121 protein-coding genes (2 of these 121 only partly in view) are annotated in these 113,656 nt (G+C 49.2%); 60 read left to right on the forward strand and 61 right to left on the reverse strand.

Annotated elements, in window-relative coordinates; all coding sequences use genetic code 11:
- From ACYVIC_RS01065 to murJ, 13 genes are all read right to left on the reverse strand, one after another.
- Window positions 1–1,913, reverse strand: the 5' portion of a protein-coding gene (locus ACYVIC_RS01065) for a pilus assembly protein (protein ID WP_460856479.1). 1,489 nt of this gene lie to the left of the window's left edge; 1,913 of the gene's 3,402 nt are visible here — the first part of the coding sequence; its start codon is at window positions 1,911–1,913; the stop codon falls past the left edge of the window.
- Between the two features lie 13 nt (window positions 1,914–1,926).
- A complete protein-coding gene (locus ACYVIC_RS01070; RefSeq protein WP_460856480.1) occupies window positions 1,927–2,436 on the reverse strand; it encodes a pilus assembly PilX family protein in 510 nt (169 codons plus the stop codon).
- Between the two features lies 1 nt (window position 2,437).
- Window positions 2,438–3,412 (reverse strand): prepilin-type N-terminal cleavage/methylation domain-containing protein, encoded by a 975-nt coding sequence (locus ACYVIC_RS01075; protein WP_460856482.1) that lies wholly within the window; start codon window positions 3,410–3,412, stop codon window positions 2,438–2,440.
- Window positions 3,409–3,831: a type IV pilus modification protein PilV gene (gene pilV, locus ACYVIC_RS01080; protein WP_460856484.1), complete on the reverse strand. Its 423-nt coding sequence runs from the start codon at window positions 3,829–3,831 to the stop codon at window positions 3,409–3,411. Before pilV ends, ACYVIC_RS01075 begins: the two co-directional genes overlap by 4 nt.
- A gap of 3 nt (window positions 3,832–3,834) precedes the next feature.
- Window positions 3,835–4,422, reverse strand: a complete 588-nt coding sequence (locus ACYVIC_RS01085; protein WP_460856486.1) for a GspH/FimT family pseudopilin — start codon at window positions 4,420–4,422, stop codon at window positions 3,835–3,837.
- 122 nt (window positions 4,423–4,544) lie between these two features.
- The gene (locus ACYVIC_RS01090; RefSeq protein WP_460856487.1) at window positions 4,545–5,249 is read right to left on the reverse strand and encodes a LytR/AlgR family response regulator transcription factor; all 705 of its coding nucleotides are present in this window, start codon (window positions 5,247–5,249) and stop codon (window positions 4,545–4,547) included.
- Complete coding sequence (locus tag ACYVIC_RS01095) at window positions 5,249–6,295, reverse strand: sensor histidine kinase (RefSeq protein ID WP_460856489.1); 1,047 nt, start codon at window positions 6,293–6,295, stop codon at window positions 5,249–5,251. Before ACYVIC_RS01095 ends, ACYVIC_RS01090 begins: the two co-directional genes overlap by 1 nt.
- A gap of 94 nt (window positions 6,296–6,389) precedes the next feature.
- Window positions 6,390–7,319, reverse strand: coding sequence for a 4-hydroxy-3-methylbut-2-enyl diphosphate reductase (gene ispH, locus ACYVIC_RS01100; RefSeq protein ID WP_460856490.1), 930 nt, complete (start codon window positions 7,317–7,319; stop codon window positions 6,390–6,392).
- A gap of 3 nt (window positions 7,320–7,322) precedes the next feature.
- Entirely contained in the window at window positions 7,323–7,760 is a 438-nt protein-coding gene (gene fkpB / locus ACYVIC_RS01105) for an FKBP-type peptidyl-prolyl cis-trans isomerase (RefSeq protein ID WP_460856492.1), read from the reverse strand.
- On the reverse strand, window positions 7,757–8,248 hold the full coding sequence (gene lspA / locus ACYVIC_RS01110; RefSeq protein WP_460856494.1) for a signal peptidase II: 492 nt from the start codon (window positions 8,246–8,248) through the stop codon (window positions 7,757–7,759). Before lspA ends, fkpB begins: the two co-directional genes overlap by 4 nt.
- A complete protein-coding gene (gene ileS, locus ACYVIC_RS01115) occupies window positions 8,248–11,076 on the reverse strand; it encodes an isoleucine--tRNA ligase (protein WP_460856495.1) in 2,829 nt (942 codons plus the stop codon). The genes lspA and ileS overlap by 1 nt, the downstream gene beginning before the upstream one ends.
- A complete protein-coding gene (ribF, locus tag ACYVIC_RS01120) occupies window positions 11,073–12,041 on the reverse strand; it encodes a bifunctional riboflavin kinase/FAD synthetase (protein ID WP_460856497.1) in 969 nt (322 codons plus the stop codon). The genes ileS and ribF overlap by 4 nt, the downstream gene beginning before the upstream one ends.
- A gap of 50 nt (window positions 12,042–12,091) precedes the next feature.
- The gene (gene murJ, locus ACYVIC_RS01125; RefSeq protein ID WP_460856498.1) at window positions 12,092–13,666 is read right to left on the reverse strand and encodes a murein biosynthesis integral membrane protein MurJ; all 1,575 of its coding nucleotides are present in this window, start codon (window positions 13,664–13,666) and stop codon (window positions 12,092–12,094) included.
- Window positions 13,667–13,841: 175 nt separating this feature from the next.
- Here murJ and rpsT point away from each other — a divergent pair, with 175 nt between their 5' ends.
- Window positions 13,842–14,111 carry a 30S ribosomal protein S20 gene (rpsT, locus tag ACYVIC_RS01130; RefSeq protein ID WP_460856500.1) on the forward strand — a complete coding sequence of 90 codons (270 nt, stop codon included), beginning with the start codon at window positions 13,842–13,844 and terminating at the stop codon, window positions 14,109–14,111.
- A gap of 63 nt (window positions 14,112–14,174) precedes the next feature.
- Here the strand turns inward: rpsT and ACYVIC_RS01135 are convergent, their stop codons facing one another.
- Window positions 14,175–14,477: an ArsR/SmtB family transcription factor gene (locus ACYVIC_RS01135; RefSeq protein WP_460856502.1), complete on the reverse strand. Its 303-nt coding sequence runs from the start codon at window positions 14,475–14,477 to the stop codon at window positions 14,175–14,177.
- A 122-nt stretch (window positions 14,478–14,599) separates the two neighbouring features.
- Window positions 14,600–14,968: a response regulator transcription factor gene (locus ACYVIC_RS01140; RefSeq protein WP_460856504.1), complete on the reverse strand. Its 369-nt coding sequence runs from the start codon at window positions 14,966–14,968 to the stop codon at window positions 14,600–14,602.
- Between the two features lie 125 nt (window positions 14,969–15,093).
- Between ACYVIC_RS01140 and ACYVIC_RS01145 the strand changes: the two genes are divergently transcribed.
- The gene (locus tag ACYVIC_RS01145) at window positions 15,094–16,425 is read left to right on the forward strand and encodes a M20/M25/M40 family metallo-hydrolase (protein WP_460856505.1); all 1,332 of its coding nucleotides are present in this window, start codon (window positions 15,094–15,096) and stop codon (window positions 16,423–16,425) included.
- A gap of 1 nt (window position 16,426) precedes the next feature.
- On the opposite strand, the gene ACYVIC_RS01150 is transcribed toward ACYVIC_RS01145, so the two are convergent.
- The gene (locus ACYVIC_RS01150) at window positions 16,427–16,831 is read right to left on the reverse strand and encodes a hypothetical protein (RefSeq protein ID WP_460856506.1); all 405 of its coding nucleotides are present in this window, start codon (window positions 16,829–16,831) and stop codon (window positions 16,427–16,429) included.
- A gap of 534 nt (window positions 16,832–17,365) precedes the next feature.
- Here ACYVIC_RS01150 and smrA point away from each other — a divergent pair.
- Window positions 17,366–17,944 carry a DNA endonuclease SmrA gene (gene smrA, locus ACYVIC_RS01155; protein WP_460856508.1) on the forward strand — a complete coding sequence of 193 codons (579 nt, stop codon included), beginning with the start codon at window positions 17,366–17,368 and terminating at the stop codon, window positions 17,942–17,944.
- Between the two features lie 51 nt (window positions 17,945–17,995).
- Here smrA and argH read toward each other — a convergent pair whose 3' ends face one another.
- The 9 genes from argH to metB all read right to left on the reverse strand — a co-directional run bounded on the left by argH (window position 17,996) and on the right by metB (window position 31,214).
- Window positions 17,996–19,375: an argininosuccinate lyase gene (gene argH / locus ACYVIC_RS01160; protein ID WP_460856509.1), complete on the reverse strand. Its 1,380-nt coding sequence runs from the start codon at window positions 19,373–19,375 to the stop codon at window positions 17,996–17,998.
- Window positions 19,376–19,380: 5 nt separating this feature from the next.
- Window positions 19,381–20,589 carry an argininosuccinate synthase gene (locus ACYVIC_RS01165; protein WP_460856511.1) on the reverse strand — a complete coding sequence of 403 codons (1,209 nt, stop codon included), beginning with the start codon at window positions 20,587–20,589 and terminating at the stop codon, window positions 19,381–19,383.
- A gap of 7 nt (window positions 20,590–20,596) precedes the next feature.
- Window positions 20,597–21,511: an ornithine carbamoyltransferase gene (locus ACYVIC_RS01170; RefSeq protein WP_460856513.1), complete on the reverse strand. Its 915-nt coding sequence runs from the start codon at window positions 21,509–21,511 to the stop codon at window positions 20,597–20,599.
- A 43-nt stretch (window positions 21,512–21,554) separates the two neighbouring features.
- The gene (argB, locus tag ACYVIC_RS01175) at window positions 21,555–22,325 is read right to left on the reverse strand and encodes an acetylglutamate kinase (protein WP_460856514.1); all 771 of its coding nucleotides are present in this window, start codon (window positions 22,323–22,325) and stop codon (window positions 21,555–21,557) included.
- Window positions 22,318–23,358 carry an N-acetyl-gamma-glutamyl-phosphate reductase gene (argC, locus tag ACYVIC_RS01180; RefSeq protein WP_460856516.1) on the reverse strand — a complete coding sequence of 347 codons (1,041 nt, stop codon included), beginning with the start codon at window positions 23,356–23,358 and terminating at the stop codon, window positions 22,318–22,320. The genes argB and argC overlap by 8 nt, the downstream gene beginning before the upstream one ends.
- 124 nt (window positions 23,359–23,482) lie before the next feature.
- The gene (locus ACYVIC_RS01185; RefSeq protein ID WP_460856518.1) at window positions 23,483–26,473 is read right to left on the reverse strand and encodes a diguanylate cyclase; all 2,991 of its coding nucleotides are present in this window, start codon (window positions 26,471–26,473) and stop codon (window positions 23,483–23,485) included.
- Between the two features lie 136 nt (window positions 26,474–26,609).
- Window positions 26,610–27,509 (reverse strand): methylenetetrahydrofolate reductase, encoded by a 900-nt coding sequence (gene metF, locus ACYVIC_RS01190; protein WP_460856520.1) that lies wholly within the window; start codon window positions 27,507–27,509, stop codon window positions 26,610–26,612.
- A gap of 15 nt (window positions 27,510–27,524) precedes the next feature.
- Window positions 27,525–29,939, reverse strand: a complete 2,415-nt coding sequence (metL, locus tag ACYVIC_RS01195) for a bifunctional aspartate kinase/homoserine dehydrogenase II (RefSeq protein ID WP_460856522.1) — start codon at window positions 29,937–29,939, stop codon at window positions 27,525–27,527.
- Window positions 29,940–29,945: 6 nt separating this feature from the next.
- Window positions 29,946–31,214, reverse strand: coding sequence for a cystathionine gamma-synthase (metB, locus tag ACYVIC_RS01200; RefSeq protein WP_460856524.1), 1,269 nt, complete (start codon window positions 31,212–31,214; stop codon window positions 29,946–29,948).
- Between the two features lie 180 nt (window positions 31,215–31,394).
- Here metB and metJ point away from each other — a divergent pair, with 180 nt between their 5' ends.
- Entirely contained in the window at window positions 31,395–31,730 is a 336-nt protein-coding gene (gene metJ / locus ACYVIC_RS01205; RefSeq protein ID WP_460856526.1) for a met regulon transcriptional regulator MetJ, read from the forward strand.
- Window positions 31,731–31,797: 67 nt separating this feature from the next.
- Here metJ and rpoH read toward each other — a convergent pair whose 3' ends face one another.
- The 4 genes from rpoH to ftsY form a co-directional block, all read right to left on the reverse strand.
- The gene (gene rpoH / locus ACYVIC_RS01210; RefSeq protein ID WP_460856528.1) at window positions 31,798–32,652 is read right to left on the reverse strand and encodes an RNA polymerase sigma factor RpoH; all 855 of its coding nucleotides are present in this window, start codon (window positions 32,650–32,652) and stop codon (window positions 31,798–31,800) included.
- A gap of 125 nt (window positions 32,653–32,777) precedes the next feature.
- Window positions 32,778–33,761, reverse strand: coding sequence for a permease-like cell division protein FtsX (gene ftsX / locus ACYVIC_RS01215; protein ID WP_460856530.1), 984 nt, complete (start codon window positions 33,759–33,761; stop codon window positions 32,778–32,780).
- Window positions 33,758–34,444 carry a cell division ATP-binding protein FtsE gene (gene ftsE / locus ACYVIC_RS01220; protein WP_460856532.1) on the reverse strand — a complete coding sequence of 229 codons (687 nt, stop codon included), beginning with the start codon at window positions 34,442–34,444 and terminating at the stop codon, window positions 33,758–33,760. The genes ftsX and ftsE overlap by 4 nt, the downstream gene beginning before the upstream one ends.
- A gap of 2 nt (window positions 34,445–34,446) precedes the next feature.
- Entirely contained in the window at window positions 34,447–35,637 is a 1,191-nt protein-coding gene (gene ftsY / locus ACYVIC_RS01225) for a signal recognition particle-docking protein FtsY (RefSeq protein WP_460856533.1), read from the reverse strand.
- 82 nt (window positions 35,638–35,719) lie between these two features.
- Between ftsY and rsmD the strand changes: the two genes are divergently transcribed.
- Window positions 35,720–36,340 (forward strand): 16S rRNA (guanine(966)-N(2))-methyltransferase RsmD, encoded by a 621-nt coding sequence (gene rsmD, locus ACYVIC_RS01230; protein WP_460856535.1) that lies wholly within the window; start codon window positions 35,720–35,722, stop codon window positions 36,338–36,340.
- Window positions 36,341–36,356: 16 nt separating this feature from the next.
- Here rsmD and ACYVIC_RS01235 read toward each other — a convergent pair whose 3' ends face one another.
- Both ACYVIC_RS01235 and ACYVIC_RS01240 read right to left on the reverse strand, forming a co-directional pair.
- Window positions 36,357–36,968 (reverse strand): YjaG family protein, encoded by a 612-nt coding sequence (locus tag ACYVIC_RS01235; RefSeq protein ID WP_460856536.1) that lies wholly within the window; start codon window positions 36,966–36,968, stop codon window positions 36,357–36,359.
- Between the two features lie 11 nt (window positions 36,969–36,979).
- On the reverse strand, window positions 36,980–38,287 hold the full coding sequence (locus ACYVIC_RS01240; RefSeq protein WP_460856538.1) for a hypothetical protein: 1,308 nt from the start codon (window positions 38,285–38,287) through the stop codon (window positions 36,980–36,982).
- A 210-nt stretch (window positions 38,288–38,497) separates the two neighbouring features.
- Here ACYVIC_RS01240 and ACYVIC_RS01245 point away from each other — a divergent pair, with 210 nt between their 5' ends.
- Genes ACYVIC_RS01245 through ACYVIC_RS01255 form a run of 3 tightly spaced genes read left to right on the forward strand, consistent with a single transcriptional unit; the run spans window position 38,498 to window position 41,039 of the window.
- Window positions 38,498–38,890, forward strand: coding sequence for a DUF2721 domain-containing protein (locus tag ACYVIC_RS01245; RefSeq protein ID WP_460856540.1), 393 nt, complete (start codon window positions 38,498–38,500; stop codon window positions 38,888–38,890).
- 21 nt (window positions 38,891–38,911) lie between these two features.
- Entirely contained in the window at window positions 38,912–40,429 is a 1,518-nt protein-coding gene (locus ACYVIC_RS01250; RefSeq protein WP_460856542.1) for a DUF3369 domain-containing protein, read from the forward strand.
- A gap of 16 nt (window positions 40,430–40,445) precedes the next feature.
- Complete coding sequence (locus ACYVIC_RS01255; protein WP_460856544.1) at window positions 40,446–41,039, forward strand: DUF4136 domain-containing protein; 594 nt, start codon at window positions 40,446–40,448, stop codon at window positions 41,037–41,039.
- On the opposite strand, the gene ACYVIC_RS01260 is transcribed toward ACYVIC_RS01255, so the two are convergent.
- Both ACYVIC_RS01260 and ACYVIC_RS01265 read right to left on the reverse strand, forming a co-directional pair.
- The gene (locus ACYVIC_RS01260; RefSeq protein WP_460856546.1) at window positions 41,036–41,632 is read right to left on the reverse strand and encodes a DUF3833 domain-containing protein; all 597 of its coding nucleotides are present in this window, start codon (window positions 41,630–41,632) and stop codon (window positions 41,036–41,038) included. The genes ACYVIC_RS01255 and ACYVIC_RS01260 overlap by 4 nt on opposite strands.
- Window positions 41,633–41,701: 69 nt before the next feature.
- A complete protein-coding gene (locus ACYVIC_RS01265; protein ID WP_460856547.1) occupies window positions 41,702–42,325 on the reverse strand; it encodes a flavin reductase family protein in 624 nt (207 codons plus the stop codon).
- Window positions 42,326–42,430: 105 nt separating this feature from the next.
- Here ACYVIC_RS01265 and ACYVIC_RS01270 point away from each other — a divergent pair, with 105 nt between their 5' ends.
- The 4 genes from ACYVIC_RS01270 (at window position 42,431) to ACYVIC_RS01285 (ending at window position 47,883) form a co-directional block, all read left to right on the forward strand.
- A complete protein-coding gene (locus ACYVIC_RS01270; protein ID WP_460856549.1) occupies window positions 42,431–43,063 on the forward strand; it encodes a 2OG-Fe(II) oxygenase in 633 nt (210 codons plus the stop codon).
- A 19-nt stretch (window positions 43,064–43,082) separates the two neighbouring features.
- The gene (locus ACYVIC_RS01275) at window positions 43,083–43,466 is read left to right on the forward strand and encodes a hypothetical protein (RefSeq protein ID WP_460856551.1); all 384 of its coding nucleotides are present in this window, start codon (window positions 43,083–43,085) and stop codon (window positions 43,464–43,466) included.
- Between the two features lie 62 nt (window positions 43,467–43,528).
- Window positions 43,529–44,758, forward strand: a complete 1,230-nt coding sequence (locus ACYVIC_RS01280) for an efflux RND transporter periplasmic adaptor subunit (protein WP_460856552.1) — start codon at window positions 43,529–43,531, stop codon at window positions 44,756–44,758.
- 11 nt (window positions 44,759–44,769) lie between these two features.
- Window positions 44,770–47,883 carry an efflux RND transporter permease subunit gene (locus ACYVIC_RS01285; RefSeq protein ID WP_460856554.1) on the forward strand — a complete coding sequence of 1,038 codons (3,114 nt, stop codon included), beginning with the start codon at window positions 44,770–44,772 and terminating at the stop codon, window positions 47,881–47,883.
- Between the two features lie 190 nt (window positions 47,884–48,073).
- Here ACYVIC_RS01285 and ACYVIC_RS01290 read toward each other — a convergent pair whose 3' ends face one another.
- The 3 genes from ACYVIC_RS01290 to ACYVIC_RS01300 are packed head-to-tail and all read right to left on the reverse strand — an operon-like array spanning window position 48,074 to window position 49,970.
- Window positions 48,074–48,511 (reverse strand): DUF192 domain-containing protein, encoded by a 438-nt coding sequence (locus ACYVIC_RS01290; RefSeq protein ID WP_460856556.1) that lies wholly within the window; start codon window positions 48,509–48,511, stop codon window positions 48,074–48,076.
- 17 nt (window positions 48,512–48,528) lie between these two features.
- Window positions 48,529–49,404, reverse strand: coding sequence for a 4-hydroxybenzoate octaprenyltransferase (gene ubiA, locus ACYVIC_RS01295; protein WP_460856558.1), 876 nt, complete (start codon window positions 49,402–49,404; stop codon window positions 48,529–48,531).
- Entirely contained in the window at window positions 49,401–49,970 is a 570-nt protein-coding gene (locus ACYVIC_RS01300; RefSeq protein ID WP_460856559.1) for a chorismate--pyruvate lyase family protein, read from the reverse strand. Before ACYVIC_RS01300 ends, ubiA begins: the two co-directional genes overlap by 4 nt.
- Before the next feature lie 140 nt (window positions 49,971–50,110).
- On the opposite strand from ACYVIC_RS01300, the gene ACYVIC_RS01305 reads away from it, so the two are divergent.
- Window positions 50,111–50,506 carry a flagellar basal body-associated protein FliL gene (locus ACYVIC_RS01305; protein WP_460856561.1) on the forward strand — a complete coding sequence of 132 codons (396 nt, stop codon included), beginning with the start codon at window positions 50,111–50,113 and terminating at the stop codon, window positions 50,504–50,506.
- 3 nt (window positions 50,507–50,509) lie between these two features.
- Here ACYVIC_RS01305 and glpG read toward each other — a convergent pair whose 3' ends face one another.
- A complete protein-coding gene (gene glpG, locus ACYVIC_RS01310) occupies window positions 50,510–51,334 on the reverse strand; it encodes a rhomboid family intramembrane serine protease GlpG (RefSeq protein ID WP_460856563.1) in 825 nt (274 codons plus the stop codon).
- The gene (glpE, locus tag ACYVIC_RS01315) at window positions 51,318–51,644 is read right to left on the reverse strand and encodes a thiosulfate sulfurtransferase GlpE (RefSeq protein ID WP_460856565.1); all 327 of its coding nucleotides are present in this window, start codon (window positions 51,642–51,644) and stop codon (window positions 51,318–51,320) included. Before glpE ends, glpG begins: the two co-directional genes overlap by 17 nt.
- A 173-nt stretch (window positions 51,645–51,817) precedes the next feature.
- Here glpE and ACYVIC_RS01320 point away from each other — a divergent pair, with 173 nt between their 5' ends.
- The 9 genes from ACYVIC_RS01320 (at window position 51,818) to ACYVIC_RS01360 (ending at window position 59,941) form a co-directional block, all read left to right on the forward strand.
- Window positions 51,818–52,408 carry a LemA family protein gene (locus tag ACYVIC_RS01320; protein WP_460856567.1) on the forward strand — a complete coding sequence of 197 codons (591 nt, stop codon included), beginning with the start codon at window positions 51,818–51,820 and terminating at the stop codon, window positions 52,406–52,408.
- A gap of 18 nt (window positions 52,409–52,426) precedes the next feature.
- Entirely contained in the window at window positions 52,427–54,268 is a 1,842-nt protein-coding gene (locus ACYVIC_RS01325; protein WP_460856569.1) for a M48 family metallopeptidase, read from the forward strand.
- Between the two features lie 123 nt (window positions 54,269–54,391).
- A complete protein-coding gene (locus ACYVIC_RS01330) occupies window positions 54,392–54,856 on the forward strand; it encodes a hypothetical protein (protein WP_460856571.1) in 465 nt (154 codons plus the stop codon).
- A 94-nt stretch (window positions 54,857–54,950) separates the two neighbouring features.
- On the forward strand, window positions 54,951–55,823 hold the full coding sequence (locus ACYVIC_RS01335; protein WP_460856573.1) for an HDOD domain-containing protein: 873 nt from the start codon (window positions 54,951–54,953) through the stop codon (window positions 55,821–55,823).
- A 2-nt stretch (window positions 55,824–55,825) separates the two neighbouring features.
- Window positions 55,826–55,984 (forward strand): DUF2256 domain-containing protein, encoded by a 159-nt coding sequence (locus tag ACYVIC_RS01340; protein ID WP_460856576.1) that lies wholly within the window; start codon window positions 55,826–55,828, stop codon window positions 55,982–55,984.
- The gene (locus ACYVIC_RS01345; RefSeq protein ID WP_460856578.1) at window positions 55,981–56,940 is read left to right on the forward strand and encodes a tRNA-dihydrouridine synthase; all 960 of its coding nucleotides are present in this window, start codon (window positions 55,981–55,983) and stop codon (window positions 56,938–56,940) included. The genes ACYVIC_RS01340 and ACYVIC_RS01345 overlap by 4 nt, the downstream gene beginning before the upstream one ends.
- A gap of 103 nt (window positions 56,941–57,043) precedes the next feature.
- A complete protein-coding gene (locus tag ACYVIC_RS01350) occupies window positions 57,044–58,171 on the forward strand; it encodes an NAD(P) transhydrogenase subunit alpha (protein ID WP_460856580.1) in 1,128 nt (375 codons plus the stop codon).
- A gap of 33 nt (window positions 58,172–58,204) precedes the next feature.
- Window positions 58,205–58,519: an NAD(P) transhydrogenase subunit alpha part 2 gene (locus ACYVIC_RS01355; protein ID WP_205309455.1), complete on the forward strand. Its 315-nt coding sequence runs from the start codon at window positions 58,205–58,207 to the stop codon at window positions 58,517–58,519.
- Between the two features lie 3 nt (window positions 58,520–58,522).
- Window positions 58,523–59,941 carry an NAD(P)(+) transhydrogenase (Re/Si-specific) subunit beta gene (locus ACYVIC_RS01360; RefSeq protein WP_460856583.1) on the forward strand — a complete coding sequence of 473 codons (1,419 nt, stop codon included), beginning with the start codon at window positions 58,523–58,525 and terminating at the stop codon, window positions 59,939–59,941.
- A gap of 156 nt (window positions 59,942–60,097) precedes the next feature.
- Here ACYVIC_RS01360 and ACYVIC_RS01365 read toward each other — a convergent pair whose 3' ends face one another.
- On the reverse strand, window positions 60,098–60,661 hold the full coding sequence (locus tag ACYVIC_RS01365) for a hypothetical protein (protein ID WP_460856585.1): 564 nt from the start codon (window positions 60,659–60,661) through the stop codon (window positions 60,098–60,100).
- A gap of 159 nt (window positions 60,662–60,820) precedes the next feature.
- Here ACYVIC_RS01365 and ACYVIC_RS01370 point away from each other — a divergent pair, with 159 nt between their 5' ends.
- Window positions 60,821–61,072 (forward strand): EF-hand domain-containing protein, encoded by a 252-nt coding sequence (locus ACYVIC_RS01370; RefSeq protein ID WP_460856587.1) that lies wholly within the window; start codon window positions 60,821–60,823, stop codon window positions 61,070–61,072.
- Window positions 61,073–61,268: 196 nt separating this feature from the next.
- The gene (locus ACYVIC_RS01375) at window positions 61,269–64,460 is read left to right on the forward strand and encodes an ATP-binding protein (RefSeq protein ID WP_460857220.1); all 3,192 of its coding nucleotides are present in this window, start codon (window positions 61,269–61,271) and stop codon (window positions 64,458–64,460) included.
- Here ACYVIC_RS01375 and ACYVIC_RS01380 read toward each other — a convergent pair.
- Entirely contained in the window at window positions 64,457–65,659 is a 1,203-nt protein-coding gene (locus ACYVIC_RS01380) for an anhydro-N-acetylmuramic acid kinase (protein ID WP_460856589.1), read from the reverse strand. The genes ACYVIC_RS01375 and ACYVIC_RS01380 overlap by 4 nt on opposite strands.
- Window positions 65,660–65,858: 199 nt before the next feature.
- On the opposite strand from ACYVIC_RS01380, the gene ACYVIC_RS01385 reads away from it, so the two are divergent.
- The 8 genes from ACYVIC_RS01385 to xdp1 all read left to right on the forward strand — a co-directional run bounded on the left by ACYVIC_RS01385 (window position 65,859) and on the right by xdp1 (window position 76,858).
- A complete protein-coding gene (locus ACYVIC_RS01385) occupies window positions 65,859–68,615 on the forward strand; it encodes a TonB-dependent receptor domain-containing protein (protein ID WP_460856591.1) in 2,757 nt (918 codons plus the stop codon).
- Between the two features lie 127 nt (window positions 68,616–68,742).
- A complete protein-coding gene (locus ACYVIC_RS01390; RefSeq protein WP_460856593.1) occupies window positions 68,743–69,603 on the forward strand; it encodes a MurR/RpiR family transcriptional regulator in 861 nt (286 codons plus the stop codon).
- 138 nt (window positions 69,604–69,741) lie between these two features.
- Window positions 69,742–71,301, forward strand: coding sequence for a cytochrome ubiquinol oxidase subunit I (locus tag ACYVIC_RS01395; protein WP_460856595.1), 1,560 nt, complete (start codon window positions 69,742–69,744; stop codon window positions 71,299–71,301).
- 1 nt (window position 71,302) lies between these two features.
- On the forward strand, window positions 71,303–72,439 hold the full coding sequence (gene cydB / locus ACYVIC_RS01400) for a cytochrome d ubiquinol oxidase subunit II (RefSeq protein WP_460856597.1): 1,137 nt from the start codon (window positions 71,303–71,305) through the stop codon (window positions 72,437–72,439).
- 25 nt (window positions 72,440–72,464) lie between these two features.
- Complete coding sequence (cydX, locus tag ACYVIC_RS01405; RefSeq protein WP_460856599.1) at window positions 72,465–72,578, forward strand: cytochrome bd-I oxidase subunit CydX; 114 nt, start codon at window positions 72,465–72,467, stop codon at window positions 72,576–72,578.
- Between the two features lie 55 nt (window positions 72,579–72,633).
- The gene (gene cydD / locus ACYVIC_RS01410) at window positions 72,634–74,295 is read left to right on the forward strand and encodes a thiol reductant ABC exporter subunit CydD (protein ID WP_460857222.1); all 1,662 of its coding nucleotides are present in this window, start codon (window positions 72,634–72,636) and stop codon (window positions 74,293–74,295) included.
- Window positions 74,282–75,925: an amino acid ABC transporter ATP-binding/permease protein gene (locus ACYVIC_RS01415; RefSeq protein ID WP_460856601.1), complete on the forward strand. Its 1,644-nt coding sequence runs from the start codon at window positions 74,282–74,284 to the stop codon at window positions 75,923–75,925. Before cydD ends, ACYVIC_RS01415 begins: the two co-directional genes overlap by 14 nt.
- A 168-nt stretch (window positions 75,926–76,093) precedes the next feature.
- Window positions 76,094–76,858 carry an exosortase-dependent surface protein XDP1 gene (gene xdp1, locus ACYVIC_RS01420; RefSeq protein WP_460856603.1) on the forward strand — a complete coding sequence of 255 codons (765 nt, stop codon included), beginning with the start codon at window positions 76,094–76,096 and terminating at the stop codon, window positions 76,856–76,858.
- A gap of 232 nt (window positions 76,859–77,090) precedes the next feature.
- Here xdp1 and ACYVIC_RS01425 read toward each other — a convergent pair whose 3' ends face one another.
- From ACYVIC_RS01425 to ACYVIC_RS01445, 5 genes are all read right to left on the reverse strand, one after another.
- Window positions 77,091–78,362 (reverse strand): ammonium transporter, encoded by a 1,272-nt coding sequence (locus ACYVIC_RS01425; protein ID WP_460856605.1) that lies wholly within the window; start codon window positions 78,360–78,362, stop codon window positions 77,091–77,093.
- A 12-nt stretch (window positions 78,363–78,374) separates the two neighbouring features.
- The gene (gene glnK, locus ACYVIC_RS01430; RefSeq protein ID WP_335737179.1) at window positions 78,375–78,713 is read right to left on the reverse strand and encodes a P-II family nitrogen regulator; all 339 of its coding nucleotides are present in this window, start codon (window positions 78,711–78,713) and stop codon (window positions 78,375–78,377) included.
- Window positions 78,714–78,889: 176 nt separating this feature from the next.
- Window positions 78,890–79,279 carry a YacL family protein gene (locus ACYVIC_RS01435; protein WP_460856607.1) on the reverse strand — a complete coding sequence of 130 codons (390 nt, stop codon included), beginning with the start codon at window positions 79,277–79,279 and terminating at the stop codon, window positions 78,890–78,892.
- Between the two features lie 272 nt (window positions 79,280–79,551).
- A complete protein-coding gene (gene acnB / locus ACYVIC_RS01440) occupies window positions 79,552–82,149 on the reverse strand; it encodes a bifunctional aconitate hydratase 2/2-methylisocitrate dehydratase (protein ID WP_460856609.1) in 2,598 nt (865 codons plus the stop codon).
- 387 nt (window positions 82,150–82,536) lie between these two features.
- A complete protein-coding gene (locus ACYVIC_RS01445; protein ID WP_460856611.1) occupies window positions 82,537–84,606 on the reverse strand; it encodes a M13 family metallopeptidase in 2,070 nt (689 codons plus the stop codon).
- A 110-nt stretch (window positions 84,607–84,716) separates the two neighbouring features.
- Between ACYVIC_RS01445 and ACYVIC_RS01450 the strand changes: the two genes are divergently transcribed.
- Genes ACYVIC_RS01450 through ACYVIC_RS01460 form a run of 3 tightly spaced genes read left to right on the forward strand, consistent with a single transcriptional unit; the run spans window position 84,717 to window position 87,245 of the window.
- Window positions 84,717–85,724: a DUF2157 domain-containing protein gene (locus tag ACYVIC_RS01450; protein WP_460856613.1), complete on the forward strand. Its 1,008-nt coding sequence runs from the start codon at window positions 84,717–84,719 to the stop codon at window positions 85,722–85,724.
- Window positions 85,714–86,754 (forward strand): DUF4401 domain-containing protein, encoded by a 1,041-nt coding sequence (locus ACYVIC_RS01455; protein WP_460856615.1) that lies wholly within the window; start codon window positions 85,714–85,716, stop codon window positions 86,752–86,754. The genes ACYVIC_RS01450 and ACYVIC_RS01455 overlap by 11 nt, the downstream gene beginning before the upstream one ends.
- Entirely contained in the window at window positions 86,751–87,245 is a 495-nt protein-coding gene (locus ACYVIC_RS01460) for a GDYXXLXY domain-containing protein (RefSeq protein WP_460856617.1), read from the forward strand. The genes ACYVIC_RS01455 and ACYVIC_RS01460 overlap by 4 nt, the downstream gene beginning before the upstream one ends.
- On the opposite strand, the gene ACYVIC_RS01465 is transcribed toward ACYVIC_RS01460, so the two are convergent.
- A complete protein-coding gene (locus ACYVIC_RS01465) occupies window positions 87,242–88,744 on the reverse strand; it encodes a DUF3612 domain-containing protein (protein WP_460856618.1) in 1,503 nt (500 codons plus the stop codon). The two genes, ACYVIC_RS01460 and ACYVIC_RS01465, sit on opposite strands and share 4 nt — an antisense overlap.
- Window positions 88,745–88,912: 168 nt before the next feature.
- Here ACYVIC_RS01465 and ACYVIC_RS01470 point away from each other — a divergent pair, with 168 nt between their 5' ends.
- From ACYVIC_RS01470 to ACYVIC_RS01520, 11 genes are all read left to right on the forward strand, one after another.
- On the forward strand, window positions 88,913–89,428 hold the full coding sequence (locus ACYVIC_RS01470; protein ID WP_460856620.1) for an aldolase/citrate lyase/malate synthase family protein: 516 nt from the start codon (window positions 88,913–88,915) through the stop codon (window positions 89,426–89,428).
- 113 nt (window positions 89,429–89,541) lie between these two features.
- Window positions 89,542–90,699: a GGDEF domain-containing protein gene (locus tag ACYVIC_RS01475; RefSeq protein ID WP_460856622.1), complete on the forward strand. Its 1,158-nt coding sequence runs from the start codon at window positions 89,542–89,544 to the stop codon at window positions 90,697–90,699.
- Window positions 90,700–90,754: 55 nt separating this feature from the next.
- Window positions 90,755–90,940: a hypothetical protein gene (locus tag ACYVIC_RS01480; RefSeq protein WP_460856624.1), complete on the forward strand. Its 186-nt coding sequence runs from the start codon at window positions 90,755–90,757 to the stop codon at window positions 90,938–90,940.
- A 167-nt stretch (window positions 90,941–91,107) separates the two neighbouring features.
- A complete protein-coding gene (locus ACYVIC_RS01485) occupies window positions 91,108–91,281 on the forward strand; it encodes a hypothetical protein (protein ID WP_460856625.1) in 174 nt (57 codons plus the stop codon).
- Between the two features lie 14 nt (window positions 91,282–91,295).
- Window positions 91,296–91,679 carry a CPBP family glutamic-type intramembrane protease gene (locus ACYVIC_RS01490; RefSeq protein WP_460856627.1) on the forward strand — a complete coding sequence of 128 codons (384 nt, stop codon included), beginning with the start codon at window positions 91,296–91,298 and terminating at the stop codon, window positions 91,677–91,679.
- On the forward strand, window positions 91,676–92,386 hold the full coding sequence (locus ACYVIC_RS01495; RefSeq protein WP_460856629.1) for a TMEM175 family protein: 711 nt from the start codon (window positions 91,676–91,678) through the stop codon (window positions 92,384–92,386). The genes ACYVIC_RS01490 and ACYVIC_RS01495 overlap by 4 nt, the downstream gene beginning before the upstream one ends.
- Before the next feature lie 117 nt (window positions 92,387–92,503).
- The gene (locus ACYVIC_RS01500; RefSeq protein WP_460856631.1) at window positions 92,504–92,875 is read left to right on the forward strand and encodes a VOC family protein; all 372 of its coding nucleotides are present in this window, start codon (window positions 92,504–92,506) and stop codon (window positions 92,873–92,875) included.
- A gap of 13 nt (window positions 92,876–92,888) precedes the next feature.
- On the forward strand, window positions 92,889–93,590 hold the full coding sequence (locus tag ACYVIC_RS01505; protein WP_460856632.1) for a cupin domain-containing protein: 702 nt from the start codon (window positions 92,889–92,891) through the stop codon (window positions 93,588–93,590).
- Window positions 93,587–93,841 carry a TIGR03643 family protein gene (locus ACYVIC_RS01510; protein WP_460856634.1) on the forward strand — a complete coding sequence of 85 codons (255 nt, stop codon included), beginning with the start codon at window positions 93,587–93,589 and terminating at the stop codon, window positions 93,839–93,841. Before ACYVIC_RS01505 ends, ACYVIC_RS01510 begins: the two co-directional genes overlap by 4 nt.
- A gap of 158 nt (window positions 93,842–93,999) precedes the next feature.
- Window positions 94,000–94,590 carry a carboxymuconolactone decarboxylase family protein gene (locus ACYVIC_RS01515; protein ID WP_460856636.1) on the forward strand — a complete coding sequence of 197 codons (591 nt, stop codon included), beginning with the start codon at window positions 94,000–94,002 and terminating at the stop codon, window positions 94,588–94,590.
- A gap of 305 nt (window positions 94,591–94,895) precedes the next feature.
- The gene (locus ACYVIC_RS01520; protein WP_460856637.1) at window positions 94,896–95,582 is read left to right on the forward strand and encodes a hypothetical protein; all 687 of its coding nucleotides are present in this window, start codon (window positions 94,896–94,898) and stop codon (window positions 95,580–95,582) included.
- Between the two features lie 37 nt (window positions 95,583–95,619).
- Here the strand turns inward: ACYVIC_RS01520 and glsB are convergent, their stop codons facing one another.
- Window positions 95,620–96,615: a glutaminase B gene (gene glsB, locus ACYVIC_RS01525; RefSeq protein ID WP_460856639.1), complete on the reverse strand. Its 996-nt coding sequence runs from the start codon at window positions 96,613–96,615 to the stop codon at window positions 95,620–95,622.
- Between the two features lie 70 nt (window positions 96,616–96,685).
- Between glsB and ACYVIC_RS01530 the strand changes: the two genes are divergently transcribed.
- The gene (locus ACYVIC_RS01530; RefSeq protein WP_460856640.1) at window positions 96,686–97,024 is read left to right on the forward strand and encodes a substrate-binding periplasmic protein; all 339 of its coding nucleotides are present in this window, start codon (window positions 96,686–96,688) and stop codon (window positions 97,022–97,024) included.
- A gap of 168 nt (window positions 97,025–97,192) precedes the next feature.
- The gene (locus ACYVIC_RS01535; protein WP_460856642.1) at window positions 97,193–97,435 is read left to right on the forward strand and encodes a hypothetical protein; all 243 of its coding nucleotides are present in this window, start codon (window positions 97,193–97,195) and stop codon (window positions 97,433–97,435) included.
- Window positions 97,436–97,516: 81 nt separating this feature from the next.
- Here the strand turns inward: ACYVIC_RS01535 and ACYVIC_RS01540 are convergent, their stop codons facing one another.
- Window positions 97,517–98,923 carry an ADP-ribosylglycohydrolase family protein gene (locus tag ACYVIC_RS01540; RefSeq protein ID WP_460856644.1) on the reverse strand — a complete coding sequence of 469 codons (1,407 nt, stop codon included), beginning with the start codon at window positions 98,921–98,923 and terminating at the stop codon, window positions 97,517–97,519.
- Window positions 98,924–99,057: 134 nt separating this feature from the next.
- Between ACYVIC_RS01540 and ACYVIC_RS01545 the strand changes: the two genes are divergently transcribed.
- The 9 genes from ACYVIC_RS01545 to ACYVIC_RS01585 all read left to right on the forward strand — a co-directional run bounded on the left by ACYVIC_RS01545 (window position 99,058) and on the right by ACYVIC_RS01585 (window position 103,354).
- Window positions 99,058–99,852: an acyl-CoA thioesterase gene (locus ACYVIC_RS01545; RefSeq protein WP_460856646.1), complete on the forward strand. Its 795-nt coding sequence runs from the start codon at window positions 99,058–99,060 to the stop codon at window positions 99,850–99,852.
- A gap of 9 nt (window positions 99,853–99,861) precedes the next feature.
- Window positions 99,862–100,107, forward strand: coding sequence for a Rho-binding antiterminator (locus ACYVIC_RS01550; RefSeq protein WP_460856647.1), 246 nt, complete (start codon window positions 99,862–99,864; stop codon window positions 100,105–100,107).
- Between the two features lie 62 nt (window positions 100,108–100,169).
- Window positions 100,170–100,412 carry a type II toxin-antitoxin system ParD family antitoxin gene (locus ACYVIC_RS01555; protein WP_460856649.1) on the forward strand — a complete coding sequence of 81 codons (243 nt, stop codon included), beginning with the start codon at window positions 100,170–100,172 and terminating at the stop codon, window positions 100,410–100,412.
- Window positions 100,405–100,704 carry a type II toxin-antitoxin system RelE/ParE family toxin gene (locus ACYVIC_RS01560; RefSeq protein WP_460856651.1) on the forward strand — a complete coding sequence of 100 codons (300 nt, stop codon included), beginning with the start codon at window positions 100,405–100,407 and terminating at the stop codon, window positions 100,702–100,704. The genes ACYVIC_RS01555 and ACYVIC_RS01560 overlap by 8 nt, the downstream gene beginning before the upstream one ends.
- A 378-nt stretch (window positions 100,705–101,082) precedes the next feature.
- Window positions 101,083–101,469: a hypothetical protein gene (locus ACYVIC_RS01565; RefSeq protein WP_460856652.1), complete on the forward strand. Its 387-nt coding sequence runs from the start codon at window positions 101,083–101,085 to the stop codon at window positions 101,467–101,469.
- The gene (locus ACYVIC_RS01570; RefSeq protein WP_460856654.1) at window positions 101,469–101,999 is read left to right on the forward strand and encodes a hypothetical protein; all 531 of its coding nucleotides are present in this window, start codon (window positions 101,469–101,471) and stop codon (window positions 101,997–101,999) included. The genes ACYVIC_RS01565 and ACYVIC_RS01570 overlap by 1 nt, the downstream gene beginning before the upstream one ends.
- Before the next feature lie 25 nt (window positions 102,000–102,024).
- Entirely contained in the window at window positions 102,025–102,579 is a 555-nt protein-coding gene (locus ACYVIC_RS01575; protein WP_460856656.1) for a hypothetical protein, read from the forward strand.
- 111 nt (window positions 102,580–102,690) lie between these two features.
- Entirely contained in the window at window positions 102,691–102,849 is a 159-nt protein-coding gene (locus ACYVIC_RS01580; protein WP_460856658.1) for a YhfG family protein, read from the forward strand.
- Window positions 102,839–103,354: a Fic/DOC family protein gene (locus ACYVIC_RS01585; protein WP_460856660.1), complete on the forward strand. Its 516-nt coding sequence runs from the start codon at window positions 102,839–102,841 to the stop codon at window positions 103,352–103,354. Before ACYVIC_RS01580 ends, ACYVIC_RS01585 begins: the two co-directional genes overlap by 11 nt.
- Before the next feature lie 29 nt (window positions 103,355–103,383).
- Here ACYVIC_RS01585 and ACYVIC_RS01590 read toward each other — a convergent pair whose 3' ends face one another.
- From ACYVIC_RS01590 to ACYVIC_RS01600, 3 genes are all read right to left on the reverse strand, one after another.
- Window positions 103,384–103,677, reverse strand: a complete 294-nt coding sequence (locus ACYVIC_RS01590; protein WP_460856662.1) for a CcdB family protein — start codon at window positions 103,675–103,677, stop codon at window positions 103,384–103,386.
- Window positions 103,677–103,907 carry a type II toxin-antitoxin system CcdA family antitoxin gene (locus ACYVIC_RS01595; RefSeq protein ID WP_460856664.1) on the reverse strand — a complete coding sequence of 77 codons (231 nt, stop codon included), beginning with the start codon at window positions 103,905–103,907 and terminating at the stop codon, window positions 103,677–103,679. Before ACYVIC_RS01595 ends, ACYVIC_RS01590 begins: the two co-directional genes overlap by 1 nt.
- A 75-nt stretch (window positions 103,908–103,982) precedes the next feature.
- Window positions 103,983–105,005: a nuclease-related domain-containing protein gene (locus ACYVIC_RS01600; protein ID WP_460856666.1), complete on the reverse strand. Its 1,023-nt coding sequence runs from the start codon at window positions 105,003–105,005 to the stop codon at window positions 103,983–103,985.
- A 205-nt stretch (window positions 105,006–105,210) separates the two neighbouring features.
- On the opposite strand from ACYVIC_RS01600, the gene ACYVIC_RS01605 reads away from it, so the two are divergent.
- The 3 genes from ACYVIC_RS01605 to ACYVIC_RS01615 are packed head-to-tail and all read left to right on the forward strand — an operon-like array spanning window position 105,211 to window position 106,578.
- On the forward strand, window positions 105,211–105,846 hold the full coding sequence (locus tag ACYVIC_RS01605; RefSeq protein ID WP_460856668.1) for a hypothetical protein: 636 nt from the start codon (window positions 105,211–105,213) through the stop codon (window positions 105,844–105,846).
- Window positions 105,816–106,298: a hypothetical protein gene (locus ACYVIC_RS01610; protein ID WP_460856669.1), complete on the forward strand. Its 483-nt coding sequence runs from the start codon at window positions 105,816–105,818 to the stop codon at window positions 106,296–106,298. The genes ACYVIC_RS01605 and ACYVIC_RS01610 overlap by 31 nt, the downstream gene beginning before the upstream one ends.
- A gap of 10 nt (window positions 106,299–106,308) precedes the next feature.
- Window positions 106,309–106,578: a hypothetical protein gene (locus ACYVIC_RS01615; protein WP_460856671.1), complete on the forward strand. Its 270-nt coding sequence runs from the start codon at window positions 106,309–106,311 to the stop codon at window positions 106,576–106,578.
- Window positions 106,579–106,654: 76 nt separating this feature from the next.
- Here the strand turns inward: ACYVIC_RS01615 and ACYVIC_RS01620 are convergent, their stop codons facing one another.
- The 10 genes from ACYVIC_RS01620 to lpdA all read right to left on the reverse strand — a co-directional run.
- Window positions 106,655–107,050: a type II toxin-antitoxin system YafO family toxin gene (locus tag ACYVIC_RS01620; protein WP_460856672.1), complete on the reverse strand. Its 396-nt coding sequence runs from the start codon at window positions 107,048–107,050 to the stop codon at window positions 106,655–106,657.
- On the reverse strand, window positions 107,047–107,340 hold the full coding sequence (gene yafN / locus ACYVIC_RS01625; RefSeq protein WP_240224549.1) for a type I toxin-antitoxin system antitoxin YafN: 294 nt from the start codon (window positions 107,338–107,340) through the stop codon (window positions 107,047–107,049). Before yafN ends, ACYVIC_RS01620 begins: the two co-directional genes overlap by 4 nt.
- A 135-nt stretch (window positions 107,341–107,475) precedes the next feature.
- Window positions 107,476–107,868 (reverse strand): T6SS amidase immunity protein Tai4 family protein, encoded by a 393-nt coding sequence (locus ACYVIC_RS01630; RefSeq protein ID WP_460856674.1) that lies wholly within the window; start codon window positions 107,866–107,868, stop codon window positions 107,476–107,478.
- Window positions 107,869–107,870: 2 nt separating this feature from the next.
- Entirely contained in the window at window positions 107,871–108,164 is a 294-nt protein-coding gene (locus ACYVIC_RS01635; protein WP_460856676.1) for a hypothetical protein, read from the reverse strand.
- A gap of 216 nt (window positions 108,165–108,380) precedes the next feature.
- Window positions 108,381–108,956: a hypothetical protein gene (locus tag ACYVIC_RS01640; RefSeq protein ID WP_460856677.1), complete on the reverse strand. Its 576-nt coding sequence runs from the start codon at window positions 108,954–108,956 to the stop codon at window positions 108,381–108,383.
- A 12-nt stretch (window positions 108,957–108,968) separates the two neighbouring features.
- Entirely contained in the window at window positions 108,969–109,301 is a 333-nt protein-coding gene (locus tag ACYVIC_RS01645; protein WP_460856679.1) for a hypothetical protein, read from the reverse strand.
- Window positions 109,302–109,361: 60 nt separating this feature from the next.
- Window positions 109,362–109,697 carry a hypothetical protein gene (locus tag ACYVIC_RS01650; protein WP_460856681.1) on the reverse strand — a complete coding sequence of 112 codons (336 nt, stop codon included), beginning with the start codon at window positions 109,695–109,697 and terminating at the stop codon, window positions 109,362–109,364.
- 145 nt (window positions 109,698–109,842) lie between these two features.
- A complete protein-coding gene (locus ACYVIC_RS01655; RefSeq protein ID WP_460856683.1) occupies window positions 109,843–110,307 on the reverse strand; it encodes a hypothetical protein in 465 nt (154 codons plus the stop codon).
- 182 nt (window positions 110,308–110,489) lie between these two features.
- A complete protein-coding gene (locus tag ACYVIC_RS01660; RefSeq protein ID WP_460856685.1) occupies window positions 110,490–112,766 on the reverse strand; it encodes a COR domain-containing protein in 2,277 nt (758 codons plus the stop codon).
- Window positions 112,767–112,988: 222 nt separating this feature from the next.
- Window positions 112,989–113,656 carry the 3' portion of a dihydrolipoyl dehydrogenase gene (lpdA, locus tag ACYVIC_RS01665; RefSeq protein ID WP_460856686.1) on the reverse strand. It continues 745 nt past the right edge of the window, so 668 of the gene's 1,413 nt are visible here — the last part of the coding sequence; the start codon falls outside the window, past its right edge — the gene reads right to left on this strand; it ends in the stop codon at window positions 112,989–112,991.

Raw genomic sequence — 113,656 nt, forward strand, 5'->3', positions numbered from 1 at the left:
CCCTCTTTTTGCTCTTCGTCTCTGTTTCCCCGAATGTAATTAACTTGATCATCTGACAATACTGAATCTGAAACATTTGCTTCAATAAACTTCAACGCGCTTGTTGCTGTGCTGCCAAAATAAATAGCTCTACTACTATAATCGCGGCTATCCAGCTGCTTTGCCGCCGACCAAGTTTCTTTGAAATTGTTGTTTGCATCAAATGCGCTTAAATCACCAGACCAATCACCACTGCTAAAACGTCCGCGAAACAAACCGGTTGAGGTCTCAAGTGACGTAGTAGAGCCAGCCAGATTAGACGAAGTAGAAGTAACATCCCGTATTGCTTTTAGAATGTCATTAATTGCCTTTTTATATTCAGTCGGACTAGTTGCAGCTATAAATTCACCACGACCATTAATTGTTGCATGCCATAAATCATCAATTTTTTCGCTATTACCAGCTTGAGGGTCTTTCCAGTTACCCGGTGTATCTTTTTTCGGATCTTTGGTGCCTTTAACACCAAGTGACACAGCATGGGTGACCATATGCTGCCAAAAAGCCGGATTTTTACTACCATTTGCTACAGGTACATTGTTATCCAGCTCGCGCAAATCATTCATCCAGTATTTCATTGCAACATCGGCCAGTGTATCGGAAAAGTCATCGCTATAAGGGTCCTCTTGCTTGTACTGAAAATCTTTCTTTTCGTCAGTTGGATGTTTGTGTAAAGGGCCGTTTGATTTATCAATATTATCTACACCAGGCGATGGGCCATTGTAATAGCCATCTGTCGTTAAAATAGCGAATGACTGACGACAGCTAATTTGGTTCGCAGCTGCACCAGGCCCCCAGGGGCCTGTAGCTGAGTCTGAACTGTACTCATCGCCGACCCACTTCAATGCATTCCGCAGTGGCGTAGAGTTATTCATTGGCACTTCAAATAACTTTTTAAACCAGTTTTCTTTGTTGCTGCCAAAGAAGGTGCCTTTTTCAATATCTGCCAGTTGCGGCAACGGAATTTTTAGCGTTTTACTTGCATCATTCGACAAGGTTTTAAAACCAATGCGAAAACCCTCAGGAACAGCAGCAAAGGCATCACTGGTGCCAGCCCGGGCGGCAAGAATACGTGAGCGGTAATAGCTAAACCAATTAGCAAAATGCTGCTTTTCTTCAGCAATAGTGCGACTAATAATTTTAGGTACAACTTTACCATCTATCGTTTCAGTGGTATTCCAGGTAAATTTAGTTGTTTTTTCCTGCCAGCCGGTCGAAGTGCTCATATCCCGGGTATAGGCTTTATCGCCACGGATCTGATAGCCGGTATAATTTTTTATTTCTTCTGCGCTACCCGAGCCTTTATAGACATAATAAGTAATAGGCCAATAGTCTTTACTACTATTTGATGTCTCACGTTGATTCAGGCTGGATGTGCTGTAATACCAGCGGTCAAAGCTCTTTTTTGTAGTTAAATTAATAGTACCGGGATCATCATCTTTAGGATCCCAGGGGGCCGCCTCAGGATTGACATTTCCCATACTTTTGTTAGTCCAATCCTTCCACGGCGCATAATCAGCAACTGGGTTATAAAATACCTTATTGATTTCTGATGAGCGCTTAATCACATTGTGAATATTATCACTATCGAACGTTGGGATACGTCTATCAAAATGGTTAAGACCGCCGTACATTTCTGGCTGGAGCGGGAACAAATAGCCCTGGATCTGGCCATTCACGAAGACATAATCATCCGGCATCACTTCCCATTGCATAGAGCCGGAATCATCTAATACAAAATAAATATTCGCAGCCACTGCACTGCCGGTTTGTAGCGGTGCTTCAGCTATATCTACCGCGGCTTTGGCTGTACTGATGCCAAACATCAGACTTAGAGTAAATGCCAGCCAGCTTAAAGGTTTGTTCGACTTCATCATTCACCTCTTACCGTTATAAACGAAACACGCTTTGTAGCATTACATTAGCGCCCTGTGCCGCCGTTGTGCGCACTGTAATGCGCCAACTATCCTTCAGACAGCCAGGGACAACAGCTCCTTGACCTGGATTAGCGCATTCTGGATCGGCTGGATTAGCCCACTGTCCCATATATTCAGCGATATACTCGGCACTCCCCACCTGTGGATGCACCGGGCCATTAATCCCCCACACTGTGGCTGCCACAGTCCAACGGTCGGCAAGTGCCGGATCTGGCGTACAGTAAAATCCTCGTGTACCGCCCCCGCACAACAGAAAAGGGTTAGCAACATTAACCTGATTCTGTACAAACACCATGGTGGCTTCAACCAACTGATAAGACAACTCACGCTCGGTCAGGTTTGATGTCATCCGCTCCTGTACCGCACTATCACGCATTGACGATACCGCCAGCAAGGTAATAGCCACCAGTAACAACAAACCTACAACCAGGGCCACACCCTGCTGCGATTTAACAGACTTCATCTTATTGCATCCTGTTTCTGTTAGCGGCCATATAGTTAAAAGTATTCAGGTTGGCAGACATGGTATTGCCATTATCCATAACCAAAGTAACACGTACCCCGATTACCCGATCCCAATTACCGGCTGGTACATTAGTTGCTGTCATCCAGACACCTGGCGGGCTAGTGTTTACCAATACTTCGTACTCAAATTGCAGATCGGTTACGCCACTGGTTATTTCATCTGCTACTTCAACACCATTTAATACAAAAGCCCGGTACAACGAATTACCTCCAACATTGTTTGGCGCAACAAACCAAGCCACTGACTCAAGCGGCATTATCATGCCGCCCAAAGCAATGGTTAGCGGTGAATTTAGCGGTTCACCGAGAAAACCGGTGACATTAGTGCCAGCGCCTTGCTGATGTCGCAATGTAGCAGCAGTGACAGCCGTAACTTCAAACATTGCCGCCCTTGCACTCCCATCACATACCAGTGCCAGGGTGCCGACAGTAAGACCATTGAGTTGAGGGTTGGCATTAACGTCGAATGTACTGGTTGCTATGTTATGTCCGGCGACGGTTACGCCATTGCCTGCACCATACATTAAACGGATTACATCAGTAGTCGGTGTCGGTGTCATACCTGCGACGGCAGGCAAGGCTCCCTCAAACCCCATAACACCACCAACCCAGTTCGCCCAGGCCGCATTAGCGACATTAAAATCACTGGTCACGTTGGTAACGTTAGTATTGTTACCACAACCGGTAAAAGCCGCGCTTCTAAGATCACGCGCCAATAACTGAAATGACAAACGTCCGCTGGACTGCATCTGGCTTAATACCGTGCTAACCCGATTGGTTTCCTGATTGGCGAGAAACACACCTATAACCCCACCAAGTAAAACCAACCCTAATGTCAGCGCAATCATCAGCTCTACCAGAGTAAAGCCATACTGCCGACTGGTGTGCATTTTATAACTAACTGTTACTGTCATGGGGCCACCTGCAGGGATAACGATGAGTCACCACCAATGGCAATACGCCCATCTGTCCAGCTCAATGTCAGGGTATAAACGCTTTGCGCCGTATCCCAGTCAATATCAACACAAGCTTCGGTATTATTCAGTGCATTTCTTACCATAGCTGTCCAGGCTTCCAACGCTTCGTGATCACAGGTAACACTGTAATTGCCCAACCTTGCGTTCCTAGCGTCAGCACGCAGGGTTTCAGCAAGCATATCCATCAGTATTACTGCCTGCGAACGCTCATATGAGCTTTGCACATTGCGCAAACTAGCGGTTTGTACACCAGCAACACCTAACAAACCTATCCCCAATACCAACACCGCAATCATTACTTCAAGCAATGATACACCACGTTGCCTGGACAAATTTACGATAGGAAACTTCGCCATAATTTAAACCTCCGGTCTGCTGCAACTACCGCTGCTGTCAAATCGATTAATTACAGTCCGCCCGCCACTGCTTACTAACAAATCACGCACATTTGGGTTGACTGAACTCTCCTCTAAACACACCCGGATAATGCTGGTTAACGGCAAGCGGGTATTAACAGCGTTTCTAGCCAGGCCCATAGGGGTAAAAACGATAGTATCGTTGTCCATTCCGGCATCAGACAGTACTTTGACTCTGTTGCTAAGTGTCAGTGAGGTTTGCAGCACGCCGTTTACCGGGTCTAATACCAGCCATTGTGTCCATAAACCGGTATCAGCGTTACAGGTAACGCCATCAGTAGTATTGCAAAAAGTAATATTGCGATTAAGACGTATCGCCTCAGAGCGGGCGTACGTTATGGCCGATAAAAACTCATTGGCCTGAGCATTTAAACGGTTAGATGAAATCAGATTACCAAATGCCGGTATAGCCACTACCGACACTATGGCCAGCACAGCCACCGCAACCATCAGTTCGATAAGCGTAAAACCGGTTACTGCTGGCACAAATGGCTTATTACAGCGTGCTTTTTCAGTTACAGCTTTGGGCATAATAAAATCAACTCAGAGTTTTAGCGGAATTTTATAGTTGAACCATACTGCTGAATGCTTTCTGTGCAAACTGCTTTAGGGATAAACGGCAGTATTGCCGGATAAACGGCAGGCGGGAAAAGTTAGCTCAGGCTGTCACGCAGCGCCGTCACTTCACGGCGGCTAACTTCCAGCTTATCTTCACAACCCTTTAGCAGCACCCAGTGGCGGCCGTCCTGGCTGAGCAAACGGGCAAAGTAGGTTTTATTGATTAACGTGCGGCGGTGAATACGTACCAAAAGTTGCGGAAATTGCTGCTGCAACTGCACCAGGCTTTGCTCTATTAGTGCTTCGCCCTGCTTAAACACCATTCGTACGTACTTGTCATCGGCGGCAAAATAATAAATATCACTCAGCGCCAATTGGCGTTTCACCCCGCCAAGCACATAGCTGAGTTTCGGCTCTGTGTGTTTTTTCTCCAAATGTGCCCGTGTCAGGGTACCGGCCTTTTGCAGGGCACTTTGCAGCGCGTCGGCAGCTACCGGCTTTAACAAATAACCCACCGGGCTGGCCTGATAGGCATCCAAGGCGTGCTGTGGGTGGGCGGTAACAAAAATAACCGCAGGTGGTACTGCCAATTGTAATATATCTGTACCCAGGCTAATGCCGTCTTGCCCGGGCATGGCAATATCCAGCAACACCAAATCCGGTTGCAGTTGTTTAATGTGCTGCATTGCCTGGCTGGCGTTTTCAGCCTCGGCCACACATTGCTGATCAGGCAATTGTAATAACAAGCGTTTTAGCCTGGCTCTGGCCAGCGGTTCGTCGTCAACAATCAGTATACGCATTAGCTCGCCCCTGCCTGTAACGGAATAACCAGCTTCACCCGGAATAAGCCATCGACAACACCCTGACTCAATTGGGCTGCCCCTCCATAGTGAAGCTGCAAACGCTGGCGAATATTATCCAGCGCTATGCCGTTACTGGCGCGGTGTTGGCTTTGCGATTTAATCTGCAGCTTAAAGGGATTAACTATAACGATAGTGACTGACTGGCTGCTCTGCAGAATATTCACCTGCAAGGTCGCCGTTTGCGGGCAGCTTTCAATACCATGACGCACAGCGTTTTCCAGCAGTGGCTGCACGGTTAATGCCGGCACACTCAACACAGCCAGATTATCGGGTTGTTGCCACTGCACTTGCATGCGATTTCCCAAGCGCCATTGCTCCAACGACAAATATTGTTTTGCCAGTGTTAATTCATCCTGCAACGTTACCATTTCACCAGCATGCAGCGCGGCGCGAAATAACGCAGATAAATCCAGTAGCGCCTGCTCAGCCGCTGTGGGATCAACATGAATTAACTCTGCGGCGGTATTTAAGCTATTAAACAAAAAATGTGGCTGAATACGGGCTTGCAAGGCGCTAAGCTCGGCCTTGCTTTGCGCTTGTAACTGAACACTACGCTCGCTGTGCATAATAAAAAACTGCATGGCAACAACGGCAACAATTAACGCCACCATTAAATTACCCAAGGTAAAGCTGGCTAAGCTTTGGCTAAACATAGCGTTGCCAGAGGCAAAACCGCTAAACGCAAGATAACTTACCAGCACAGTTAGCAGCAAAAAAATGCCACTACAACACAGCAGAATATTCAGCGGCGTCAAACGGTTTAACTGGCGGCGCAGGACACAAAACAGCAGCGTCGTAAGCAATGCCACCCAATGCACAAACAAGCTTATTAAACCCAAACGTAACCACAAATCGTTATGTGGGCCTGGCGCAAACGCCAATACAACCGCGACAGCCTGCGCCAATACAGCACAGCGCAATAAGAAACGGCCGTGGCATAAATAGGGGAGCTTTAGTGCAGGCAGAGCCCATTGCAAGTGCATTTACTATGCCTGGGGAATTCAACATACATGCATACTACACTGATTACACACAACATGTTAAGTGTGGCCTGCCTGGCAGCAGGCCAAAGTAGATTTAACGCAACTCTGCTGGTATGGCAAACACTACGTTTTCTTCGCGGCCTGGGTTTTCACTTACCGTTTTACCGCCCCATTGCTGCAGCTGTTTTACTACCTGTTGCACCAGCACTTCCGGTGCTGACGCGCCAGCAGTAACCCCAACAGCAGTAATACCGTCAAGCCAGCTTTGCTGAATATCATTTGCGGTATCAATTAAGTACGCCGTGCAACCCATCTTTTCTGCCAGTTCACGCAGACGATTTGAGTTACTGCTGTTCTTTGCACCTACCACCAATAACAATTCGGCTTTGCTGGCCAAATCACGCACTGCGTCCTGGCGGTTTTGCGTGGCATAGCAAATATCATCTTTACGCGGGCCTTCAATGTCAGGGAAGCGGGCGCGCAGCGCATCAATCACATCTGCAGTATCATCAACTGACAGAGTGGTCTGGCTGCTAAAACAGAGCTGCTGAGGGTTTTTCACTTGCAACGTGGCCACATCTTCGGCCGACTCGACCAGATAAATACCACCTTCGGGGTTATCATACTGGCCCATAGTGCCTTCCACTTCGGGGTGGCCGGCATGGCCAATCAGGATACATTCAATACCCTTACGGCTGGCGCGGGTAACTTCCATATGCACCTTAGTCACCAACGGGCAGGTGGCATCAAATACTTTAAGGCCACGCTGCCTGGCGTTTTCACGCACCGCTTGCGACACACCGTGGGCACTGAAAATAACGATATTGCCATCCGGCACTTCGTTCAGTTCATCAACAAATACCGCTCCGCGCCGACGCAGGCCATCAACCACAAAGCGGTTGTGTACCACTTCGTGCCGCACATAAATTGGCGGCTCGTACAGTTCCAGTGCGCGCTCTACAATGCTGATAGCGCGGTCGACACCAGCGCAAAAGCCGCGAGGATTGGCTAACAAAATATCCATACTTTAGCTTACCTGTACTATTTCAACGCTGAAGGTCAAGGTTTGGCCTGCCAGCGGATGGTTAAAGTCGATGGTAACCGACTCGCCAACTACATCTCGCACCAGCCCTGGCATTTCAGAGCCATCCGGCATAGTAAAGCCAATGATCATACCGGCTTTCGCCGGCGCGTCGGCAGAGAACTTACTACGATCAACATAGTAAATATTGTCCGGGTTCGGCATACCATAGGCGTCTTCCGGTGCCAGCGTAAAGCTTTTCTTATCACCGGCTTTCAAACCGCTAAGCTCGGCTTCAAACGCTGGCGAAATGCTACCATCGCCCATCTGTAATTTGGCCGGCTTATTGTGTACACGGGTGCTCTCGGCCGCGCTGCCATCAGATAACTTAATATCAAAGTGAAAAATTACCGTGCTGTTGCCAGCAATTACTGCGTCTGTCACTTTTTCACCTCTTCATTGCTAAAACTATCCCAGATTAACAGTGCGGCACCAATACAAATGGCAGAATCGGCAATATTAAACGCCGGATAGTGCCAGTTTTGATAATACAGGTGCAGGAAGTCTATTACGTAGCCGTAGACACTACGATCAATCAGGTTACCAATGGCACCGGCCAATACCAGGCTTAACGCCAGATTTAGCTTCAACTGGGTTTTGCTATTGCGGGCCAGCCAGACCGCCAGCACGCAACTTATCACCACGGCAATGATGGTAAAAAACCAACGTTGCCAGCCACCGGCGTCACTTAAAAACGAGAACGCAGCGCCATAGTTACGCACATAGGTAAAGTTAAAAAACGGCAGCAGCTCTATAGAATCAAACAGCTGCATATTGGCAATAACCACCTGCTTAGTGACCTGGTCGGCGACCAATACTAAAAGTATCAGCCACCATAACCGCCAACCGGACTCTTTAAACAGCGCCGCCATTATGCAAACGCCCGCTGTTCGCCAACGCCTTCCACGTTGCTAACACAACGCAGGCACAACTCGGCATGCGCCGCATTGGCGCCCACATCATGCCGGTGATGCCAGCAGCGGCCACATTTCGCGGCGGTTGATGCAGCGACATGCACGCTTAAACCGGCTAATTCGGTTTGCACTGCATCAGCTGGCGCGACATCGGTACTTACCTGCGCGGTAGACGTAATCAGCACAAAGCGCAGCTCATCGCCCAGTTTGGCTAAATCAGCTGCCAGTGTCGCTGAGGCATATAACGTCACCTCTGCTTGCAAGGATGCGCCAATTTTTTCTTCGCGCCGTGCCGCTTCTAATACTTTGTTCACTTCGTCGCGTACCTGCAGCAGTTGCTGCCAGAAAGCATCGTCAAACTTGCCGGCCGACAAACCACTAAAGCCGGTATACCAGACATCAGTAAAGACAAATTCTTGCTGCTGGTCAGGTAACTCCTGCCAAATCTCCTGAGCGGTAAAGCTCATAATTGGCGCCATCCAGCGCACCATCGCCTGCGCAATATGGTACAGCGCAGTTTGGCACGAGCGGCGCGCAACACCATTGGTATGGGCGGTGTACTGCCGGTCTTTTATCACATCCAGATAGAAGCTACCCAGCTCTACGGTGCAGAAGTTCATTAGCTTTTGGCTGACCTGGTGGAACTGATAGTTATCGTAGGCATCAACAATTTCTTGCTGCAACTTAGCGGCACGGTTCACTACCCACAGGTCCAGCTCAACCATTTGCTCAAAGGGCACTAAATCAGTTGCTGGGTTAAAGCCGTTTAAGTTGGCCAGCAAAAAGCGCGCAGTGTTACGAATGCGGCGGTATTTATCAGCTGCACGGTTTAATATTTCATCTGATACCGTCATTTCAGAGGTGTAATCGGTGGTTGCCACCCATAAACGCAAAATGTCAGCGCCGAGTTTATTCATTACATCTTGCGGTGATACCACATTACCCAAAGATTTCGACATCTTGCGACCATCGGCATCAACGGTAAAACCATGCGTTAGCACCTGTTTATACGGCGCTTTGTGTTTGATGCTTACACCGGTCATTAATGACGACATAAACCAGCCGCGATGCTGGTCCGAGCCCTCCAGGTATAAATCGGCCTGATCGGCACCGCCAAACTCCGGCCGCACATCCACTACACAGGCGTGAGTTACGCCTGAGTCAAACCAGACATCCAGCGTATCAGCCACTTTAACGTATTGTGCAGCGTCATCACCCAGCAAAGTTTGCGCGTCTAAATCAAACCAGGCTTGAATGCCGTCTTGCTCAACCAGCTTGGCTACTTGTTCAATCAGCTGTTGAGTGTTTGGATGTAAAGCACCGGTATCTTTATCAACAAACAACGCTATTGGCACACCCCAGGTACGCTGGCGTGAAATACACCAGTCTGGCCGGCCTTCAACCATTTTTTCAATCCGTTGCTGGCCCCAATCCGGGATCCAACGGGTTTGTTCAATTTGTTGTAACGAGGTTGCCCGCAGCCCTTGCTGCTCCATGCTGATAAACCACTGCGGTGTGGCACGGAAAATAATCGGCGTTTTATGGCGCCAGCAATGTGGGTAGCTGTGTTTGTATGCCTTGTGCACTAACAGCGCGCCGGCGTCTTTCAGTGCATCTACCACACTGTCATTGGCTTTAAATACATGCTGGCCAGCAAACAACGGCGTGTCTGGCAGATAAACACCATTAGCACCCACCGGATTGGCCACTTCCAGGTTATATTGCTTGCCGACAACAAAGTCTTCCTGACCATGGCCCGGTGCAGTATGCACACAACCGGTACCGGAATCTGTTGTTACGTGCTCGCCTAAGATAACCGGCACGGTAAAGTCGTAAAGCGGGTGTTGTAGTTGCGTCAGCTCAAGCGCAGCACCTTTGGCAAAGCCCAGCGCATGGTAGTGCTCAATACCGGCACGCGCCATCACGTCTTTTACCAGATCAGTGGCAATAATTAAGCGCTCGGCGCCCAAAGGGCCCTGCTCTACCTGTACCAGGCTGTAATCTAATTTGGCATTTACTGCCACGGCGCGGTTGGCCGGGATAGTCCAGGGTGTGGTGGTCCAGATCACTACTGATACCTTCCCGCTACCGCGCTTGCCTTCAGGGTGGTCAAAGCGGTCCACCGTAGCTTCGTCGACCACAGCAAAACGCACATCAATCGCCGGTGATACTTTATCCTGATATTCCACCTCTGCTTCAGCCAACGCAGAGCCGCAATCTGTGCACCAGTGCACTGGTTTAAAGCCCTGCTGCAAATGGCCATTGCCGATAATTTTACCCAGCGACCGGATAATATTGGCTTCAAAACCGTAATCCATGGTGCGGTACGGGTTTTGCCAGTCACCCAGCACACCTAAGCGGATAAAGTCGGTGCGCTGCGCATCAATCTGCGTGGCAGCATAGTCACGACATTTCTGCCGGAACTCGGCAGGTGTTAATTTTACCCCCGGCTTGCCATATTTTTTCTCTACGACCAGCTCAATCGGCAGGCCATGGCAGTCCCAACCCGGTACATAAGGGGCGTCAAAATCGTCCAGCGTTTTCGCTTTAACAATAATGTCTTTTAAAATTTTATTTACCGCATGCCCAATATGGATATTGCCGTTAGCGTAAGGAGGGCCGTCGTGCAGGATAAAGGTTTTTTTGCCTTTTTTGGCTGCACGAATTTTGCCGTACAAATCGGCTTCGGTCCATTTTGCCAGCATTTGCGGCTCGCGCTGCGCCAGATTGGCGCGCATCGCAAAAGCCGTTTCCGGCAAATTCAGGGTATGCTTGTAGTCGCTCATCCGTTGGGTTCCGTCTTATCAATAGTGGCATGGGCTAAAGCACCATGCTGAAAAAATGCTGTTGCCGCCCGTACATCGGCGGCGATTTGTTGTTGTAACTGAGCCAGAGATTCAAACCGTTGTTCACTGCGCAATTTATGCTGCAATAATACTTCTATCTGGCTACCGTATAAATCACCTTTAAAATTAAACAAGTGCGCTTCAAGCTGTTGCCGCTGGCCCTGTACCGTGGGCCGGTTGCCAATATTGGCGACGCCCTGATAACGGCCAAATACCGTGTTCGCCGTTATGGCGTAAACCCCAGCTACTGGCAGCTTACGCCGGTACAAAAACACATTGGCGGTCGGAAAGCCCAGGTCACGGCCTAACTTACGACCATGCCTTACCCGCCCGGTTAATGCAAACGGCCTGCCCAGCATCTCTGCTGCCAGCGTTAACTTATCCTCGGCCAGCGCCTGGCGGATCAGCGTACTGCTAATGCGCTGCTGGCCCAGTAGCAAACTAGAAGTGCTATACAAGCCAAACTGATGCTGCTCAGCAGCCAGTGCCAGTAAGTCAAAACTGCCACTGCGGTTTTTACCAAAACGAAAATCATCGCCAACAATTAACTGCTCTACACCGAGTTGTTTTAACAGCAACTGCTGAATAAACTGCTCCGGTGCCTGCGCGGCAAAGGCCGGGGTAAAATGTACACATAGCAGGCGGTCAACCCCAAGCTGGGCCAGCGCTTCATATTTCTCACGAAACCGCGTTAGCCGCGCTGGCGCTGCGTCACCGGCAAACACCTCAAGCGGTTGCGGTTCAAACAGCATCACGCAAGATGGCAAGCGCATTTGTCTGGCAATGGCAACGACTTTGGCCAACACCGCTTGATGCCCCAGGTGCACGCCGTCAAAATTACCAATGGTCAATACACAGCCACGATGATGAGGCTGAATATTGTGTAAGCCGCGAATTAACTCCATGCCTGCCGTATCTGACCTTTGACTACAAACCGCGCATTATAACCACTTAATCAATTGCTTTCAGCAACAGAATTGGCCCGAAAATGCGCCAGCCGGACCCCAAATAACAACAACAAGCTAAAGTAGCCGACAACAGCCAAGCCACACAGCAGGCATAGACGCCAAACCTGAGTAGTAAAACTCAGCGCCACCCAGTCGTTCAACGTTGGCGTTTGCCAATACAATAAGGCAGCCATCATCAGGCTGGCCAGTATCAGTTTCAGTAAAAATAACATGCTGGTTTTACTTAGTTGGTACACGCCGGCTAATTTTAAACCGCGATACAGTAAAAACGCATTTAAACTGGCCGACATTGCAGTGGCCAGTGCCAGGCCGACATAACTTAAAAAGGGTGCCAGCATCAGGTTAAACAGCATATTGGCAACCATAGCAATAATGCCGATACGCACAGGAGTTTTGATATCCTGCCGGGCATAAAAACCTGGCGCCAGTACTTTTATCAGCATATAACTCAGTAAACCCGTGCTGTAAGCCACCAAGCTGTACGACACCATTAATACATCGTTTTGGCTAAACTCGCCGCGCATAAACAGCAGTGCAATAATAGGCTGCGCCAATACCATTAACCCGGCCATTGCGGGTATGCCAAACAACGCGACGAAGCGCAACGACCAGTCCAGTGTCTGGCTAAAGCGCTCGGTATTTTCAGTCGCATGATGACGCGACAAATTCGGTAAGATAACCGTCGCAATAGCAATACCAAATAGCCCCAACGGAAATTCAATCAGCCGATCTGAGTAGTACAACCAGCTAACCGCACCGGTAAGTAAAAAGGATGCAATCACCGTATCAAGCAATAAATTAATCTGGCTTACCGATACGCCAAACAGCGCCGGCAGCATAAGTTTGCGAATTTTCGTGACGTTTTCGTCGCGCCAGCCCCACCTGGGCCGCACTAACAAGCCAGCTTTGGCTAAAAACGGCAGCTGAAACAACAACTGCACCACACCGCCGATAAATACACCCCAGGCAAGGGCCAGTGCCGGCTCGTCCAACGTTGGCGCCATAAATAGCGCGCAGGCAATAATGGCAATATTTAAAAACACCGGCGTAAAGGCCGCTACGGCAAAACGGTTATAGGTATTGAGTACCGCACCGGACAACGCTACTAAACTAATAAACCAGAGATACGGAAAAGTAATTTTCAGCATCAGGCTGGCCAGCTCGAACTTATGCGCTTCAGGGCCATCATTTAGCCATTCAATAAACCAGCCCATACCGAATAACATCGCCACCAGCGGTGAGGCGATCACGCCAAATAAGGTGACCAGCGTAACGACCACCCCTAAACTACCAGTAACTTTAGCCAGCAATTCGCGCACGGCATCATCACCATGTTTGGCTTTAACTTCGGCCAGCACGGGTACAAAGGCTTGCGAAAACGCGCCCTCGGCAAACAAACGCCGCAAAAAATTAGGGATCCGGTTAGCGAAAAAGAACACGTCGGCCGCTGCACCGGCACCGATAAAATTAGCGACAACCACGTCGCGTATCAGCCCCAACACGCGGGAAATGAGTGTCATAAAACTGACAATCAGGCCTGATTTTAGTAACTTTGCCGACACTTACACTTCCTTCTATTCGCCAGTGGCTATTTTGCCCCGTTAGTGCTGCAGATTACCAGTAGGCAGTCAGATTAAAATCTGTGACTTTACCGTTAAAGCATTTGACAACGGGCCATTAAATAGGCATATTATGCGGCCTTTGATGGGTCCGGTTTAGTTTTTTAGGAGTGTTACCTTGGCTAACATTAAGTCTGCTAAGAAGCGCGCAATTCAATCAGAAAAACGTCGTCAGCAAAATGCTTCACAACGTTCTATGATGCGTACTTTCATAAAGAAAACCTACGCGGCAGTTTTAACTGCTGACGTAACTGCTTCAGCTGAAGCATTCAAGAAAATGGTGCCTGTTCTTGATCGTATGGCCGCTAAAGGTCTGATCCACAAGAACAAAGCAGCACGTCACAAAGCTCGTTTAAATGCCCATGTTAAGGCATTAAGCGCTGCTTAAGACACAGTTACAACAAAAAAGCCGGCTTTAGCCGGCTTTTTTGTTATTGGTATTCTGCACTTCTCAAGCGTCGTCAGAGCAATACAATTTGTGCATCAACGCTATTAACGCCTCAACCTCTTTACTGTTCAAGCTGTAATATACCGTCTGCGCTTCTTTTCGGGTTTTTACCAATTTATGCCGGCGTAGCAAAGCTAAATGCTGCGATAAAGCAGACTGGCTCAGCTCCAATTTCTGGTTTAACTCACCAACCGACAATTCTCCGTCAAGTAAGTGACATAAAATCAGTAAACGCCGCTCATTAGATACTGCCTTCAACAATTTTACTGCTTTTGCCGAGTTGGCTAACATATCCTGCATATTCATTGGTTACTACTCTGCCATTAGTAAAACAGTGATATTACCGATTTGTTCACCAATCGACAATATAATCATTCTTATTTGACAAACAATAACCAGTTTTAGCAAGTTGTAGCAATGGCTCGCACTTAGTGTAATAGCGGTTGTACTAACTTATGAATGCGAACCGCGGTAAAGGGTTTTACCACAAACGCCCTGGCGCCATTTTCAACAGCCATTTTCAAATTATCAACACTAGAGAAAGCGGAAACCATAAATACTATTGCATTTTCATCCTGTTGCCGAAAATGCTTTAGCAACTGCTGCCCGTTAACATCAGGTAATTGAATATCGAGAAATACCAGATTGGGGCGATGCTGGCTAAACAACTTAGTTGCGCTGTCACCATCTGCAGCTTCAAGTACAGAGGTGACGCCAATACTTTGCAGGATCTGACAAATATAACTGCGCACCGCTGCGACATCATCGACAACCAGAGCACATAATGCTGACGGCATGGGCTTTCCTTATCGCCTTAATCTTTCCATATAACCAGCAGCTTTAACTCGCGAAAACGATGAGATAGCGAAGAAAAGGTGGTAAAGTCGATGTCAATTTACCAACAACGGGACAGAATGAAAAGATGAAATTGTGGCTAACAACAATAACAGCAGCATTATGCCTGCAGCTAAACGCCAGTGAACTTAAGCTGGATAATAACCTGGCATACCACCTAACTGAGTCATTGACAGTCGAAGTTGGTCAGCGCCTGGCAGGCAGCGAGGCAGATGCCAGGGCTGTAGCCTGGGCTGAACAGAAATTTAAACAGCTGGGTTATGATAAAGTGTGGACCGAGCCGTTTAGCATGCAATATTGGCAGCGCGGTCAGGCCAGTTTGAGTGTCAGTGCGCCTTTTCATCAAAACCTGGTAGTTACTGCTTTGGGCGGTTCTATCGGCACACCTTTTGATGGCATTAATGCCCAGGTGGCAATGTTCGACAGTCTGGAGCAACTAAAGCAAGCGAACCCTGCGCAGGTAAAAGATAAAATTGTTTTTATTAACAAAAGCATGGGTAAAGACAAACTGGGTACTTTTTACGGCTCAGTGGTTGGCGCCCGGGCCCAGGGCGCAGTAGAAGCCGCTAAATTAGGCGCCAAAGCTATTGTTATCCGCTCTGTTGGCACCAGCATTAACCGCTTTGCTCACACCGGCATTATGCGTTACAGCGATGAAGTAGCTCGCATTCCGGCAGCAGCTATTTCTGTCCCTGATGCCATACAGCTGGAGAAAATGCTCAGCCGTCAGCCCGAGCTGACATTACAGTTACAAATGCAAAATAAGCTGCCAGGCGAAGTGATTAGCCATAATGTGATTGCCGAAATTACCGGTAGTAAAAGACCGGACGAAATCGTGCTGATCAGTGCGCATATCGATTCCTGGGATGAAGGCACCGGTGCATTGGATGACGGCGCCGGAGTAGGTATTGTCATGGCCGCTGGTGCTTTATTAAAGCAACAGGGCCGGCCTGAACGTACAGTGCGGGTAGTGCTATTTGGCAATGAAGAAGGTGGCTTAATTGGCGCCCGCGCTTACGCGGCAAAGCATGCCGCCACCCTGAAAAACCATGTTTTTGCTTCTGAATCAGATTTTGGTGCTGGCCGCATCTGGCGGCTGGATACCGGTTTTGGTGCTCAGTCATTAGCATTTGGTAAAACCCTGCAACAACAAGTGGCACATTTGGGAATTGAATTAGGCGACAATTCAGCCTCTGGCGGGCCGGACGTATCAGTGCTAAAAGCCCTCGGGGTGCCGGTGGCAAGCTTGCAGCAAGACGGCACAGACTATTTTGACTACCATCACACACCAAACGATACCATGGACAAAATTGACCCTGCAGCTATGCAGCAAAACTTAGCCGCCTGGCTGCTTACCACCCGTGCAGTGGCAAACAGCAGTATAGATTTACGCCAGTAATTCAGCGTTGATGATATTTCAGTGGCTGCAGCTTTTGCTGCGGTCGCTGATGTTTACGGTAACTACCGCGCAGCAGCCACAAATGGGTCCCCACACCCAGCAACATCATGGCAAACGGATAAAAATACATATTGTTTGACACCGAAAACACAAACAGCCCGGACATGACACAAACGAAAGGCAGCATTTCATAGCACCAAAATGGTAATTTGCCGCCGTACTTATAACGTGCACCTTTTATATCAGAACGCCGGTTATCCGAACGCAATATCCAGACCACGGCGCCAGCCACCGTTAACAAAAAGGCGCAAACCAGTGCAAGCCAGCTGTTATAGCTTAGCAATACTGTGACGCCCGCAGCGATATAAACGTAGGGTAACGCCTCGTACAGTTTAGTGGGCAACATAAGCGGCTCCTTGCTTGTTTGGCCAATGTTAAGTGTAGCCTAACTTTAATTTGCTGCATGGCTAGCCCAAAAAGCATTAATTAAATTAATCCGATGGATGCAAAATTCTTCAATTGTGCAAAACAGATCCGAGCAGCATAATGCGCGCAAATTTTAGTCGCTTGGAATAACTGGACACATGCCATGGACACGATTTTGTTCGACGTTATAAGCTGGGTTGGTTTAACAATCTGCATTGGCGCGTTTTTTATCAAGGACGTGTTCTGGTTACGCTTGGCAACACTTATTGGCTGCAGCTTACTGTTTGTGTACTACAGCCATATTGCGATACCACAGGGAGTGATCTCTAATTTATTAGTATTACTAATAAACGCTTACTATTTGATACGCTTTGCGCAGGCACGCAGAGCAGCAAAAACCAGCGAAAGCACGGCCGCGCCCCTTGCCAGTCAGGCTGACTAAGCAATAACAGACTTCTGTCAGTGCCCGGGCTTAGCTATAATAACCAGCCCGGTTTGTCACAGGAGTAGCGTGATGCAAAACGATGAGCTAGATCTGTTTCTGCAGGAAATGGCGGGTGTTAGGCCATTGTCGCAGGACGAAATATTACCGGAAAGCGGCGAGTTCAGCCCGACACTGGCGCAACAGGCCAGGCGCAAAGCTGCCGAGCAGGACATGGAATATGATGCCAACTATCTCAGCATGGAATATGTTGATCTGGTAAAGCCAGACGAGCCGTTTAGTTATAAAAAAGATGGTGTGCAGGACGGTGTTTACCGCAATCTGAGGCTGGGTAAATACCAGACAGATGCGACGTTAAACCTGCTGGGTAAAAGTCTGTCAGATGCGCGGCGCGAATTATTCTTTTTTATTGAAGACTGCCATAAACGCGGTATTCGCACCTTACTTATTCAACATGGCATGGGCCGTAACAGCAAACCACATCCGGCTATTCTACGCAGTTATGTGTTTAAGTGGCTACCGCAAATGCCCATTGTATTAGCCTGTAATACCGCACAAAAACAACATGGCGGTTATGCGGCTACCTATGTATTACTGCAAAAAAACGCCGAACAAAAACGCGAAAACCGTGAGCGGCATACCAAAGGATAAGTTGAAAAATAAAGCCCGCGCCGCGGGCTTTTTGTCTGCGAGGTTGCGCAGCTACACTTGCTCAAACCACTGTTTAGCGCTAGCTAACGCTGCCAGCACTTGCTGCGGTGCTGTACCACCTAGTGCGGCGCGCTTTTGCAAACCGGCTTCCAGTTGCAGCGCCGGATAAACGTCTTCGCTGATTAATTCACTGAATTGCTGTAAATCAGCCAATGGTAAAGCTTCCAGCGCCAGCTGCTGCTTAGCCGCATGCACTACCAGCTCGCCTACGACCTCGTGCGCATCACGAAACGGCATACCTTTACTAACCAGATAATCCGCTAAATCAGTAGCGTTGCTGTAGCCCAGCTCTGCCGCCTGACGGCACTGCGCCTCGTTGACACTTAAGTGCGGGAGTACTGTGGCCAATACCAGCAAAGATTGCTGCCACGTCGCCATCAGGTCAAAAAAGCCCTGCTTGTCTTCCTGCATATCTTTGTTGTAAGCCAGCGGCAAGCCTTTCAGTACATGCAAAATGGCGACCAGATGGCCCAGCACACGGCCGGTTTTGCCGCGCAGCAACTCAAACACGTCGGGGTTTTTCTTTTGTGGCATTAACGATGAGCCGGAGCTTATCGCATCGCCCAGTTTGAAAAAGCCCGCTTCACCGGAACAAAAGAAAATAACATCTTCGGATAAACGCGATAAATGCGTCATACAAATGCTGGCAGCGGCAGATAGCTCCACCACATAATCGCGATCTGACACGGCATCCAGGCTATTCAGCGCGGCGCTGCTAAAACCCAGCCGCTGCGCCAGCTGCTCACGATCAACTGCGACACCGGTGCCGGCTAAGGCACCACAACCAAGCGGACACACATCCATCCGAGTTAAAGCATCATCTAAGCGGCTGACATCGCGTTTAAACATCTCGACATAAGCCAGTGCCCAATGCGCCACCAATACCGGCTGCGCCCGTTGCAAGTGGGTAAAACCGGGCATTACTGCCGTACCGGCCCGCTCGGCAAAGGTGAGTAAGGCCGCTATGGCGCCGAGCAATGACTGACGCACATGTTGCGCATTCAGTTTGCTCCACAAACGCAAGTCAGTTGCCACTAAATCATTGCGGCTGCGCCCGGTGTGCAGCTTTTTCGCCACCGCACCCAATTTAGCTGTTAGCTGCGCTTCAACCCAGCTGTGAATATCTTCTTCGCTGGTTTGCAGCGGCAGCTTAGCATCAGCATCTATCGCCACCGCTAAATCGGCCAGCCCGGCATCGAGCTGCGCCGCTTCATCGTTGCTGATAATACCGGCCTTTGCCAATTGCTGCGCCCAGGCGCGCGAGGCCTGAATATCCTGGTGCGCCAGCAGATAATCAAAGCTTAGCGAGTCGTTAAAATCGCGAAACTCCGCCAGCGTTGCTTCCTGAAACCGTCCGCCCCACATCGCCATAATAATTAACCTTTTTGTTGTTGATGCAACGCACGGATCCGGCTGGCCAGGCTGTACAAGCGGATAAAGCCTGCTGCGTCTTTCTGGTTGTACACTTCATCACCCTCAAAGGTGGCGAAGGCTTCAGAGTACAGCGAGTTAGGCGAGCGACGTTTGGCCACAGTCACATTACCTTTGTACAGCTTGATTACCACATCACCGGTTAACTGTTCGGCCAGCGAGGTGGCTGCTGCCAACAGTGCGTCTTTTAACGGCGTAAACCAACGGCCATCGTATACCAGCTGAGCAAACTCCTGGCCCACTTCTTCACGGTATTTCAGTGAGGTTCTGTCATACACCAGCGCTTCCAGACCTTTTAGTGCCGCCATTAAAATGGTGCCGCCCGGCGTTTCATAACAGCCACGGGACTTCATACCGACTAAACGGTTCTCGACGATATCAATACGGCCAATACCGTGCTCAGAGCCGATTTCGTTTAGCAATTCAATCGCCGCTACCGGGGCAACGGCATGGCCGTTAATTTTGCTCAGTTCGCCTTTATCAAAGCTCAGCTCAACATAGGCAGCATGATCCGGCGCCTGCTCCGGTGATTTGGTCCACATCCAAACCTGGTCTGACGGCTCACACCATGGGTTTTCCAGCTCGCCGCCTTCATGCGAGATATGCCATAAGTTAGCATCACGACTGTAAATTTTGGTAGCTGATGCTGTGGTAGGCACTCTCTTCTCAGCTAAATAATCCAGCAATGACTGGCGGGAGTTAAATTGCCACTCGCGCCATGGCGCGATAACGGTTAATTGTGGTGCCAGCGCAGCAAAAGCGCCTTCAAAGCGTACCTGGTCATTACCTTTACCGGTACAGCCATGGCACAGTGCATCGGCACCCAGCTCCAGCGCTAGTTTTACCTGAGCACGGGCAATGACCGGCCGTGCCATAGAGGTACCCAGCAGATACTGGCCTTCGTATACGGCGCCGGTTTTCAGCGTCGGGTAAATCACTTCCTTAACCAGCTCTTCGCGTAAATCGACAACATGACAGCTGCTGGCACCGGAGTTAATGGCTTTTTGCTCAACACCGGCCAGCTCCTCATCGCCCTGACCTACGTTGGCGACAAAGGCGATAACTTCGCAGTTATAGTTATCTTTTAACCACGGCACTATGGCCGAAGTGTCCAGACCGCCGGAATAGGCTAAAACGACTTTTTTGATACTCATAGTGTCCTCACGCAAATAAACTGATTAATACGGCATTCTGGGCATGCATGCGGTTTTCCGCCTGCAATAATACAAGTGACGCCTCGCTGTCGAGTACCTCGCTGGTAACCTCGTGCTCACGATGCGCCGGCAAACAGTGCATAAAATATTTTACCGCCAGCCGCTGCATTACAGCGGTGTTGATCTGATAGGGTTTAAACACCCGCTCAATCAGCTCCGGATCGGCTTTATCGCCCATCGACAGCCAGGTATCAGTATAGATAGCATCGGCGCCGGCGGCGGCAGATAGATGCGGGCTTAGCTCTAATACCGCGCCAGTAGTGGCGGCAATTTTCTGCACATTCAGCAGCACCTGGGCATCCGGTGAAAAGCCCTGTGGCGTAACCACGGTCATCTTCATACCGCTAAGCGCAGCGCCAATCATTAATGAATGACAAACATTATTGCCATCACCAACATAGGCCAGGTGCACTTGGTTTAAATCGCCAAAGCGCTCTTTTAGCGCCAATAAATCAGCCAGTGCCTGGCACGGGTGATATAAATCGCTCAGCGCATTAATAACCGGTTTATGGCTGGCCTGCGCCAGTTGCTCCAACGTTTGCTGCGAGAACACCCGCGCCACTATGGCGTCGGTCCAACAGGCAAGGTTGCGGCCAAAATCGGCAACGGTTTCGCGTTTACCCATAGCGCCATTTTGCTGGTCCAGATAAACACTGTGGCCACCGAGCTTATAAATACCCACATCAAAACTGACGCGGGTACGCAGCGATGGCTTTTCAAAAATCAGCGCGATGCTTTTACCCGCCAGCGCCTGAGTGTATTTCTGCGGTTGCTGTTTTACATCCAACGCTAAATTCAGCAAATCGTTAAGCGTAGCCGGGCTTAATTCAGCCAGACTCAATAATTGGTTTAGTTTACTCATTTTCAGCTGACTTGCCGCCAATGCGGCATCCTTGTTTAAGGGACTAACAGACGATGCGCGTGCCTACTGCTTGCTGTCGCATCAGATTTAACAAATCTTGCGGGTGTTGCCAGCCCGCGACGGTAATACTTCGTCGCAGTGCCTGAGCAGTGTCTAAAGCGGCATCCAGTTTTACTTTCATGCCGCCTTTAATCACGCCCTGAGTTACCAACTCTGCCGCCTGTTGGCTGTTTAGCTCACTGATAAGCTGCCCCTGGCCGTCTAAAATGCCAGGCACATCGGTGAGTAACACCAGTTGTCCCTGTACCAGTTGGCAAATCGCCGCGGCAGCTAAGTCAGCATTTACATTTAATAATTGCCCTTGCTCACCGTGGCCAATTGAGCTGAATACCGGCGTAAAGCCGCCAGCCAATATATTTTGCAGTAAAGTGCCGTCTTGCGGCTTAGCCACGCCAACAGCGCCTAGTTTAGTATTTAATTCAAAGCAGCAGCTGTTACCGGCAGACAGCGTTAACCCAACCGGTTTTAAGCCTTGCAGTGCAGCGCGCGCCACCATATGGGCATTTACCGCGCCGGCTAAGGCACCGGTAATCACCGGCATTTGCTCAGCCGGTGAAATACGCTGGCCATCCAGCTTTTCAGTATGAAACCCAAATTTGGCCAGCCACTGATCCACCTGATCACCACCACCGTGCACCAGCACCAGCGGATACTGCTGCTTTAATTCGGCACACACTGCCAGCAAGGCATCCAGCGCGCTGTCGTCCTGCAACAGGCGGCCACCCATTTTCAGTACCAGAGGGGTATTATTCATGGCTCACTCCGGTAAATAGTCCTGCCGTTTCCGGCTTGCCAAAGCGCACGTTAGCTGCCTGCATGGCCTGGGCGGCGGCACCTTTTAATAAGTTATCAATCGCCGACACCACCACCAGTTGCTCACCATCCTGCTGCCAGTGAATATCGCAATACGGCGTACCGGCCACGTCAGCTACATTGGGCGAATGCGACACTAAGCGTACTAACGGCTTACCGTTATAAGCGTTATTGAAGGCAGTAGTCACTTGCTCTGCTGATACGCCAGCTTTCAGCGTTACTAGGCTGGTAGCCAGGATGCCGCGTTTAAAATTGCCCAAATGCGGCGTAAATACCACTTTGCGGCCTAAGTTTTGCTCTATTTCCGGCCGGTGGCGATGTTTGAAAAAGCCGTAGGCATTTAAGCCGACTTCACAAAATGAGGTGCTAAGCGCCGCTTTGCGGCCGGCACCGGATACGCCGCTGGTAGCGTTAATCACCGGAATGCAGTTATCGGCCACTAAACCGGCCTTAATCAACGGCAACAACGCCAAAGTACAGGCGGTTGGATAACAGCCAGGCACCGAAATTAACCGCGGTAATGGCGTGCTCTGCCATTCCATTAGGGAATACACCGCTTCTTCTAACAGTTCAGGATGCTGATGTTCATAACCATAATACTGCGGATATAGCTGCGGCTGCTTTAAGCGAAAGGCGCCGGATAAATCCACTACATCGATACCCTGCGCTAATAACAACGGGGTTACCGCCTCACTGGCTTCATGCGGCAGGGCTAAAAAGGCGACATCAATTTTACCGTTTAAACCTGCAGCCAGCTCATCTGTCCACGGCTGCACCAGTATATCCAGCTGCTGTTTATAACGTGGGTAAAGTGAAGAAAACGGCTCGGCCGCCCGGCCAGCCGACGCATAAGCGCCCAGCAGCTCAAAATAAGGGTTACGCGCTAAAATTACCGCCAGCTCAGCACCGCTGTAACCGGCTGCACCTAATACAATGCTGCGCACTAAAGAAGAAGATTTGTCTGTTGATAACATCGGTTACGGCTCTCGAACAATAAATAACGTATAGGTATAGCACGAAACAGCCGCTAGTGTAGAACGGCCGCCATGCAGTTTCAAGAATTATTATTCTGTTTTTGTGAATTTTTATACAGCAAAGTTACGCCGGTAAAGCAATATCAATTCGATTGCGTCCGTGCTTTTTGGCTTGATACAAAGCACTGTCAGAGCGTGACAGTAATTTTTCGTGCTGTGCTTCATCAGCAAATTCGGCAAGGCCCATGCTGATGGTAAGGTGTAGCCCCGGCGCAACGGCGCTACAATCAGCCAGCATAATTGCTTCGCGTATACGCTCACAAATATCCCGCGCCAGCAGCGCGGTGGTATTGGGCAATAACACCGCAAACTCTTCGCCGCCCCAGCGGGCAACAGTGTCATCCTCCCGGCAATGCGCACTAATCAGATTGGCTACCAACTTGAGTATCTCATCGCCAACGCTGTGGTTATAGTGGTCATTAACGTGCTTAAAGTGATCAATATCCAACAGCACCAGGGTTAAAGGCAGCTTAGAACGACGCGAGCGTGCACATTCCCGCGCCAATGCCTCATCAAAAGCTCGCCGGTTTGCCAGACCGGTTAAGGCATCTAGCCTTGCTTGTTGTGCAAATTCCTGCGCCTGAATTTTTAGCTGCTCCAATAATGTTGAACGCTCCAAATCGGCGGCGGTTAAATAATCGGCCTGGCGTTGCAACTCAAGCGTTTTTTCTGCCACTTGTTGTTGTAACTGCTGCTGACGATACTTAAGTTGCAGCAAACGCCAGCGTACTGCCAGCACTAGCAACAAAACGACACTGGAACTTAGCAAAACCCAAAACATCGGTTGCTGCCAGTAATACGGCAAAATAGTAAATTGCACACTGGCATGTTGTGCGCTCCAACCACCTTGTGGATAAGCAGCAGCGACTCTAAGCTGATACTTGCCGGGCGCTAAATTGGTGTATTCAGCCGTATTATGACTGCCGCGATCTATCCACTGCTCATCAAAACCAATAAGCTGACTGCGGTACTGAATGCGTTGTGGCATAACAAAACCCAGGCCAGCAAAAGCAAACTCCAACCGGTTGGCACCTGGCGGTAATACAACGTTTTGGCGTAATGACGTAACGGCACCGTTTACCCTTAAACCCTCTATAACTATTGGCGGTATATGGCTGGCAAAACGTTGCAATATACCCGGTTGCACCCAGCTGACACCTTTAGATGTTGCAAACCAAACTGAGCCATCTTGCGCCAAAGCCGCTGCTGACATTGAACCGCCATTGGCCTGGGCACTTTGCATGCCATCGCTTTCGCCAAACAGCTCATAGTGCAATTCATGCTGCAGGCCATTTAATACTGCGGTCAGACCTTGTCGCTCCAGCCGCAATACGCCGCGGTTGCTGCTAACCCACAGGTGATGCTTACTATCTGCCACCACCTGAAATAACTTATCAAATGGCAAACCCACATTACGGCCCAGCATAGTCATGTGACCATTGGCCAGGTCATAGCCTACCAGACCACGGTCAGTAGCCATCCAAAGCAGGTTCAATAATGGATCAGGGGTAAAACCAAAAGCATACTCAGCACCGTCAAGCGGTTTGAAATCCAACGCAGTAATGCTGCCATCAGTTTGCCGTATGGCAACACCGCCACCGGTGCCGATAAACAAACGGCCATCGGTGTGCAAATACAATGACATAATAAAAGGAGCGGGTAGCCCATGCTCTGTGCCATAGACGGCAACACCAGCTGCAGTAACATGATTCAGACCTTGTGCTGTGCCGACCCAAACGCCATCGGCAACAGGTAAGATTGCCCGCACTTCGTTAGTCAGCAGGCCATTGTCGCGGTTGAGATGACGCTCAATTTTACCATTACGCCACAGTAATGCGCCGTCAGTATAGGTGCCAATCCAAACGCTGCCATCAGCCGCTTCACTTAAACTCAGCACCGATTGCCCACCACTGTATGCCAACAAATCCAGTTGCTCTATATTTTGGCCGCTTATGCGGTTAAGCCCCTGACTGCTGCCAACCCAAATACTACCATCGCTATGTCCTAATACGGTTCTGACATAATCACCCGCCAGGCCACGATCGGCGGTATAGGTGACAAAAGGCGCTTCACGCAACCGGAACAAGCCACCATTGGTGCCCACCCAAACGCTGTTTTCACGATCTTGATACAACGATAATATCCGATTGTTCGGAAGGCCGGCTTCGATAGTCAGTTGCTCCAGCACTGCACCAGTTGAACGCAGTAAGCCCCGGTCTGTGGTACCGATCCATAACTCATCATTACGCAACAACAAAGCTGACACGGGTAACGCAGACAATTCAGCCTGCGCTAGATGGCTTTGCCCATCCAACCATTGATATAAGCCGCGCTCAGTTCCTACCAACACCGCTTCATCACGTTGCAGCAAGGCAAAAACCGGCAACGACGGAATATCGGCAACAGTGTGAATTATGTTCGGTGAGTCAGGGTAAATAACGGCTAAGCCCCGGCCAGAGCCAATCCATACCCGGCCAGCAGTATCTACCAATAATGAGTGCACCACATCACTGGGTAAACCCTCAGCACTGGTGTAATGCAGCCTGTTACCATCAGGCTGTTGATAAAACAGTCCCTGTCCTTCAGTGGCCAACCAATAACCACCGTGCTGGTCTTGTTCTACATCATTTAACAGCACATTTAATTGTGGCCAATGCTGCCAGCCTGCAGTTGAACGACGCACAAAACCGCCGCGTGAGCCAACCACCAATAAGGCTCCGCTATTATCCTGGCGGATAGCACGAATACCCGAATCTGGTAATCCGGTCTCGGCTCCGCGTCCTTTAATAGAGAAATTACGGCCGTTAAAACGTGCCAATCCTTCCCAGGTAGCAACCCAAAGATAGCCATCATCACTTTGATTTATACTGTTTATGGTGTTGTGCGGCAAGCCGTCCCGGGTGGTCCAGCTCTCCTGAAAGTAGTTACTCAGCTTTATTGCCGGTTCTGCAGAGGCAGCAGTGCTAACTGCCAGCATTAATACAAGCAACGCCCGGTATAGCATAAGGTAACCACTGCAACTGACAATACTGCGCCAGTTTTTCATCCAATGCATATCACTCTGTCCTTGCTCAATAAGCAAATGCTAAAGCACTAACGGGGTCAGAGTAGCTTAATTTTCAATTGCCGCCAAGCGCAACTAAAGTCGACAACAATAAATGCCTGCAGGTTGCAGGCATCAACATATAAGGTTACAGCGCTTGTTGCGGCCTCACCCCAAGCAGATGACAAATAGCATAACTAAGCTCGCTGCGGTTAAGGGTATAAAAATGGAAGTGATCTACGCCTTCGCGGCTGAGCACTTTTACCATTTCCATAGCGATATTGGCGGCCACCAAATTGCGTGTCGTGGCGTCGTTGTCCAGGCCTTCATAGGCTTTGTGCATCCACTGCGGTACAGCCACATTGGTCAGACCGGCAAACTTTTTAAGTTGCTGAAAATTGGTTACCGGCAAAATGCCCGGAATAATATCCACATCAATACCGATGGCTGCACAGCGGTCGCGGTAGCGCAGAAATTTTTCAGTATCAAAGAAAAACTGCGTAATAGCCCGCGACGCACCGGCATCGGCCTTACGTTTTAAATTCAGCAAATCAAATTGTGCATTTGGCGCTTCCGGGTGCACTTCCGGATAGGCTGCTACTGAAATATCAAAATCGGCCACTGAGCGCAGTATCTCTACCAAATCTGCCGCATACAAATCTGGTTTGGCGCTACTGCCGGGCGGCAAATCACCACGTAGCGCGACGATATGACGAATACCGTTTTGCCAATAGTCTTTAGCTATAGCAATTAAATCGTCTTTCGTCGCATCAACGCAGGTTAAATGCGGTGCCGCAATTAAGCCGGTACGCTGCTTAATCGACTTAATAATGTCATGCGTACGGTCACGCTCGCCGGAGTTTGCACCGTAAGTTACCGACACAAAAGACGGCGCCAGCGGCGCCAGCCGTTCTATCGATTGCCATAGTGTTTGTTCCATCTGTGCTGTTTTTGGCGGAAAAAACTCAAAACTGACGTTGACCTTGCCTTCCACGTCCTGCAGGTTACGGTTTATTGCTTCTAAATATTGTGCATTTGCAAATGCCATAACGACTCTCTTTTGTTACGTCAGTGAGGCCGGCAATGTTGCCGTACCAATAAGTTGTTGAATCAATTGCGCCAGGTCGGCATGCAAGCCACCTGCCGTTACTACCCGACCAGCGCCTGGCCCTTTTAGCACCAGTGGATTATCGCAGTACCAGCCGGATCGGATCACAAAAACGTTGTCGCAAGGTGCTATCGCCGCCAACGCGTGTTCATGGCTTACTTGCTGTAACGCCACAGTGGCGCGCACCTTGCCCTGATCCAATTTCAGGCTGGCAACATAACGTAGTACCTTGCCGGCCGCTTTTGCCGTGGAAAATACCTGCGCCATAGCGTCATCTAATGTTGCCCGCTGTGGCCAAAATTGCTGCCAACTGCCCTGCTCCAGCCCAGCTGGTAACAACGGCTGCAAGGCAATATCATCCAACTCCAGTGTCACTCCCAACTCCCGTGCCAACACCAGCAATTTGCGCTGTACATCTTTACCAGATAAATCATCACGTGGATCCGGCTCGGTTAGGCCGGCTTGCTGCGCTTGCAGCACAAACTCAGAAAATGGCAGACTGCCATCGTATTTGCACAATAACCATGACAGCGTGCCAGAGAAAATACCGCTGACTTCATCAATGCTATCACCAGCGCTCAATAATTCCTGCAAAGTACGCTGCACCGGAATACCGGCACCGCAGGTGGTGTTACTCAGCCATTGCCGCTGATGCTCTGCCAGGGCGTGTTTAATCTGCTGATACTCCGAGTGCGGCAGTGTTACGCCTTGTTTATTGGCACTGATAATATCGCAACCGGCAGCGATAACAGCCGGATATAATGTTGCAAACTCGCGGCTGGGCGTAATATCCACCAGCACTTTCGGTGCTGGCAATGCCTGCAGATATTCCGTCAGTTGTTCTGCGTTCCAGGCATCAGCAACAGCCAACACTGGTTGCCAGTTGCTTACGGCGATGCTATCACTAAGTAATGCACGGCGTGAGTTAAGCACTGCCGCCAGATTAAGTTTAAGTTTAGCGTCAAAACGTTGCTGCTGCGCCCCCAACATAGTGAGAAACTCTGCACCAACATTGCCAGTGCCGGCCACGACCACTTGCAGCACTGGCTGCGGTTGAATTAAACAGCGGTGTAATTGCTCAAGTGCGATCTCAGACAGTGGATTGGCCAATAACCAGATCAGCTGCTGCGTGCTTTCATAGCGATGCAGCACGCCCTGTTGCTGCAATAATTGCTCTGCCGTTTCAGTAAGCGCTGCACTGCCAGCTTTTAACCACGCCAGCGCATAATAACGCTGCGTATCCCACACAGCATGAATATTTAACCCGGCCAGATAATCCAGCGCCTGCTCAGCGCATACCGCCGGCAATAACCAGCACAAATTATCACCTTGCTGCGGCAGTGCAATCACCGGCTGCTGTAACTCCAGCGCCAGTTGCGCGGCGCTGATACTGGCATCCTGATGCAGTGTTAATAAAGTGACATTATCAAGTTCAGTGATAAAGCCCTGCGGTTGCGCTTTTTCCTGTAAAGCACGCTCTTGTGCAGCATTGTCTTGCTGCACCACACGGCAACCGGCATGTTGTGGCTGGTAACTGCTACGCACCAGCAGCGCCGTTGCAGTGCCGGTTAACGGTGACAAGGTGCGGGCATGCAACACCGGATTACCCAGCTGCGCCAGCTGACAAGCTTGCTGCCAACTTACCTGACTGTAAGGCAATGCCGTCTTTACCTTACGCGGGTCAGCGCTGTAAATGGCTTTTACATCGGTCCAGATAGTCACTTCAGCCGCATTTACCAAAGCGCCAAGTAAGGTCGCGGAGTAATCACTGCCATTGCGGCCCAACGTAATACTGCGGCCTTTGTCATCGCGGGCAATATAGCCGGTAACCACATGCACCGTATCGGGCTGTGTTAGTTCGGCCAGCAATTCTGTCGATTGCAGCCAGTCTGGCTGATGCTGCTTTAAACGCAAAAAATCACGCGCGTCCAGCGCGGCAGCATTAAACCCACGCAGCTTCAACAATTCACTCAATAACAACGCCGACAAACGCTCACCAATTGCCAGCACATCATTTTGCTGTTGTTTTACCAGGGCATCAGGTATTGCCGCCAGCCATTGCCGTAATTGCTCCGTCACATGCGCGGCGGCATTAGCTGTCAGCGTCTGTTGCACTAACGCAGTTAGTTCTGTTTGCAGTGTAGTCAAGGCAACATCACGGACTTGTGTGTCTGCTGCAGCAATAATATGCAGTAGTGCATCGGTGGTATCACCCGGTGCCGACACTACTACCCACAGTGCTTGCTGTCGGTTTTGTTGTTGTAGAATATCCGCCACTGCAGCAAAACGCTGCACATTGGCCAGGCTGCTGCCGCCAAATTTGTGTACCTGTGCTGCAGTATACTGTTGTTTTTTTTGCTGAACTTGCATAATCAATTACCAAAAGGCGCTAAGTGCCGGGTTTAACCGAAACTGCTGTTGTTGTTCATGGTCTGGTCTGACGGCTGCTTTGCCGACTTCACTTTTTTTATCAGCCTGTTGGCTAGCCTGCGCTACAGCGTTAAACGCCTGCTGCAAATCAGCCAGCAAATCATCACTGTTCTCAATGCCCACCGATAAACGGATTAATGTCGGGCCTATCCCCGCTGTATGTTGTGCTTTGGCATCCATCGAGGCGTGCGTCATAGTGCCCGGATGGCAAATCAGGCTTTCAATACCACCGAGCGACTGTGCCAGCGTAAATAAACGCAGCGCAGAGAAAAATACCGGCAACAAAGCTGCATCAGCGGCTAAGTCAAAACTACACATAGCGCCAAAACCGCTTTGTTGCGCCTTGGCAATGTCATGGCCCGGATGTTGAGGCAAGCCCGGGTAATATACTTTGGCCACCAGTGGTTGTTTAGCCAGAAAATCGACCACCCGCGCGGCATTATCCTGCTGCAGACGAATACGCGGCTCCAGTGTGCGTAAACCACGCAGCGTCATATAACTGTCAAACGGCGCGCCGGTAATACCTAAACAATTGGCCCACCACTTTAACTCTTCACCCAGTTGCAGGCTGTTACACACCAATACACCGCCGACAATATCACTGTGGCCGTTTATGTATTTGGTGGTGGAGTGCACTACGATGTCGGCGCCCAGCGCCAGCGGTTGTTGCAACACAGGCGATAAAAAGGTGTTATCTACCACTACCAGCGCCTGCAATTTTTTAGCTAATTGGCACACTGCGCGCACATCGGTAATTTGCAATAACGGGTTCGACGGTGTTTCCAGCCAGATCATTTTCGGCTCAGCTTTACTTATTTGTTCTGCCCAACCGGCTTGCTGAAAGTTCACTACTAACAACTTAAAGGCGTTTTTACGCTGCGCTAAGTTGGTAAATAAACGGTAGCTGCCACCATAGCAATCATGCGGGACCACTAAGGTATCGTCCGGCGTTAGCAGCTGCAGTGCCAACAGGCAGGCTGACATACCAGTACTGGTAACAATAGCCTTTACGCCGCCTTCCAGCTCAGCCAACGTTTCCGCCAATAAATCCCGGGTTGGGTTGTTCGAACGCGAATAATCATACTGGCCCGGTTGCTTAAAAGCGGCTAATTCATAGGTTGAGGTTAAATATAGCGGTGGTGTCACTGCGCTAAAAGCAGTGTCCTGAGCTATGCCGGCACGGGCAGCGATGGTCGCGGCATGACGCTTTGACATGGTGAACCTCATTTGGATGTTTAGACGTCTAAAAGTATAATGATAGAAAAACAGATGTCAAACCATTTAGCCGTCTATAATGATTATTTGTTGCACACTATTTGACTGAGCGGCATAACACGATAGAATTTCGCCACTTGCGCAAGCAATACAACATAATGACTAATACAAGGTAACCATATGGCTAAGTGGAATGGGGAATATATTCACCCGTACGCGGAACACGGTAAAAAATCAGAACTGGTAAAAAAAATCACCGTATCTATTCCGCTGAACGTATTAAAAGTGCTGACCGACGAGCGCACCCGACGCCAGGTAAATAACCTGCGCCATGCAACCAACAGTGAATTATTATGCGAAGCCTTTTTGCATGCCTTTACCGGACAACCATTGCCGGCTGATGAAGATTTGCGCAAAGACAATCCACACCAAATTCCTATAGAAGTCCGCCAGATCCTCACCAGTATGGGCAAACCCATTCCGGTGATCATTGAAGCCGATAGTGACGAAGAATAAATCATTGTCAGAGATATAAAAAAACCGCCGTTTGGCGGTTTTTTTATATCTCTGACGAGCCTGCGTCTTAGCCCATCGCGGCCTGCAGCTTTTTCATCGCATTCTTTTCTAACTGACGTACACGCTCAGCAGACACACTGTAGCGGTCGGCAAGTTCCTGTAGTGTCAATTTGTTATGATCCAGCCAACGGGCACGAATAATGTCCTGGCTACGATCATCCAGTGTACGCATGGCTGCCTGTAATCTGTCTACCGCAGCGTTATCCCACTGGTCTTCTTCAACACGCTGTGCCAAATCAGAACCTTTGTCCTGAAGATAATAAGCCGGTGCAGTATACGCCGCTTCGTCATCTTCATCCGGCGCATCAAACGGCATGTCATAGTTGCTCATGCGTGATTCCATCTCACGCACTTCATGCTCTGCAACACCCAATGACTCCGCCACGTTTTTCACTTCTTCCTGATTGAACCAGCCTAAATGTTTTTTCGCTTTACGCAGATTAAAAAACAGTTTTCGCTGTGCCTTGGTGGTAGCAATTTTAACGATACGCCAGTTCTTCAGCACATATTCATGAATTTCAGCTTTAATCCAGTGCACCGCAAACGATACCAAACGGACACCTACATTAGGGTCAAAGCGTTTTACCGCTTTCATCAGGCCTATATTGCCTTCCTGAATTAAATCGCTGACGGGTAAACCATAACCAGAGTAGCTACGGGCAATATGTACGACAAAGCGTAAGTGAGACATGATCAGTTGCCGTGCGGCTTCTAAATCGCCATGCTGGTGCAGACGTTCTGCTAAACTGCGCTCCTGTTCGGCGCTAAGCATGGCAATGGAACTGACAGCATGAGTGTAAGCTTCCAGACTGCTGCTGGCCGCTACTGGTAATGACATCATTTCTGCTGCTGTATCGCTCATTTCTGTGTCCTGTCCTCAACTAAGTGAATCGATATTAGCACTCTTTGAGTGAGAGTGCTAATTTTAGTTTCAGTAATTGTTAGATCTGCTTATTCTAAAAATTATGTTGTAATAATTAAACGTTATTAAGGACCAGTCGGTTCAATCGCGCTGATATGGCGGCGTACCGACAAATACGAACCAGCCAAACCCAATAACACCGCCAGCAGCATCAAACCAAAAAATTCGGCCACACTCAGCGACATTAAACGAAATTCACTGCCATACAGCTCAGTGACACTGACTATGGCACTTTGCAGCCACAGCAACATCGTCTCTACGATCAAATAGGCCAGTACCCCCCCAAAAACACCAAACCATACACCACTGTATAAAAACGGCCGCTGAATAAAGGCATCAGTTGCCCCAACCAGTTTCATCACTTCAATTTCATCTTTTTTATTCATAATCGACAACCGTATGGTATTGCCGATAATAAGCACTACAGCACCTAGCAATAACAAAGCAATTACCGCCACCGCCTGTTGTAATAAACTGACAATAGCATCAAGCCGGGTTAACCAGTCAATATCCAGCTTGCCATACTCAACGATACGTTCTTTGTTTAACCGGTTTAGCAGCGCGCGCGCAGCATCAGCCTGCGTATTCTTCGGCAACACCAGCAGTACATCCGGCAATGGATTGACGGTTAAATAATTTAGTGCCGGGCCAAAGCCTGATACTTCAGCAAACTCATGTAGTGCTTGTTGCTTACTAATATGCGTTACACGGGCAATAGCGGCATCGCCTTGTAAAATAGCCTTTAAGCTGTCGATTTGCGTTTGGCTGCTACCATCTTTTATAAATAAACTGATCTCAGCTGCCTGGGTAAAGCTGTCGCTGATTTGCTGCATATTTTTTACCAACAAATGCAGAGTTACTGGCAACGTCAAACTAACGCCCAAAACGCCGATAGTCAGCAAAGACGCCGATGGCGTGCGCCAAATCTCACCTAAGCTAGCCAATGCCTGACGCAGGTGATTCACCCAAAACATGACAAAACGGCGGCCCAGTCCAATTTTGCGCACCGCAGCACCACTGCTTGCCCGGCCAGAAAACAAAATGCTCATAGCGGGTCTTCCTGATATTGCAGCAGCCCGTCGTTAATCATCTTGCCTTGTTTTAACGTTAAAGTACGGTACTTCATCCGGGCTACCAGTCCAAGATCATGCGTGGCTACCAACACCGACACGCCAACCTGATTAAAGGCTTCAAATACCCGCATAATGTCTTTAGACAAATCCGGGTCCAGGTTACCGGTGGGTTCATCCGCTAACAACAGCGGCGGTTTATTAACCACGGCCCTGGCAATGCCGACCCGTTGTTGTTCACCGCCGGACAAAGTTTGCGGCAGACAGCGGGCTTTATCAAGCAACCCCACTTTATCTAAGGCAGCATGCACCCGTTTCACCATATCTTTGCCGCTAAACCCTTCTATTACCAAAGGCAGCGCCACGTTATCGAACACCGTATGGTTCATCAGCAAACGGTGGTTTTGAAAAATAATACCAATATCACGGCGGACGAACGGAATATGCTTGCGCTGAATCCTGCTTAGATCAACATCGTTAATCAGCACCCTGCCTACGCTCGGGCGTTCAATCAGGCTAATGAGTTTAAGCAGGGTGCTTTTGCCAGCACCCGAGTGGCCGGTTAGAAAAGCCATTTCGCCTTTTTCCAGCTTAAAACTCACCCGATCCAGCGCGACAAAGCCTCCAGCGTAACTTTTACTAACCTGATCAAACTCCAGCATGGTTAACTTTCCCGGTTAAACAGCGCGCGAATAAAATCCTGGCTATTAAACACGCGTAAATCATCAATCCCTTCACCGACACCGATATAGCGCAGCGGCACCTTAAATTGATCAGCGATAGCAAAAATAACCCCGCCTTTCGCTGTACCATCCAGCTTGGTTAAACTGATACCGGTTAGCTGCACAGCTTCGTTAAATACCCTGGCCTGACTCAGCGCATTCTGGCCAGTGCCAGCATCTAGTGTCAGCATGACTTCATGCGGCGCGGTTGGATCAATTTTCTGCAGTACACGAACTATTTTTTTCAGCTCTTCCATTAGATGGGCTTTGTTCTGCAACCGGCCGGCAGTATCGGCAATCAACACATCGACCTTGCGCGCTTTAGCGGCCTGGTAAGCATCGAAAATAACCGAGGCACTGTCGGCACCGGTATGTTGGGCTATCACAGGGATCTGGTTACGCTCGCCCCATACTTGCAACTGTTCTACTGCCGCGGCACGAAAGGTATCCCCAGCTGCCAGCATTACAGACTTACCTTGCTGTTTAAACTGCTGAGCCATCTTACCAATGGTGGTGGTCTTGCCCACACCATTAACGCCAACCATTAAAATAACAAAAGGGCCTTGTTGGTTAACCGGTTGCAACGGCTGCTCAACATCTTTGAGCAGTGCTGTCATATCCTGTTGCAGCTTATCAAATAACAAAGTGGCGTCTTTTAGAGACTTACGATCTGCGTGCTGTTCCAACTGCCGGATCAGCTTTTGGGTGGTGTCTACACCAACATCGGCCAGTAACAGCTGGGTCTCGAGCTCTTCGTATAATTCGTCATCTATTTTACGGCCGCTGAATAAACCAACCAAGCCCAAGCCTAAGTTCTGGCTGGTTTTGGCTAAGCCTTGCTTTAAACGCGAGAAAAAGCCGGTTTTCTTTGCTGCTTCAGCTTTAACCGCCAATGCAGCATCAACCACCACATCAGTTGCAACTGGCACCGGTTCAGTAACAGTTTGCACTGCTGTATCAGCAAGGTTATCAGTGGGGGTTGTTACATCCGCTTCAGCTTTTTCTGCAGTATGCTGAATGGGTAACGTAGAGTCAGTTACATCGGATGGCTCAGGCTGTTGCACAGCACTATCGGCGGCGTTGTTGTCTTTGCCAAAACCAAGCCAGGAAAACAATTTATTTTTTTTGCTCATAAGCCCAAGTGTATGCTGATAAAAACTAAGGTAAACTTGACTGTTATACTAACACCTTTGTGTTAAAGGCAAAATGTATTAGATGAAACAAGCAAAAAGCAGCACAAAACGCCCGTTCGGTAGCAAAAAATCGGTTGCGGCCTCAGGCACACCAGGAGAAGTGCGTATTATCAGCGGCAGCTGGCGCGGCAGCAAATTAGCCGTTTTAGATGCTGAAGGTCTGCGCCCAACCACCGACCGCGTTAAAGAAACGCTGTTTAACTGGTTAATGCATGATATCAATGGCGCTGAAGTGTTAGATTGCTTTGCTGGCAGCGGTAGCTTGGGCTTTGAGGCGCTGTCACGCTATGCCAGTCATTGCACCTTGCTAGAGCACGACAAAGCGGCAGCAGCGCAACTACGCCAAAACCAGCAAAAACTCGGCTGCAGCACGGCTGAAGTAATCAATACCGACAGCCTTAACTGGCTAAAGCAAGCGGCTAACCGCCAGTATAATGTGGTGTTTATCGACCCGCCATTTCGTAAAGATTTAGCCTTGCCGTGCTGCCAGCTACTGGAGCAACAGCAATGGCTGGCAACCACAGCATTAATTTACCTGGAAACAGAGAAAGAATTGGATGTTACGGCTTTACCGGAAAACTGGCGTTTGCTCAAAGAAAAAGTCGCGGGGCAACTGGCTTACCGATTGTATCAGCGCGGCTGACACCGCGCTTAATTGCTCAGTCGCTGCTCAGTTCCATACCTAAATTGGTTAAGCCCTGCTCTGCCACCCAATGCTGCAGTAACTGCCGCTCTTCACGACCAAACTGCTTAAGCGGGGTAACCAGCTCGATCAGCTCTGCCAGACAGTCCATTTCATATTGCATTAGAGGGTGTTCACGGACTATTTTTTTTAGCTCAGCTTCTGTGGTTATATCGTCGTCGATACTCTCGTGCTCAATCAGGCGCGCCACCGTAGCCTGCGATATTTTAGCTACATTGATAAACTCACCGGCATCTTGCTGGGCGATACCGCTGAGCATCATATCCAGCGCGGTAGCGCAATCAACAGCAGGATACACTCCAAAAATATCAAAATTACTGACGTCGGGTGTAATCAGCTCTAGCTCTGCTGATAACTTTTCGAAGTTAATTTTGACTTTTTTAACCGTCAACCACTCCCACACCAGTGTTAGTATATGACGCGGCAATTCGGCATCGCCGCTTTGTGTTACTTCAGCAAATAACTGGTAATTAGGTAACATACGTTCAAGTAAAGCAGCTGCGATGGCAGCTTGTTGGTAAAAACCCAACTCGCGCATCGCCTGAAAATTATTAGCTTTTAATTTCATCTGACAGTAATTTAACCAGTAACTTTAAGTTGTTTTTGCGCATATTCAAACTTCAGTTTAAATTCCATTATGCGTTCTTCCAGTGTCTGCACTTCGGTTTGATGTGCTTCTTGCTGCGTTTGTAATTCAGTGCGCAACGTGCGGATTAGCTCGCGGCTACTATCGGCTTCTTGCTGCTGTTTCTGCTCTGCAGCATATTGGCGATTTTGCGCATGCTCAAGCTGCGATTCCAGTTTTTGCAACCGGGTTTGGCTCTGTTGATGCTGCTCAGTCAGGCTGACGTAATCTGTTTGTAAGCGCGTCAACTCAGAACCTAAGCCACCGCTTTGCTGCTCAATCTCAATTAGCTGCTGCTGCGCCTGCGCGAGTTGTTCTTGTGCCAGTGCTAATTGTTGCTGGCTGTCTTGTTGTTGCAGTGTGAACGTTTCCAGTTGCCCCGCTTGCTCTTGCTGCAGTTGCTGAATTTTTTGCTGCTGTAGCTCCTGAGCTGTTTTGCGGTCCTGAATTTCTTGCTGCAGGCGCGCAATAAGTTGCAGTTTGTCTTTCTCTGCAGCTTGCATCTGGTCTATCAGTTGCTTATTTTGCTCAGCCGCGGCCAATTGCTGTTGCTGGCTGGCAATATCTTGTTGCAACTTATCTAATTGCTGCTGATATTGCATTTGAAGATCATTGGTTTGTTGCAACTGCTTTTGCTGTTGTTCAACAGCAAGCTTAAGCTCCGCTTTGCTTTGCTGCACTGATAGCTTCATTTCATGCACCGCAGCTTTGGCTTGCTCTGCTTCTGAGTGCGCGGTCGTAAGCTGCTGTTGCAGTTGTTGCGCTTTATGCTCAGAGTAATGCAACTGCTCTTGCAAGGCACTACCATCACTACCTTGCTGTTGCAACTGTCCCACTTTTTGTTGCAATTGTTCTAACACAGCCTGTTGTGCAGTGCGCTCTTGCTGCATATCAGTTAATGTCAGTGTTGTAGCTGCAAGCTCATCTGATACCTGCTTATGCTGCTGACGCAGTTTAGCTAATTCATGGTTATCTGCTGTCGCTAATGGCACTGCTAAGTCAAGTTGCTGCTTGGTTTGCTGCCAGTCTTTAAACAGCTTTTGGTAGGCTTGTTCCTGCTCAATCAGGCGCTGTTGCCACTGTTTTTGGCTGTCTGCCAACACAGAAGAGGCAAATAACTGCAACTGTTGTTGCTGTGATTGCAACAGTTGCTCGGTAAAACCTGCCAGGCTGGCGGCCAATTGTTGTTGTGCCGCATCGGTTAATCCGGCAATAATTTGCTGCTCATTTTTTTTATTATTGTTGCTTTTTACTGCATTCATTATCAGCTCTCGTGCTACTTAAACGACACCTGTATTCTCAACCGCATCGCCATATAGTCTTCAAAACCACTCTTCAACCACAATACCTTAACAGTTATTCTTATCAAGGCATATATTGCTGTGGTTTAGTGTAATATGAGTTTTCAACGATAGCTAACGCTATTAGTATTTTTGTCATACTATAGTTAACTCTGTCATAACAGGAACTGAATGATGATGGACCTCACAACACCTGCATTGCTATTTCCTGCTATATCATTGTTATTACTAGCTTATACCAACCGCTTCCTGGTATTGGCACAGCTAATCCGCGAGCTGAATCAGCGTGAAGGTAGCCAGGTTAGAGACCTGGCTAAAAGGCAAATAAGCAACCTGCGAAAACGCATCGTATTGATAAAAACCATGCAAGCTTTTGGCGTGCTGAGTTTTGTACTGTGTACTGCGGCAATGTTTTGTTTATTTATGCTGTGGCAGATTGCTGGCCAGTTGTTGTTTGTCATCAGTTTGATTAGCTTATTAATCAGCCTGCTCTATTCTTTGTATGAGATCCAAATCTCTTGTGATGCGATAAATATAGAACTTGAGTCACTGCAGCGGGGCTAGCCCGACTGAACAGGTAGCGAGATGAGCCAAAACGATTTTTTATTTACTGATGAACCAACCACTGTCGAAGAACCCGTCGTAGCAGCCTCGCCCTGGCTGATACTGGTAGTAGATGATGACGAAAGCATTCATCAGATTACTTCATTGGTGCTAAGCAATTTTAGTTTTGAGCAACGCCCGCTGCTGCTATTACATGCCCGCAGCGCGAAACAGGCTGAACAGCTTATAAACCAACACGACGACATCGCTGTAGCTATTATTGACGTTGTAATGGAAACACAACATGCCGGGCTTGAACTGGTAAAAACCATCCGCCAGACATTTAACAACCGTCGCATGCGACTTGTATTACGCACCGGACAGCCGGGCGAAGCGCCGGAAGAGCATGTCATTCGCGATTACGACATTAACGACTACAAAAACAAAACCGAAGTTACTGCTATAAAACTGAAAACCCTGCTGTATGCCGGGCTGCGCTCTTACCGGGATATTTGTATTATTGAACACCATAAAGCCGGGCTGGAGAAAATCATTGGCTGCACCACCAGTTTTTTGCAGTGCAGCTCATTAAAAGAGTTTGCTTCACTGATACTCGGCCAGGTAGCGTTTTTGTTAGGGCTGCAGCGGGAGCAAATCTATTGCTGTGCCGCCATTAACAGTGCTTCAGCCGACACCTTGCAACTTGATGTAATTGCCAGCAACGTAGCAAACAACAGTAGTTTGCCCCCAGAAGTACTGACCAAAATAATGCAGGTGCAACGAGACAAAATGCCTTACCGTGGCGACGATTGTTTTATTGGTTACTTCACTACCCACCGCGGCAATGAAAATTTTCTCTATGTCAGCAAAGGTTCGAAGTTAGAGCAAACCGAACATCATTTGTTAAGCTACTTTTCGCATAATATTGCTATCGCCTATGAAAACATCCGCTTACGCGAGCTGATGCGAGACAGCCAGCGTGAGTTGTCGTACATTTTAGGCGAAGCGGTAGAAAAACGCTCAAAAGAAACCGGCAGCCACGTCAAACGGGTAGCTAACTACAGCTATCTGCTGGCTATTAAAGTTGGCTTATCTGAGTACGATGCCGAAGTCATCAAGCTGGCATCACCACTGCACGATTTGGGTAAAATTGCCATTCCGGATCACATATTAAATAAACCAGGCAAACATGATGCTGGCGAATGGGCTATCATGCAGCAGCATGCTGAATTGGGTTACCAGATTTTACAACATTCTTCTAACGAGATCCTGCAAATGGGTGCCATTATAGCGCAGCAGCATCACGAAAAATGGAATGGCAATGGTTATCCACAAGGTTTAGGCGCTGACAATATTCATATCGCCGGTCGCATTACCGCATTGGCAGATGTATTCGATGCGCTGGGCAGCGACAGATGTTATAAAAAAGCCTGGCCTTTAGGGCAAATTATCGAACTAATCCGTGCAGAGCGTGGTCAACATTTTGACCCGGTGCTCGCAGATATTTTGTTAAACAATCTGGACGCCTTTCTCGCCATTCGCGATGCTTACCCGGATTAAATACAGGAAGAAGTGTATGTTAAGTTACTCGATTAAACGTTTTGGCCTTGCAGTTACTGCAGTTGCCGTATTACTTATTGCCGGGTGTGCCTCTGGCCCCAAAGTTCGTTCAGATGCTGCCGCAAATATTAACTTCGCCAGCTATAAAACGTTTAGCTTTATGCCAGAACCAGCAACGGACCATCCGGCTTATGCAACGTTAGTTACACAACACTTTAAAGATGCCATAACCGCTGAAATGACAGCTCTGGGCTACCAATATACTGATACTAATGCAGATTTACTGGTAAATTTTAATTCAAATGTCGAAGAGCGTACCGACGTACGTTCTACACCCAGTGCAAACGTGCACTACAATTACTATAACTACCGCCGGGGTTATTATCTGGGCTTTCCGTTATATACCAGCGAAATTGATACCGTGCGCTACAAACACGGTACAGTAAATATCGACGTGGTTGACGCCGTTAAAAAACAGCTGATTTGGGAAGGCATTTCTGAAGGGACGCTAAAAAGAGCAGATTTGGAACAACCAAAACCCGCTATTGCTAAGGTTGTAGGTTTAATCTTTCAGCAATACCCAACTAAACAGGCAACTGCAGCGCATTAACCACGCTGAGTCAACCTGCTAGCGGGCACCTCCTGCCGAATTTTTTCTTGAAGCGCCGCGCAGTCGGCGTTTTTATTTTGCTGTTGAATAGACAACGTCAGCTCACCAACTGTTAAACCGAATTTATGTAAAGTTGTGCGATTGAGCAGATTTTCGTTGTCAATTAAGTACAACCAGTCTTTTACTTTTACATCCAGCGTATCACCGCCATAGGGAATACGAAGTGTATACTCCCAGTACAAACTATTGCCTGCTAACTGGCCTTTTGCCTGACCTACTACATCGCCGGCACTGCCAGTTACACTGCCATCTGCATTTTGCTGCAGTTGCCAATGGCGCTGCTCAATGCGGCCATCACTAAAGTAAAACAGCTCGTATAAGTCGCCGCTATTACCTTGCCAACTACCACACAGCTCCGCCGTAAAACGTACACTTTGTTTACCTTGCCAGTCATGCAATACCCCCCAGGCACGACTTTCGCCCTGAAAAAACTGGTCCAGCTTTAACACTGGTGTTTCATTACTATATTCCGACACCGACTGACTACAGCCCGACAACAACACTGTAATGGCTATAAACGCTGATTTATACATATTCTTTCCTCTTTAATAGTCATTACGTAGAGCCACTCAGTCCAGCCCAAATAATTATTCTTTTAGTGGTTAAGCTTTAGGCCGGTGCATTTGAAACCGCGTTGTTGCATCCGCAACAAAATAGTCCGCCGGGCCACCACCGCGCAATACCGGCTGCGCCGCTGCCGTGTCATAAATGCCGTTTACCAGCAAATGCTGTGCAATATGCACCCCCACCACCTCACCAAACACCATCCAGGTGGTGATTTTGCAGCCATCAGCAGCAGTTAGCTGCAGCACCTGGCTTAGCCTGCATTCAAAGGTTACCGGGCTTTGAGCCACATGCGGCACCTTAATAATGCTGGAGGCTTTGGCGGTTAACCCGGCCAGGGCAAATTCATCCACGTCCGGCGCCACAGCGGCACTGGTTTGATTCATCGCTTGCGCTAATGGCTTAGTTACCAGATTCCAGCAAAACTCGCCGGTTTGTTCAATATTACGCACTGTATCTTTGTAACTGGTGCTGGCAAAGCCAATAATCGGCGGCGTGTAATTAAAGGCATTAAAAAAACTGTAGGGTGCCAGGTTCAGCTGGCCTGTACTGTCTTGTGAAGAAATCCAGCCAATTGGCCTCGGCGCTACTAAGGCATTAAACGGGTCATGCGCCAGGCCATGGCCTTTGGCCGGTTCATAAAAATAGCGATTATCAGACATAGGACTCTGCAAGGTTAAACAGGATGTACGCAGCCTAACAAAATCTGCTTTGGCTGCGTAAGCTTTTGCGCGACAATAGCCACAACTTTTTTATCGAGCCTTGCTATGTCTGATGCTGTGTTAGCCAGCGATGCGCTGAATTTTGATGCCATTATTGCCGCTTTTTATCAGCATGGCTGGGTTTGGCTACCCCATTTTCTTAGCAACGAGCTGAATACAGCCTTGTTGCATGAAGCACAACATCACGCCAATTTAACACCCGCTGGCATCGGCAGGCAAAACGCACATCAGCTGAATCAACAAATTCGTCGCGATGCTACCCAGTGGTTTGATGGCCAAAGTGCGGCCCAGCAAAGTTACCTGGCGTTAATGGCACAATTGCAGCAGGCCTTTAACCGACGCTGCTTTTTAGGCCTGTTTGATTTTGAATGTCACTTTGCCCGTTATAATCCGGGCGATTACTACCAAAAGCATGTTGATGCCTTTAGCGGCCGCTCTAACCGGGTGCTTACCACGGTAAGTTATTTAAACAGTGTCAAAGCGGGTGGCGAGCTGGCGCTTTACGACGAACATAACCAGCTAATTAATACCTTTTCACCGACTGCCGGCAGCCTGGTGCTGTTTGAAAGTGAGCGCTTTCCGCATGAGGTATTACCAGCAATTGACAGCCGTTACAGCATTGCCGGCTGGTTTCGCAAAAATGCCAGTATTAACGGCATACTAGACCCGGCCAGTTAAAACACCTATGATTAGCCCTATGCGCATTGTACTCAGTTATTTATTGTTAGTGACTCTGACACTATCTGGCCTGTCCGGATCGGTGCAGCCAGCGCATGCGTATACCCTGGCTGATGCACTACAGCAAAATAGCACACAACTGCTCGCCGCCGGTGAGGCAAACGAAATGCCGTGCCACAGTGCAGCAAAGGTGGCGCCGGTAGAAACTGAACACGACTGTTGCGACCAACCGCAGCATCAATGTAAAAGTGATTGCTGTGCCAAGCACTGTGCCACAGCCGGTGCATTGTTAGCCACTGAACTATTCCGTTATGTCCGCCCTAACACCACAGTAGCCCAACATATAGCAACGCTACCGCAGTGGTTTTTTGCCGAAGACCCGCCACCACCGATAAACGCCTGATACCGTTTGTTTTTAATGTCGTGCTTAAGCACGTGTCGTAATTATTGTTTCAGGAAAATACTATGTATAAGTTTTATGTTCTGGCGCTGCTGTTACTGCAGGGCGCGCTGATACTATCGGCACAGGCCCAGGATCACAGCGGGCACGCTCATGCCAGCCCAGTCGCGGCAGCACAAAGTGTGTTAGCCGAAGCCAGCCCTGTATATGTTTGTCCGATGCACCCGCATATTCAGCAGGGCGAGCCCGGAAACTGCCCGATTTGTGGCATGGATCTGGTGCTGCAGCGGCAGCAAAAAATGGCGCAGGTGCAGGTAAACGGTGCCATGCAACAGGCACTGGCTATCCGCACCGAAGCAGCTGCCCCTCGCACCTTGTGGCGCTTTATCGACACCTTTGCCACGGTGCAGTATGCCGAAGATGCCATTCACCACAGCCATATCCGTGCTGAGGGCTGGATAGAACAACTGTATGTTCGCAGCCTGGGCCAACGCGTTAAGGCCGGCGACAAGCTGTTTAGCTACTATGCCCCCGATTTACTGGTAGCACAGGACGATTATCTGCAGGCGTTATCGGTTAGCAAACAAAACGGCGAGCGCAGCGCCAGTTTAGTTAAACGTGCTGAAACCCGCCTGCGGCTGCTTGGCCTGAGCGATAAAGACATTAACCAACTGCAACAAAGCAGGCAAAGCCAGTATCAGATCACGGTTTACGCCCATCAGGATGGTGTAGTCACTATGCTGAACGTGCGCGATGGTATGTATATCAAGCCCGGCGATACGCTGATGGAGCTTACCAGCCTGAGCCGGGTCTGGTTACTGGCCGATGTGGCCGAAGCCCAACAAAGCTGGTTGTTTAACGGCATGAGCGCCGAAGTAGATATTCCGTCACAGCACGTAAGCGCCATAGATGCCAAAGTGGATTACATCTACCCCGCACTCGATGCACAAAGCCGCAGTAGCAAAGTACGGCTGACGCTGGATAACAGCAAGCAACTGTTTAAACCCAATATGCTGTTACCGGTACGACTATACGGCGGACCACTAAGAGATGTACTTAGCGTGCCGCGTGATGCCGTGCTGCTAAGCGGCAACAGCCGACGGGTGGTGGTGCAAGACGGTGATAACTTTAGCGTGCGCACTATCACTACCGGCAGCAGTGCTCAGGGCTATGTTGAAGTGCTGTCCGGCTTGCATGACGGCGAACTGGTAGTGGTATCCGGCCAGTTCTTGCTCGACGCCGAGGCCAGCTTAAGCCAGTTACCGCAAAGCAACAGCGCCAGTCACCAGCATTAGGAGCTCACGCAATGATTAAGGCTATTATTCGCTGGTCGGTGCAAAACCCGCTGCTGGTATTATTAACCACGCTGGCGCTGGCACTATTTGGCTATCAGGCAAGCCAGCAGCTGAAGCTGGATGCGCTGCCGGATTTATCCGACGTCCAGGTAATTATTAAAACCAGCTATCCGGGCCAAACCCCCGAAACTATCGAGCAGCAAGTTAGTTATCCGCTGTCGACAGCGCTGCTGGCTGTTCCCAAAGCCAAAGCCGTGCGCAGCTTTTCAATGCCAAACGACAGCTACCTGTATGTGATTTTTGATGACGGCACCGACCCTTACTGGGCGCGCTCGCGGGTATTGGAATATTTGCAAACCGTTAGCCTGCCCGCCGGCGCAAAGGCCACCTTGGGCCCTGATGCCAGTGGCGTCGGTTGGATTTTCCAGTATGCGTTAACTGCAAAAAATGCCGATATATCATTAGAGCAACTCACCAGTCTGCAGCAATTTTACCTGACGCCGGAGCTGCAAAGCGTCGCCGGCGTGGCAGAAGTAGCCAGCATTGGCGGTATGGCCAAAACCTACCAGTTACAGCTTGAACCACGCTTAATGCGTGCTTTTAACGTTACCCTGGCCCAGGTGATTGCTGCAATAAACAGCCACAACCAGCAACAGGGCGGCAGTGTTATTGAAGTGGCCGAAACCGAACTGCTGGTGCAGGCCGGTGATTATATTCAGTCACTGACTGATTTAGCCGCTGTGCCACTGGGAGTGCGTAACAGCGCCGACTACCCGCTAACGTTGGCCGATATTGGCAGCGTGCAAATTGTACCAGGCGCACGGCGCGGTATTGCAGAGCTGAACGGCGAGGGTGAAGTGGTCGGCGGTATTATTGTCATGCGTCATGGCGAAAACGCACTGAGTACTATCGCGGCGGTGAAACGTAAACTGGCGGAGTTAAACAACGGCCTGCCCGACGGCGTAGCGCTGGTCACGGTTTACGACCGCTCGGAATTAATTGAAAACACCGTCAGCAATTTAAGCCAAAAACTGCTGGAAGAAATGGCTGTCGTGGCGCTGGTGTGTCTGGTGTTTTTACTGCATGTACGCTCCGCGTTAATCGCCGTAATCAGTTTACCGCTGGCGCTGCTGGCCAGCATTTTACTGATGCAGCAGCTGGGTATTAACGCTAACGTAATGAGCCTGGGCGGCATCGCCATTGCTATCGGCGCCCTGGTCGATGCCGCTATTGTAATGGTAGAACACGGCCATAAAAAGCTGGAGCAGGCCCGCACCAACGGCCGCCAGTTAACTAAAGCGGAGTTTCGTCAAACCATTATCGACGCCTGCCTTGATGTCGGCCCGGCACTGTTTTTCTCCTTGCTGGTGATCACCGTCAGCTTTTTACCGGTGTTTATGTTAGAAGCACAGGAAGGCCGTTTATTTGCCCCGCTGGCGTACACCAAAACCTTTGCTATGGCCTCTGCCGCTATTTTGGCCATTACGTTAATTCCGGTGTTGATGCTGTACTTTTTACGCGGCAAAATTCCGTCGGAGCAGAAAAACCCGCTCAGCCGCGGTTTAATCGCACTGTATACGCCACTGCTTAAACTGTGTCTGCGTTTTCCGACCACCTTAGTGCTGCTTAGCGTGCTGGCACTGGCCTCGAGCATAGTGCCGTGGCAGCGTTTATCCAGCGAGTTTATGCCGGCCTTTGCCGAGGGCGACCTGTTGTATATGCCCACTACCCTGCCCGGCTTAAGCCCGGCCACAGCAGCCAAATTACTGCAGCAAACCGACCGGCTAATTAAAACCGTGCCCGAGGTAGAAACAGTGTTGGGCAAGAGCGGCCGCGCCAATACCGCAACAGACCCGGCACCGCTGACGATGCTGGAAACCAGCATTAAACTTAAGCCGCAAAGCCAGTGGCGCGACGGTTTTACGCTGGACGATATTATTGCCGAGCTTGACGCTGCGGTGCAGGTACCAGGGCTGACCAACGCCTGGCTGCCGCCGATAAAAACCCGCATTGATATGCTGTCTACCGGCATTCGAACCCCGGTGGGGGTGCGCGTAAGCGGGCCGGATCTGAGCACTATTTCAGCGGTGGCGCAGCAGCTGGAGGCAGAGATTAAACTGCTGCCGGGCAGCCGTTCAGTATTTGCCGAACGCGCCGAAGATGGCCTTTACTTACACATTACGCCAGACTTAACCCAGCTGGGCCGCTACGGCATCACCCTAACCGAGCTGCAGCAATACGTCGCTTTTGCCATAGGCGGCGCGCCGGTGGCGCAAAGTATTCAGGGCCGCGAGCGTTACGATATCAGCCTGCGCTTTCCGCGTGATTATCGCAGCCACCCGGATGATATTCGCCGGCTACCGCTGCAAAGCCGCGACGGGGCTTATGTGCTGCTGGAGCAAGTGGCAAAAGTAGAGGTGGTAAATGGCCCGGTGATGATCCGCGCTGAAAACGCCCGCTTAACCAGTTGGGTCTATATCGACTTACCGGCGCAAACGCAGCTCGGTAGTTATATAACACAGCTGCAAAGCTTGTTGGCAAGTCAGCGTTTGCCAGCGCAGGTCAGTGTGAGTATTGGCGGCCAATACGAGTATATGCAGCGGGTATCACAGCGGCTGGAGCAACTGGTGCCCTTTACGCTGTTGCTCATCATGGTACTGCTGTATTTAACCTTCCGCCGCTTTACTGATGTCGTGCTGGTACTGGTTACGCTGCCGTTCGCCCTCAGCGGCAGCCTGTGGCTGCTGTATTTACTCGATTATCAGCTATCGGTCGCCGTGGCGGTGGGCTTAATTGCACTCAGCGGTGTCGCCGCCGAATTTGCCGTGGTTATGCTGTTGTATTTAAAACGGGCGGTGGATGATATCAAGCCGCAAAATCAGCAGCAGCTATGGCAGGCTATTATGCAGGGCGCCGTGCAGCGGGTGCGGCCCAAGGCGATGACAGTACTGACTATTATTGTCAGCCTGCTGCCGATTATGCTAGGCAGCGGCGCCGGTAACGAAGTGATGCAGCGTATTGCCGCCCCGATGCTCGGTGGCATGATAGCCGCACCACTGGTATCAATGCTGCTGATGCCGGTACTGTACTTTCTGTTACTGCGCCGGGCATTACCGGTAAACTGATACTGAAACAAAGCAGAGATAGTTGCCGATAGCGCAGCCACAGACTTTTTCGCGTTAGCGAAGGCGGATAACAAATTCGTCCGGAACGAATTTGGTCAGCGCAGCTGGTCCGCCTGGTGGAGGGCAGGATGCCCGCAACCCCACTGTGGCGAGCAGAGCGGCAACTATCTCGTGCTACGAAGCTGGTAAGTTAGTTCTGGTGTTGCGACAGCGTTACGTTTTGTCCTACCACCACGCCATGTTTAGCAAACCAGCCACGCGGCATTTCCAGCGCGGCAATCACCGGTTTGGCTGACGGCACCGCAGTGGTATCAAAAGGCTCCAGCGTGATCAGTTCTGCTATGCGCCAGTCCGGGCCAATATAGGCTACATCCAGCGCCATAGCGGTATTGGCCATCCACAGCGCTATCGCTCTGGGCTCGCGGTATAGCAACAACATACCCGGGTCTGCACTTTGCTGAAACATCAGCCCCTGCGCCCGTTTTTCCGCCGTATCTGCCAACTGCACCTGAATAAGTACTTCACCCACCTGCAGCGGCACCAGGCTAAATACCTCTCGTGGTTCATCCGGCACAGCACAAGCCAATAGCGGCAATATCATTACCAGCGCTGCCAAAAATCGTGTCATGCGGCTTTATCCTTGTATCAGAATCCGTTGATTAGATAGCTTAGGGCAATACCGGCAAACACCAGCATGCCAACATAGTGATTGTGCAAAAATGCATTAAAACAACCCTGACGGCTGGCGCGGGCAAGCCGGTATTGATAAACAAAACAGCCGGCAGCGCCAACCAAACTGCAATAATACAACCAATGCAGCTGCGCCAGATAACCCACGCTACTCAGCAACAATAAGGTGCACAGTTGCAACAATGCAATGATCGGCAAGGCGTAACGGCCAAATAAAATAGCGGTGGATTTAATGCCGACGTTAATATCATCCGGCCGGTCGACCAACGCATAATAGGTATCGTAAGCCACTGTCCACAGCAGGTTGGCCAGATATAGCAACCACAACAGTGGCGGCAACTGCAGCTGAGTGGCCATAAACGCCATTGGCATGCCCCAGCTGAATGCCGCCCCTAACACTACCTGCGGTAAATGGGTGTAGCGCTTCATAAACGGATATATCGCTGCCAGCAGCACCGCCACCAACGATAACAACACCGTTTGCCAGTTTAAAAACACTAACAGACTGGCAGACAACAGCAGCAATAACAGAAATAACTGCAACGCTTCAGTGGCTGTTACCACGCCGCTGGCCAGGGGCCGTTGTTTGGTGCGCTCCACTGCGCCATCCCAATGCCGGTCGGCATAATCATTGATCACGCAGCCGGCAGCGCGCATTAATACCACGCCCAGGCTAAACACCAACAACAAATGCAGCGATGGCACGCCCTCGGCTGCCAACCACAGCGCCCACCAGGTTGGCCACAGCAGTAAATAGGTACCGATGGGTTTTTCCAGCCGCATCAGCTGTAAGTAATGCCGCCGGTTATGCCAGCATAATGCAAGACTCATTGCGGGGCGTCATCCAGTAACGCCATCGCCGGTAAAAACGCTTCTGCCACCAGCAAAGGCAAGCCGTTTAACGTAAACACCGAGCGCCTGGCATGGCAACGCGCCGCTACTGATAACTGTGGCAAGGCGATATCCAGTTGGGTTGTTTCAATAATGCCGCGGTGTAAGCCCGGCTGCTGAAAAATATAATCACCCAACGGGCGCTCGCCTAAATCAGCCAGTGGCCGCAACACGGTAACAGTTTGCTGTGGCAACCAGCTTTGCGCATAAACGCAAGGCATGTCGTTGCACCATAAAATCACTTCGCGCAGCTGCGCAGCAGCGGTGCCAGGCAACAAATGCTGCAAAAAAGTCGGCAGTTCACTTTGCTGCTCGTTTAGTAGCTGCACACGAAACTGCCGGCAGTGTCGCTTTAACCGAGCGGTGAGAGATGCCGGCTCTGAGATCCACGGCGCCAGCTGCGGCGGCAAGGTTTGTTCAATAGCATCCCGCCAGGGGGCATCAAGAGAAATAAAGGGTATATTCACAAAAGCACATTCTGTACTGAATAAGTCTGGCGGCATCATAGCAACTCTGGCGTATTTTTTCAGCCGCAATAAGCAGAGAAAACGGCTTACGGCAGACAAGCTTAGCTGGTAAAATACAGCGCTTAACGCTAAGGTTAGTGTCGTTGCCGGCCTGTTTTTATCAACCAAAAGTGATACTTATGATTAAAAGCTTGTTGTTTTGTCTGCTGTTGTTAACCACTGTGCCAGCATTGGCGCAAGAACAACCGAAAGAAGTGGTTTATTATGGCTTCGACCCGGATATTGTCACTAATTATATTTCCGGCAACCGCCGCAGCTTAGGCTATATTCGTATCACCGTTGAACTGATGATTGAAGATAAAAGCTTTTTACCGGCCGTAGAGCATCACGAACCGCTGATCCTGGATATTATTTATGGCACTATCAGCAAGCAACCGGAAGACAAAATTAAGTCGTTAACCGGCCGTGAAGAAATCCGCCTCGCCTTGCTGGATAAGTTACAACAAGCAATGAAAAAAGAAGCCGGCGAAACGATTATCCGCGACCTGTTGTTTACCAAATATTTATACCAGTAATAGCTACTGCCGGGCCTGAGTATTGCGCAATAACCAGGCCCAGCCGATACCGGCAAGCAAGCCACCAAGATGCGCCCAATTCGCCATACTTACCCACAATATATCCATGAAACCCAGTACCAGCCAAAGCAACATAAAGCCTGCCAGGCCATTGCTGATCTGCAGCCCCTGCGCTGGGTTTAACCGGCCGGCAATCCAGAAGTAACCAAACAAGCCGTACACTACTCCTGACAGACCACCAAAATGAGGGCCAACAATAAAATACTGTGCCGCATTAGATAACAAAGCTATCGACAATGTCACACTCAGCAGGGTTATAAAGCCTAGTTGGCGTTCGAACTGCTGACCTAAATAGCCCCACCACGCCAGATTAAATACCAGATGTGTCAGCGAAAAATGTAACAACATCGGTGTAAACCAGCGCCATAGCTGCGTTGGCTCAGTAAGTTGTAACAACCCACTACTGCCACGCCAATCCAGTTGTTGCCAACCGTACACCACTAAACAGAGTGCCAACAGCAATAATGTAAGAGGCGCCTGCTGCCAAAATTTTTGCAGGTTAAAGGCCGGTAATATAGGCCCGGAAGCAGCTCCGGGCATACTAAGTTGCCAGGCCGCAGATTGATAGCGCGGATGGTCGGGCTGCTGTAAGAACAGCGTCAATTGCTGTTGTATTTGCTCCTGCTGTTCAGGCGCAGCATACAACTCGGCAAAATCAGTACGCTGCACCACAGCATTTACCTCAAGCCCCTGAGCCAGGCAGTATGCTGCAAACAGCTGCGCGGCATCAGCAGAATTTAATTCGGCAAATTTATGCACCGTTTTCACTCACAAAAGGCAACTGCAGCCGCCAGCTTTCAAAGCCACCATCCATACTGTACACCTGCTCATAGCCCTGTTGCGCCAGATACTGCGCAGCGCCCTGGCTGGAATTGCCGTGATAACACACCACCACCACAGGTTGGTCAAATTCAAATTGCTGCATAAAACCGTTCAGAGTGCCATTGGTTAAATGATAAGCGCCGTCTATGTGGCCAGCAGTAAAACTCTGCTCGTCACGAATATCAGCAATAATCACTCTGCCCTGAACTTGCAGCTCTGCTGTTTCTGTTACGGAAATATGTTTAAAATCGGTCATAGGTACCTCACTACTTTATTTGCCTATAATACCTTAGTGCAGATCTTTTAACAGTATCCGCGCAAAAGCTAACCGATCAACCTACTTTAGTGTTAGTTCAACAATAATCACTGGACACTGATTAAACTATTGTTAACAATACCAACCAAATTGATCGTCATATCGGAGCCCCTATGTCCAGCCTGATCATTCTGGCTATTTTTGTCGGCCTGTTGTTCTGGGTTATCAGCATTTTTAACAGTCTGGTGCGGCTGAAAAACCGTTTTCAGAACGCTTTTGCCCAGATTGAAGTACAGTTAAAGCGCCGTTATGATTTAATTCCCAATTTAGTTGAAACAGCCAAAGCTTATATGGCGCATGAGCGCGATACGCTTGAGGCGGTTATCTCTGCACGCAACGCTGCTCTGGCTGGGTTAAAAGTAGCCGCCAACAACCCTGGTGATGAAAACGCGATAAACCAATTAGCCGGCGCTGAAGGCGCTCTTCAAGGTGCCATGAGCCGTCTTAACGTGGTAATGGAAGCCTACCCGGAGTTAAAAGCTAATCAGAATATGATGCAGCTGTCAGAAGAACTGACCAGCACAGAAAATCGGGTGGCCTTTGCCCGTCAGGCATTTAATGATGCGGTTACTGAGTACAACGGCTACAAGCAGAGCTTTCCTGCACTCTTGTTCGCCGCCAGTTTTGGTCATGCTAACGATGCCAGGTTACTGGAGTTTGCTGACAGCGCCGCTATTCAAGCCGCCCCCAAAGTCAGTTTCTAAAGCTGAATACGCCGTAACATGAGCAGCAACTTTTTTGCCCAGCAAGACTTAGCCCGGCGTAACACCCGCATTTTGGTGGCACTGTTCACGCTGGCGGTGCTGTTATTGTTGTTACTGACTAATATTGTTGCCTTAATCAGTCTGGGTTTTATCGACCCGGCTATAATCAATGGCCCCTGGCACTGGCAAAGCCTGCCGTGGCATCTGGTAGCCTGGGTTAGTTTGGTTGTTATTGCCGCAGTAGGTATTGCCGTAGGGTACAAATGGCAACAACTTAGCGCGGGTGGCAGAGTTGTTGCGCAGTCACTAGGTGGTACGCGGGTTACGCCCGACAGCACAGATCCACTACAACGGCGCTTGCTGAATGTGGTAGAAGAAATGGCGCTGGCCGCTAATACCCCGGTACCGCCGGTATACCTGTTGCCCGAGCATAGCATCAACGCTTTTGCCGCAGGCTACAGCCCGGCCGATGCAGTAATTGGCGTTACCCAGGGCTGCCTTACACACCTTAGCCGCGACGAGTTACAAGGTGTTATCGCGCATGAGTTCAGCCATATTTTAAACGGTGATATGCGGATGAATATCCGCCTGATTGCGATATTAAACGGCATCTTATTTTTAGGGCATATCGGCTACTATATGCTACGTGCCGGAGGCAGAAGCAGTGCAGTGCGCGCCGGAGGCAACCGCTCCGGCAACAACAAAAACAGTGGTGGCGGCCTGTTGTTGTTAGCGCTGGGCTTAGTCGTAATTGGTTACCTTGGTTCGTTTTTTGGTAACCTGATTAAAGCCGCCGTTAGCCGCCAGCGTGAATTTCTTGCCGATGCCTCAGCAGTACAATTTACCCGAAACCCCAGCGGCATTGCGGGCGCCTTAAAAGCCATTGGCAGCCACAGTAGCCATAGCAAAATTGCCAACGCCAATGCCGATGAAAACAGCCACTTATTTTTTGGCGAAGCGATCAGCCGCTGGGCGTCAATATTTGCTACCCATCCGCCGTTAGCCAACCGTATAAAACGACTGGAACCAGGCTGGAACGGTAAGTTTGCCGCGCCGCGCAGTGCGCAAACAACAGAGACAGATGTCGCACTCTCAGCTTCGAAACCAACACATGCGTCACGTTTACAACAAGCCCTGCCGTTGCTGTTGTTACACAGTAGCCGCCAGACAGAACCAGCAATGGCGTTGATTTGCTGTCTATTATTGCAACAAGATGACAGTCAGCGCCAACAACAGCTGCAGCTGATTAAAGATAAAGGGTCAATGTCTTTATTACAGCAGGTGGATCAGTTGTGCGATGCCGTAGCAGCTTTAAACGCCTTGCAGCAAATACAGCTTTTGCAGCGCGTTATGCCAGCGCTGAAAAGCCTGTCAGCAAGCGGCTTTGCAACATTTGCCCAGCTGCTGCAAGCTCTGCTACAAGCAGTTAATGCGCCGGAGCTTGGCCCCTGGTTGGTAAGCCAATTTGTGCAACATAATCTGGCAGCACAGTTCAACCCGGCACAAGTCAGCCAAAAATACGCCGCCAAAACATTGCAACAGCTAAGTGCTGCAATAAGCCCTTTGCTGGCGCTGGTAAGCAGTGCTGCAGGTGATGCCGGGCAACAACAGCAGGCATGGTGCGCTGGCATAGCCGTGTTGGGTTTGCCGCCAACTACAAGGCCTGAACCCGACTTGCCAACCTTAAACCAGCAGCTGCCATTGCTGCTGGCATTGCCGCCGCTGCAAAAACAACAGCTTTGGCAAGCTGTAGATACCTGCGTGCGCGCCGACCAACTGCTGCAGACTAACGAGCAGGCATTGCTGCTTGCGCTGGCATTATTGTTGGAGATCCCATACCAGAACGATAGCGCTACTTAATGGCGGCATTGTCAGTTTTTCTATAACTGCAACAAGTGATATAGCGTATTATTGCAAAGTCCCCCTTTAGCCTCAGGTTAATTTCGGGTAGAATTAGCGCCCATTTTTGAGCAGGAAACCGTCATGACCGATAATCGCTTGTTTTTGTTGTACGATACGTCATTTGACGAGATGGACGCCGAAGGCAGCCCGGGCTTTGGCTATGTACTGCTGTTTAACAGTGCCGACGCCGAACAATACCATGCCGGAGAAAACCCAAACTGCGCAGCCGTGTCTATGCTGTTTACTGACCATGCCGACGGCAGCATCAGCGGCGATTTACTCGGCTGGGCGCATCTGGATGCCGACATTTTTCAACAATTTCCGCTGGGACAGTTTTTTCTGTTGATGGAGCAAGCTGCACAGGTAGCGATTAACGCCTTTCGTCAGGTGGGTCAGGTGCCTGACCGGTTGGTAGCACAACATCTGGATGATGAAGAGTTAATCCAATTTGATGTTCAATTCAACGATCTGCAACTTAATGAGCAGCAATCAGAGCAGCAACTGGCACAAACATTGATGTCAGGCAGGCCTTATCTGGATTCTTAAGCCGGCTGGCTGTAGTATAATTTTGTTTTGCATAAGCCACACTGCGCATCTACGATAACGCAGTCTACCTATATTTTGTTCTGGAGAAAGCGTTATGGCCCAGGCCGTTGATATGTCGGCAATTGAACAGGCGTTAACCGGTTTTACCATACCGCCACAGCCGGAAATCCTGCAGCATATTCAGCAGCAGCTGGACGCCCCAGAACCTAATATTAAACGCATTTCAGCGTTGATTAATCTGGATATCGGTATCGCGGGCTTTACCCTCAAAGTAGTGAATTCTGCTTTTTTTGGCTTGAGACGCAAAATTACCTCGGTTGAACATGCCTGTAAGTTTCTTGGCGTCAACCGTGTACTCAAGCTGGTTCGCAGTGTACTGCTACGTTTTACGCTGGCCGAGGGTTGTAACGATAAATTCAGCTTAAAAATGTGGGCTAGTGCCCTGCAAACGGCGAATATCGCCATGACACTGGCCAAGCATTTTAATTTTGCGCAGGATATTCAGGATGACTGTTACAGCCTGGGGCTGTTCCACAATGCTGGTATCGCTCTTATCCATCAACAGGTTGATAATTATGAGCTTACTATGCAACAAGGCCTGCAGCAGAGCCGGGGCTATAGTGAAATAGAAGAACAGTACTTCCAAACCTGTCATGAAGTACTAGGCTATTTGATTGCCGAGTCGTGGAGTCTAACCCCAGAGCTGTGTAACGTAATTGCTTACCATCACAGCCCGGCATTAATGCTGGAAACTGACAGCGAGCTGGAAAAACAGCTATTTGCTTTGTTAAAGCTGGCCGAACATTTTAGCGGTGAGAGCCGGCAATTGTTTAATATAAGTTTAGACCCGGAATGGGAGCAGCATAAAAGTGCCATCCTTGAAGTACTGGATATCGAACCACTGCAATTGCCGGAATTGGCCGAGCTGTTGCACCGGGCCCAGGTAAGCACCATCTATTCTGTCTGAGCATGGTGCATAAAAAACCGCATTTGCCCGAAAAACGCTGCCCCCAGTGTGGCCTGATGTTTAGCTGGCGTAAAAAGTGGCAGCTAAATTGGCTAAATGTGATTTATTGCTCTGAGCGCTGCCGACGCAGCAAAACCGCCGACAAAACCAAAAACCCATGAAAATAATTCTTGCACCGATGGAAGGCGTAGTAGACGCCCTGATGCGCGATATGTTAACGCGGATTGGCGGTTACGATTTATGCATTACCGAATTTATCCGCGTGGTAGACCAAAAACTGCCGGCGCGCGTGTTCACCCGCCTGTGCCCTGAATTACTCAACGGTGGCAAAACCTTTGCCGGTACGCCGGTACGGGTACAATTGCTGGGACAGGACCCGCACTGGCTGGCAGAAAACGCCGTACGCGCGGTTGAACTCGGCTCTCCCGGCGTTGATTTAAACTTTGGTTGTCCAGCTAAAACGGTCAATAAAAGCCGTGGTGGTGCCGTTTTACTAAAAGAAACAGAACAGCTATACCGCATTGTAAAAGCCGTGCGCGATGCGGTACCAATGCAGTTTCCGGTCAGTGCTAAAATCCGCCTTGGCTATGACGATACCAGTTTAACGCTGGATAATGCAGCAGCCATAGCCAATGCCGGCGCCAGCATGCTGACCGTGCATGCCCGTACCAAAAGTGATGGCTACCGGCCACCGGCTTACTGGCCATGGATTGCCAAAATCAAACAACATGTGGCTATTCCGCTGATTGCCAATGGTGAAATCTGGAATGCCAATGACGCCGCCCTGTGCCGCCAGCAGTCTGATTGCAACGACATTATGCTCGGCCGCGGCGCACTGGCGATGCCAAACCTGGCGAAAAGTATTCGCGATGGCGGCCCTGCTATGCCATGGCCGCAAGTGCTTGAGTTGCTCATGCAATACTCTGAATTTGAAATGTGCGGCGACAAAAGCCAATACTACAGCAACCGTATAAAGCAATGGTTCAGCTACTTAAAACTACAGTATCCACAGGCTGCTGAATTATTTAGTCAGCTGCGGATACAGCGCAAAAGCAGCGAAATTCTGACCACACTAGAACAAGCACTGCACCACGTGACAAACAATACAACAGGTTAGACCAGTATAAGTTGGCGAAATGTTAGCCATCATTCACCGCAATCCGAAATGCCGTTAAATAAAGACTATACTCCTCAAACAGTTAGTTTAAGGAGAACCTGTTATGCCAATAAAAATCGCCGTGCTAATGGAAAGCCGGCCCGGTGAGAAGCGGGTGGCGTTGGTGCCTGCGGTCGCCGAAAAACTGAGTAAGCTCGGTTGCAGCATCAGTATGCTCAGCGGTGCCGGCGTGGGCAGCAAGCTGCCCGACAACGTTTATAACGGCGTTGAGATTGCCGGCACCGAACAACATTTACTGGCAGACGCCGATATCGTGCTGGCGGTACAACCGCCTAAACTGGCTGAGGTTGCGCTGTTAAAACCCGGTAGCATTCTGCTTAGTTTTATTTATCCGCATAAAGAGCCTGAATTAACCCACTTGTTGTGTGAAAAAAACATCACCTGCTTTGCCATGGAGCAAGTGCCGCGGATCAGCCGCGCCCAGGCGATGGATGCGCTGTCGTCTCAGGCGGCACTGGCCGGTTACTATGCCGCTCTGCTTGGCGCCACAAAACTTGCGCGCATATTACCCATGATGACCACAGCCGTAGGCTCTATCCGTCCTGCACGCTGCTTAGTTATGGGGCTGGGTGTTGCCGGCTTGCAAGCACTGGCTACCGCACGGCGTTTAGGCGCGATAACCGAAGGTTACGATGTGCGGCCAGAAACCAAAGAGCAAGCAGAGTCGTTAGGTGCCAAATTTGTTGCTACCGGTGTGGATGCCCGCGGTGAGGGCGGGTATGCCCGCGAGCTGACGCAACAGGAAAAAGACCAGATTGCAGTTGCAATTACCAGCCATATTCAGCAGGCCGATATCGTTATTACCACCGCGGCAATCCCAGGTAAGCCCTCACCCAAACTGATTAACAAAGCACAGGTGGATGGCATGAAACCTGGCGCAGTGATTATTGATCTGGCCGCAGAAGGTGGCGGCAACTGCGAATACAGTGTACCGGGTGAAACAGTAGAGCAAGGTCTGATAACAATAATGGCGCCGTTAAATGTGCCGTCAATGTTAGCTGAGCATGCCTCAGAGCTGTATGCGAAAAACCTGCTGAATTTATTGCAGCTGTTTGTGATTGACGGCGCCATCGCGCTTAATTGGGATGATGAAGTGCTAGCGAAAACCGTGCTGACACATAACGGTGAAATAAAACCAGAAGCGGTAAAAACCGCACTGGCAAAACACTAATACACGTTACTACATTATTTATTGGGGATAGTTATGGACTACACCACCACCATCTTAACCGGCTTTGTCGCGCTGTATATTTTTATGCTGGCCGCCTTTACCGGCTTTGAAATCATCGGCCGTGTACCGGCCATTTTGCACACGCCGCTGATGTCCGGATCTAACTTTATCCACGGTATCGTAGTGGTTGGTGCGCTGTGGGCCCTGCTCAACGCCAGCTCGCTGCCAGAGCAGATTATTGGCTTTCTCGGTGTGCTGTTAGGTGCCGGCAATGCCGCTGGTGGCTATGTGGTAACCGAGCGTATGCTGCAGATGTTTAAACCATCAACCAAAACCCCTAAGGAGTAAGGCATGAATACAGCTTTACTCATCGACAGCAGCTATTTTATCGCCGCCTTTTTGTTTATTTATGGTTTAAAGCGCATGTCGTCGCCGCTAACAGCCCGTTCCGGTATTGTCGTCGCTGGCTGGGGCATGGTGTTGGCCGTATTGGCCAGCTTTCTCTACACACTTGATGTCAACGAGGCCGCCAAACCACACCTTAGCACTAACCTTACGCTGGCGCTGATTGCGTTGGCGCTGGGCCTTGGTTGGGCCTGGCGCAGTGGCAAAAAAGTGGCGATGACCGAAATGCCACAAATGGTGGCACTGTATAACGGCATGGGTGGCGGCGCAGCTGCGGCGATAGCAGCAATAGAACTGATTGGCTACAAAACCCATGGCAGCATCTCACTGAGTTTGGCCGTGCTGGGTGGTTTGATTGGCGCAGTGGCATTGTCAGGCTCGTTAATCGCCTGGGCTAAGCTGGATGGCCGCATTAACGGCACATTGCGTTTCGGCGCCCTGCAGTTGGTAAACGGTAGCCTGTTGTTAGTGCTGCTAGGTATTGGCGCTTACATTATCTGGCACGGTGGCAGCGTTGCCTGGCCGGTGTTTGCGGTGTTTTTTGCATTGGCGCTTATTTACGGCGTTATGATGACGATGCCGATTGGCGGAGCCGATATGCCGGTAGTCATTTCGCTGTACAATGCCTTTACCGGCTTAGCCGTTGGTTTTGAAGGCTATGTATTGAATAACCCAGCGCTGATGATTGCCGGTATGGTAGTCGGCTCGGCCGGCTCTTTACTTACGCTGTTAATGGCCAAAGCGATGAACCGTTCGGTGGCTAATGTGCTGTTTTCCAACTTTGGCGCTGCTGAAGATGAAGCGCAAGGCGATATTGCCGGCAGCCAAAAACCGATAGATGCCGGTGATGCCGGTATTAATATGCGCTACGCTGGCAAAGTGATTATCGCGCCCGGCTATGGTCTGGCAGTAGCACAGGCACAGCACAAATTATACGAGCTGGTAAAACTGCTGCAGGACGCCGGGGTCGAAGTAAAGTTTGCCATTCACCCGGTAGCCGGCCGCATGCCAGGCCATATGAATGTGCTGTTAGCCGAAGCCGGGGTACCGTACGACATTATCTTTGATATGGAAGATATTAACGACGAATTTAAAGAAGCCGATGTCGCTATTGTCATTGGTGCCAACGACACGGTGAACCCGGCAGCACGCACCAACAAAAGTTCACCAATTTACGGCATGCCGGTGCTAAATGTCGACATGGCCAAACAAGTGTATGTGGTAAAACGTGGCCAGGGTAAAGGCTATTCCGGCGTGGAAAACGCGCTGTTTTACGCCGATAACACCCAAATGGTGTACGGTGATGCGCAAAAAGTGATGGTATCAATGATTCAGGCGATTAAATCACTTGGCGGTGGTCACTAGAGAATATACAAACCCGCTACTTTAGCATATCGTAGCTAATGCAGCGGGATATGAGCTTAAAGCCGCACCAGCGGCTAAGACTATTTGCTCAAAGAAAGCAGAACCCGAAAGTTTGGCGTCGCCGAAACACAACATTTTAATTTTTAGCCTCAGAGACTAAAAAATTACTGAGAGCTGCACCCCAGCGCTGGTGCGGCTGAAGCGGCGGCTTTCCCCTTCTTGCTTATAATCAATAGGTGTTACCGGCCTGTGCTCAGTTTCATAGCGAAAATTATACCAGTTGCCATACATGTCTATGCGGATATTCTGGTGCAGTTTAAACTCCAGCCCGGCCCTGACATTGGCATTGCAGCAATTGTTGTCATTGGTGTCTAACCAGTTCATAAGGCTGCTATTCAGATCAAACCCCGCATGCACGTAAGGGCCTACAGGCCAATCTAAACCGAGCCGGCCATATAAAAATACCGGCCGGAAACGACCGCCATCATAATCTGTTGGATATTGCTTAAGCGTAATGCGCTGATAGCTTAACCCTGCTTGCATATACACATCGTCTCTACCGACATGCCGCAAGCCTATAGCAAATCCTGATGTTTCTGCTTTACCAACGCCTTCTGCAAATAACGCGAGCACTGCATCACCTGCTGGCATTGCTGCGTTTATCGGCGCGGAGGCAACAAGTACTGCTACAACGATTGCCAGTTGAACTATTTTACCCATTGCTACCACACATTAAATTAACGCTATGTACACAAGGGCGCGAATACTAGCGCAAAGCCCTGCTTTAATGCCAGATAAATATCGGATCTTTGCCAGCAGATAGACAGCAATTTTCAGGCACAGTACACTGCTGCCCAAACTGATTGCTAAATTAAGGTAATGCAAGTGACTAAAGAAACGTTAACTGAACAACAAATTGCTGAAATAAAAAGCAACTTCGATTTTTTTGACCGTGACGGTAACGGCCGTATTGAATTAACCGAGTTTATCGAACTGCTTACCGCTTTGGCACCGAAAACCAAAGCCAGCCATGTTGAAGAAGGCTTTAAGCTTATCGACACCAACAACAATGGCTATATCGACTTTGCCGAGTTTTTAGACTGGTGGCAGGATTGTTGGTGGGAGTACTAACCAGCCAGGCTTCGGCCTTTGAAATAAAGCCTGGTATTAGCACTTCCCCTTCTGCTGCCGCCTGTATTTTATTATCTAGTCATCCGCTGTTGCTTGCCAAATAACCAGCTACAACATAAGTTATTAACTGGTTCAATAGTGCTTCAGGAAAAACTCGGTGCTAAGCAAATTGATTAGGTGGCTGCTTTTGCTTACTGTGTGGCAATGTTTTGCCCAGGCCGATCCTTTGATACAGCGTTTGGGCAATGAAGATGGCCTGACCAATAACACCCTGTATGATCTGGTGCAAGACGATGCGGGCTACATTTGGCTGGCAACCACTGAGTCGGGCCTGAAACGCTATGACGGCTATCGGTTTGTCACGTTTTCTGTACTCGAGCCGCAAGAGGCGCTTAGCAGTATTCAGCCTGACGTTGGCAAATTATTAATTGACAGTAAACAACAGCTTTGGGTTGGCACTTGGGGGCTGGGTGTTAGCAGGTTAAGCCCGGACCGCAGTACATTGAGCCGTTTTGCTTTGGGTGGCTTAAAGGTGCAGAGTTTACTTGAAACAGCTGACGGCAGTGTTTGGGTTGGCTCAACCAATGGTTTATTCCGGATCACTCCAGATGATAGAGTCGAGCGCATTGGTGGCCCCGATGCCAGCGTCAGCTTTTTGCATCAGCGTGTTTGGTCTCTGGCACAGGGCGATGACGATACAGTTTGGATAGGCACCAGTGAAGGTTTTTATGCCTGGCAACCAACAACAGGGTTATCAGCGCCGGTGTTGCTTACCACAACAGCCACCAGCGGTAGCCGGGCCAACGAAATAAGAGCATTAGCCTATTTTGACGCTAAGTTGTGGCTTGGCACGCGCAATGGCTTATCAGCGTTTAATCCTGATAACGGTCAGCTAAACCACCTTCAGAGTGGCGACGGCAGCAATGTCAACAATGAGTTTGTCATCAACACGCTGAAGCCAGATATTAGTGGCAATCTGCTGATTGGCAGCTATGAAGGTTTGCATCGGTACTCCCCGGCATGCGGCTGTTTTATGCCGTTCAGGCAGCAGCAGGCATTACTGCCAACACTAAATGTCAGAGCCATATTTACTGACCGCAGTGGTGTGCTCTGGTTAGGTACCCGCTCACATGGCTTGTTTTATACCCGCTACGGCCAGAATGCTTTTTCACTGCTACAGCACTCTGCCGCAGCAGATTTACGCAAAAATTTTGCCTTCTCGGTCACTAATTTACTCTTTACCGAACACAATAGATTATCAGTATCTGTTGGCCAACATCTGCATCAGCTCAACCTCAGTACAGACAGCGCAACACATTTAAAGCTTGAAAGCACCATTAATAAGCTGGCGATAGATGAAAACGATGTCTTATACATTGCCACGGATCAGGGCGTGTTTTTTCAACACCCAGCAGAGCAAACTCTGAAGCCGTTTAATACCGCTTTTGAATTAGCAAAAATAACGGAGCCCATTGTCAGAGACATGGTTACCCAAGCTGGACAACGCTTCTGGTTTGGTCTGTGGGGAAATGGCGTACTGTACTACGATAAACAGCGCGGCGTGGTACGTCATTTTTTGTCTGAACTGTCCAGCCATCATTCGGGTGACGCGGTAGAGGCAATGACCTTAATGGCCGATGGCACAGTCTGGGTTGGCACCCGTTATAGTGGCTTATACCAGCTTGATGCAGAGGCTGGGATAACAAACCGTTTACAGCAAGGTTTTGCCACCGCTTTGCCGTCAGATAAAATTCAATGCCTGGAAAATGACGGCGCCAGCTTATTGCTGATCTGCACTAACCGGGGTTTAGTGCTGTGGGACTTAGCCAGTGATATAAAGCGCTTTTTAGATCAGCGTGATGGCTTGGCCAGCAGTAATATTGTAGGCGCGGTTGCCGAACAAAGCCGCATCTGGGTAATGACAAGCCAAGGCATAAATTTAATTAGCCCTGATATTGACCACATAGTGACTTTTAGCCAGCATGATGGCCTGACAGCACCAGAACTTAACAGTAACGCTAACGCTATAGATGCCGACGGCAACCTCTATTTTGGCACCTTGCAAGGTGTGTTTAAAGCCAACCCCAAATTAATCTGGACCAACAGTACCAAACCAATCCCCAGAATAACGGCGGTAAAAGTTAACCATGAGCCAGCGCTAGCACTCGAACCCTATGCCAAAACACCGCTGATACTAAGCCCGACTGAAAACACGCTGGAGTTTCACTTTTCAGCGATGGATTACCATGATGTTGACCGTAACAGCTATCGCTATAAGTTAATTGGCCTGGATAATGATTGGGTATATGCCGGCACCCGCCCTTACACCGTATATGCCAATTTAGCGCCGGGTGACTACCAGCTCCAGTTAATGGCAATGAATAACAATGGTTTAATTTCGGAGCAAACGGCCAATCTTACTTTTGTTATCAGCCCGCGCTGGTGGCAATTATGGCAGGTACAAAGTGGCTTTGTCTTAATCTTCGTCGCGCTGTTGCTGGCGCTTCATCTTTATCGTATGCGGCATATCAGGCAGATCAACCGTCTATTAAATCAAGCGGTAAGTGAAAAATCAGCTAACCAGCGGCTGCTCGAAGAAACTGTCAATATACGAACGCAGGAGCTACAGAAAAAAACCGCACAACTTGAGCAAAGCTTGGAACATCTAGCGGAAAAAAATCAGGAACTCACCCGCCTGGATAAACTAAAAGATCAATTTGTCTCCACGGTGAGCCATGAGCTAAGAACACCTCTGACTGCCATCCGCGGCGCTATTTCGTTGATATCAAAGCAGGCAGTAAAGCCAGACTCTGCCGCGTACAACAAGATGCTCGATATTGCTGGGCTGAATAGCGAACGCTTGGCACAACTTATCAGCGACCTGCTGGATATGCAGAAATTTGACTCTGGCCATTTTCAGCTTGAACCGGTCAGGTTTGATCTCAATACACTAACAAAAGACGCCATAGAAGCTATTCAGCCGTATGCCGAACACTTTGATGTGCAAATACGCTGGCAGGACAATTCTGAGCCTTATTGGCTGAAGGCCGACCCACTGCGGATCCGTCAGGTGATGGATAACTTTTTATCTAATGCCATTAAGTTTTCCAATGCCAGACAACAAGTGACAGTAAGCTTGCAACGACAGCAAGACGCAGTGCTTTGGCAGGTAACAGACAGCGGGCGGGGTATCTCGCCGGAATTTGCCAAATCGATTTTCTCCAGCTTTTCGCAGGAAGATGCGTCAAATGCCCGTAACAGAGAGGGCACCGGCTTAGGCCTGGCCATCAGTAAGAAAATCATCGACAGCCATGCTGGGCGCATTGGTTTTAGCAGTACCTTAGGTCAGGGCAGCCGCTTTTGGTTTAGTTTACCAGCGGCACACTAGTCCGCGAAGCTGATCTTGCCCATAGTTACACCCGGGATGCCCTCACGGGCATTGCTGAATTTCTGCTTACCACCTACTAAACATTCATTGGCCAATACAGCAAAGAGCACCGCTTCTTTGGCGTCGGGGTTGATGCCTAAGTCGCCGGTGGTTTTGATCACTACATCAGGCAACGCGGCTTGAATTTGGGCCATTAACAGCGGGTTATGGATACCACCGCCACTGGCGTAAATAACAAAATTAGTCAACGCTGCGGTAGTTTGCTGTATCGCTGCAATAATCATATCAGCGCTAAAGCAATTTAGCGTCGCCATAATATCAGCATGGCTTAACTGTTCTGTGCCGGATCGCTGCTGCGCACGGGCCAGATAAGCCAGATTAAACACTTCCGGTCCGGTAGTTTTCGGAAATTGCAGGGCAAAAAAATCATCTTGCTTCAAGGCGACAAGTAAAGGTTTACTTACCTTACCCGCCTTAGCCAAACTAGAATCTGCATCAAAATACTTGCCAGGATAATGCTTTTGAATAAAGGCATCCATTATGGTATTGCCCGGGCCAATATCACTGCTGAATACCGCTTCAGCATCTAACGTTTGCGGTAGCCAGGTAAAGTTAGCAATACCACCAATATTCAGCATAATGCGGTTTTCGTCTTTACTGCTAAACAGCAGATAATCACCGTAAACCGCTAACGGCGCTCCTTCTCCGCCGGCAGCGATATGCTTTTGGCGAAAATCACTGATGGTGGTGATACCGGTGGTTACCGCCAGGTGATCACCATCGCCGATTTGCAAGGTGGCATTGCTGTAATCAACCAGATTATGCTGGCGCTTCGGACAGTGGAAAATGGTTTGGCCATGGCTGGCTATCACATCAATATCGGCGGCACTTAGCTGCCAGTTCGCCAGACACTGGTTAATCATACGGCCGTGTTCTATCCCGATCCACGGGTTTAACAGCGTTACCGCCTGCAAGTCGACTTCACGTTTGGAGAACACTGCCTTAACCCGCTGTTTATAGTCCGTACCGTAATCTACCGTGCAAAACTGCAATAACGTAATGGTGGTATTAAGGCCTTCGCCGCTCAGTTCACACAAAGCTACATCCAGACCATCAAGCGATGTACCGCTCATCAAGCCAATAACCTTACGGCTGGGTTTAGCGGCAATAGCATACAACTGCTGAATATGACTGTGCATTTAAGGTTCCTGTAATCGTTAGCGCTGACAAAGCAACTGTAGCATGAATAATTTATCCATAGATAGGTGAAGATCAACTAAATAAAATTGCATGCAGCCTAATGTTGGGTTATATATTCAGTGAAGCGTAAATTTAAATGTATAAAAAATTCATAAAGTCCAACCCGATATTTTACCCGGCAACAGGGAGTATACACAGATGACACCTTACCTCAGCAGAAAAAACCATAGCGTTAACTTGCGCCGAGCTTCTCAACTAGCGCTGGCAGTAAATCTGGCTTTAGTCAGCCAACTTGGCATGGCACAGCAGGCCGACAACTTTGCAGGGGCAGAAAAAACTGAAGTGATCACCATTACCGGTTCACGTATTGCCCGTGCCGAACTGGTTTCGTCCAGCCCCGTTGCATCAGTAGATGAAGTGCAAATTCAGCTCGACCGCGCGGTAAATGTCGAAGACATTACCGCCAAACTGCCGCAAGCTGCTGCTGGTGCCAATGCCACCGGCGCGACGGTAGGTGATTCGTTGGGCTCTTCTACTATTGACCTGCGCAGCCTGGGCCAAAACCGTACCTTAGTGTTAATTAACGGCACCCGTGCGGTACCGTTCAGTTTTCGTAACTCAGTAGATGTAAACATTATTCCGGCCGGATTAATTAAACGGGTTGATGTATTAACCGGTGGTGCCGCTGCGGTATACGGTGCCGACGCCGTAGCGGGTGTAGTGAACTTTATTATGGACGACCAGTTCGACGGTATTGAACTGTCAGCCAGTTATGAAACCGCCGACGGCGGTGGTGAAAAACTCAATACCGAAGCCGTATTTGGCGGTGATATAGCCAATGGCCGCGGCCACATTACCGGCTACATTGGCTATTCTGAACGCAAAGCGTTGTTGGCCGGCGAACGCAGCTGGGCATTAAAAAACAGTGGTAGCATGATCAATACCGGTGGCTTTTACACCGACGTAGCCAGCGGTAACAGCTTTGGCATCGACGACAACGGCGGCGTTACAGCACAGCGTAACACGCTAAATGTCACCGGTGATCGTTACCTGACCCAGCCCATGAACCGTTTATCCGCCGGGCTGTTCTTCAACGCAGAATTAAATGATTATGCCGAGCTGTATGGTCGCGGCATGTATGCCAAAATAAAAGTCACCGGCGCCGGCGCCGGCGGGCAAACCCCGGTAAGCGTTAATGAGCAGGTTACCTTAACTACAGATAACCCGTTTATTCCTGCGGCTGTCCGCGATTTAATCAGCTTTGACACCAACGGCAATGCACTGGTAAACGTAGAACGCAACCTAGGCTTAGGTGTACAAACCACCGAAGCAGTGCGTGAATCGAGCCAGTTTCAGCTGGGGGTAAAAGGTGTACTGACCGACAGTTTAAGCTACGACATATACGCTCAGTATGGCAGTACCGACGAAACGTCCAGCATTACCAACAATGCTTATAGAAACAACAACAGCGGTATCAGCCGTTTTGGTACTCTGGCTAACACAGTAGATATTTTTGACCCGCAGCTGGATTTGTCTTCGTTCAGCACACCACTGCTGTATTCCAACCGTGAACGTACGCAGAGTGTTATGGCTGTCACCTTATCAGGTGACTCGGCACCACTGTTTGAATTACCGGCCGGCACCGTTAGTTATGCACTGGGCTATGAATACCGCAAAGAAACCGGTAAACAGCTGCCGGGCGATGCCTTTCGTAACGGCACCAGTTTTGCGGCAGTAAGTGTGTTTGATATGGACGCCGGCTTTGACAGCGAAGAAGTGTACGCCGAAGTGTTGGTACCGCTGTTATTTGATCAGCCGTTTTTTGATCAACTGGACTTTGAAGGTGCTTACCGTATTTCAGAGTATTCCAATACTGATGCCGAAAATACCTGGAAACTGGGGCTTAACTGGGCAATTAACAGTGATATCCGTCTTCGCGCCAGCCGCCAGACAGCATTTCGCGCACCTAATTTAGGTGAGTTTGCAAGCCCGATTACGGCGCTGTCGCTGGCATTATTTGACCAAACCAGTGAGCAATTTGTACCGCGCTTTGCCGGCCGTTTTAATGGTGATCCGTGTTTATTGGGTACCGGTAATGCCGAGCAATGCACCCGTTATGGTGCCGCCCCGGCAGGTGCGCCGTTTGATGCCTCTAGCGCCAGCTATACCTTTGGCGGTAACCCACAGATAAAACCGGAGCAGGCCGAATCGTCCACGTTGGGTGTGGTGTATACACCAGCTTATATCAGTGGCTTTGATGTCACTCTGGACTACTACAGCATCAAAATTACCGATGCTGTAAGCCAGATCCAACCTGCTGCGGCACTGCAAAACTGTTACATCGATAACCCGGTAGCCGGCAACCCGTTATGTGATGCCGTACTGCGTGACCCGCAAACCGGTCTTATCAGCACGGCTATTGTAAATGATTTTAACCTGGCCGCAGTGCGGCAAAATGGCTTTGACCTGGCAGCTAACTACCGCTTTACCGCACCGGCAGCAATGGGCGGCAGCTTAAAGCTGGCGTATCAGGCCACTATTATCACCAAACAAACGCGGCAGAATAACGCCACCGTAGCGGCGATTGACTGTAAAGGCACCTTTGGCAACGCATGCTCCGGCGACTTTGCCAGCGTGCTGCAAGCCGATTACAAGCACCGCGTTACGCTGGACTGGGCCCTTGACACTGTGGCTATGCAGTTAGGCTGGCGCCGCATTGGCGAGGTAGCAAATGCCGCCGATCGCAGTGTCAGGATCAGCGCGCAAAACTACCTGGACCTGGCTGCATCGTGGCAGGCTACGGATGAACTGAGCTTAACGGCCGGTATCGATAACCTGCTGGATAAAGCGCCTCCACTACCGCAATCCGGTGCCAACCACTTTAACACTGTAAGCGACTACCCAGTTACCGGCCGTACTTTAGGTGTTTCACTGCGTTACACACCCGCGTTCTAATCCCAGACACGGCGTTTCCCGGCCTGTATTGCAGGCCGGGCTTTTCAATTTGCTCCGGGCATAATAAGCTGCGGGTTGTAACCGTATTATTACGCTGTGCCCCTGTGCCGGCAAACAGGACTACCGGATGTCTGTACTTGAGAAAATTAACGCCCTACGCGAAAAGTTTCCCCGCGCCGAACAACAACTGGCCGACTATATACTGGCGAACCCGGATCATATTCGTGATATGCCGTCACAGCTGCTGGCTCAAGCAGTGGGCATAAGCCAGGCCAGTGTCGTGCGCTTTACCCAGAAGCTGGGTTACAAGGGCTACCCCGATTTTAAATTTGCCATTAGTGACAGCCTGCACCGGCAGCAACCTGCAGCCAGCAACGCAAAATTGCACGGTGAAATATCACTGGATGACAGCTTTGCCGCCATGAGCCAGAAACTGTTAGCCGGCAAAATTAACGTGCTGCAAAAAACCCATGCTATTAACAGCCAGGCCAGCTTTGAACAAGCCGCCTTGTGGCTACGCAGCGCTAAACGTATTTTACTCTGTGGTAAAGGTGGTTCAGCGCTGGTGGCAAAAGACTTTTCTTACAAGCTGCAAAAACTGGGCATGGCGGCGCTGGCCGAAACTGACACCCATGTGCAACTGGCTAATATTGCCAACTACAGCAGCAACGATGTATTGGTGCTGTTAAGTGAATCAGGTGAGACACCCGACAGCGTAAAAATTGCCGAACAGGCCAGCAGCAATGGTGTGCAAATTATCAGTATTACCGGCTACGGCAACAATAGTGTGGCGCGCTTGGCGGGTGTTAAACTGTACACCGTAGCCGATGAAAGCTCGGCACGCTTGTCGTCAATACTGGCCCGCAATGCTCAGGAGCTGGTCATCGACACACTGTTTATTCTGCTTACGCAAACTTGCCCGCAAGGCCGGCAAATGCTGGCGGCGTCCAATCTGGCAGTTGACAATTTTCTTGCCCGTAAACGCTAATACATAATGCATTTCTAATATAAAAAGCCCAAAACTTGATCCAGCGCATAAGCGCTGGTCACCTCTGCTTGTATAGTGCTGTGACTGTACCGCCAGATAGGTACAGCGTATTTCTCACCTATGCTGCGGAGCTTAGCGATGGATATAGTTGACCTGTCCCGGTTTCAATTTGCCTTTACGGCAATGGTTCACTTCTTGTTTGTTCCCCTTACTTTAGGTCTGGCGTTTTTATTGGCGATTATGGAGTCGGTGTATGTCATGACCGGCAAAACCATTTACCGCGATATGACCAAATTCTGGGGCAAATTATTTGGTATTAACTTTGCACTCGGTGTAACCACCGGTATTGCGATGGAGTTTCAGTTTGGTACCAACTGGGCTTATTACTCGCATTATGTCGGCGATATATTCGGTGCGCCACTGGCCATTGAAGCCTTAATGGCGTTCTTTCTTGAATCTACCCTGGTTGGCCTGTTCTTTTTTGGCTGGGATAGGCTAAGTAAAGAAAAACACCTGGCGGTTACCTGGCTGATGGCGCTGGGCACCAATTTATCCGCATTATGGATTTTAGTCGCCAACGGCTGGATGCAGTACCCAATAGGCGCTGAGTTTAATATCGACACCATGCGCATGGAATTGGCCAGTTTCAGCGAGGTAGTATTTAGCCCGGTGGCACAGGTTAAGTTTGTGCATACGGTATCAGCAGGTTATGTTACCGGTGCTATTTTTGTACTGGCAATTTCCAGCTGGTATCTGCTCAAAGGCCGTGATTTAGCCTTTGCAAGGCGCAGCTTTGCTATTGCTTCCGCTTTTGGTTTAGCCAGTGTGCTGTCGGTGATTGTATTGGGCGACGAATCTGGCTATGAGCTGGGTGACGTGCAAAAAGTAAAACTGGCCGCCGTCGAGGCAGAATGGCAAACCCATCCGGCGCCAGCAGCATTTACCGTGTTTGGCATTCCTAATCAAGACACCCAGACCACAGACTATGCGCTAAAAATACCAGCGGTGCTGGGGCTGATTGCCACCCGCTCGCTGGATGAACCGGTGCAGGGTTTAGCAGAGTTAAAGGCTAAACACTTAGAGCGCATTATCCGCGGCCAGGAAGCCTACGTGTTAATGCGGCAATATCGTGCTGGTGATAAGTCGCCAGCCACCGTTAGCCGTTTTAATGAGCTTAAAGAAGACTTAGGCTACGGCATGCTGTTAACGGCCTATACCGATGATGTTGCCAATGCCACTGCTGAACATATTGCCCGGGCAGTAGAAGACTCGGTACCACAAGTGTGGCCACTGTTCTGGAGCTTCCGCATTATGGTGGCTTGTGGCTTTGCTATGTTGCTGCTGTTTGCGCTGGCGTTTTGGCACAGCGCCAAACGCACCGTCGATAAACCCAAATGGCTGCTAAAATTTGCCGTGTTTAGCCTGCCACTGCCCTGGATCGCCTGTGAAGCCGGCTGGTTTGTCGCTGAATATGGCCGCCAGCCCTGGGCGATAGGTGAAATTCTGCCCACCCACCTGGCGGTGTCTCAGTTATCCGTAACAGATATCTGGATTAGCTTAATCAGCATCATGGTGCTGTATACCATCTTTGTGATTATCGAAATGTGGCTGATGACCAAGTACGCCAAACTTGGCCCGTCATCTTTGCACACCGGTAAATACGATTTAGAAAGCCCTGCTGCTGCGAAGGAGGCATAACATGGATTACGAAGCACTACGTTTTATCTGGTGGTTGTTAATTGGCGTGTTGCTGATTGGCTTTGTTATTACCGATGGCTTTGATATGGGCGTGGCTGCACTGTTGAAAGTGCTGGGTAACAGTAACGACGAGCGCCGCGTGATGATCAATGCCATAGCGCCGCACTGGGACGGCAATCAGGTGTGGTTAATTACCGCCGGCGGCGCTTTGTTCGCTGCCTGGCCCACGGTATATGCCGCCTCGTTCAGTGGTTTTTATCTGGCGTTAATGCTTACCCTGTTTGCGCTGTTTTTGCGCCCGATTGGTTTTGAATACCGTGCAAAAATAGATAATGAGCAATGGCGTAGCCGCTGGGATTGGGCGTTAACTGCCGGCTCAGCCATACCGGCGCTTATCTTTGGTGTTGCTTTTGGCAACCTGCTGCAAGGCGTACCTTTTTACTTTGACGATATCCTGCGCCTGCATTACACCGGCAGTTTCTGGGCGCTGCTTAACCCATTTGCACTGCTGGCCGGGGTATTAAGTTTGCTGATGATAGTAAATCACGGGGCTACTTACCTGCAGCTGAAAACCGAAGGCGAGTTAAAAGCCCGCAGTGAAAAGCTGTCTGCCATTGTCGCTCTGGTGTGTGCCGTCTTATTTGTGCTGGCGGGTGTCTGGCTATATGTCGGTATTGACGGCTATATCGTTAGTAGTGTGATTGACACCAACGGCGCTAACCGTACTACCGAAAAAATAGTAGAGGTGTCCGCTGCAGGCTGGTTTGTTAATTATGGCAAAGTACCGTTGTTATGGTTAATACCGGTACTGGGAGTGCTCGGTTTTATTGCCTGCGCACTGGCCAGTAAAGCCAAGCGCCATATCACGGCTTTTGTCAGCTCGTCGCTGGCTATGGCAATGGTTATTCTGGCCGCGGGTATCAGCATGTTTCCGTTTGTGATGCCTTCCAGCAGTCATCCGGCACATAGCCTGACCATGTGGGACGCCACCGCCAGCGAAACTACCTTAATGATTATGTTTGTCGTCGCCTGTATTTTTGTGCCATTGATCCTGGCGTATACCGCCTGGGGTTACTATGTAATGCGTGGACGCTTAAACGAGCAGCATATCCGCGACAACAGCCATTCACTGTACTAATACCAAATACTATAAGGAGCACATTATGTGGTATTTTGCCTGGATCTTAGGGGTATTACTGGCCTGCTCTTTCGGCATTATCAATGCGATGTGGCTGGAGTTAAAAGGCTACGAAGGCGAGGACACCCCCGCTGAGTAACCTACCTGACGTCAAACAGCAGCTTAATCAGCTGCTGTTTGCAGTAAAACCTAAACTGAACAACGCGCTGCTGCTGGCAATAATGGCAGCGCTGTTGTTTATTCTGCAATGCTATTTACTGTCGTTAGTATTTGCTGATTGGTTAAACACGATGGCAAACAGGCAAAGCCTGAATCTGCAATTGTTACTGAGTATACTGCCACTATTAGCACTGTGTCTGTTGGGTCGGCCATTGCTGCAATATGGCCGTGAGCAGCTGTGTGTAAATGCCAGCATGCAGGCACGATTGACATTACGCCAGCAGTTGCTACAGCACGTCGCTACTGCCGGGCCGGGTAAAAACCAATACGGCAGCGATGGCAGTATCAGCACCAAATTGTTAGAGCAGGTTGACGCGCTGGACGGCTTCATCAGCCGCTACTATGTGCAGCGCTATCTGGTGTTACTAACGCCAATATTACTGGCCATTGCCACGGCGTTTTATAGCACGCTTGCGGCGGCCATCTTATTAGTTACCGCCCCCTTAGTGCCCATGTTTATGATTATACTTGGTAACTCAGCAGCCACAGCCAGCCAGCAACAGTTTGCCGAGCTGTCGCGTATGGGTGGACGTTTTCTTGATCTAGTCCGTGGTTTACCGACATTACGCCAGCTTAATGCAACCGGGCGCGCAGCCAATTCCGTATCCAACGCCGCACAGCGTTACCGGGACAGCAGCATGCGGGTGCTGAAAATGGCATTTTTGTCTGCTGCAGTGCTGGAGTTTTTCTCAGCACTGGCCATCGCCTTGCTGGCGTTATATTTAGGTTTGGGTTTGTTGGGCATTCTGCCCTGGGCCAAAGGCGAGATACCGGTGCCTTATCAGGGCGCGTTATTTATTTTGCTGTTGGCGCCGGAGTTCTATGCCCCGCTGCGCCAGCTCGGTAGTGATTACCATGCTAAGGCGCAGGCCGAGGCCGCCATTGCAGAACTAGCGCCCATATTACAACGTCAGGCATGGCAGCATAGCGGTAGCCAGTCGCTGCAGCTTAGCCAGGCACCAGCACTGGTTATTAACCAGTTATATATCAATGGCAATGATGGCAGAACAAGGTTGGCACCTTTCAGCCTGAATATTCATAGCGGCGAGCGTATTGCATTGCAAGGCCCAAGCGGTAGCGGTAAATCCAGCTTGCTGCATGCGTTGCTCGGCTTTACACCTTATCAGGGCGATATTTTAGTTAATCATCAGCCGCTGGCCACACTTGAGCTGGCTCAATGGCAACAGCAACTTGGCTATATGGCCCAGCACAGCAGCTTTATGGCCGCCAGCATTGCCGATAACCTGCGCTTAGCAGCCCCCTCAGCCAGTGACGAACAGCTAAAACAAGTACTAGAGCAGGTTGAGTTGTGGCCGCTAATCAGTCGCTTGCCGTTGCGGCTAAACACCCTACTTGGCGAACGTGGTTTGGGCTTGTCCGGCGGCCAGTTGCAGCGACTGGCTCTGGCGCAATTATTACTGCGCAGCGCCCGCATCTGGCTGCTCGATGAACCCGCAGCGCACTTAGACGGGGCCACCGCGTACCGTTTACATCAGCTTATAGGCCGTTTAAGTGCCGGTAAAACCGTGTTGCTGGTGAGTCATCAATTGCACGGCTTGGACTGGCTGGACAACGTGATACAGTTGCCCGACGGCAGCACAAAATTACAGCATGAGGTTAAGCATGTCCGCGCCTGAGCCAATCCGCCTGCGAACATTAATGGCCAGCCGTCGTGGCGCCTGGTCACTGGCACTGTTGTTGGGCGTGCTAACGCTGCTCGCCGTGATCAGCTTGCTGGCATTATCTGGCTGGTTTATCAGCGCTGCGGCGCTAGCCGGCTTGGCAAGCTTCGGCCTGGGATTCGACTATTTTCGTCCGGCCGCAATGATCCGGCTCTGCGCCATAGGCCGCACCGCAGGGCGTTATGCCGAGCGGCTAAGCTCACATTATGCCGCTTTGGGTTTACTAAAAGATCTACGCCTACAGCAATTTAACGCTATGGCGCAAAGCAATGACACTAAGCGTCACTCGGCCGACAGCTTACAGCGACTGGTAAGCGACATAGATCAGCTTGACCAATTCCCGCTAAAAGTGGTTGCGCCCTGGCTATGGGGCATACTGTTAACTCTGCTGGTATTGCTGTTCTGGGCTTTGCTGTCAACCAGCTTATTGCTTGCTGCCATACCGCTGCTACCAGCAGTGTTACTGGTACCGGCGCTAACATTAAGCCGTGCTATGTTGTTAGCAAAACAGCAGGCCAGTACTGCCGCCAACCGAAGACAAACATTGCTGGAGCCTCTGAGTATGCTGGCAAACTTACTACTATGGCAACGCTGGCAACAAACGTTACTGCCGTTTCAGCAAGCCGATCACAGCCTTCTTAGCCTGCAACAGCGCCAGCAGCAGCTGGTAAGCCGCGCCGTGCTGCTACAACATAGTTTACTTGGTATTACCTTACTGCTGCTGCTGTGGCAAGGTGGCAACTTGTTAGCCAGCGCCAACTTAACCGTGCCGCTATTGCTGGCGGCGCTACTGGCACTGTGGGCGTTATATGAAGTACTGACACCTCTGTGCCACAGCGTTGTTGCCTTAGGGCTGAGCGTCGCTGCCCGCGACCGGTTAAATCAGTTTGGTAATGCTCTGGCGCCAGCCGGGGTTAAACCGCAACCTGAAGGTCCTTACCGGCTCAGCGTTAGTAAGCTATCAGCGCGGCACGAAGCCGCGCTATCCGGCCCAGACAATATAAGCTTTACACTGCACTCCGGCCAGGTATTGCTGGTCAATGGCGCCTCAGGCGCGGGTAAATCGACGTTATTAAAAGCGCTGGCCACTGAGTTGCCTTATCAGGGTGAAGCCATGTTAAACGGTCAGCCTCTAACACACTGGCAACTAAGCTATTGTATTGGCTATTTACCGCAACAGCCTGACTTGTTTGATTTAACCCTGGCGCAAAATCTGCGTCTGGGCGCTCCTGATGCCAATGATGCCCAGCTTTGGCAAGTACTTGAAGAGGTTGCATTGGCAGACTGGGCCAGAGCTCAGCCACAACAGCTGGCAACGGTGCTGGGCGAATATGGCGCCGCCGTATCGGGCGGCCAGGGCAGGCGCATTGCGTTGGCTCGGTTGCTATTAGCCAGTCGGCCAATTTTATTGCTCGACGAGCCATTCGCCGGGCTAGATAGCGCCACCACAGCACACATTGTACAGGCATTAGTCAACCGCCAGGCTAAGGGTATACTGATTATGGTTAGCCACCAACAGCTTAATTTACCAGCAGCTACCAGGCTGCAACTGTTCGCAGATCGTCATGATCTTTTACAAACGTGAACAAGCAAATACAGCACTACAATCATATGCTCATGATAATAAACATATAATTTCGATTGGCGCCGTTATTGCATGGTTTTTGCCATATAAATGTATAAAATAGCTGGCTGCGTTGTGCAGCATTAGTAGTACGCTGTGAAATAACAACACTGGAATTAAGGTATAACTATGGATAAGTTAATTGTTGCCTGCAGTTTACTTGCGTTGAGCGGGGCTTGTCAGGCCGCAACCCAAACCTGGGATTTTGTTGGCAGTGGCGGTAGCGGCTCAATCAGTCGCAATATCATCCCCAATACCGTCAATTTATCAGATGACGACAACAGCATGTCAGTCAGCATGACCGCCTGGTCTGCTTATAACCCCGGTGACTATGGAACTAATGAAACAATCTTTCAGGCGGAACTTTGGCTTAGCCAGTGGGGCACATTAGTTTTTAACAGCTCAAGTGATCAGCATTATGTTGATAACCTTGGCCGATATGATTTTATTCTGTTGTCATTTAGCGAGGAAGTTGAGCTGGCTGGTATTAGTGTGGCTTATGCCGACCAGGGTAGCGACATTTCTATTGCCGCCTTTAACAACAACCCGTTCACAGCAGGATCGCGGATGCAGCGTTGGAACGAGGTTAGTAGCTATGCCGTTGCATCGTCCAGTTTCTCAAATGTAGGTGCTTCACCGGCAAATCACTACTATTCGCTGAATACAGCTTCTAAACTGAATAACGGCATCAGCGGTGTAGCCAGTAAATACTGGATGATAGGTGCTTACAATGAGTTTTTTGGTAGTGGCCTTACAGCAGGCAACGATCATCTGAAATTTAGCGGCCTGACCACCAACACCACCACACCAAGAAACGAAATATCTGAGCCGGTTTCCTTATCACTGTTTGCAATGGCATTGCTGGTGTTAGCCGGACGCAGAAAATTCAGTTAAGTAACACGGTAAAATTAAAGCATCCTGCGGGATGCTTTTTTATTGCCTGAAAAAGTACCGGCACACAGACAAAAAAACCCCGCGCCATTGGCACGGGGTGTCAGATAAAAAGACAAAGGACAAGGATAGACGTAGTTTGGTGGTGACGTTTAGCTTGCGGGGGCTGCGACAGCTACTGCCTCACCCTCGCTCACTCGCTCCCGGGAAGTTCCACCAACTCTTCCCAGGCTGCTTACTTTACCGACGCGACAAACTCAGGGTAGGCTTCAATACCGCACTCTGAGGCATCAACGCCTTCATATTCCGCTTCTTCGCTAACACGAATACCCATAACCAGTTTTAACACATACCACACCACCAAACTGGTAATAAACACCCAGAAGAAAATCGCCGCAGCACCAATCAACTGGCCGCTAAAGGTTGCACCTTCTTTGGTTAGCGGCACCAGCAACAGACCGAATAAACCTGCTACACCGTGCACTGAAATAGCACCCACCGGATCATCAATTTTCAGCTTATCCAGGCCAATAATCGACGCCACCACCAGCACACCACCGATAGCACCGAATAAAGTAGCCTGCAGCGCAGTAGGTGTTGAAGGCTCGGCCGTAATGGCAACCAAACCGGCCAGAGCACCGTTTAACGCCATGGTTAAATCGGCTTTACGGAATAACACCACTGACAATGCCAGTGCAGCCACAGCACCCGCTGCAGCGGCGGCATTAGTGTTTAAAAACACCATCGCAACAGCATTGGCATTGCTGATATCACCCAGTTTTAGTACCGAACCGCCATTAAAGCCAAACCAGCCCATCCACAGCACTAAGGTACCTAATGTTGCCAGCGGCATATTGGCGCCAGGGATTGCATTTACTTTGCCGTCTTTGCTGTATTTGCCTTTGCGCGCTCCCAGCAGTAATACGCCAGCCAGTGCTGCGGCAGCACCGGCCATGTGTACTATGCCTGAGCCGGCAAAGTCGGAGAAACCAAACTGATCGTCCAGGTTAATGCCAAACATACCATCAGCGCCCCAGGTCCAGGAGCCGTGCACCGGATAGATAAAGCCGGTCATTACCACGGCAAAAGCCAGAAAAGCCCACAATTTCATCCGTTCAGCAACGGCGCCGGATACTATTGACATCGCAGTAGCAACAAACACCACCTGGAAGAAGAAATCCGACGCGGTTGAATACACGGCGCCGCCGGTAAAGCCGTCTTCACGCTCAGCAAAGCTGGTTAGCGTAGCGTCAACATCAACACCGCCAATGCCGCTTAAGAAAAACTCGCCGCCGTACATAAAGGCATAACCACATACCAGGTACATAATGCAGGCAATAGAGTACAAGGCTACGTTTTTGGTCAGAATTTCAGTGGTATTTTTTGCCCGCACCAGGCCCGCTTCCAGCATCGAAAAGCCTGCCGCCATCCACATTACCAATACCCCGCAGATCAGGAAGTAAAAGGTGTCCATGGCATACTGTAAGTGATAAATTTGCTCTTGCATGATAACAGCTCCTTATATGGCTTCAGCGTCTGACTCGCCGGTGCGGATGCGCACAGCCTGTTCCAGATCATAAACAAAAATTTTGCCGTCTCCGATGCGGCCGGTAAAGGCCGCTTTTTGGATAGCCTCAATTAAGCGGTCTACCTGATCATCCAGTGTGGCAATCTCGAGTTTCACCTTGGGCAAAAAATCCACCTGATACTCAGCACCACGGTATAACTCGGTGTGGCCTTTCTGCCGGCCAAAGCCTTTTACTTCTGTTACCGTTAAACCTTCCACCCCAATGTCAGCAATAGCTTCACGAACATCGTCCAGTTTAAACGGCTTGATGATGGCACATACAAGCTTCATATTGTGTTCCCTTTAGTAGTCGTCTTAGCGATTCATCATTTACTAAGGAAGCCTTGTGCCAACTTTTTTAAATATCTAATTATCAATAACTTAAACATTAAAGGCGATTACTGACGAAAAAAAACGCACCTAAATGGTGCGCTTATTCCCCGTGCAAGTGCAGTAGACGCTAAAAGCTAATCGGTTAAAAACTGCTGCCATTCGCGCAGCAGTTTCAGTAAATCCTCCAAGCCGCATTGCGTTTGCATGCCCTGCTCGTCCAGCTGTAAATCGTCATCGGCCAATTTATGCTGCTGCCGTTCAGGTAACGGCTGCTCTACCGCGTAAAACAGCGTGTTGTGGCTAAGGGTTACCTCACCATTGTCTACTTCCAGCAAAAACTCCTTACCCTGATACTGCGTGCTTTGATGCGATTTAAGCGCGCTTAACTGTTGCAGCAATGGCGAATACGCCTGTGCATCCTGGCCAAATTCATCCAGCAAAAACCGGCCTAATACTTCATGCTCTGCCGCCAGCCGGATGCTGAACTGCAGTGTATTGCGATCGTAAATAAAGTCGTATTCCATACTTCTGTTCCATGTTTAAGCAGCAGATGGAACTTTGCGCGAGCGCGCCTGCATGCTCTGCCTGGCTCGCCACAGCAACTCGCCCTACTGCCTGCGGCAGGGCTCAGACACTCTGTGTCGCCCTGTCAGAGATCCAGGCCCGCTAAGGTTGCGCAAAGTTGCGACAACCGAACGATTATCTGTTTGATGGTCATAAAATTGTAGCTGTTAGCTGCATATTAGCGAGCAGAAAAAAGGCCTGCAGTGGCAGGCCTTTAACATTGCAGCGTTAACTACACCGCTTGCTGAATAATCACGTTATCCGCTTTTTTGGTGTACTGCTCCATGCGGTGGAAGTTCAGGTAACGGTAAGTATCGGCTGCGGTAGCGTCGATTTGCTTAGCATATTCCAGATACTCGGCTACCGTTGGCAGTTTACCAATGATAGACGCTACTGCCGCCAGCTCGGCTGAGGCTAAGTACACATTGGCGCCCTGGCCTAAACGGTTAGGGAAGTTACGCGTAGAGGTAGACACTACGGTTGAGTTCTCTGCTACGCGGGCCTGGTTACCCATACACAGTGAACAGCCCGGCATTTCAGTGCGGGCACCGACTTTACCGAAAATGCTGTAGTAACCTTCTTCAGTTAACTGCGCCTGGTCCATCTTGGTTGGCGGAGCAATCCACAAACGGGTTGGCAACTGGCCTTTGTATTTGTCCAGTAACTTACCGGCAGCGCGGAAGTGGCCAATGTTGGTCATACAAGAACCGATAAACACTTCGTCAATCTTATCGCCTGCCACTTCAGACAATAAGCGCGCATCGTCCGGATCGTTCGGTGCACACAGAACCGGCTCTTTAATGTCCGCCAGGTCAATTTCAATAATTTCACTGTACTCAGCATCGGCATCAGCAGACATCAGCTGCGGATCTTTCAGCCAGGCCTGCATCGCGTTAATACGACGCTCAATGGTACGCACATCGCCATAACCTTCAGCAATCATCCACTTCAGCATAACGATGTTTGATTCCAGGTACTCAGCAATGGAGGCATCTGACAGCTTGATAGTACAGCCAGCCGCTGAACGCTCGGCAGAGGCATCAGACAGTTCAAACGCCTGCTCTACCGTTAAGTTTGGTAAACCTTCGATTTCCAGAATTCGGCCGGAGAAGATGTTCTTCTTGCCTTTCTTATCAACGGTTAACAAACCTTTCTGAATGGCTACGTATGGAATGGCATGTACTAAGTCGCGCAGCGTAATACCCGGCTGCATCTCGCCTTTAAAGCGCACCAATACAGACTCTGGCATATCCAGCGGCATAACACCGGTAGCGGCAGCAAACGCCACTAAACCAGAACCGGCCGGGAATGAAATACCAATCGGGAAACGGGTGTGTGAGTCACCACCGGTACCTACGGTATCAGGCAGTAACATACGGTTTAACCAGCTGTGGATAATACCATCGCCCGGGCGCAGTGATACGCCGCCGCGGTTCATGATAAAGTCCGGCAGGGTGTGGTGTGTATCTACGTCAACCGGCTTCGGATAAGCGGCGGTGTGACAGAAAGACTGCATGGTTAAATCGGCAGAGAAACCTAAACAGGCCAGGTCTTTTAACTCGTCACGCGTCATCGGGCCGGTGGTATCCTGCGAGCCTACTGTGGTCATTTTTGGCTCACAGTATGTGCCAGGGCGAACGCCTTTCACGCCGCAAGCTTTACCAACCATTTTCTGCGCCAGCGTAAAGCCTTTGCCTGAGTCGGCTTTAGCTTGTGGACGACGGAATTTGTCAGATGGGCCATGGCCTAAAAATTCACGCGCGCGGTCAGTTAAACCACGGCCGATAATCAGTGGGATACGGCCACCGGCACGTACTTCGTCAATTAAAACGTCCGTTGCCAGGCTGAATTCTGCCAGCACTTCATTAGTGCCGTGACGAACCACTTTGCCTTCGAACGGCAGAATGTCGATCACATCGCCCATTTCCAGCTTAGAAACATCAACTTCAATTGGCAACGCGCCTGAGTCTTCCATAGTGTTAAAGAAGATAGGCGCAATTTTGCCACCCAGCACAAAACCACCGCCACGCTTATTCGGCACGTAAGGGATGTCATCACCCATAAACCACAGCACTGAGTTAGTGGCGGATTTACGTGATGAACCGGTACCTACTACATCGCCAACATAAGCCAGCGGGAAGCCTTTTTTGTTCAGCTCATCTAACTGCTTAATCGGGCCAACTGTGCCCGGTTGATCCGGGGTGATGCCTTCACGGGCGTTTTTCAGCATCGCCAAGGCGTGCAGCGGGATATCCGGCCGTGACCAGGCATCCGGTGCTGGCGACAAATCATCAGTGTTAGTCTCGCCAGACACTTTAAATACGGTTACAGTAATTTTTTCTGCCAGCGCCGGCTTGCTTTCAAACCACTCGGCATCAGCCCAGCTTTGCACTACTTGCTTAGCATGGGCGTTGCCGGCGTCAGCTTTTTCAGTGACATCATGGAAGGCATCGAAAATCAGCAAGGTGTGCGACAGCGCTTTGGCAGCAATAGGCGCCAGCTTCTCGTTGTCCAGCAGACTGATTAACGGCTGAATATTGTAACCACCCATCATGGTGCCTAAAAGCTCTGTAGCATATTCAGCACTGATCAGGATGCTGGTGGCTTCGCCATTAGCCAGCGCGGCTAAAAAGCCGGCTTTAACATAAGCCGCTTCGTCTACGCCCGGTGGTACGCGGTTTACCAGTAAATCAACTAAGGTGTCTTCTTCGCCTTTTGGCGGGTTTTTTAACAGTTCAACTAAGGCGGCTACCTGCTCAGCATTGAGCGGTTTTGGCGGGATACCTTGCGCAGCGCGCTCGGCCACATGTTCGCGATATTGTTGTAGCACAGTATGATCCTCTTGGTCGTTGCCGGCAGTCTTGCTACTGCGGCGTCATTCTTAGAATGAATGGGCATAATTATATGAAAATTCGGGCCAGATTGACATCCGGCAGTTAACCACCCACGTTATAGTGGTTATAAATACGGTGAATACAAAACCGGATGTTATATATTCTTTGTTATAGTGGTCAGACCTCGCTATTAATACCAAAGGTTGGAATCCCGAACTGGGCGTCACAGAGTGTCTGAGCCCTGCCGTAGGCATTAGGGCGAGCTGCTGTGACGAGCCAGGGCGGGAGTTGCAACCGGCGGGCTAAGCTAAGCTGTAAAACAAAACGGCTGAGTAGTCACCCACTCAGCCTGTGCAGTGTAGCAGATTTTTATTACCCAGCGATTACCAGATCTTAACGCGCTGCTCTGGTGGCAAATACATCGCATCACCCTCTTTGATATCAAAGGCGGTGTAAAACTGCGGAATATTCGGCAGTACACCAATAACACGATAATGCGCCGGTGAGTGCGGGCCAGTGCTTAACTGACGACGCAGCGCTTCCTCGCGGAACTTGGTGCGCCATACCTGCGCCCAGCTGATAAAGAAACGTTGTTCGCCGGTGAAACCGTCCATTACCGGTGCTTCTTTGCCGTCCAGCGATAACTGGTAAGCTTTCAGCGCTACTGTCATACCGCCTAAGTCACCGATGTTTTCGCCCAGTGCCACAGCGCCATTTACGTTAACGCCTGGTATTGGCTCAAACTTGTTGTACTGGCCAATTAACTTGGCACCACGCGCCTGGAACTGGCCTTTATCCTGCTCAGTCCACCAGTTACGCAAGTTACCATCACCGTCGTATTTAGCGCCCTGATCGTCAAAACCATGGCCAATCTCGTGGCCGATAACGCCACCGATACCGCCGTAATTTACCGCATCGTCGGCGTCCATATTAAAGAATGGTGGTTGCAAAATAGCCGCCGGGAACACGATTTCATTGTTTACCGGGTTGTAGTAAGCATTTACCGTTTGCGGTGTCATAAACCATTCGCTCTTATCGATTGGCTTACCCAGCTTAGCGACCATTTCATCATAAGCACGATGGCTGGCACGCACAAAGTTACCCACTAAATCGTCAGCCTTGATTTCCAGGCTGGAATAATCTTTCCACTTATCCGGATAACCAATTTTTGGCGTAAATTTACTCAGTTTTTCTTGCGCAGCAACTTTAGTTTCAGCTGTCATCCATTCCAGCTCGTTAATCGAGATTTCATAAGCTTTAATTACATTAGCCACCAGGGTTTCCATCCGCGCTTTGGCTTCTGGTTTAAAATGGCGCTCTACGTACAGCTTGCCGGTCAGCTCACCCAACACCTGATCTGAGGCATCTACCGCGCGTTTCCAGCGTGGTTGTTGTTCCTGAATACCGCTTAATGTCGTACCGTAGAAGGCAAAACGGCGATCAGCAAAGTTGCTGCTAAGGCTTGCAGCAAAACCATGAATGGTTTTCATGCTGAGGTAATCCTGCCAGCTCTGTAAGTCGGTAGCCTCAAGTACTTTAGCAAAACCTTCAAAATAGCTTGGCTGACGCACAATAATGTCATTTGCAGCAGCTAACTTTACACCGTCAGCAAAAACAGCCCAGTCAAACGCCCCCAGGCTGGCATTTAAATCGGTAGCAGACATTTTGTTATAGGTTTTATCAGCATTGCGGCTTTCTAAACGGGTCCAGTGATGCTCGGCCAGGGCTTTTTCCAGCGCAAATACACGTTGTGCTGCGGCTTCAGCGTCAGCATAACCGGCCAGACTAAACATATCAGTTAAATATTGCTGATAGGCTTTAAGAATATTTTGCGATGCTTCATCATCTTTAAAATAGTAATCACGATCTGGCAGGCCTAAACCGCCCTGACCTAGATAAACGGCGTATTCGGTAGAATTTTTCGCATCATTATTTACAAACCAGCCAAACGGAATAGCAACGCCATCACGCTGCAAACGGGCGAATAACGCCGGCAGCTGAGCTTTATCCGTTACCGCTTTAATGGCATCCAACTGCGGTGTTAGCGGGCTTAAGCCCAGTTTTTCTATAGTGGCTTCATCCATAAAACTGTTATAGAAGCTACCCAGTTTCTGCTCGTCTGAGCCTGGTTTTAAGTCGGTACGAGCCGACACTTCATCAATTATGGCTTTTACCGCTTTTTGCGAATTATCAGCCAGTACATGAAATGAACCATATGAGGCTTTGTCAGACGGGATCTCAGTTTCAGCCAGCCATTTACCGTTAATAGCCAGGAAGAAATCTTCCGAGAATTTTACAGCCGGGTCAAAGTACTGCGTATCCACGCCGGATACCAGTGGCGCTTTTACTTCGGCTACTACCGGGGTTTGTACTTGTGCGGTGTCCTGTTTGTTACACGCCGTAAGGCCAAGTGCCAGCGCTACAGAGGCGGCGGCTAAGGTAAGCTTTTTCATTGTTGTTATCCTGGTTAGGTTACATATGTTACGCAGTTCAATACTACGCTGTTGCAGCGCTGATGCCAAACCAGTAACAACAGGAAGTTGTAACAAGTTATAAAAACGCTATGATGCTGCTTACTTACCGGCAAAAAACACTGACTTTTATGGATAAACTGCGCCAGGCCGACCAGTTGTTGCAGTGGACAGAGCAACAGCAACTTAACCCAAAGCAATTGCAGCAGGCAGCAACAGAGTATGTGCTGCATCCGGCCACAACCGACTGGTTAAAGTTAGCTAACCGGCTGCTATTATTTGTTGCCGTAATGCTATTTGGCAGTGCACTGATTTTCTTTTTCGCTTACAACTGGCCTTTGCTGCACTATTTGGCCAGGTTTGCTCTGGCGGGCGCTGCCGTAGCGTTAAGTGGCGTGCTGGCAATTTTTAGTCCGGTGAATAGCCTGGTGCGCCGCGCAGCGATACTGCTAACTGCTATTTTCAGCGGAGCCTTGCTAGCCTTAATAGGCCAAACCTATCAAACCGGTGCTGATATCTGGCAGCTGTTTGCCGCCTGGGCTGCCCTTATTACCCCACTGGTGCTGCTAAGTAAAAGCCGCGCCAGTTATCTGATCTGGTTTGCGCTGCTGCAACTTACGTTGTGGCGCTATTTGGACACTAATGCCGGATTCTGGATGTTTAATGACGCACAGCTGCTATTGCTGCCAACACTGGCTACTCTGCTGTTAATGCTGTTTGCCGAATTTGCCCTCTGCCGCCTGGGTGTCGTGCAGCATAGACCACTAGTGTGGCTGACGGCACTGGCACTGTTAGCACCTCTCACCTTAGGTGGCATTTTAGGGGTGTGGGAAAATAGCTACCTGCCGAATTTGCTCAGTTATCTACTGATCGCCAGTGTTTTAGCACTTTGGTACTTCCGCCGGCAGCGTGATTTGCTGATTTTTGCCCTACTCTTATTTAGCGCCATCGCCGTAAGCACCGCCATACTTAGCAGGCTAATGGATGGCACTGACAGCTTTTTTCTGATTAACCTATTGGCTTTTTACGTTATTGGCAGCAGCGCCGGTGCAGCAGTCTGGCTAAAACACTTGTTGCAGGAGGCTCAACATGGACAATAACCGCACCCTGCTTAACCGCCTGGAACAGGCTGACATTATAACTACAGATAAAGCGCGACAGCTTGGTCAGCACGGCACGCCCTGGTGGTTGCAACTATTGCTCGGCTTTGCTGCCTGGATAGCATCGATACTCATTATTAGCGCCTTTATCGGCCCCTTGTTGGCATTGGCCGACAATAACGCAGTGCGTGTACTTGCTGCGGCCATACTGCTGGCGACAGCTATTTGGCTGGCAACACAAGCACAGGAGTTTTTGCAGCAGATGTCGGTAGCTATCGCGCTGGCCGGCCACGGCTTGTTGGTCTATGCCTTGTACGAACTTTTTGGCCAGCAGGATGAAATGGCACGCTATGGCTGCGCGCTGATCAGTAGCCTGCTGTTGTTTAGCCCGTTAAATCAATTACATCAACGTGTGAGCCTGACTATCGCAGTTTGCTGCTTATTGTCATTAATCCACTCTGCGCCAGCCCTTGCCGCGATCAGTTCTGCACTGGCGGCGATTGCAGTATTGTTATGGTGCAGCAGGCCGCGCTGGGCAGCAATGGCGTACAGTGGCAGATTAAAAAGCATGTTGGAAGTAACAACATTAGCTGCTCTGGGTTTGACATTATTTGGCCAATGCCTACTGGTGATTGACAGCAGCAACTGGCTGGATGATAAGCTGGCCTTGGCGCGTGCATTATACAGTGCGCTGGGCAGCATATTATTCATCAGCACCGTGTTCTGGCTTAGCCGTTTGGCGACGGTGCCAAGCCGGCTGGCACTGCTTACACTGGCCACTTTGCTGTGTGTCTTGCTGTATCCTGCCTCAGGTTTACTAGCCAGCACCGCACTGATGCTGGCCTGTTTTTATGGCTGCAGCCGGCGCTGGACAGCGCTATGTTTGCTTAGCATGCTGTTTGCGCTAAGTCAGTTTTATTACAGCCTTGAGCTTACCTTACTGTATAAATCCGGCTTGTTGGCATTATCAGGCCTGCTAGTGCTGGCAGCCTGGCTATTGCTGCAACGTTATCAGCGGAGGTTGGTATGAGCCCACGTCTGACTCAGCTGGCAATAGCCGCCGCCGTGCTATTAATTCTGACCGCCAGCACGCTAACCATCTGGCGCTTTGAGCAAACGCTGATGACAGGCGAAACGGTAATACTGCAGCTGGCACCGGTCGATCCACGTTCAATTATGCAGGGTGACTATATGGCGCTGGCGTTTGCGATTGACCGTGAGCTGCCGGATGATGCCGCTCAATATAGTTATGCATGGCTAAGCTTGTCGGAACACGGTATTGCCAGCTTGTATAGCCTGAACAACGATTTACCCACTCAGGATGCTGTGATTGGCCTGCTACTACGCCCGCGTGATGGTATTGTCAGTGTTGGCCCGAATGCGTTTTTCTTTGCTGAGGGCAGTGCTGCCGTATATGAAGCAGCGCGCTATGGCCAGTTTAAAGTAGACAGCAGCGGCAAAGCCCTGCTGACAGCCTTACTGGATGAAAACCTGCAGTTGTTGGGCGAGAATATACGCTAACCGTCACACTGATAACAGCTGGGTTTACGTGGGCAGCTGTTGCCGCGGGCGCAAATCAGCTGCGCCGGCTTTTGTAAGCTACGCGCTACCCAGTTAATGTTCAGAATATTTGCCACACTGGTAAGCGCCGTTTGTATCGTTTTTGGCACTTTAGCGCCACCACTGCTGTCAATGCACAGTTGCTTTAACTCAGCGGCCATACTGTCGGCGTCTACCCCTTGCGCCAACAGCGCCGGGTTTAAATCGATACCAGCACAGAGCACATGAGCGTTGCCGGCTAAATCGGCCACTTTAGTCGACTCGCAGCAGTATATGCGTGGCGTACCGTTTACATCCAGCAGTGATAACTGCGCGCTACTGGCTACGCCATCAACATCAAACATCCGAAATACCGCCCAGTGCTGACAGGGGTCTTCCACCTGGCGCATATTGCCCCACGGCAATGGTATGCCATTGCCGCGATACACAGCTTTTAATTTACCCGGCGTATAGGCATCAAAATAATGCCAGTGGGTATAAGGCGATACCGCCGTCATGCGCCGCATGGCTACCGAAGCTGACACGCCGGCCTGCTGATGACTGCTTATTTCGTAGCCATGGCGGTCGAGCAACTGGCGAAACGGTAACTTGGGGCACAATAGCGCCCCGGCAAAAAAGCTTGATTCAAAATCACGCCAGGCATGCAAAATGTCCTGTGGCTGCACCGCGGTCGAGCTGGACAACTCATCATCATGCGCGCCGCCGACGGTCATACTGCTTTTAACACCGTCTTTATTGTGCAACACAGCATGGCCAATATGCACCGCCAGCTCGTACTTTAACCGGGTTGGAAACGCTTTTAGTAAGCTATTTAAATGCAGTGTATTGGGCGGCGTAAAAAACGACGTGGACACGTTTTTTGATAATACCCCAAGCTCATCCAGCAGCTCTTTCGGGGCAGCTTCAAACCAGCTTATCTTCAAGCCTAGCTGCTTGCAGATCAGCAGCAGCTCGTCCACGCTGAGTGGCATACGCTTTTGCCCGACGTCTTCGGCCGCACGCTCCAGCTCAGGAAAGTGGTTTTGGTGATGCTCCTGATGCGCACGGATCAGCAACTGAGCAAACTGCTTACCGCTGGTGCCGGTTTGCGACAGCATCTCCGGAATGGCAATTTGCAAAATATCATTGGAAAACAAAAAGCCGGGTTCCAGCGCCATGCCGCTGATACCACCACGGCTGCCTTTTTCGGGCGTTAAATCTTCACCGGCATCTTCACCGTCTAAAAACCAATCCAGATCTTTTTGAAATACTTCGGCTATCACCTCCAGCATTTCAATACCCGGCGTGCGTTTACCGCGCTCGATCATCGATAAATAAGACACCGATGGTGCATATTCCGGGTTAACCCGAATACAGCGGGTAGACAAATCTTCCATGGTTAAGTTATTGCGTTTACGCAGGTTTCTGATCTTGGTACCAAGGAAATGTGATTTGCGCAGCAGGCTTTTGTTTAGTTTCATTTTGTAAAATTCACACTGTAAAATTTTTATTGTGAAATTATGCTGTTTTTTAGCCTAGACTAGTTTTTAACCGATAGCAACTGGTCTGACGTTTAGACCAACTAAGCAGATACCCGGTAATTAAACTCTGGACTGGACGATAAACGTCGTTAAAACGAGGATGACATCATGACAACATTGGCCCAACAACACAGCACACCATCACAGAGCCACACTGCCTGGATGGCGACCGAGCTTAGCGTGATTAACGAGCTGAATCAGCGCCATGTTAAGCAGGTGATGGATTACTCCAAAGGCTTTCTAGACAAAACCTTTCCACTGCAGCAAGGCTCGCACAAAGACGTATGCAGCTATGTTGTGTACTACCAGCAACTGCTGGCGTTTTTTGCCGATGGCAGCACCAGCGGCCTGCAAAACCCGGCACAGTTTGTTGCGCTAAGCGGCCATCGTGAAACACCCAACTCCATCGTGCTGAACAACAACGGCCGCCATGTTGAGCTAATTTTAAACCGCACCGGCATTAACGGTTGCCAGGACAAAGCCAGCATAGATGACATTCAGCTGCAAACCTCAGAGCCTGATTGCATCTGGTTTAGCATGATTACCGGTCGCCAGGTAACGTGCGCCCACAAAGGCAATAAGCAGTTTACCTGCAAAGACGGCCTGCCATATCCGCTGGCGTAGCAAAGCCCGGACGCAAACAGCAACGACAACACGCTACCAAGGCAGATTGCCGTTGCTGTTTTTTTGTGCTAATTTCCTGCACCACTTACACGGTGCCGACAAAAACAATAACAATGGATGTGTTTACTCTAACGGTCGTTAATGCCTTTATTGCTGCCACTTTTACAGCCTTATTGGTATTGCAGTATAAAGCTGAACGACAGTTTCGTTATCAGCGTTATTTTGTGCTTGCTGGGCTATTGATGTTAGTTAACGCACTATTAAGTGCTATAAATGGCAGTATAGGCAACCTTCCCTATTGGCTGGTACCCGCACTGACAAACAGCTGTAGCGTTGGCGCGCATCTGGCATTAGCCTGCGGTATTCACCGTCATTTGCAGTTTCCTGCCCGGCGACAGTGGCTGTTACTCCTGCTTATTGTTATCTACCTGCTGCAGCTCACTGATTTCGCCAGCAGCACCACTGCAAACAGAATGTTAATTGCAATTCCATTGGTCGTAATACTCAACCTGTGGAGCATTAATATGTTATGGCGTCACAGGCACAGTGAGCTGGGCCCTGTCTATCTGGCTTTTTGCGCGGTATTTGCCTTTAATATTGCCCAATTTGGTTTACGTTCGGCCTATATGGCACTGGAGCATTATCAGGTTGTGCATACCCACTACAGTAACCTGATACACAGCATTGGCTTTTTCAGCCTTACCGCCTTTGCTGTTTTAATTATTGGCTGCGTTATTATGTTAAGCCATGCTCAGCAAAGGCTGGCGCTGCTGCATATATCAGAGCGTGATGCTCTTACAGGCCTGTTAAACCGCCGATCGTTAAAAGCACGCTTAACCTCTGAATTAAATCGTAGCGCGCGTAGCGGCAAGACACTAAGCATTATGCTGTTTGATATCGACCACTTTAAGCGCGTGAACGACCAGCACGGCCACCGCACTGGTGACCTCGCCATTGGTCATGTCGTAGATATTGCCAGCGAGCAATTGCGTGATTACGACTTGCTGTTTCGCTATGGTGGCGAAGAGTTTTTAATTTGTCTGCCAGATACCGCAGAAGAAACAGCAGTACTTATTGCCAACCGGCTACGCAAAGCAGTTGAACTTAGCCCGCTTAACACCGAGCCACAAATAAACATGACCGTCAGTGTCGGCCTTAGCAGCACAACAGCTTTTACCGATCCGGACGAACTGATAGAGCAAGCCGACATAGCGCTGTATCAGGCAAAACAAAATGGCCGCAATAATGTAATCGTATATCGGCAGCTATAGGCCGGTATTAAAACAAGCTATGGCATAATCACGACAAAATTCACTTTAACTAAGCGTGAAGGAACAAGCCCCGCGACATTCAGACGAAGTGCTGTTTGCTCAAATAGGCCTGGAGGCCGATATTACCATCGTTAAGAAATTGGTCGCAGCGGTTAAAGGTAAACCAGCGCCAGCACCAACACGTTGTGTTGAACAAAATGGTATTCGCATTTGCTACGAGCAAGGCGCCGAGGGTTATTAATAGCGCCTTACATGGCTATTTAATTGCTATTCGATAGCTGAGACGCTTAACCAAACCAGCCCTACCCAAAGTACTATGCCAAAAGTCATAGCTGAAAAAGTGACTTTTGGCACTCACCGCGTTTCCACTGCCTTGTTAAGCTGAATAAAACTATCAGAGGAAACTCCATGCGATTTACCATCAGCTTTTTAGCGCTTAGCTACGCGAAAAAATCATTACCCTGTTTAGAGCAAGCGGTAGCATTACAGCCACACAATATCAGCTATAGCAAAGGTTTAATGTCATTTTACCTTGGCGCACCTGGCATTGCCGGTGGCGATAAACAGCTTGCCTGGCAATAGAACTGACACTGGTTATGGTATTGATTGGCGCTGTTAAGTGGGTATATCCGAAAATCTTATGTCTGCAACGCAGCCAGATTGCTCTGGTTCCGGGCTCTATGCTGGCCAGTGCCATGTTATTTAGTCTGCTTGAAGCAGAGCAGTTGGTAAACAGTTTTTCTGCCGGCCTGTGGCTGTGGCTGTGGCTGTGGCTGGCATGTTTTATCACCGGATTCTGCATCGGTATAGGCCAGGAGCTACTTTATCGCGGTATACTGTTTAGCAGCTTAACGCGTTTTATGTCTGTAACACTTGCAGGTGCAGTAACTACGTTTGCTTTTGTCATAGCGCCGCTGCATTCGGTAAGGTTATGGCCTCACCTGTCGCCATCGATCTTATTTAACCGGACACTGTTATGAGTAATACAGACAAAACCAAGGCACAATGGACCATGCGCGGTGAAAGCATGACGCGTATTGAGACTTTCTTTGCCGCAGCTTGCGCCTTCGCGGTTACCATGGTGGTCATTTCTGTAGGTAGTATTCCACATACGCTAGCCGATTTAATTGTTGCCACAAAACAAATACCCGCCTTTACTGCGAGTTTCGCTGTTATTAGCTGGATATGGCATACGCACTCGGTATGGAGTCGGCGCTTTGGCCTGGAAGACACCAGAACCGTAGTCTTTAGCTGTCTGTTAATCTTGCTGGTACTCATTTATATGTATCCATTAAGAATTATGATGCAGGCATTATTTGCCGTACTCAGTGATGGCTTTTTTCCAAGCATGATCCGACTAGAAAGTGAATGGGACGTCCGGTTTATTTTTATTTTATTCGGTTTAGGTTTTCTGCTACTCAGCCTTAACTTTGTCGCATTATACCGGCATGGCAAAAGTGCAACACTGGTTTCACCCTTGTCTGAATATGAAACATACCAAACCAATACAGAGATCATTATCTGGCTAAGTACCGCCGTGATCTGCCTCGGTGCACTGCTTTTTTCTGCGTTTCTGCCGCTCAAGTATATCGGCTGGGCTGGGTACAGCTATTTTTTGCTTTTTCCGGTGTTAAATGCCATCACGTGGCGCCGGCATCGAACATGGAACACAATAACCGGCCCTTAGGTGAATGTGCCATTATCACACCACCTCGAAATTATTTTTATTCAAACAGCTCCATCACCTTGTTCCGCGCGTAAGGTATACCCAGATCAGTACAACAACATTAGCAGAGGCGAAATTATGATTAGTTATGTAACCCTGGGTGTAAACAATTTAACTGCCGCCAAAGCCTTTTATGGCGAATTACTGGGCGAATTGGCCGGCAAAAACTTACTGGATATGGGCCGTATTGCGTTTTTTGGCAAAAGTATGGCGCAGCCAATGCTGGCGGTATGCGAACCCTTTAATAAACAGCCGGCAAATCCGGGCAATGGCAATATGGTGTCGTTTCAACCTGGCAGCAAAGAAAAAGTCGATGCTTTATATCACAAGGCGATTGCGCTGGGTGCAAGCTGTGACGGCGCCCCGGGCCAACGCATTGAAAACACCTTTTACGGCGCTTATGTTAAAGACGCCGATGGCAATAAACTGTGTTTTTGTCACTTCGGCTAAGCGTTAAGTACCGATGCAGCTAAATAGCGACTTTTCTCGCCGTGTAGTGGTATTGCCAGAGCAATACCACTTTGTTGACTCACCACTGGCAGGCGTTAGCCGTATGATGTTAGACCGTGCCGGTGCCGAAGTGGCACGCGCCACCAGCATAGTGCGCTATGCCCCTGGTAGCGGCTACAGAAGCCACACCCATGACGGCGGTGAAGAAATTCTGGTGCTGGATGGCGTGTTCAGCGATGAGCATGGCGATTATCCGGCCGGTACCTACCTGCGCAACCCACCGGGTACGTCACATCAGCCGTTTTCCCGTGATGGTTGCACTTTGCTAGTCAAACTATGGCAATTTGCCGCTGATGACGCCAGCCAACTGGTGATTAACACCACACAGCAAAACTGGCGACCAGGCCTGGTGCCCGGGCTGACAGTGTTGCCGTTGCACGAGCACAATGGCGTAAGCACAGCATTAGTGCGCTGGGCCGCAAACACCCGGTTTAACCGCCATGTCCATGTTGGCGGAGAGGAGATCCTGGTGCTGCAAGGCTTGTTTTGCGATGAATATGGCCAGTATCCGGCTGGTAGCTGGTTGCGTAACCCACGTTACAGTGAGCACACCCCGTTTACCGGCAAGGAAGGCGCATTAATTTACGTTAAAGTAGGTCATATAGATGCGCTCTTGCTGGGTGATCAGTTTATTCAACCGGAAACCACAGCATGACGCAGATATTTAATAGCAGCGAATTATCACGCATTATCGAGATGGCCTGGGAAGACAGAACACCGTTTGAGGCCATTTTGCAGCTCTATGGCCTAAGCGAACCGCAACTGATTAAACTGATGCGCAGTCAGCTTAAGCCATCATCATTCCGGCTATGGCGTGCCCGGGTTACTGGTCGCGCCACCAAACATATTAAATTACGTAACCCTGACATCAGCCGCGCTTACTGCCCCACACAATACAAACGCTGATAAACTCTCAGCTTGCCAATATTGAGCGCCCTTCAAGCTCAGTTGCTTTCCCTTAAAAACCGCACTTAATCGCGGTATGTTATTTATACCTTTACAGGCGTCAGGTTTTTCTGTTTTGATAGCCCAATTTAACGCTAAATTTACAAAGGAAACCTAACATGCCATTTGTCGCACCACTACCCAGTGACGCCAATCCAGAAGTAGCTGAGTTGGCCCAATTTTTTAATGAAACATTGGGGTTTTGTCCTAATAGTGTACTAACCATGAGCCACCGGCCAGCAATAGCCAAAGCGTTTATTCAATTAAATATGGCCGTGATGGAGAACCAAGGCCGGGTAACATCCGCACTGAAACGGCTTATCGCCTACGTATCCAGCCATGCTACTGGCTGTCGCTATTGCCAGGCCCACACTATTCGTGCAGCTGAGCGCTATGGCGCAGACGATGAACAATTACAGCATATCTGGCAATTCAGAACACACCCGGCATTTAGTGCGGCAGAACGAGCCGCGCTGGAGTTATCTATCGCTGCTTCGCAGGTGCCTAATGCAGTAGATGACGCGATACAAACCGAGATGCGCTTGCACTGGAACGAAGGTGAAATAGTAGAAATAATGGGGGTAGTAGCGCTGTTTGGTTATTTAAACCGCTGGAACGACTCAATGGCTACCACCTTAGAAGAGGGCGCTATAGCATCAGGCGAAACCTGGCTGGCAGGAGAGGGTTGGAGCACCGGCAAACACCGCTAATACCCATTAAACAGGTTTTAGCAGTAGCCGTTACTGTATTTGCCCTTAGCGTAGGCATAGCAAGCGCAATAATTGGTGTGGGTATTTCATTAGTAGTGACCTTATTACCACTGATTATCGTTGGCTACCTGGTATGGTGATTGGTGCGCGACAACCGCCTTAGCAGGCAGTACTAGGCTATGATTATTTAAGCCCGGTGGCGCGCAACTAACATTTAACTTCAATTTGGTTGCAATCAATTACAGTTCTCACTGTGGCGCAGCGCTACCATTTCTGCTAACAACACCATATAGGATGTAAGCAGAATGAAGCCTCACCTCTTGCCGCTGCTGGCGTGCAGCTGGCTGCTAGCCAGCTGCGAAATTGACACCGTTAACCGGTCTGAACATTATTACGATTTCAACCAGGGCAACCAGCAGTGGCAGGCTGGCTTCTCTGACTACCCCAGCGATAACGCTGACATCTATCAGCTTGACAGCGGTATACGCAACCTGCCAACAGGCTTTGCTGGCAAAGGTTTTTATCTGGCAGGTATGAATCGCAGCGACGACCTGTTTATGTATATCAAACGAAAAATCACCGGGCTAGAACCGTCCAGCCGCTATCAGCTGTCGGTTTCAGTGCGGTTTTTAACCAATGCCGGCAAAAATTGCATGGGAGTTGGTGGCGCACCAGGCGAGTCGGTTTACCTAAAATTTGGCTATGCCGAACAAGAGCCGATGCAGGCTGGTTACTACTTAAACGTGGATAAGGGCAACCAAAGTCAGGTCGGCACTCATGCCCGCGTGTTTGGCAATATTGCCGCAGCAGATGCAGATTGTAACGGCGGAAAATTTGCCGGAAAAATCGTTACTGGCGCTGGCGATACCCCGCTGCAATTTACCAGCAACGCTGACGGAACTGTCTGGGTATTTATTGGCACAGACTCTGGCTTTGAAGGCCTGACCCGGCTGTATTATCAGGAGCTGGAGCTGCGTATTACGCCGCGCTAAGCCTAGCTATGTGGCGTGTGTAAGCTGCCGGCAGCCCTCAAAACAGCGACAGTCCCAGTTCATCAGCCAATTGCTGAATTAACTGCATGGCAACCACCGAATTACCAAAGCGGTTTAACGGTGGGCTCCATGCGGTTATCACACCAAATTGCGGCACTATTGCCACTATGGCTCCGCCCACGCCACTTTTGGCTGGTAAGCCCACTTTAAAAGCAAACTCGCCAGACTGATCGTACATGCCGCTGGTAGATAAAATGGCATTTACACGGTGTGCATCACGCCGGCTGCAAACTTGCTCGTTGCTGTGCGGCTGCAAACCGCGGTTGGCTAAAAACAGCAGCGAGCGCGCCAGTTGTTCACAGTTAATGGCGGTGGCGCATTGGTGAAAATAATGCTCCAGTACCTGCGGCACTTCTGCTTCGATATTGCCGAAACTTTTCATCAGGTAAGCCAGGGCAGCATTGCGGTTGCCGTGTTCTAATTCAGACAGATACACTTGCTGGTCGGCATAGATGGCTTCTTCCCCGGTTAAACGGCGTAAAAAGGTTAAAAAGGCGGTTTTGCTGGCCGAGTAATGGCTAACCAGCACATCGGCTACCACTATGGCGCCGGCATTAATCACTGGGTTACGTGGTATTCCCTGCTCCCACTCCAGCTGCACGATAGAATTAAACGGCTGACCGGACGGCTCCATATTTACCCGTTGCCACAGCTCATCGCCCAGCCGGTTCATTGCCATTACCAGGCCAAAAATCTTAGAGATACTTTGCAACGAAAAGCTTTGTTGTGCCGCACCGGCACTGTGCAGCCTGCCATCCAACGTCGCTACCGCCACCCCGGCTTGCTGCGGCGCTACCTGCGCCAGCGCTGGAATATAGTCGGCCACTTTGCCGCCGCGGTATAATGGCTGGCACTGCGTTAACATTTGCTGTAACAAAGCACTAAAATCGGTGGTGTTAGTTATTGGCAAAGCGGCCTCCTGCGGTGTTATCTGCTGCGGCATTATGTCACAGCCACCAGGTAACTGCGGCAAAAATGGCGCCTTTAGTGCCAAAGTGGTATATCTTTAACTGAGTACAACACCTGATGACAAGACGATAAATATGAAGTTGCTGCTTTGTTTTTGCATATTGCTATCTTTTTTTCCGCCCGTTTTGCCAAAGGGGCATGCCGCATCAGATGAATTCAACTTTTATACCGAACATTTACCGCCATACAGCTATATTGAGCAGGATAAATTAACAGGCCTCAATGTAGAACTCATTCGCGCTCTCTGCCAGCGCATTCAGTTAAGCTGTAACCTGCAACTTTTGCCCTGGCGCCGTGCTTTTGACATGGCGCTGCATAATCCAAATAGCGGGGTGTTTTCTACCTCACGCAGTGCAGAGCGCGAAATGAGGTTTCAATGGGTGGGCCCTATTGTCAGCGAAGCGGGGTATTAATTTCGTTTACAGGGCCGTACCGAGGTTAATCCAACCAATCTGGAAGAGGCTAAAAGTTTTGTTATTGCAGTTTCACGCGGTGACAGACTGGAACGCTATTTTCAGGATCTGGGCTTTCGCTACGGAGAAAACCTAATCGGTTTCTCCACCCGTACTGAACCGATACCGTTGTTTACCGCCCACAAAGTAGACTTACTGGCCGGTTCAAAACGGGCATTGCGCAGTTGGATGCTTGAGCACAACATGCCTGCCGACATGGCAGAGCCTTTATTTTTATTGGATAACATTGGTGATCATTACCTGGCACTTAACCGGCACTTTCCTACTGATATTGCGCAGGCGCTGCAACGCGAACTGGACACAATGACACAAAATGGAGAGCTGACAGCCTTAATGCAAAAGTATCCTTAACAGCATCGCTGATATAGTTGGCTCTGCTCCCCAGGCATCGCAATACTATGAAAAACACTTCACGTGCGGTACTTGTTAAAATCACAACGCCCTGACAGTAGTTGGCACAAACAAAGGAATGTGCCAACATTGTTTGCCAGCAGGTACTTTTTCTACACCTTTTGGCTGCATTTGCTGTATCAATACCTGATCCACAATCGCCGTTGCCATTCGTGCCATATTGTCAAAGTCATCAATGCCATTATTGGCAAAGCCTTTACGGGTTCGGTGAATATTAAATTTTGCTGAAAAACGTCTGCCAAAAGCCTGCTCTACCCCGGTTTTACCGAGTATAAAACCATAAAGCCCGCCCCATGTCGCCGCAGGGTTATCTGAATCCCACCCGGCAAGTACGGCAATTTTAATGGTTTGCAGCATATCGCCCTCACCGTAAAACAAGCTTACCAGGCTGGCAGCAAAGTTTATTCCTGCAGCAAAGCAGCCATTGCAATACAACTTTTTACGGCTTATCTCATAGCCATCTTGTTCCTGCAGCTGATAGCGCTGATACAGCTTATCTCTGGCCTCCTCCCAACGAATGCCGGATTGATATAACGACAATACAAAGTCAAACATCTTTGCCGGGTATTGGTTTGGCGGTAATTCTGCCCGGGCTTGTTGCGCAATCTGTATTATCTGCGGTTGAATCTGCTTACTGGTGTCAATACCGGCTGCCAGCGCGTACATCACAACATAAAAATTGGCTATGTCTGCCGCCTCGCCATAGGCTGTTGTGCGTATTGGTAAATAGGCCAGGCTGGACGCTATATCCGGCCGAAAAGGCGCCAAAATACCAAACATTTCCGTGGTAAGCTGGGCATCAATCATATCGTAGTGCGGGTTATAAGCTGGCATGCCGGTAAAAGGCGGCAAAATACCCTGTTGCATTAAATCAAACGCTTGCTGATTCGACACCCATAAAAAATTCTCTGGCTTACCGTCAGCTGTTTTAAATGGTGTGTCAGTATCGGTGTAAATATGCGATAACCAGCCATTACGAATTTGCTCAGCACTGAGCAACGGTTGCTTTGAGTCATGCATTAACTTTAGGTAAATATACTCAATATCACTGTCATCATCCGAGCCCCACATTTCATCTTCGCCTGCCACCACCCAATCAATGGTGTTTGATAACTCGCTAGGTATACCCTGCCCCCAAATGCTGGGTTGATCTTTCGCTTGCCAGTCGTCGCGGGTATAAAACACACCGGCAGGACCCTCGCCGCCAATTTTATCCATTTCGGTGACCAGACCGGTCCAATTGCCAATACTCAGCCCCAGCCAGAAACCATGAACTTTATCGGCATAATCCCGCTTGTACATCAGGCTTGAACCAGCCGGCACCTGCTGGCAAATGTCTGCTGCAGCCTCAGGTAGTGCTGCTCTAACAGGTAAAACCAACATCAACACCAATGAAATAAAGCTCATTTTGCCGTAGTAAAAACGCATAAAGCCTCACAATGTAAGCGCTAACAATTGCTATTGTTATGCAATAACTTGCGGCTTAGGTCAAGATCAAGTACCGACAGCGCCGCACCGGGACTGATATAATCTTGCTTCACACAGGATCCGGAGTACTTAACATGCATTTTTCTCAGGTCATGCAACAATTTGGCGTAAATAAGCCAGACAACCTGCTTATTGAAGTGCCACCAGCATGGGGTCAGGGCCGCGCCGTCTTTGGCGGTATGGCAGCTGCCTTAGCCATGGCGCATTTACTGCCGGTTATTCCGCAAGATATGCCGCTGCGCTCGGTGTCGGTATCCTTTGTTGCACCGTTAAACGCCGGTGCGGCCACTGTGCAGCGGCGCATCTTGCGCCAGGGCAAGTCGGTTATACAGGCGCAGGTAAGTATTGAACAAGACGGCCAGGTGGCACTGGTGCTGCTGGCCAGTTTTGGTGCTGCCCGCCCCTCTGCCCATCAGCTTACCGCCGACACCGCGCCACAATGGCCAGCCGGCAAAGCGCTGACGCTACCCAAACAAGGTCCGGCACCGGAATTTACCACTCACTTTGATTACCGCATTAGCCATGGCCAGCTGCCATTCAGCGCCAGCCCGCTACGCCAACTGGGGGGTGATATCCGCATGTCCGGCAGCGAAAGCAGCCAGGCCGGCGTGTTGGAGCTGCTGGCATTAGTCGACGCCTGGCCACCGGTTAGCCTTACCCTGCTTAAACAGCCGGCACCGGCCAGTTCACTCACCTGGACACTGGAATTTATCGCACACGATTTGCCGTTCAGTAACACCGACTGGTGGCGCTACCTGGCCGAAATAGACTACGGCGCTGATGGTTATCATCATATCGCCGCCAAGCTATGGCAACCCGATGGCAAACTGGCCGCCATCAGCCGGCAAACCGTAACGGTATTCGCTTAGGAAAGCAGCATGCTTAAGTGCGATTTACATGACTATATCGAAATGGTGTGTTTGTATCATTATCCGCTTAATCTAACGCTAAGCTCTGGTGCTGTGCTTAGCGGCTCGGCGCTCACCACCCGCTATAACGAGCAGCGCCAGGAGTGTTTGGTCATTAAGCAAAACGATAGCGAACAACCGGTGCTGCTGGATGATATTGCACTGCTGGAAGTAACAGTAGCCAACCCGCATTTGCAGCAAGTGCGGTTTAACTAAGTTTGGCTTGATCCAGGGCAGATGCTACACTTTGTGTTAACTATTCACACAGAGGAGCAATTATGGCAAGAACCACCAGCGTTACCATAGGCCCGCAGCTTGATGACTTTGTCAGTAAATTGCTTGAATCGGGCCGCTATGGTTCAACCAGCGAAGTAATGCGCTCAGCCCTGCGCTTACTTGAACGGCAGGAAAACCAAATGGCAGCCCTAAGGCAGGCTGTTGCCGCCGGTGAACAAAGCGGAGAAAGTGATTTAACCCTAAGCCAGATTGCCGACCAGGTAAAGCAACAGCACCATGTATAAGCTGTCGAAGCTTGCCGCAGCAGACTTCGCCAGCATTTATGAATATACCTTGCTTAACTTTGGCGTGCGTCAAGCTGACGCCTACACCAAAGAGCTGGAATACGTGTTGGGTCTGTTGTCTGAATCCCCTCTTATGGGGCAGGAGCATACGGATATTGGCGCAGGGGTACGGCGTCATGATCACCAGCGCCATGCCATTTTCTACCGCAGCCGCCAGCACGATATTTTTGTGCTGCGGATATTACACCAGCAAATGCAAGCCACCCGGCACTTGTTTGAACCACCACTTTAGTAGGCGCTTGGAATTTCCTTCTGAAAGATCAAGCGCAACTTTCAAGGCCTGACCCCGGGGGCTTTCATGATTATATTGAAATTGAGTGCGTACAGTTATCCACTGAAACTCCCAACCTCAAGAATATTATGAGCTTCCCCCTGCCTGTAATGATTTAATTATATGTAAATTTAATTTGAATAAATAAGGCGTAATCTTTAGAATCTGACGCATAACCTTTCTGCTTAACTTAAGGAAATCTTATGCTGACGGACCAACAAAAACGCGGTATGCAGCGCGTTATTCAAGAAAACCAGCACGAAGTCTGTGTGATCTCTCTGGAACCAAATAAGGGGTACACTTGAGTTTGGCGCCAACTACCTCGCTCTTGGCGGAGATATGTCGAAACTGGCACAACTCGGTTATGCACTGGGTGGCTTAGGCCAGGCGTATGTTAAGTCTTATAATGGCAAGTCTTACATTATTCTTAAAGGCCACGCCGGACTACGCAGAGTGCTGGTTGGTCTTATATTAACTCCTGCACTTAATTCATTAGATAAACAGTTTGGTATTTCAGATAAGGTTGTGAAAGGCTTGGAAGAGCTGTCAGACAGAACGCAAATCTATGCGCAGCAATTGCGCCGTAACCTGCAGGACAAAGCAACACAGGCAGCCACCAAAGTTACCAAACCAGTGCTGGACTACATCGTTGATTCTGCAAAACGAATCGTTATTGATATGACAAAGCATCGGTTAGAGCGATTTCTGAATCCAAGGTTTTTTTGATGCAACGAAATGAAGATACGTTAAAAACGTGGCAGTTTGTCATATGGTGGCTTGTAATTTTCGCCCTCACCGCCTTTGGTTTTATCTACTTCTGGTATTACTTATACCAACTGCTGCAAGGTCTGCTCACAGGAGCAACAGACGTTACCGTTAACAAAGGTGCTTTTTATTGCCACGGGGGCGCCTTTCTGGGCGTTATTCTTCTTTATTTCGGCATAAATAAGCTACGAGGAAAAACAGTCTCCAAAGCTCAGAATGCATGGGCCAGCCGTGCATTTTTTGTGGCACTTGGCTTGATCGTAATTCTGCCGCAACTTATTCATTATCCTACTGCCAGCTACCTGCAAGCGCAGGGGTATAGCGAATGCGAGCTACAATCGCGCCAGTGGCTGCACGACAAGGTGATGGTATTTACTGTTACACCAGAACATTGCATTGAACTGGCACGGGCGGACTGCAAAGAGACACCTGAGAGGCAAAAATGCCGCTTATTGCCGCAGTTCAGCACAAACAAAACTGTAACTGATTAGCCCCCAGGAACTACTTATCCAAAGCATGAGCATCAACAAACCAAAAGCTGTGTTATTTGGCGCAAACATATCTGCATTTTGCGGCCTGTTTGCGCTGGGCTGGTTTTGGATATTACAAAGCGATTGGAGCAGCCAGCGAGAGCAGTTAAAAAGTGGCCTCCTGAGCATAATTTTTTTTGGCCTCTTTACCCACACAGCCCATGCCAGCCTCACACAACTGGAACTCAGCTGTAACCTGATCCCGCTTGATTATCCCGGCTTTAGTCTCGACGACATACAAGAGCGCACAGTAATGCTGGATGCAGCAAATCCTGCTGCCAAACCGCTGTTTACATTAAAAGGCCATACTTTTATAGTTGGCGTTAACCGCACAGATATTACCGATATACCGCATATTCTGGATTTTTATCTGCAAGTGCAGCCACCAGCCCCGGCTGCGCCGGTAAGGGCCTATAGCGCGTCTTATTTTAGCCCTGGCACAGGCAAACATCACAGCCGGTTAGAACTACTGCATTATGGCGATAAAGCCGAACCCTATCCAACGGGCCAGCTGGTATTTGAATGCCAGCAGTATGAGTAAAAACATCGCTGTCTCGTCACATTCAGGCAGTTCAGTTGCAATTGAGATATAACCACAAACTGGCAGTTACGGCAGTAACAGAGTAAACTTTAGCCACTGTCAGGAGGATATATGACTAAGCCTTATTCCCACAGCGTTAAAGAAAAGCCGGTTAGGTTTATGCCTAAACAGCAGAACTACCAGACCAGTCTGCAGTACGAAGGCATGGTGTTGAAAAAAGAGAACACGGATAAAACCATAGAGCAGTTACGCCGTAAGTATGCGCGATAAATACGGCGTATTGCAGGATGTGTATTGTTACCCCGCCAGCGACGTCTTAGTTAACCTGTTAAATATCCAAAATACTGAACAACTGACACTAGCACATTTACAACACCTGCATTATCAGCTTTTTCAGGATATTTACGCTTGGGCCGGTCAATTTCGTACCGTAGACATTAGCAAAGGCTCAACTCGATTTTGTAACTGCCAGCGTATACAGCCAGAAGCCGACAAACTAATGGCGCTAATTCCAGCCCTTGAGCAGATTAACAACAAAGATGCCATGGCTGACGCAATGGCAGACTTATATTGCGAACTAAACATGTTGCACCCATTCCGAGACGGCAACGGGCGGGAGCAACGCTTCTTTTTCGAGGAAATGGCATTTCTGCTAGGCTATGAAATTCTCTGGCCGCCCATATCGCAGCAGCAGTGGGTAAATGCAAATATTGCCGGTGTTAACCTGAACCTTGAACCCCTGAAGCTGATATTTAGACAAGCACTGATTTTCTAACAGCAAGCCGCTGATGCCAACCAAGCGTCTCAAAAGCCATCAATCAGCAGATCAAGGCCGGCTTTGATTTGCTGGCGGTAACTTAGCAAGTTGACTTCAGTTGCTTTTAAACGCTTTGCCGATACAGAAGCAATATCCAGCAAGTCGATATAACAAGCTTGTTCTTCGATAGTGACCGGTATTTGAAACTGCGTTAGTAAAGCAGTTTTTGTTTGCGGCTTAAGCAGTGCTATCAGCAAAACATCAATATTGTGAAACAGGGTGTTAGTCAGCACCACAACCAACTGCTGCTCTATACGGGCAACGCTAAATTGCTGCAGCACTATATCTGCCCCAAGCGCTCTGCAAAAGTGCCTTGCTCAGCGATTTGCTGGTTATAGGCTGCTATCGCTTCAGCATTTTCTGCCTGCCAAAACTCAGCCTTAGCTTGGCTAACCGCTTTGCGTAAAGCCTGCTCTAACACCAGTGACGGGCTTATGTTTAATGACTTAGCTTCAGCCAGCAAAGCCGCATCTACTGAGGTATTACAGGCTGCTTTTGTAGTTTGGTTCATACTCAAGCTCCGCTGTTAAGTAATAAGCAGCAGTATAGCGCAAATTTTATGCGCAGATAACTTGCGCATGTTTTACTAAGCGCCAAACTGCCGCATATGCAGTTTGCGCAGCACTTTTTTGCCTGCCTTGGCCATATTTAGCCTTGCGCTAAACTGGCGCAGCTGCTCGTCACTAAAGCATGGCTGAGTGAAGCGGTTAATGTAGTCCCCTACCAGGTCGGTATACATCACGTTTTGTGGTATTTGAAATTTAAACTGCGCGCGCAGGCTAAAAGCAACAATTGACTGCACGCTATCGCCGTCTTTGCCGCTTAAACCAAGCAGCTGTTTTACCGCTTCAGTATGTTTGTAGTTTTGGTGTAGCGGGTTCATAAACTGATGTTTGCTACGAAAACGCTGTACTGTCCACTGCGGCTGCTTTTCGCTACCAAAAATCCAGCCACGGTAGTTTTTAACCTCAATCACAAAGATGCCAAACGGGCTAAGTACCAGGTGGTCTACCTCTGTAAAATCGCCTTTTTCTGCCGGTATGACCAAATTACGATAATGCTGATAGCTGGCAGGTAACTCGCTAACCAACACTCTGTGTAGTGCCCACTCGCCCAGCGCACCTTTAATGCGTGCGCCGTATCGGCCAGCGAGAAACGCCAGCAAACCAATAACAATGGCAAACAGCAGCACAAGTGCCAGCATGCCGCCAAACATCGCCAGCACAGGGGCAAACAAGCCTTTTAGTACATCGGCAGGCTTTGGCGGCGAGGCAGGTGCGGGTTTAACCGGCGGTGGTGTTACGGCTTTAACTGCAACATTGGCGTTAGCCGGTTTCGTCGTTACGGCTTTTGCCACACTGCCAACCGTAACGGGTTTGGCTGGAATATTAGTAAGTACCACATCTTTTACCGGCGCCGGTATTGGGTTTTGGCAGTGGTTATCAGATTCACGCTTAGCGCTTTGGTAGTTATGGCTATTGGGCTGATTAGCAAATTGCACCATCTGGTGCTGCAGCAACAAACACGCGCCTTCAGTGTATTGCTTTTGGCCAAAAGCCAGCGGGGAGATAAGCAGTAACAGCGGTAAAGTAAAACGCATCCAGCGCATAGGGCGTCCCTGAATTATGGAACTCAGATGCTAGCAGGGTAAAAAGCCATGGGCAATAAGCAATTTATAAGCTCTATGATATTCGTAGCGATTAAATAAAACCCATTTTACAGCCAGATAAATACAAATAAGTTACATATTTGCAATTTTGCATTATTATCAGCTGATAGCTTATGCATTTGTTCTAATAGCACGGAGGCAAATTATGGAAACCTATCTGTTAGCCCGAGATTTAAATGGTGTGCCGGTAGGCCGGCACCAATTCTTTGTTATTTTAACCGGCAATTCGCAACAAACTTTTCGTTTGTCACACTCCAATCAGACACTGAGCAGCCGCAGAATCGGGAAGCAATATGGTCTCGTATTGGGCGCCCAAAATGTCGCCTCTACCGGAACACCCACAACAAAATATAACCGGCTTACTTTTGTGCCATTCGAGCGGGCAGACTTGTCATGCGCCATTGAGTACTTTGGTGGCGAGCCCTCGATTTTATCTGGCCAGTTTGGCTATCAAAAAGCTGAGGCAAGGCGCATCCATCCCCGACAAGGTTACACAGAACAACAATTGGCTCAGGCAATTCTGACAGCAATAGATTTTTATGTTGTAAATGAAGGCAGTCAGCCCATAGCATATCCGCCGCCGTGGTTTGGAAAGAACAGTAACAGTTGGACAAACTCTATTCTTGACGTAGTGCCTGCTGATTTACCCAGCGATGCAAAGGCAAGACGCAAGCTTGGTGACTTCAACGGTGCAGATGCTGCGCACGATGTCCGCATCCATCAAATGTATTTCAAGGGGCTATGTAATCCATGTACAGTGCAAAATCCGGCTTATCGTTAATTCCTGACACTCTGGCTCGCGCTGTTTCAACAACGGCACTGCTGTTTGTTATCGTTGCGTTTATCGCCATACTGCGCGGCCTGAGCCAGGATATCAGCTACCCGCTGGCAAGCGATGACTGGTATTTAGTGGCGGGCTTTCTTAGCGTCTGGTGCCTTGTTCCGGCCCTGCTGGCAACAGTAATCAGCGCCTTCAGCAAGGTTGGCCACAGCAAAAGCTACATGTTGCTTGGCCTGCTGCAAGTAATATCGCTGTATGCCTACAGCTACCATATTGCTAAGCAACCGGGCAATGAACTTGGCAGCTCACCACTTATTTTGCTGGTGTATCTGGCAATACCGGTTGCAGTTATTTACTACCCGCTGTTTTTTGTCGGTAAGGCATTTAGTAAATTCCGGCTGGCGGTAGTTTTAATTGCAGTGCTGCTGTTAACTTATGCCACTATTGCTTAAGCGATAACACATGCGCAACACGCTCTTTATTACAAAAACGCACAGCCCCACCCCAGGCACACCGGAATTTGATGCTTGGCTTCTAAAACGCGCCAAAGAACGTGCAGCGGAGTACTTATCGGACGAATTTGATTTGGGTGATGATGAGCGCGGTTTACTAGCTGGTGGCTACGATCGCTTGCTGATGTCTGACAAAGAACTGGCCGAGGAAGAAGAAGCTATGGAGCAAGCGCAGAAGCAAGAGCGGCGTAAACACCTTAAGTCTGTTGATTCTAAGTAAATAGTCCAGCGGCTGCAGTAAAGCATGCAGCCGATTTAATTTTTATCTGACCCCGTTTATTATCTGACGCCAATTATCAAAACTGCTGCCGGAACGCTTGTGCTATCAGACCAAGCTGATACATCAATTGGTTAGACTTGGCTAAGTCATGCGCATTGGGCCGCAGGATGGCCATTAGCAAATAGCAGTGTTCATTGCTAAAGCCCTGGCAATAAACCAAATGCGTATCGCTGGTGCGTTTTAGCTGAGCAACCAACACCGGAAAGCCGCTGCCATTTGCTGCTAGATGAATATGCCTTACCTGCTCTTGCTTGATAACGTCGAGGTTAAACGGGTGATCGTACGGTACATCTTTACCAAACAAGGCAGGCAACTTGCCCGCCTTGTACTGCTTAAAATCAGCAACTAATGCTTTTCGCTCTTCTGCCGTTAGCGCTTCGTTTAGTACCTTACTGGTAAATACCCGTATCACTCGCTAAATTCACTCAACTTGGCGGTATCAGCGTTTAACAACAGCTCTTCACTAACACGGCTTATTTCCTTTAGCCTTGCTGCTGCCGGGCGAAACAGCCCCTGCTCCACTGCGCCGGAAGCTTCGATAATGCGCAGCATTTTTTCATATAACTCTGCACTTAGCATATAGCCGGCAGGCTTGTTGTTAGATAACACTGCCACCGGTTCATCCGTAAAGTACTGGCTTAAATTTTTGCGGGCTTCCGATACTGAAACCGCTTTTTCCGCCAAAATAGCATGTGACGCCATGCAACACCTCAAAGTACATTATTATGTACATAATTAAGCACGGAAGTAGTATGGTACTTAGACAGGCAGATTACAAGCTGACATAAACAACAAAGGCCGCGATGCGGCCTTTGTGTGTGTCTACTTGCGCAATATTTAGTGCTTTTTACTCTTATCCGGCAATTCAGCAGCATAGCCGTGATAGATCTCTGTCACCAGCTCAGACTCAGCAAAATCGATGCATTTCATCAGGTTATTTTGTGTACCCGCTTGGGTGGCATAGTCTTTTTGCAGCCACTGCTGTATCGGCTTTATCAATGCGTCGTAGGCCTCGAGCGGCATAGCGCCAAACTCCCGGTAGCCACTTAATGCACTTACTGCCTGATCGTAAATCTCACCTTCGGTAAAGGCGGTAGCTAAACAACTGGCCTGAGCGTAGTGCTGAAACAGCTTCACGCCGTTTTGCTGTTTAAACGCCATTTCAGCATGGATCAAAGCAGGCGATGCCATTACCAAAATAAACGCGGTTAAAGCAGCCCTAAACCACATCTTTACTTAGCCTTTGTGTGGTCGAAAAAGTCCCTGTAGACCTTCTCATCCAGCCCAATAGCAGGACAGGTTAATGAGCCTTCTTTAACAGCAGATAGCTCAATTTTGCCGTCGGTGACAATTACTGCCTGGGATTGCAGTGAACAATTATCCTCTTCTGTCACTGACCATTTTGTTAACTGTGATAACGGCGCGGCTTGCCCTGCGACAATGTGCACCTTGGTTTTATCGTACTGATAATAGTCGTGATTTTTGTAGTCAACTTTAACCCGCGCGCAGGGCGGCGAAAGCTGCAATGCTAAACTCTTGCCTGAGCTATTAACCATGCATTGGTCATTTACCATGCTAACGCTAACATCTGCCTGAGCGCATGACGCCGCAACGAGCATGCCGATCAGAAAACTAAGACTGCTTATACTAAAATGTCCCTTAATCATACTCCGCATCCTTAATTTCGTTCTTTGGCCACACAAGTTCAGACACTGGCCCTGCAAGCTTAGGGCACTAAAACGCTATTGCTTAACTGCAGGCGAGAGATAGCTTAGCCATTGAATTGCATCCGCTTCGTTAAAGTTACCAATTAACCGATAAACATTTTCACTCTTTTGCGAAGTGATAAAGATAGTGTTATCCGCAGCATCAGCATTAAGCCGCACGAAGGCAGTAACGCTGCCGTTGTTAAACAGCATAAGTTTAGTCTTGGCGGTAATATCGAACACCTGAAGCAAGGTTTGCTGTTTTGCCGTTAGCTGTTCATGAGTTTGCCACGAAAACAGCGTTTCTAAAGCTTTAGCAGCGCCGCTGGTGTCAATTCGCTTTGGCAGCCCTGCCAAAGCGTTGTCAGCCGACTCATAACTCAGTACATCAAAGCGGCTATTTTGTTCAAACACCATAGAAGGCGTTGCGCCGCCTAACACCTGAAGGTTGCTGAAAACGCCAACTTTAGTGCAAATATTCAGGTCGACAAAAGTCAGAACTAACGCGTCACTGGTACATCCAAAATCTGGCCACTTTTCTGTCACTGGCTGGGCCGCTGAACCACAAGCTGACAAAGCCAGAAATGATAGCAACAAACATTTTCTAATCATTAAGTACCCCAATTAGTATCCAAGACCAGCCGCAGCCAAATCTAAAGATGTTCTGTACTGCAGTATGCGAGCCCGCATACAGGTCACAGACTGCTTCTCTTTCAGATCAGTCATTACACTTCGGGTAATATTTCTGGCAATCCATAGAATACTTGCCTTTCCACCTGTCGGTTTCGGGACCCAGCGAAATGCATCAGAGCAACTTGAGATATCTGTTAATAGATCGCCAACAACTGCAGCAACGTCCTCGTTCACTTCGCCTCTAAATTGAGCCCCAATCCCTGCACGGCTATACAAAGTATTAATCAATTGCGTCACATGCTCTTTCTGTTGCTGTTCTGTCATCTCCAATTCCTTATGCTTAATGTAAAAACCGGATTATAACGCGGAGAATAAAAACAACAATTAATTCACAACAAAATTAACTCGAAGTTTATTGGTTTTATGAAGCTTGCGGAATAACAATGACTCTATCGATTTTCCAACCGTGATGGTTTTAGCCGGAACATTACTAAGCACCAAATCTTTTACCGGCGCCGGTATTGGGTTTTGGCAGTGGTTATCCACTTCGCGCTTAGCGCTTTGGTAGTTATGGTTATTGGGCTGCGCAGCAAACTGCAGCATATGGTGCTGCAGCAGCAAACACGCGCCTTCGGTATATTGCTTTTGGCCAAAGGCCAGTGGGGAGATAAGCAGTAACAGCGGTAAAGTAAAACGCATCCAGCGTATAAGACGTCCCATATTAGAGAATAGTGATGCTAGCAAGATAAGGACTAAGCGGCAAGAACCATGTGCCTAAGTACTTACTAATGCTCAACTTTGAAAGCCTGACCACGAGGGTTAAATGCTCACGATATCAATGCCACAGCCCCATCGATCGCCCTGATTAAAGTAGCAAAAGGCAAGACGCGACCCCATGGTTTTCCTGATTAAAGTAGCAAAAGGCAAGACGCGACCCCATGGTTTCAGGGGCAAACAAGCCTTTTAGTACATCGGCAGGCTTTGGCGGCGAGGCAGGTGCGGGTTTAACCGGCGGTGGTGTTACGGCTTTAACTGCAACATTGGCGTTAGCCGGTTTCGTCGTTACGGCTTTTGCCACACTGCCAACCGTAACGGGTTTGGCTGGAATATTAGTAAGTACCACATCTTTTACCGGCGCCGGTATTGGGTTTTGGCAGTGGTTATCAGATTCACGCTTAGCGCTTTGGTAGTTATGGCTATTCGGCTGAGCTGAAAACTGCACCATCTGGTGCTGCAGCAGCAAACACGCCCCTTCGGTGTATTGCTTTTGGCCAAAGGCCAGCGGAGAGATAAGCAGTAACAGCGGTAAAGTAAAACGCATCCAGCGCATAAGACGTCCCTGAATTATGGAATGCTGATGCTAGCAAGGGAAAGAAGAAGCGGCAAGAACCATATGCCTGACTACTTACTCATGCTCAACTATGAAAGCCTGCCCCCGAGGGCTTCTAGAGTTCTTACGATATCAATGTCACTACCCCCATAGATTCAAATATAAAAATTCTTAACAAGCTTTTAATTTTTTCGACCCTTCCAAAACTTCTCTACAATAGCATTCAAGTTAATTCCGAACCCGAAAAAATTAGGCTGCATCATGAGTATCGAGTTTGCCTTCTCCAGAGCATCTTCTTTGGTATCATTTTCCTTGACTATTTTGTTAAGTATCCTCTCTATTTCCGCTTCATCAAACTTTTTTGAAGCCCTTATATTACCGAGTAGGGCTTGAATATTATAATTATGATCTCCACCATCTGGAAAGTAATCTTCATGCCCTTGCTCTTCTAGGTTAATAAGATGTCTATAACTAACAGACACTGATTTATTATCTGGCATGGGGACTTTCTCACTAAAAAGCATATTCTCGAAGCTATTATTAATTTCAAAGAAGCATGCCCTAATGATAGTTAAAAAGTCCCTACGATTTTTACCTGAGACCAAAATAGAAATAAGCTTTGCTGCCGAATCACTCCTAATTACGGCAGTTGCTCCAATTTCCACATCATGCAAAACAGCGCCGGTCCTCCAACGCAAACCATTTTTTATATAATGATTCATCCTAACAATAAGCCTAGGCATAATTGATTTAGGCATAAAATCATATTGAATATCCAACTGAACACAACCATCAACATCAAAATCGAAATCAGGCTCTTGAATATCAAGCAAATCAGGAACCAAAATACTTTCATCACTAACAGAATAGCAAAGCTCAAACTTTTTCATCATATTAACAATGTAATGATGCGTATTTAAAGGGTAACAGTAACCATCATCACTACAATGCAATATAGTTGAAACCTCATCAACAGACAATATGCCATGATTTTCAGCAAGAATATTTGAATTTATTATTTTATATACTGCACCAGTAAGCCATCTTGGATCTAAAACATGAGTATCTTTTAAACGAAAATCTGAAAAGTGTACCACAGCACCAAGGTCATGGAGAAAGTCAACCAAAGCATGTTGATTCTCCATTTCAGATACACCTTCACTTTCGCATATTGTAGAGAACTCATCATAGCTTAGAAAATGATCATCAATTTTCTGAAGCTTACGTTTAATGTTAAACCAAGATATGGGCCACTCTGTACTTATTATGTCAATATAATCTAAGCAATCAATAATAGAATTCTTAAGCTGCTCCAATCCTAGACCGGTGTCACAAGAGACTTTATGAAAGCCTTTGATTGCAGGATATTTTTGTTGCAAAAACTTCCTATTAACATCAAAAGAGGGATGCTGGTCTATCTTATTTAAAACAATAACAACTGGAGATTTCCCGCCAAAAGTCTGGATATGCTTAAGCCAATATTCAGGATCCTCCTCCTTCCGCCCATCTAAAACAAGAACATACAAACTTCTCTTGGATAAAAAGAATTGATGAGTGGCGTGCATTATGTCTTGCCCACCAAAATCCCAGATGTTTAGAAAAACATCTCTTTCTTTCTGAACCTGAAATGATTCAATATTTATTCCATGAGTCTGCGGTTCATTTGGGTCATAATCATCAGATGTTAGCCTTTTAACCAAACTTGTTTTTCCAGCTCCTCCATCACCTATAACAATCATTTTCGCCTCACTTAAAGGCGTTTTCTCTTCACTTAGAGATGACAAATATGATAAAACCGCTACCTTGCCATGACTTATTATTTCAATCGGAGGAAATTCAATGGGGTTATCCTCTATATAAAGATTCCTGAACTCTTTATACATTTCACGCCCCGCTGAACCCCTACGAACAACCCGAATATTAAAGTCATATCCAAAAAAAGCTTCAGGAATAACTTTTATGTCATTATTAAATAAGTAGCACGTTTTCAATTTTCTTAATTCAGCAATACATACTGGGAATTTATTAATTCTATTCTGACCCACATTCAACATTGTTAAGCTTTTTAATTCTGAAACTGAGTCTGGAATCTGCTTTATTTTGTTTCCATACAATTGCAAATGCTGCAATTTTTTTATAGTAGATATTTTAGCGGGAATTCGAGCTATTAAGTTATCCCCTAGGTTTAGCTTGCTCAAATGTTCTAATTCGAAAATTTCCTTCGGCACGCTAGTCAACTTCATTTCGCACAATGCCAAGCCGACGACATTCCCTTTATCGTCTGCAAAGCACCCAAAATTACTTTTGGAAGTAAAGTTTGAAAATTGCCTGCCTGACTTACTTGAAGAGTCACTTCCGTTGTCGGGCAAAGAATTTGTTTTGTTGACTATAGGAATTTCTACTCCTAAAGATTTAGAAAGCCTATCTAAAACCTCAGCGTCATTTTTGTTCAGTTCCATGAAATAAACCACTATTGCTCATTTAGCTATACCGTCTCTTAGAATATAGGATTTAGTCAAGTAAAATTTTGAATTACCATAACAATATAAATTGATTGCCATTGTATCTGTAAAGTTTGAGCTATATGTAATAGCCTGAAGGTGAGTAGGTGGTAAGCGCGCAACCAAAAACAACAAAGGCCGCATTCGCGGCCTTTGTCTTAAACACTCAACTCAGAAAAATTACTTCTTCTTCGCTTTCGGGTTTGGCAGGTCGGTGATTGAACCTTCGTAAATCTCTGCGGCTAAGCCGATAGACTCGTTCAGTGTTGGGTGAGCGTGGATGGTTAACGCGATATCTTCAGCGTCGGCACCCATTTCTACTGCTAAGCAGATTTCACCCAGCATTTCACCAGCGTTGATACCAACAATAGCGCCACCGATAATACGGTGCGTGTCTTTGTCGAAAATCAGCTTGGTGAAGCCTTCAGTACGGGCTGAGGCGATAGCGCGGCCTGATGCTGCCCATGGGAAGGTAGCCGTTTCGTACTTTAAGCCTTGCTCTTTCGCCTCTTTCTCGGTTACGCCAGTCCAGGCCATTTCCGGGTCGGTATAGGCAACTGATGGAATGCAGCGTGGGTCGAAGTAGTGCTTCATGCCCGAGATAACTTCTGCTGCTACGTGGCCTTCGTGTACTGCTTTGTGCGCTAACATTGGTTGGCCGATAACATCACCGATTGCATAAATATGGCCAACGTTGGTACGCAGTTGCTTATCAACATTGATAAAGCCGCGCTCATCAACGTTAACACCGGCTTTGGCCGCGTCTAACAGGTTGCCATTTGGCTTACGGCCAACTGCAACCAGGATTTTGTCGTAACGTACCGGATTAGCTGGTGCGTTTTTGCCTT

It is taken from the genome of Rheinheimera gaetbuli, assembly GCF_054781935.1.

Coding starts and splice junctions, on each gene's coding strand:
- ACYVIC_RS01070 (WP_460856480.1), bottom strand. CDS start 2,436: ATGAAGTCTGTTAAATCGCAGCAGGGTGTGGCCCTGGTTGTAGGTTTG.
- ACYVIC_RS01075 (WP_460856482.1), bottom strand. CDS start 3,412: ATGACAGTAACAGTTAGTTATAAAATGCACACCAGTCGGCAGTATGGC.
- pilV (WP_460856484.1), bottom strand. CDS start 3,831: ATGGCGAAGTTTCCTATCGTAAATTTGTCCAGGCAACGTGGTGTATCA.
- ACYVIC_RS01085 (WP_460856486.1), bottom strand. CDS start 4,422: ATGCCCAAAGCTGTAACTGAAAAAGCACGCTGTAATAAGCCATTTGTG.
- ACYVIC_RS01090 (WP_460856487.1), bottom strand. CDS start 5,249: ATGCGTATACTGATTGTTGACGACGAACCGCTGGCCAGAGCCAGGCTA.
- ACYVIC_RS01095 (WP_460856489.1), bottom strand. CDS start 6,295: ATGCACTTGCAATGGGCTCTGCCTGCACTAAAGCTCCCCTATTTATGC.
- ispH (WP_460856490.1), bottom strand. CDS start 7,319: ATGGATATTTTGTTAGCCAATCCTCGCGGCTTTTGCGCTGGTGTCGAC.
- lspA (WP_460856494.1), bottom strand. CDS start 8,248: ATGGCGGCGCTGTTTAAAGAGTCCGGTTGGCGGTTATGGTGGCTGATA.
- ileS (WP_460856495.1), bottom strand. CDS start 11,076: ATGAGCGACTACAAGCATACCCTGAATTTGCCGGAAACGGCTTTTGCG.
- ribF (WP_460856497.1), bottom strand. CDS start 12,041: ATGGAGTTAATTCGCGGCTTACACAATATTCAGCCTCATCATCGTGGC.
- ACYVIC_RS01135 (WP_460856502.1), bottom strand. CDS start 14,477: ATGAATATGCAGGATATGTTAGCCAACTCGGCAAAAGCAGTAAAATTG.
- ACYVIC_RS01140 (WP_460856504.1), bottom strand. CDS start 14,968: ATGCCGTCAGCATTATGTGCTCTGGTTGTCGATGATGTCGCAGCGGTG.
- ACYVIC_RS01145 (WP_460856505.1), top strand. CDS start 15,094: ATGAAATTGTGGCTAACAACAATAACAGCAGCATTATGCCTGCAGCTA.
- ACYVIC_RS01150 (WP_460856506.1), bottom strand. CDS start 16,831: ATGTTGCCCACTAAACTGTACGAGGCGTTACCCTACGTTTATATCGCT.
- smrA (WP_460856508.1), top strand. CDS start 17,366: ATGCAAAACGATGAGCTAGATCTGTTTCTGCAGGAAATGGCGGGTGTT.
- argH (WP_460856509.1), bottom strand. CDS start 19,375: ATGGCGATGTGGGGCGGACGGTTTCAGGAAGCAACGCTGGCGGAGTTT.
- ACYVIC_RS01165 (WP_460856511.1), bottom strand. CDS start 20,589: ATGAGTATCAAAAAAGTCGTTTTAGCCTATTCCGGCGGTCTGGACACT.
- ACYVIC_RS01170 (WP_460856513.1), bottom strand. CDS start 21,511: ATGAGTAAACTAAACCAATTATTGAGTCTGGCTGAATTAAGCCCGGCT.
- argB (WP_460856514.1), bottom strand. CDS start 22,325: ATGAATAATACCCCTCTGGTACTGAAAATGGGTGGCCGCCTGTTGCAG.
- argC (WP_460856516.1), bottom strand. CDS start 23,358: ATGTTATCAACAGACAAATCTTCTTCTTTAGTGCGCAGCATTGTATTA.
- ACYVIC_RS01185 (WP_460856518.1), bottom strand. CDS start 26,473: ATGCATTGGATGAAAAACTGGCGCAGTATTGTCAGTTGCAGTGGTTAC.
- metF (WP_460856520.1), bottom strand. CDS start 27,509: ATGGCATTTGCAAATGCACAATATTTAGAAGCAATAAACCGTAACCTG.
- metL (WP_460856522.1), bottom strand. CDS start 29,939: ATGCAAGTTCAGCAAAAAAAACAACAGTATACTGCAGCACAGGTACAC.
- metB (WP_460856524.1), bottom strand. CDS start 31,214: ATGTCAAAGCGTCATGCCGCGACCATCGCTGCCCGTGCCGGCATAGCT.
- metJ (WP_460856526.1), top strand. CDS start 31,395: ATGGCTAAGTGGAATGGGGAATATATTCACCCGTACGCGGAACACGGT.
- rpoH (WP_460856528.1), bottom strand. CDS start 32,652: ATGAGCGATACAGCAGCAGAAATGATGTCATTACCAGTAGCGGCCAGC.
- ftsX (WP_460856530.1), bottom strand. CDS start 33,761: ATGAGCATTTTGTTTTCTGGCCGGGCAAGCAGTGGTGCTGCGGTGCGC.
- ftsE (WP_460856532.1), bottom strand. CDS start 34,444: ATGCTGGAGTTTGATCAGGTTAGTAAAAGTTACGCTGGAGGCTTTGTC.
- ftsY (WP_460856533.1), bottom strand. CDS start 35,637: ATGAGCAAAAAAAATAAATTGTTTTCCTGGCTTGGTTTTGGCAAAGAC.
- rsmD (WP_460856535.1), top strand. CDS start 35,720: ATGAAACAAGCAAAAAGCAGCACAAAACGCCCGTTCGGTAGCAAAAAA.
- ACYVIC_RS01235 (WP_460856536.1), bottom strand. CDS start 36,968: ATGAAATTAAAAGCTAATAATTTTCAGGCGATGCGCGAGTTGGGTTTT.
- ACYVIC_RS01240 (WP_460856538.1), bottom strand. CDS start 38,287: ATGAATGCAGTAAAAAGCAACAATAATAAAAAAAATGAGCAGCAAATT.
- ACYVIC_RS01245 (WP_460856540.1), top strand. CDS start 38,498: ATGATGATGGACCTCACAACACCTGCATTGCTATTTCCTGCTATATCA.
- ACYVIC_RS01250 (WP_460856542.1), top strand. CDS start 38,912: ATGAGCCAAAACGATTTTTTATTTACTGATGAACCAACCACTGTCGAA.
- ACYVIC_RS01255 (WP_460856544.1), top strand. CDS start 40,446: ATGTTAAGTTACTCGATTAAACGTTTTGGCCTTGCAGTTACTGCAGTT.
- ACYVIC_RS01260 (WP_460856546.1), bottom strand. CDS start 41,632: ATGTATAAATCAGCGTTTATAGCCATTACAGTGTTGTTGTCGGGCTGT.
- ACYVIC_RS01265 (WP_460856547.1), bottom strand. CDS start 42,325: ATGTCTGATAATCGCTATTTTTATGAACCGGCCAAAGGCCATGGCCTG.
- ACYVIC_RS01270 (WP_460856549.1), top strand. CDS start 42,431: ATGTCTGATGCTGTGTTAGCCAGCGATGCGCTGAATTTTGATGCCATT.
- ACYVIC_RS01275 (WP_460856551.1), top strand. CDS start 43,083: ATGCGCATTGTACTCAGTTATTTATTGTTAGTGACTCTGACACTATCT.
- ACYVIC_RS01280 (WP_460856552.1), top strand. CDS start 43,529: ATGTATAAGTTTTATGTTCTGGCGCTGCTGTTACTGCAGGGCGCGCTG.
- ACYVIC_RS01285 (WP_460856554.1), top strand. CDS start 44,770: ATGATTAAGGCTATTATTCGCTGGTCGGTGCAAAACCCGCTGCTGGTA.
- ACYVIC_RS01290 (WP_460856556.1), bottom strand. CDS start 48,511: ATGACACGATTTTTGGCAGCGCTGGTAATGATATTGCCGCTATTGGCT.
- ubiA (WP_460856558.1), bottom strand. CDS start 49,404: ATGAGTCTTGCATTATGCTGGCATAACCGGCGGCATTACTTACAGCTG.
- ACYVIC_RS01300 (WP_460856559.1), bottom strand. CDS start 49,970: ATGATGCCGCCAGACTTATTCAGTACAGAATGTGCTTTTGTGAATATA.
- ACYVIC_RS01305 (WP_460856561.1), top strand. CDS start 50,111: ATGATTAAAAGCTTGTTGTTTTGTCTGCTGTTGTTAACCACTGTGCCA.
- glpE (WP_460856565.1), bottom strand. CDS start 51,644: ATGACCGATTTTAAACATATTTCCGTAACAGAAACAGCAGAGCTGCAA.
- ACYVIC_RS01320 (WP_460856567.1), top strand. CDS start 51,818: ATGTCCAGCCTGATCATTCTGGCTATTTTTGTCGGCCTGTTGTTCTGG.
- ACYVIC_RS01325 (WP_460856569.1), top strand. CDS start 52,427: ATGAGCAGCAACTTTTTTGCCCAGCAAGACTTAGCCCGGCGTAACACC.
- ACYVIC_RS01330 (WP_460856571.1), top strand. CDS start 54,392: ATGACCGATAATCGCTTGTTTTTGTTGTACGATACGTCATTTGACGAG.
- ACYVIC_RS01335 (WP_460856573.1), top strand. CDS start 54,951: ATGGCCCAGGCCGTTGATATGTCGGCAATTGAACAGGCGTTAACCGGT.
- ACYVIC_RS01340 (WP_460856576.1), top strand. CDS start 55,826: ATGGTGCATAAAAAACCGCATTTGCCCGAAAAACGCTGCCCCCAGTGT.
- ACYVIC_RS01345 (WP_460856578.1), top strand. CDS start 55,981: ATGAAAATAATTCTTGCACCGATGGAAGGCGTAGTAGACGCCCTGATG.
- ACYVIC_RS01350 (WP_460856580.1), top strand. CDS start 57,044: ATGCCAATAAAAATCGCCGTGCTAATGGAAAGCCGGCCCGGTGAGAAG.
- ACYVIC_RS01355 (WP_205309455.1), top strand. CDS start 58,205: ATGGACTACACCACCACCATCTTAACCGGCTTTGTCGCGCTGTATATT.
- ACYVIC_RS01360 (WP_460856583.1), top strand. CDS start 58,523: ATGAATACAGCTTTACTCATCGACAGCAGCTATTTTATCGCCGCCTTT.
- ACYVIC_RS01365 (WP_460856585.1), bottom strand. CDS start 60,661: ATGGGTAAAATAGTTCAACTGGCAATCGTTGTAGCAGTACTTGTTGCC.
- ACYVIC_RS01370 (WP_460856587.1), top strand. CDS start 60,821: ATGCAAGTGACTAAAGAAACGTTAACTGAACAACAAATTGCTGAAATA.
- ACYVIC_RS01380 (WP_460856589.1), bottom strand. CDS start 65,659: ATGCACAGTCATATTCAGCAGTTGTATGCTATTGCCGCTAAACCCAGC.
- ACYVIC_RS01385 (WP_460856591.1), top strand. CDS start 65,859: ATGACACCTTACCTCAGCAGAAAAAACCATAGCGTTAACTTGCGCCGA.
- ACYVIC_RS01390 (WP_460856593.1), top strand. CDS start 68,743: ATGTCTGTACTTGAGAAAATTAACGCCCTACGCGAAAAGTTTCCCCGC.
- ACYVIC_RS01395 (WP_460856595.1), top strand. CDS start 69,742: ATGGATATAGTTGACCTGTCCCGGTTTCAATTTGCCTTTACGGCAATG.
- cydB (WP_460856597.1), top strand. CDS start 71,303: ATGGATTACGAAGCACTACGTTTTATCTGGTGGTTGTTAATTGGCGTG.
- cydX (WP_460856599.1), top strand. CDS start 72,465: ATGTGGTATTTTGCCTGGATCTTAGGGGTATTACTGGCCTGCTCTTTC.
- ACYVIC_RS01415 (WP_460856601.1), top strand. CDS start 74,282: ATGTCCGCGCCTGAGCCAATCCGCCTGCGAACATTAATGGCCAGCCGT.
- xdp1 (WP_460856603.1), top strand. CDS start 76,094: ATGGATAAGTTAATTGTTGCCTGCAGTTTACTTGCGTTGAGCGGGGCT.
- ACYVIC_RS01425 (WP_460856605.1), bottom strand. CDS start 78,362: ATGCAAGAGCAAATTTATCACTTACAGTATGCCATGGACACCTTTTAC.
- glnK (WP_335737179.1), bottom strand. CDS start 78,713: ATGAAGCTTGTATGTGCCATCATCAAGCCGTTTAAACTGGACGATGTT.
- ACYVIC_RS01435 (WP_460856607.1), bottom strand. CDS start 79,279: ATGGAATACGACTTTATTTACGATCGCAATACACTGCAGTTCAGCATC.
- ACYVIC_RS01445 (WP_460856611.1), bottom strand. CDS start 84,606: ATGAAAAAGCTTACCTTAGCCGCCGCCTCTGTAGCGCTGGCACTTGGC.
- ACYVIC_RS01450 (WP_460856613.1), top strand. CDS start 84,717: ATGATGCTGCTTACTTACCGGCAAAAAACACTGACTTTTATGGATAAA.
- ACYVIC_RS01455 (WP_460856615.1), top strand. CDS start 85,714: ATGGACAATAACCGCACCCTGCTTAACCGCCTGGAACAGGCTGACATT.
- ACYVIC_RS01460 (WP_460856617.1), top strand. CDS start 86,751: ATGAGCCCACGTCTGACTCAGCTGGCAATAGCCGCCGCCGTGCTATTA.
- ACYVIC_RS01465 (WP_460856618.1), bottom strand. CDS start 88,744: ATGAAACTAAACAAAAGCCTGCTGCGCAAATCACATTTCCTTGGTACC.
- ACYVIC_RS01470 (WP_460856620.1), top strand. CDS start 88,913: ATGACAACATTGGCCCAACAACACAGCACACCATCACAGAGCCACACT.
- ACYVIC_RS01475 (WP_460856622.1), top strand. CDS start 89,542: ATGGATGTGTTTACTCTAACGGTCGTTAATGCCTTTATTGCTGCCACT.
- ACYVIC_RS01485 (WP_460856625.1), top strand. CDS start 91,108: ATGCGATTTACCATCAGCTTTTTAGCGCTTAGCTACGCGAAAAAATCA.
- ACYVIC_RS01490 (WP_460856627.1), top strand. CDS start 91,296: ATGGTATTGATTGGCGCTGTTAAGTGGGTATATCCGAAAATCTTATGT.
- ACYVIC_RS01495 (WP_460856629.1), top strand. CDS start 91,676: ATGAGTAATACAGACAAAACCAAGGCACAATGGACCATGCGCGGTGAA.
- ACYVIC_RS01500 (WP_460856631.1), top strand. CDS start 92,504: ATGATTAGTTATGTAACCCTGGGTGTAAACAATTTAACTGCCGCCAAA.
- ACYVIC_RS01505 (WP_460856632.1), top strand. CDS start 92,889: ATGCAGCTAAATAGCGACTTTTCTCGCCGTGTAGTGGTATTGCCAGAG.
- ACYVIC_RS01510 (WP_460856634.1), top strand. CDS start 93,587: ATGACGCAGATATTTAATAGCAGCGAATTATCACGCATTATCGAGATG.
- ACYVIC_RS01515 (WP_460856636.1), top strand. CDS start 94,000: ATGCCATTTGTCGCACCACTACCCAGTGACGCCAATCCAGAAGTAGCT.
- ACYVIC_RS01520 (WP_460856637.1), top strand. CDS start 94,896: ATGAAGCCTCACCTCTTGCCGCTGCTGGCGTGCAGCTGGCTGCTAGCC.
- ACYVIC_RS01530 (WP_460856640.1), top strand. CDS start 96,686: ATGAAGTTGCTGCTTTGTTTTTGCATATTGCTATCTTTTTTTCCGCCC.
- ACYVIC_RS01540 (WP_460856644.1), bottom strand. CDS start 98,923: ATGCGTTTTTACTACGGCAAAATGAGCTTTATTTCATTGGTGTTGATG.
- ACYVIC_RS01545 (WP_460856646.1), top strand. CDS start 99,058: ATGCATTTTTCTCAGGTCATGCAACAATTTGGCGTAAATAAGCCAGAC.
- ACYVIC_RS01550 (WP_460856647.1), top strand. CDS start 99,862: ATGCTTAAGTGCGATTTACATGACTATATCGAAATGGTGTGTTTGTAT.
- ACYVIC_RS01555 (WP_460856649.1), top strand. CDS start 100,170: ATGGCAAGAACCACCAGCGTTACCATAGGCCCGCAGCTTGATGACTTT.
- ACYVIC_RS01560 (WP_460856651.1), top strand. CDS start 100,405: ATGTATAAGCTGTCGAAGCTTGCCGCAGCAGACTTCGCCAGCATTTAT.
- ACYVIC_RS01565 (WP_460856652.1), top strand. CDS start 101,083: ATGTCGAAACTGGCACAACTCGGTTATGCACTGGGTGGCTTAGGCCAG.
- ACYVIC_RS01570 (WP_460856654.1), top strand. CDS start 101,469: ATGCAACGAAATGAAGATACGTTAAAAACGTGGCAGTTTGTCATATGG.
- ACYVIC_RS01575 (WP_460856656.1), top strand. CDS start 102,025: ATGAGCATCAACAAACCAAAAGCTGTGTTATTTGGCGCAAACATATCT.
- ACYVIC_RS01580 (WP_460856658.1), top strand. CDS start 102,691: ATGACTAAGCCTTATTCCCACAGCGTTAAAGAAAAGCCGGTTAGGTTT.
- ACYVIC_RS01585 (WP_460856660.1), top strand. CDS start 102,839: ATGCGCGATAAATACGGCGTATTGCAGGATGTGTATTGTTACCCCGCC.
- ACYVIC_RS01595 (WP_460856664.1), bottom strand. CDS start 103,907: ATGAACCAAACTACAAAAGCAGCCTGTAATACCTCAGTAGATGCGGCT.
- ACYVIC_RS01600 (WP_460856666.1), bottom strand. CDS start 105,005: ATGCGCTGGATGCGTTTTACTTTACCGCTGTTACTGCTTATCTCCCCG.
- ACYVIC_RS01605 (WP_460856668.1), top strand. CDS start 105,211: ATGGAAACCTATCTGTTAGCCCGAGATTTAAATGGTGTGCCGGTAGGC.
- ACYVIC_RS01610 (WP_460856669.1), top strand. CDS start 105,816: ATGTACAGTGCAAAATCCGGCTTATCGTTAATTCCTGACACTCTGGCT.
- ACYVIC_RS01615 (WP_460856671.1), top strand. CDS start 106,309: ATGCGCAACACGCTCTTTATTACAAAAACGCACAGCCCCACCCCAGGC.
- yafN (WP_240224549.1), bottom strand. CDS start 107,340: ATGGCGTCACATGCTATTTTGGCGGAAAAAGCGGTTTCAGTATCGGAA.
- ACYVIC_RS01630 (WP_460856674.1), bottom strand. CDS start 107,868: ATGTGGTTTAGGGCTGCTTTAACCGCGTTTATTTTGGTAATGGCATCG.
- ACYVIC_RS01640 (WP_460856677.1), bottom strand. CDS start 108,956: ATGATTAGAAAATGTTTGTTGCTATCATTTCTGGCTTTGTCAGCTTGT.
- ACYVIC_RS01645 (WP_460856679.1), bottom strand. CDS start 109,301: ATGACAGAACAGCAACAGAAAGAGCATGTGACGCAATTGATTAATACT.
- ACYVIC_RS01650 (WP_460856681.1), bottom strand. CDS start 109,697: ATGGGACGTCTTATACGCTGGATGCGTTTTACTTTACCGCTGTTACTG.
- ACYVIC_RS01655 (WP_460856683.1), bottom strand. CDS start 110,307: ATGCGCTGGATGCGTTTTACTTTACCGCTGTTACTGCTTATCTCTCCG.
- ACYVIC_RS01660 (WP_460856685.1), bottom strand. CDS start 112,766: ATGGAACTGAACAAAAATGACGCTGAGGTTTTAGATAGGCTTTCTAAA.